Consider the following 114,465-nt stretch of genomic DNA (forward strand, 5'->3'; position numbering starts at 1 on the left):
ATGGGACTGGCAGTAACATCGGACTGGATGTTCTGGCCGGAACTGCAGAACGGCGAAGTTCTCCGGGTGCTGGAGGATTGGACGCTCCCGGACATCGACCTGTGGGCTGTCTTTCCAACGGGGCGGCTGGCCAGTGCAAAAGCGCGCGCCTTCGCCGATTTTGTGAAGACGATCATTGCTGGCTAGAGCGCATATCCGAGAGTGATCTACGTTGCGTCATCTGGTTACGTCAGGATGCTGGTTGAATTCTCTTAAAGAGGAGCTGCTTTGGCCGAACTTAATGCCAGCATCGTTGCAGCGCTCTGAGAATTTGATCCTAAGCCATGAACGAGCTGGAAACAGGATATCAGTTCATGCAGCTTCTGGCTTTCGCCCGCCAGCCCCGCACCTGCGGCATTCATCTCCTCGACCATGGCAGCGTTTTGTTGAGTGGCCTGATCCATATGGTTGACCGCAGTGTTGACCTCCGTAAGCCCGTTTGATTGCTCATGCGCTGCCGTCGCAATGGCATCCATATGGGTATTGATGGTCAGAACGAGTTGTTCGATCGCGGTCAGCCCTTGACCGGTTTCGCTGACTAGCTTCACCCCTTCAGAGACAGCGGCGGTTGAGTTGGCAATTAGGCCCTTGATCTCTTTGGCTGCATTGGCGGAACGCTGTGCAAGCTCGCGTACTTCCTGGGCAACGACAGCAAAGCCCTTGCCAGCCTCACCTGCACGTGCAGCTTCGACCCCCGCATTCAAGGCTAGTAGATTGGTCTGGAAGGCAATCTCGTCAATCACACCGATGATGTTGGAGATTTGACGTGAGGCCTGCTCGATGCGCTCCATCGCCGTCACCGCGTTACGTACTACAGCACCTGACCTTTCTGCTTGGTCACGTGCATCGCGGACTACAATGCGCGCCTCGCCTGTACGGCGGGATGTTGACGTAACGTTGGAGGTGATCTCTTCCAGAGCCGCAGCTGTCTCTTCCAGAGAGGCTGCCTGTTGCTCAGTCCGCTTTGCAAGATTGTCAGACGCATCGGATATCTCGCGTGAGCCACCGGCAACAGTTGTGACAGTGGCGCCAACCGCCCGCAGCGTATCGCGCAACTGGGCCACTGATGCGTTGAAGTCAGAACGCAAGGTCTCGAATTGTGGTGCCAGCGGCTGCTGGATATCACAAAGTAAGTCGCCATTGGCCAACCGACGAAGGCTTCCAGCAAGCGCACTGGTGGCCTGACGGAGGCGCTCTTGCGCCTCATTCTCAGCCTGCGCCTGAAGCTCGGCGCGCTCTGCTTCCATGCGCGCGCGGTTGCCCGTGGTTTCCGCTTCAAGCTCGGCATTGCGCACGGCTGCCTGACGAAAGACCTCCACGGATTGCGCCATCGCACCAATTTCGTCATTGAGATCGGTGTAAGGGATCGTTGAGGAGGTATCGCCATCTGCGAGATTGTTCATTGAGCGGCCAATGCCACGGATCGTCGAAGAGAGGCTGCACGTAATGTAAATGCTGAGGACCACGACACTGATTACGAAGAGCGACATGCCGCCTATTATGAGGAGCATTGACCCGTAGGCAGCGCTCATTCGGGCTTCTGCGCGTGTGATCAAAGTGGATCCATTCTCTCTCAGAATTTCTGCGACAACATCACGCCGGTTGTTCATAGCGTTGATGAAAGGCCCCAGATCGTCAGCCCTGCCCTTAAAATTCTCTGTGCTCTCCATCGCCGTGATCAAGTCGGTAATGATCTTGCCATCGGAAGTGTTGAAGAAGCTGTCGTAGCGGCTTACAAGTTCCGGCGAGACGAATTCTCGAAACGTCGGTTCAAAGTGGCGGATCTGGGCCAACGCACTGTCAAGCCGTGCTTGTTCGGACCTGGTGAAGCTCCCATTGCGAATGAAGACCTGGCCCATTCTGTTCAGACTGAAATAGCCCTCGTTTATGCGCATTCCTGCGATAGAGCCCCGGACATCATGAGAAACGGCCATGTCGTCCGTCAGGCTGCTAGCGCGTCCAGCCACTGCCAGCGCGGCAGTAGAAATAGGTAGTGCGTAGCGAAGAGGTAGTTGAGGGTTGTTGTCTCCGGCGTCGAGCTGCTGCCGATATTCCGGCATTTTGCTGTAGGCAGTCTCCAAGTTGTCGGCCAGCTTCGACATTGCACGATCATCATATCCAAGACCGGGAAGGGCAGCGAGCCGATTTACGATCTCCTTGAACGCGGCGTCCGTCTTGGGTCGGTTCTTCGGTCTGTCAGCTACGGGTCCCGTGGTTTCCATAGGCATGACCATTGTAAGTTCTCCCGCCGCATAGGCGAGCTTAGCCATGCCGTCCGCACGCTTTAGTTTCTCGTAGTCTTCGTAACTGGCAAACCCAATATCCGCGCCCAATCCCGCGAGAGCAGCAAGGGGAACGAGCGCCAGTGTAATAAGTGACTGCCTGAATGAAAGTTTTATGATCATAGATGCCCTTTATCCCTCTTGTTGCAAAACTGCTGTCGCGGGCACGTTCTGGCCGACGGAATTTCACAGAAGTGCGGCACGAATTCGCTAAAGTATTCTTTAATTCAAAATAATAATTTTACGTTAAAACATAATAGGAAATGTATAAAGTTTTATTATCTGAAGTATAAATCTGATTCATAGAGTGTATGAATGATTTGATGGCGACTATCATGCAATTGAGCCGGATCAGCTAGACGCCAATAACTGTTGAAATGAAAATACGAGGTCACATCTGGCCCTAGCACTTGCATCAAGGCTGCTTCTTAAACGTCGTTTAGCGAAGAAAGCTTGTCCGCCCCCATGCAGTCGATCAGCTTTTCGGGTCCACGAGCATTGAGGCGGAGAATACGGTCGAGTAGGCTCTGGATGGAACGCTGACGAGCCAAGCCCATTTGCTGTGAACTGCCGCCACAGATCGATGCGATCTAAAGAAGTAGCCGTGCCTGATCGGCTTCGCGTGTCCGCCGGGCCAGTCGCCGTAACATCGCCCCATCAGAATCCGGACGCAATCCTACAGCTAGCGTTAGAGACACGGATCCGGCCCGATTTGGGAAATTTGAGAGTTAGCATCAGCGAGGAATGATAAAACGCAGAGGGTCAGTGGACGGAAAGTGATAAGTGTTGTACGTCGGGTGGCCACAGCGCGCGCCTGGGAAGACTTATTTTGCGCCTTTCAGGTCTCTAGCGTTAGGCTGTGCGCGGCAGACGCTAGCGCTTAATGATTATTGATATGTCGGTTGAATATGCAGGTGTTTAACTATCCGTCACGGGCGGTCAAGCTGACCTGATTATTCTATACGATGACTTGCAACGACTGCATCTTGCATCCAGCGGATACCGCTATCCTGTTTAAACGTAGCATGGATGTGAATCTTCACGTCAATACGTGGGATTGCGAAGGGGATAGAAAGTAATCTGAAATCCCCGTTGGCGTTAACTTTCTGAGAAGCTGAATTTGGAAAAATAGCTGCGTACTGTGAATTTTGTATCACTTGCGGTACATTGATGTAGTGTTCCAGACGTAGTGCAACATCTCGACGCACTTCCTGCTGTGTCAGATAGGTGTCAACCATCCGATATCCGGTTGCATGAGTTGCAACCTCCACGAACGTAAGGTTCGAAAAATCGTTTTGAGTCAATTCTGCCGATTTGAACAAGTGAGATGAAGCAATGAGGCAAATGAACCAATCCTCTAGTACGAATTTACTGATGAAGTCAGGTTCGGCTAAATGAGGCATGTAACCTAAAACCAAATCAATTTGGCCGGTACGCAGCGAGGTTGCCGCAGATTGAGCATCAAGTTGTACAGACTTGATTCGAATGGAAGGTGCATTGTGCTGCAGGTATACAAGTAACTTTGGAAGACAGTAGAATTCTGAGATATCCGACATCGCGATCGTAAAACTTCGATCTGACGTCGCTGGGTCGAATTCCTCACTGTTAAGTACAGTCTCGGCGATGATCTTGAGCGCTCTGTTAAGCGGCTCATAGAGCCGCTGAGCCATGTCCGTAGGTTGCATTCGGTGACCAACGCGCAAAAACAGCGGGTCTGAAAAGTGCTCTCTCAAACGTTTCAGGGCATGGCTGATCGCAGGCTGCGTCAAGCCCAGCCGATCGCCCGCCGCCGATATGCTCCGCAAGTCCCACACCGCGACAAAAACCTTCAAGAGGTTGAGATCGAGTGTATTTAAATTCATCTTGTTCATAGTGATAATATGATCAATTTATTTGCTTCATGACAAGTGTTTCATAGGATCTGGCCAAACATTATGAGGATCCCGCTGTGAAGCATCGCTTTTTCGACTTTCAAACGCTCCCTCCCTTGGACCGCTACAAACTGCTGAGCGGTTCCGTACTGCCTCGCCCCATAGCCTTGGTGACATCCGTTGATGCAGCAGGGCACCCAAATGCTGCCCCGTTCAGTTTCTTTGGCGTTTTAAGCCATGATCCGCCAGTTATCGCATTGGGGATCGAGAACCGGCCTGACGGATCGCGAAAGGATACGGCCCGTAACATCGACGAGACGGGTGAATTCACGGTCCATATTCCCAATGTTGCGCTTCTGCGACAAGTCGAGATATGTGCAGCTCAGTATTCGCCTGGCGTCAACGAACTCGATCTAGCGGACCTGCCCAGCGTGGCTGGGCAAGCAGTTGGCTGCCCCAGGATCACAACTGCACCGGTTGCACTTGAATGCAAATTGAAAACTAAGGTCGAATTGGGCTCGGCACGCCAGATCGTCATCGGTGAGGTCGTCGGACTTTTCGTCCGGGCTGATGCCGTCAACGATCGGCTCCACATCGATCCACGGATCATTGATGCCATCGGAAGGCTCGGCGGTCCTGCCTATGCCTCCACCCGGGACCAACTAGTCACCGGCCAATAGGCTGGTCATTCGATGAAGCGGGATATCACCATTCCACCCTGGGCTGCGCTAAGTTGCGTGAACGCTGTAAATGAATAGAACGAATAGACGCAATTATGAAAATGAATTTGAAGAATTTGTAGTTTCGGAGTTTGATTGTTGTCAACAAACAAGGGGAATGCACAGATGAACAAGTATGTGCCAGTGACCAATCTTTCAGCTGTCCCAACTTCCGGAAATGAAGCGGATCATGCTGGGCTGACCAGTCAGCCTGCCTTCCTGACTCTGATAGAGGTAGTCAAGAACCGTCGAGATGAGTTCAACACGCTGAGGCACATTCCTCGTGATGTCGTTAGCCTGATGAAGAGCGCGGGCATCTTTCGGGCCTGTTCACCATCCTATTTCGGTGGCAGCGCCATGGCACCTCATCATTTTCTGAAGATGGTTGAAAAGCTGGGCGAATATGATGGTTCCGCGGCCTGGGTTGCAGCATTCGGCTCGTCGAACACCTATATCGCGGCACTTCCGCTCGAGACGCAGGCCGCCATTTATGCAACTGGTCCCGACCAGGTCTATGCCGGTGGCCTCTACCCCGTTCAAAAGGCCGAACGTGTTGAGGGTGGCTGGCGCGTAACTGGTCGCTGGAAATTCGCTTCCGGATGCATGGGCGCAGACTGGATCGGCGTCGGCATTTCTGGTCAGTTTGGCGATACTGCCAATGCACCTCCTGTCGTCAAAATGGCAGTCTGTCCTGCAGCGGAAGTTGAGATCATCGATACGTGGAATGTCGTCGGAATGCGAGCCACCGGCAGCCACGACACCCAAGTGGTGGACAAGTTTTACGCGGATGAGTGGACATGCGATCGTGGCTCCAGAGGTATTTTCGATGAGCCGCTCTACCGCTACCCGCCCATCGCCTTGCAGGCAGCGGTCCACGCTGCGGTCAATCTGGGTCTTGCGCGTGCTGCGCTGGAAATCGCGGTCGAGATGTCCGGCGGTGCCAAGATAATGCCCGGCTCACCTGCCTTGGCAAACCGGGGCTATTTCAAGTCTGGCTTAGCCGAGGGCGAGGCAAAACTGCGGGCCGCGCGCGCATTCTTCTACGAGACAGCCGAAAGTGCGTGGGCAGAACTGCAGGACAATGCCGAGGTTTCCCTAAATCTGGCAAATCTTCTGCGGCTCAGCGCAAGTCATGCAGCGCGTGTGTCCTGTGACGTTATCTCCCACTGCTTCCGGATTGTTGGCATGGCTGCCGTGCAGGATAGCCATCGCATGCAGCATATCCTTCGCGACGCTATCGTGGTGACGCAGCATGCTTCACTGAACGATGCCACTTTGGAGAATGCAGGTGCAGTCCTGGCAGGGATAAGCCCGCCTGCTGGATATCCTTAAGGGAAGGCTACGGATTATGAACCTCTCTCAGAGCTTTCAAGAGCGGCTCAGGATCTACCTTCAAACAGGGGAACTGCGGGACGGTGACATACGCTATCTGATAATGCGCACGGACGCCTTGATGGGGATGTTCACAAAGTTGGAGCCGGTGGCTCGCGATGCGGCACTCCTGGCGATGGCAGAGTCGGTCGCGGAGTTCGGCGGCAAATCAGTAGATACCTATCGGGTAAGTGGTGCCGACAATAGCGCCGAGCTAATTTCCCTACTGATCCGTACCTCCGCCGAGCTTGGATGGGGCGCATGGACTTTCACGGAAGAATGCGACGGCGAAGTTCAGGTTTTAGTACGAAACAGCCCGTTTGCTTGTTCGGTCGAGAATGTCGGGACTGCAGTCTGTGCTCCGATTGTAGGCATCCTGACTGCGATCGCTCCAGTTCTGCTGGGACAAGGTGCAAGTGCAGCAGAAACGCAGTGTCATCAGGGCAGGGGAGGTTGCTGTCATTTCCGCATCAGCGCTGCGTCCAGCAAAAGGTGAACTGACGCCGAAGGACGGAATGTTTGCCTGACGCACGGCACTCAAGAACAACTGTCTTCAGCCGGTCAGGTATTTGCGCGGGAGCGCAATGCAATTACAAAAAAGGTGAAGGTGAGACATTGTCTTTCTGGAGCCCAAAAATAAAAAAATACGAATAGCAAGAAACAAACAATAAAGATGGGAACTGATCATGATAGACCTGCCTCTCAATCGTCGCCGATTCCTCGGCGTGTCTGCTGGTGCATTCGCCGCAGCATCGCTTGGCAATGTTGCACTCGGTGCTCCTTCGCCCATTCGCATCGGTGTCGGCTCTGACCCTGTTTTTGCTGCCTTTTATCTTGCTGACCAAGAAGGTCTGTTCAAGGCGGAAAACGTTGATGTTTCGGTCCAGTTGTACACAGACGGGGGCGAAGCGATGAATGCGCTTGTCGCGCAGCAGGTCGATGTCAGCGTTGCCTCAGAGCCATCCAGCCTCATCCGGCTCGCCCGTGCACCATTGCGCCCGCTCGCAATCAGCTATCAGTCTGGACGTTACGTCAAGCTGGTCCTTGGAAAGGGTGTAGTGGCTCCGAAGGACATCAAGCGTTTTGGCGTCGTCAAGGGCACCATCTCAGAATACTGCGCAGGTCTTTCACTGCCGGTAATCGGTCTCGATCCATCGAAAGTAAGCTTCATTCCATCCGGACCCCCAGAGCTGCCCGCTCTCCTGGCGCGAGGCGACATCGACGCATACTTCTGCTGGGAGCCTTGGGCGACCAATGGCCTCGCACAAGGTGGCCGCATCGCAATGACCAGTGGCGAGGTCGGTTATCGTGATACCTTATGGGTCACCGCGACAGCCGCGGCTTTGGAATCCAATCCTCAAGGTCTACAAGGCATGCTTCGCGCGATTGCCAAAGCGAGCAAAGTCATCACGGATGACCCCAAACGTGCAGCAATTGCAGTCAAGAAGGCCACTCGTCTTCCTGAAGAATCCACCCTGAAGCTCTTGCAACAGATGACCCTCACCGTTCGTGACTTTGAGGAGGAAGACTACAAGAGTTACGACAAGATCGCGCAATTCCTGGCTGACAACAATGTCACCAAGGGCATCATCCCATATCGTACGATGCTTCAGCCCGGCTTTTACAAGGGTTGATGTCATGGCGCACGGAGCTTCAATTTCATTGGCGCATGCAGGGATATCCTTTGGCGATGCGCATATCGTTTCTAACTTCAATCTAACGATTAAACCTGGTGAATTCATCTGCCTGCTTGGCCCAAGTGGCTGCGGAAAGTCCACCCTACTGAACGCGATTGCCGGCTTCCTGCCGGCGTCGGGAACAATTGAAGTAGATGGGCGCGCCGTGAACGGTCCAGGTGTCGACCGGGGGGTTGTATTTCAATCCTCCGAAGTTCTCTTTCCGTGGCTGAATATCCGAGAAAATGTCGAATATGGATTGCGGCTGAAGCGAGTTCCATCTGCCGAAAGGCGGACAAAGGCCGAGTATTTCCTGGGGCTCGTGGGGCTGTCGCATGTGTCGGAGCGTTTTCCGGCCCAGCTTTCGGGTGGTATGCGCCAGCGCGCCCAGATCGCGCGCGTTCTGATTAATGAACCTTCGGTCGTGCTGATGGACGAGCCGTTCGGAGCACTCGATGCTCAGACGCGAGAGGTATTGCAGGAGGAACTTGACCGTATCTGGCGTGCGACGGGGTGCACCATTATCTTCGTGACACACGACATCTGGGAATCCCTTTTGCTTGCTGATCGGGTCGTGGTGATGACGGCTGGTCCCCATGCATCCATCAAGACGATCGAGGCGATCGACCTGCCGCGTCCACGCGACCAGGGCAGTCCGGAATGTCTCGATCTCTTCAGGCGGCTGCGAGATGATATTGGCGCAGAAGTAAAACAGGCGCTGCGTCAGCAGGGTCTCAGCAGGCAGGAGGTTTAATCATGACCGACGCGGTTCAAGTCTCGGCTCCACGAGCCTCAACCCTCAGCGCTCTCTTTCCCAAGACACTCCTCAAACCCCTTGTCGGTGTTATTTCCGTCGCTATTGGCATCGTCGTTTGGCATATCGGTTCACTGTTTACATCGCCGCTCTTCCTGCCTTCGCCCATAACGGTATGGCGCACGGCATTGGAAATGCTTGCGGACGGTACCCTGGTGCAGTCGGTTGCTGCATCGGCAGCACGCATTGCGGCAGGCTGGTTTGTCGGTGTCGCTGTCGGAATTCCGCTTGGCATCTTTATGGGCCGGTTTGCGATCGTCCGTCTTTTGATGGATCCGTATATCGAGTTCTTCCGGTTCATTCCCCCGATTGCCTTCGTCACACTTGCAGTCATCTGGTTGGGACCGGGTGAAGTAACCAAAGTGGCACTAATTTTCTACACGACCGTCTTCATCGTGACATTGAACACGATTGCTGGTGTCGGGGCAGTAAAGCCAATGCGGTTGCAGGCTGCCCGAAGCATGGGCGCCTCCAAGATCGAGGAAATGACGACGATCATTCTTCCCTCCACCGTGCCCTACATGGTCACTGGCGCGCGGCTTGCCATGGGAAATTCATTCCTGACGGTCGTTTCGGCAGAGATCGTATCTGCTCAGACCGGTCTTGGTGCGACAATCTGGACGGCGCGCAACTTTGGCAGAACCGACTGGGTCTTTGTCGGGATCATAGCGCTTGGGATCTTGGGGTTCATTTTTGATAGGCTTTTTCGATTTGGCTCGAACGCCCTTCTAAAGCCTCGGTATCTGTAAACCGGAGGCAGCCACGCGCTGCCGACCGTTCCCTCCAATACACAGTCTGGAAGCGTTGGGCGGGTCGCGATGCGGAAGCGACCCCTGGGTAAACTCGCGCCTGGTTCCAGTCACATCAGAGGATAAAACAATGATGAGCAACTCTTTGTTGCCGGTTGATGGCAGCAGTATCGATGCCATGGTCAAGCCTGATCGTGCGAAAGGTACTCTTTACACGGACCCCGCCTTGTTCAACGAGGAGATGAGCCGCATCTTCGCCAAGACATGGATTTGGGTGGCTCATGAATCTGAAATTGCCAATCCTGGCGATTACAAGATGGCGAGCGTGGGCCTTGAGCCTGTGATTGTCACCAGAGATCGGAAAAGCCAGATCCATGTCCTGGTCAATCGTTGCCGCCATCGCGCTGCAACCGTTTGCGAAGTGCATAAAGGCAAGACAAACAGTTTCGTATGTCCCTATCACGGCTGGGCCTATGCTCTGGACGGCAGCTTGCGTGGTGTTCCTTACGATGAAAGTTATGCGGGCAAGCTCGAACGCGGCAATCTTGGCTTGAAATCCTTGCGGGTCGAGCAGTACCGGGGGCTTGTGTTTGCGACCTTCAACGAAGACGCTGAACCGCTTGTAGATTTCCTCGGCCCGGCAAGAAAATGGATTGATCTGTTTCTAAAGCAGAGTGCTGATTACCCCCTCGTTGCACTTGGCGAACATAAATTCGTCTTTCCGGGAAATTGGAAGATCCAGCTCGAGAACACGACGGATGCTTACCACTTCCCATTGGTTCACAAGACCTTTCTGAATGTCACAGATTCAGAAACCGAGGAACTGTTCGACATCATGAACAAGGGCGGCTGGGTCGAGGATCTCGGCAATGGTCACAGTGTGATGGTCATGATGCCGGAACTCGTTGATCTCGAGGAAGATCTCGAAGCGCCGATTCCGCACAAGTTTGCAGACCTTGCGGAAGAACTCCGCGCCGAGGGTCATGATGAAACCAAGGTGCGCCGGATCGTACGGGCTGTCGGTGGCACAGGTTTCAATCTCAATCTGTTTCCCAATCTCGGATGTTCTGCCGCGTTTTTTCGCGTTCTTCAACCGATTTCGGTCAACGCGACGGAGGTTCGCCATATTGCTCTAGGCATGGGTGGCGGCCCGGCTGCGGCAAACCAGGCACGGCTGCGCATTCACGAGTTCTTCCAGGGGCCAATGGGTTTTGGAAGTCCGGATGATTCCGAGGTCTGGGACAGGGTGCAGCACGGAGCCCAGGGCGGCGGCGATCTATGGATCATGCTGAACCGCAGTCTGGAAAATGAAACTGTTGGTGAGGACGGGCAGGTTCGCGGCGACGTGAGCTCTGAACTCGGGATGCGGACTGCCTACCGGCAGTGGAAAAAGTTGATGGAGGCTTAGGATGGACATGGCTGTGAGCACAAAGAGTGACGCGCTGCTGGAGCTTATGACCTTCGTGTGGCTTGAAGCGGACAGGCTCGATCATGCGCAGTACGATGACTGGTTGGCCATGTGGACGCCACAGGCCCGGTACATCGTACCCGTGGAACCCGGCGTGACGGACTACGAGGCGCACCTGAACTATGCCTACGACGATCATTCCATGCGGCAGAAGCGTGTTGAGCGCATGCTGAGCGGCGTGTCCGTATCCGCCTCTCCAGTGGCGCGGACTATCCGATCCCTTTCCCGCTTCAGGCTTCTCTCCGATGATGGAACAACCGCGGAACTGCGCTGCATGCAGCATTTGACCGAGTTCCGTCGGGGCCGCGAGCGTACCTATAGTGCAGATGTCGAGTTTCGGATCAAGCGTACGGCAGCAGAATTGTTGCTGGATCAGAAGGTCATCCGACTCATCAATGCCGACCACGCGCTGGGTGCCATCAGCTACATTCTTTGAGCGAAGTTCAACCTGACGAAACGGTCATCGGGCGTTCTTCGACTGCGCTCGAAGATTCGGCCCTTTGCCGGTTTTCACCTTTGCGGGAAGCGAACTATGATGAATTTGCTTATATCGAAGCGGGAAATGCAGAGCGACGATATCGTCGTTCTCGATCTGGTTGATCCGGATTCCCGGACATTGCCGGCCTTCCAGCCCGGCGCTCATATCGACATCGAGGTCGAACCAGGCCTAGTTAGGCAGTATTCGCTGTGTAGTGACCCTGCCGAGCGTAACCTGTACAGACTTGGTATTTTGAAAAGCTCGGAGTCGAGAGGCGGCTCCAGACTCATCCACGAACGTTTCAGGGAAGGCGAACTTGTTCGCGCAGGCGAGCCCCGAAATCTTTTTCCGCTGAACATGGATGCTCCGCAGAGCATTCTCGTCGGCGGTGGGATTGGCGTAACGCCCATGATCTCGATGGCCTACGCGCTTTACGCCGCCGGAAAATCGTTCGAGTTGCATTACTGCGCCCGCACGCGCAGCAGGGCTGCCTTTCTGCAGGAACTGGCAAGTGCGCCTTTTGCGCACCACGTTTACCTTCATTTCGATGATGAAGAGGAAGGCCAGCGTTTCAACGCAGCGGCTCATCTTCCGGATCCCGCAAATGGAAGCCATGTGTATGTTTGTGGTCCCGCAGGCTTCATGACTTGGCTGCATGAGCAGGCAAGATCGCGAGGTTTTCGCGAGGAAAATCTGCACCAGGAATTCTTTAACGCCGAGGTCAGCACACAGGGCAAAGCCTTTGAAGTCGTTCTTGCCAGAAGCGGTAAGTCCGTCACGGTTGCCGAAGGCCAGACAATTGTCGCAGCGCTGTCGCATATCGGCGTACGCGTCAATGTTTCGTGTGAACAAGGCATTTGCGGCACCTGTCTCTGCACGGTGCTGTCGGGCGAGCCTGATCATCGAGACTCCTACCTCACCGATGAGGAGAAGGCGGAGAACGATCAGATCATGGTGTGTTGCTCGCGCTCGAAGGGACCAACCCTTGTTCTCGATCTCTAAACACTAAGGAAGTGCGAATATGGATACTTTGCATGAAGCAGTCTCGACCCAGACCTTTCGGAACGCAATGTCCAAGTTGGGAGCAGCGGTAAATATAATCACGACGGAGGGGCACGCAGGCAGACACGGCATAACGGCCTCAGCAGTCTGCTCAGTCACGGATACACCGCCAACAGTGCTCGTCTGCGTCAACCGAAATTCGAGTGCGCATGATGTAATTATGAGTAACGGCGTGCTTTGCGTGAATGTTCTTGGGCACGGACACGAGACGTTAGCACGAAAATTTGGTCAGCCCGGGCTTTCACCAGACGAGCGGTTTGCGCAAGGCAGTTGGACCCAATCCTCGACCGGCGCGCCGGTGCTGGTTGACGCCGTAGTGTCGCTTGATTGTCGGATCGTCGAACGCCACGAAATTGGAACACATAGCGTTTTCTATTCCAGAATCGAAACCGTTACGACAGCCGAGGTCGCGCAAAGCCTCGTATACTTCGACCGAGCATTCCATTGCCTCGGACAGGTCCAGACATCGACCTCGCACCTTTGAAGATGTTGTAGCATCAGAAAGCGAGGCGCACGATGACCGATTACGAACTGTCCATGAAGGCGCTTGTCAAGCGCGTCGAGATCCTAGAGGCGGAGGCTGAAATCCGCAGGCTGCAAGCTCGCTACATGTTCCTGTGCGATACGCCTCTTCCCGAAGACGGCGTTGCGGATGACACCGCCCGCATCGACCTCATTTTGGGGCTCTATACTCCAGATGCGGTTTGGGAAGGGGTCGGAGAATACTACGACAATCAATTCGGCCGTGCCGTGGGAGCCAATGCAATAAGACGGCACTTCGAGGCATTCTGGGGTACCAAACGCGATCCAGCTCTTGTTCTCAACTGTCACTATCTCACCTCCGAACAAATTCATGTGCACGAGGACGGGGCTTTTGCGGATGGACAATGGGTCCATATGCAGCCATGGCTTTTTTCGGATGGAACCGCGCTGCTGCGATCGTCACGGCTGAACAACGGTTTTCGCCGGGAGCCGGATGGACAGTGGCGGATCACGCGGACGCGAACCGAGAATGTCTTCGTAGCCCCGCTTCCCACCAATTGGGCGTCCGACTTTCCAAAATCGTCGGTTCTCATGCAGCGCTGATCATCGGTGATGCTTTAAGTTTAATTCATCAGGAGTCTCTCATGTCTCATCAGACGCGAATGTGGCAGGTCTACTGCTACGCTGATCATGACGTCGTGGTCATCCAGCAATGGCAGGATCCCTTCGGGCGCCCGATGATACGCATCGCGGCACAACTGGACGGCAAGATCATTGCCGACGGGATGTCAGAGGCAAAGTTCCTGGCCGATGCCCGTTACGTGGCATCTGAGGGAACGGAGATCCTGGAAGGTGAGAACTGATGTCTGCCTTTCTTGAAAAGTTTGATGTAGGGCCACCAGACGGGCTTCGAGTTGCTGTCAAGGATACTATCGATATCGGTGGTCGTCCGACTCGAGCTGGAAGTAGGTCTCTCCAGAATGCAGCGGCTGCTGTGCGAAACGCCGTTGTAGTCGATCTGGTTCTTAAGGCCGGCTGCCGGATCGTCGGGAAGACTGTCCTGCATGAACTGGCCTTTGGTATAACCGGCTTGAATGACTGGGCGGGAACACCGGTGAATACGCGCTACCCGGAATTGATACCTGGTGGGTCTTCAAGCGGAAGCGCTGTCGCCGTTGCTACCGGAGATGCTGACTTTGCACTTGGCACGGACACCGGCGGATCAATTCGCATACCTGCCGCATGTTGCGGTATCTGGGGCATGAAGGGGAGTTTCGGAAGAATTGATCGACGCGGCGTCTTCCCCGAGGCAACAACACTCGATTGTCTTGGTGCCTTCGCCAAGTCCCTTCCAATGCTAGATCGGGCCATGCAGATCATCCTTCCGGACTATCGCCAATCAAAGCTGGTGCCTCGCAGGATTGCCTTGCTAACCGGACTGGCCGATGCGTCGATCGATCATGAGGTCGAGGCCTGTGTCACCAGAAGCGGACTGGAGGTGTTCAAGGCGGACCTCTCCTCCATGTCTGCGGCATTTAGCGCGGGTCTCAAGGTGATCAACGCCGAAACGTGGACAGCGGTTGGCCATCTTGTAGGCACAGGTCTAGTGGGCGGGGATGTGGCCGAAAGGCTGAAGCAGGCGGCGAATGTAACTGACGCCGAGCTTCAAGAGGCGGAACACGTACGCCATCTGTTTGCGGCAGAGGTGGACACCATTCTTGAGAATGCGGACGTCATTTGTCTACCGACCCTGCCGATATTTCCGCCCACTCTGGCAGAAGCGCGCCTGGACCGGACGGCCGTTAGCCTTACCAGGCTCGTTCGCCCCTTCAACCTGTCCGGTCATCCGGCATTGACCATGCCAATCGCTTCGACGCCCAATGGGCCGATCAGCCTTCAAATCGTCGGCCGCCGTGACGGAGATGAAGACATACTGAAGCTGGCGCGTCACATATTTCAGAACGGCTGATCCATCTCGCACAATCATGGCATAGCTGGTCCTGAGTAAACCCGTCAGGTAGGCAGCCATTATGCCGATTTGGGTATCGTGCCAATTTTGACTGCGCATGGGGCATCTGGCATGTCGGGCGAGGGGGTGCCCGGGCTGATAAGGTCACTGACATCGCAGATACCCCTTTTGGTACCCGAAAACTGCCTTGACTGCGAGATTTGCCTTTCGTCACTTCTGGTCTTCGGGGTTAGAACAAATGTGAGCCGCCATACTTCGGATTGGCTGCCGGCGTTATTCCATGATCTGCTGGATCGCACTCATTCAACCGCATAGGAGAATAATTGATGATTGGTATCCGAGTCGCCTTTTCTGATGCGTCTAAGCTTGAAGAGCGCACGAAGTTCCACCCGCAGCACAAGGCACACCTGTCATCAGCTCCGTTCAGAGTTCTGATTTCCGGGCCTGCCTCTCTCGAAAACAGCGAGGCAACAGATGCCGCATTCCTTGTCGCTGAAGTCGATACCCTTCAGGATCTCAAAGCGTTCAGCGATCGCGATCCTTTCGTCGTGAACAAGGTCTACAAAGACGTTCGAATCTTCGAATGGAAGCCGAGCCTGGGAGATCTGGTGAAAGCGATCTGAAGACGGTTCTGCCGCTCTCCACATCCTTTACGTGTCAATTTCTTCCGCCAATGTCTTCACAAGCTGAATGCCGGGGGAGGTATCGTTTGCCCGATGCGCTAGTATGACGGGAGACACGGCCCTTTCGCCATCAAGTAGCCGGTAGTGGACGTCGGAGCGAAGCTTCCTCGCTGAATAGGGAACAATGCATACACCGGCCTCCGCTGCGACGAGGCCTAAAGCTGTCTGAATCTCCCGCACTTCCTGGACCTCCGCCGGTTCTACGCCGTGTTCCAGAAGCATGCCCAAGACCTGATCTGCGAAGCTGGGACGCGGCTCTTTTGGGTAAACGATAAGCTTCTCATTGACCAGCGCTATTGGCGGTAACGGATCGGCAACCGAGGCGAGCGGTGATCCTTCCGCAATGGCGACGGCAAGATGCTCCTCGCGCAGCACGAAACTCGCAATTCCCGGATCACTCTGCCGCAGGCGTCCAAAGCCAATATCGATACGACCTTCTTTCAAAGCCGGGAACTGCTCGATCGACATCATCTCCAGCAGTTGTATGTCGAGATCCGGCTCATGCAGCCTCAATTTTCGGATCAATGTCGGCAGCCCTCCGTAAAGCGTAGAGGCCACAAAACCGATCGACAGAACTCGGTTCTGGTTCAGCCCAATGCGGCGTGTGACGTTGCGCATTTGCTCCACGCGTCCCAGTATCTGCAGAGCCTGTTCGTAGAAGACCCGTCCAGCCTCTGTCAGTTTGACAGGGCGAGTGGCCCTTGCAAGCAATTCCACGCCTAGTTCTTCCTCCAGCGCCTGGATCTGTCGGCTAAGTGGAGGCTGCGCAATATGTAGCTGCTCTGCAGCACGTGTGAAATTTCTCTCTTTCGCCACGGCCACGAAATACCGCAGTTGCCGCATGTCCATGTGATGTTCCCCCTGAATCTGGAGAGGTTAGCGCGCACTATCTTGCTTCGAGCTTAACGTTATAGGGCACATCATACTTTGTTGGTATAATAGAATATCAATTCGGTGTTGGACCCTATGTGTGGCTTCCTGCACAATGGCCTCATGAACGCAATACACCCTTCTCAAATTGATACTCGTATCGGCCCCCGCATTGAGCGGGTTGAAACAAGGCTGATCGATCTCCCAACCATCCGCCCACACAAGCTTTCGATGGCGACCATGAACGGTCAGACATTGATGCTCGTCATGGTTCATTGCAGCGATGGCGTTGTGGGCATAGGCGAGGCAACGACGATCGGTGGACTAGCGTATGGAGGCGAAAGCCCCGAAAGCATGAAGCTTGCGGTTGATCGGTATTTTTCAAGGTTGATGATCGGTCAGGATTCGAGCCGGGTCCGTCCCTTGATGACGCGTATCGGCAGGATGATCAAAGACAACCGATTTGCCAAAAGCGCCGTTGAGACGGCGCTATTGGATGCACAGGGAAAGCGGCTCGGCCTATCCGTCAGCGAATTGCTGGGGGGCCGGCTCCGCGAGCGTCTTCCGGTCGCCTGGACGCTGGCATCGGGCGACACCGGGCGTGATATTGATGAAGCCGAGCAGATGCTTGCGCTACGCCGCCACTCGACCTTCAAGGTAAAGATTGGTTTGAAGTCGGTCCGAGATGACGTAGCACACGTTGCTAGCATCAAACGCGCTCTTGGTGATCGGGGCGCTGTCCGTGTTGATGTGAATATGGCCTGGAGCGAAACCGACGCCCGGTTTGGAATGGCGGCACTTGCCGATGCGGGATGCGATTTGGTGGAGCAGCCGGTTTCGTCGGTTGCAGCACTAGGCCGGTTGATACGTCGCTTTCCGATTGCGTTGATGGCGGATGAATCGTTGCAAGGGCCTGAAACTGCTTTCGATCTTGCATCCAGAGGCAGTGCAGACGTTTTTGCCGTTAAGCTGGAGCAAAGCGGCGGACCGTTCAACGCCCAGCGGGTCGCAACCATCGCGGATGCGGCGGGTATCGATCTTTACGGGGGAACGATGCTGGAAGGCGCCATTGGCACCATCATTTCCGCACAGGTCTTCTCCACCTTCCCCAATCTTCAATGGGGCACAGAGCTCTTCGGTCCACTGCTGCTGACTGAGGAGATCCTGGAGACACCTTTGGACTACAGCGACTTCACGCTTGCCGTGCCCACCGGCCCCGGTCTTGGCATTTCACTGGATCTCGAAAGGGTTGCCTACTTCACACGTGATGGTTCGCACCAGATCACCTCTACGGATGGTTGAGGAGAGTGACATGCTTTTCCATGTAACAATGAACGTGAACCTGCCTCATGATCTTCCTGCAGTCGAAGTCAGTGACATCTTGGCCAGGGAAAAGGCATATTCGCAGGATCTGCAACGATCCGGAAAATGGCGCCACATTTGGCGAATTGCCGGCCGGTACGCCAATATAAGCATCTTCGATGTCTCCGACAATGAAGAGTTGCATCGCCTTCTTTCCGGGCTGCCTCTGTTCAAATTCATGGAGATAGAGGTGATGCCATTGCTGCGTCATCCTTCGGCGGTGCGAGACGACGATCGCTAGAGCATTTCCGGCAAAACAATGACATTCAGCATGAGGAGGAAAACATGAGCGTAACAATATTCAACCGTCCAGATATTCAGGACTTTCTGAGAGTTCTGAGCGGATTCAATCAGCCTGGTGGCAACCAGCGAGTCAAGCAGATCGTGCATCGCATTGTATCCGATCTTTTTAAAACTATTGACGATCTCGACATTACGCCCGATGAATACTGGATTGCGGTTGCTTGGCTGAATGAAATCGGTGCGACAGGGCAGGCGGGTTTGATTTCACCCGGCCTAGGGCTAGATCATTTCCTGGATGAGCGCCTGGATGCAATCGATGAAGCCCTCGGCATCAAGAATGAAACGCCACGTACAATCGAAGGCCCGCTCTATGTTGCCGGTGCGCCGGAGAGCGTGGGCTTTGCAAGACTTGACGACGGCCGCGATACCGATGGTCAAACACTTATCATGCATGGCACGGTCTATGGCTCCGAAGGCAAGCCCTTATCAGGAGCGAAAGTCGAAGTCTGGCACTGTGATACACGCGGCTTCTACTCGCATTTCGATCCGACTGGAACGCAGGCGCCATTCAATATGCGGCGTACGATCATCACCGACGATCACGGCCGTTACAAGTTCCAGAGCATCGTCCCTCACGGCTATGGCGTGCCGCCTGGTAGTCCGACCGAGAAGCTGCTCTCTGCGCTCGGTCGTCATGGCCAGCGCCCGGCGCACATTCACTTCTTCATCAGCGCTGACGATCATCGCAAGCTGACCACACAGATCAACATTGCTGGTGATCCGCTGATCAATGACGATTTTGCCTATGCGACACGCGACGGCCTTGTTCCAGATGTTATCGAGCATTTCGACGAAGCGAGTATCAACGCTAATGGCCTAAAAGGACCATTTGCCGAGATCCGGTTTGACATCAAGCTCACTGGGCTCGTCAATGGCGTCGACAACCAGGTAAACGCACTGCGTCAACGTGCTGTAGGCTGACCTTAAAGCCTTGGTTACGCCGGGGCTTTAGTAAGTCGACGAATACGGAAGCAGTCTGACAGAGGCCCTGAACTCTGGTTCAGGACCTCTTGTTCTCATTTATCCCATCTGAATTCCATCTTATCCGAGCCATACACATTGCCTAGCATCGAGCTCTCTCAACATCGGCTTCACTTCGAAGTCCAAGGCGCTGATCGTGGAAAGCCCTGGTTGATCTTCAGCAATTCCCTTGGGACGGATCTGCACATGTGGGATCTGCAGGTCGCCGCCTTATCGCAGGATTTCCGGATACTGAGGTATGACAACCGTGGCCACGGGCGATCCTCATCCCCGGCTTCTCCCTTCAAGCTCGCGGAACTGGGAGCCGACCTGATCGCCTTAATGGATCATCTCGGTATCGACCGCGCAAGTTTCTGTGGCTTGTCTATCGGCGGGCTCATCGGCCAATGGCTCGCCGTTCACGCCAGCAATAGGTTCGAGCGATTTGTACTTTGCGCGACGGCGCCCCGCATAGGCTCTTTCGAGAGCTGGCAGCACCGGATGGATACCGTAATTCACGGTGGTCTCAATGTAATCGTCGAGGCGACCCGCGAGCGCTGGTTTACGCAGCAGCTCTGCATGCAAGAACCGGAATTAGTAGACCGTATCCTTGCTTCATTCTCGAATACATCCATTGAGGGCTACGTTGGTTGCTGCGCTGCATTGCGGGATGCCGACATGACGCCCAGCCTCGGAAACATCGAACATCCAGTTTTGGCCGTTTCGGGTCAGGATGATCCGGTATGTCGCCCCTCCGAGCTGGACGAAATTGCCAAAGCGGTAGTGAATGGTCGTCATTTCAGCCTGCCGGGAAAGCATATCGTCAATCTTGAAGGGCCCGGCCAGTTCAATCGTCTCATTACCTCCTTCATCAAAACGGATGGAAGAGTTGAATTTCCGCCCAAGTGAAGGCCTGACCTCACCTCCGCCATGAACTCGTTGGAGATTAACTTGACCCCAGAGAAAATCCTATATGAAACCGCCGTCACCGCGCGAGGCGGACGTGATGGCATGGCTGAAAGCCCCGACGGCAGCTTTTCGGTCTCCCTCACCGTACCAAAAAACCTTGGCGGGCCGGGTGGAGCGGGCACCAATCCGGAGCAGCTTTTTGCCGCCGGTTATGCCGCCTGCTTCCTCAGTGCAGTCAAGCTTGTGGCGCGCAACAAAAAGATTTCTCTAGCTGATGAAACTTCGATCACCGCGACAGTCGGAATCGGTCCGTTTCAAAACGGTTACGCTCTTACAGTGGAACTGGTTGCCAGGCTCCCCGGGATTGAGCGTCCGCTAGTAGAAGAAGTTGTAGCGCAAGCACACGATCGTTGCCCCTATTCCAACGCAACGCGGGGCAATATCGAAGTGAGATTGAAGATCGCTTAAGGCTTTCACATGTCACTTTGCGGCACATGACGGCTGGTATATTTTCGCGGCCGCCAGATCAGACGTTGCCTTCTCATCCGCATTGACCGGCGGTCGGTCTTCAGTTTGGAGGCTTGCCGAACCCTCACCGTCCAAAGCTGATGTATCTTCATCAACAGTTGCATAATTTAACAATATGCCACGATGAGCTCGCTTCTCCAAGCTTTGGTAGGAGACCAAGCTCGGTCGATTTCCCTCCTGCCTCTCCGAGAGTCACTTGAACAATGATATCAAGGGGATTAAGTTGATATCATTGTTGATGGCTAGATGAGGTCATGAGGATGCCGGCAGTCACCATTCGGAATCTTTCTGCTGAAACCCACCGCGCGTTGCGTGTGAGAGCAGCTCATCACGGCCGAAGTACTGAGGCGGAAATTCGTGATATCCTCGAGGCCGCTGTTCGCCCGTCTGAGCGCGTAATGCTCGGGTCATTGCTCGTAGACATAGGTCGGGAGGCCGACCTGTCAGGCGACGATGTTGAAGTTCTACAAGAGCGAAACAAGGCGCCAGCTGAGCCAATGACTTTCGAATGATCTTGATTGACACCAACGTGATATCCGAGCCATGGAAGCCGGCCCCTGCTGCAGAGGTTGTGGCTTGGTTGGATGCCCAGGCAATCGAAACACTCTTTATCTCTGCGATATCAGTTGCGGAGCTACGGTTTGGCATCGCATCAATGCCTGTCGGGCGACGTCAATACATCCTCCGCACCCGCCTTGAGGATGACGTGCTACCGCATTTTGTTGAGCGTATTCTGCCCTTCACCCTAAGCACCTCGCGCATCTACTCTGAATTGATGGCAGACGCGCGAGTATCCGGTAAAGCAATCGGTATGGCCGATGGATTGATTGCGGCCACAGCCGCAGAGAGGGGCCTAGTTGTGGCATCGAGAGACATAAGCCCGTTCAAGGCAGCTGGATTGAAAGTAATTAATCCGTGGAGTGGTCAGAACTTCGATTAACAGGCCGTCGGTTCGAAACCCATCAAGGCGTGGGAATGGTTGGCTGTTGCAAAATCCGCAGAATTACATTGAGACCACTGCGAAAGGATATATTTGTCTAAATCGGCAGCACCGATGATGCTGTGATCAGTCCAATGAAAGTTCCTCCATGTCGTATGCCTCACCCGCGATCCTGCTCGATCTAGATGGAACTCTGATCGCATCAGAACCCGGCATTCTCTCGAGCTGCAGGGCAGCGCTTCGTTCCCTTGGGCATGATACTGATCCAGCCATGGACATCAGGTCGATCATTGGCCCGCCGATCGAGGACGTCATGCGGTACCTGCTCGGACAGTTCGGCGACGACCGCGTCACCGAAGGGGTCGATGCCTACCGGCAGGACTACGGGGCGCGAGGCCTTCTTCTGAGTGAGGTCTACGACGGTATCCCGGAAGCTCTTTCCAAGATGAAGAAAGAAGCCAGGCTTTTCCTCGCGACATCCAAGCGCGAAACGTTTGCGCGCCGCATACTGGAAGACAAAGGCCTAGATTCTCTCTTCACCGGTGTCTATGGTTCGACCCCGGCCGGCGACATCGACCATAAGCCCGAACTGATCGCACACATCGTCAACCAGAATGGACTCAACGTCGATCGGTGTGTCATGATCGGTGATCGAAAATACGACGTCACCGGCGCCCATGCCAACGGCATGCGGGCTGCGGGGGTGCTCTGGGGTTATGGCGCCCAAGCCGAATTGGAGAGCGCCGGCGCGGATCGTCTGGTCGCAGAGACTGCCGAACTGGCCGATGTCGCGCTGGGCATGGTGTCCCCCGCCGAACGATAATCAAGGCTGTCGCTTAATACCCTAGCGCGATGCCGTCCTTGCGGTGGTCGGAAGCTCCCAGCAGAACGCCGCGCTCGTGGTCGATGTAGATCGCCTGCGCACCGCCGATCGGTTCGTCCGCCCAGACGGTCGTGTGGCCGCGACGTTCCAGATCCATCCGCACATCGTCGGAAATGGTTGGCTCGAGACTGAGCTTGCCATCGAAATAGAAACTGCGCGGCTGGTCGCTCGCCTGCTGCGGATCCATGTCTCGATCGAGGATTTGGCTTAGCAGATGGCAATGGCCGACCGCTTGGTATTGCCCGCCCATGACGCCGAAGGTCATGCGCGTCTTGCCGCCCTCGGCCAGCATGCCGGGGATGATCGTGTGGAAGGGCAGCTTGCCGGGGCCGATGGCGTTGGGGTGGCCTTGTTTGACCACAAAGCCTGCACCGCGGTTTTGCAGCAGAACGCCGGAGCGTGGCGCATAGATGCCGCTGCCAAAGGCAAAGAAGATCGAGTTGATCAGCGAGACGGCGTTGCCGTCGCGGTCGACCACCGTCACATAGACCGTGTCCTTGTGGGTCGGACCTTCCCAGGTGCTGGCCGTGGCGGCATTTTCGAGGCTGATCTTTGAGCGGATCGCGTCGATGGACTGATCCGACAGGATGGCATCGATGTCGGCCGTCATATGGGCTGGATCAGCGATCACTTGGTCGCGCCTGGCATAGGCTGCCTTCGATGCTTCCGCGAGAAGATGGATGCGGTCGGCTTCCGACAGCGCCGGATCGCGCAGGTCGAAGCCGTCGAGGATGCGGGCGATTATCAAAGCGGCAAGCCCCTGGCCATTCGGCGGACATTCCAGCACGTCACGGCCCCGATATTTGGCCGAGATCGGTGCAGTCTCGAAGGCGGCGAATTTTGCGAAGTCGCTTTCTTCGTGCAGGCCGCCGAGCGACTGCAGCAGGCCGACGATTTCTTCGGCCACCCGGCCCTTGTAGAAGGCGTCGCGGCCCCCCATTGCAATGGCGCGAAGAGTGGCGGCCAGCGCTGGGTTGGTCATTCGCTGGCCGGTGGTGGGTGCCTTGCCGTTTGGAAGAAAGTAGCTGGCGGAGCCTGCGAACTTGCCAACCCGATCGCTGTAGCGCACCCAATCGAGCGCGACGCGTGGGGTGATGCAATAGCCATCCTCGGCAGCGGCGATCGCTGCGGCCAGAACACGGTCCATCCCGAGGCTACCATGGCTTTCGATCAGCCGGCACCAGGCATCTACTGCGCCGGGTACGGTGACGGCATGTGCGCTATCGTCGGGGATGGAGGAGAAGCCTTTGTCAATGAAATAGGCTAGCTCGGCCTTCTGGGGTGCACAGCCGGATCCGTTGAGCGCGACTGGCGTTCCGCCGGCCGGTGAATAGAGAGCAAAGCAATCGCCGCCGATGCCGGTCATCAGCGGGTCGATCACCGATTGCAGCGCCACCGCCGCCACGGCCGCATCGACCGCATTACCGCCGGCGCGCAGGATATCGACTGCCGCCAGGGTCGCCTGCGGATGGGAGGTCGCAGCCATGCCGCGGTCCGAAATGGCGACTGAGTGTCCCGGCTTGAAGAAATCGCGCGATGTCATTCGTCTGCTCCTGATCTGCGAAGATGGGGTATCGGCGGCCGGCCGGTGGTCTCGTATCCGGCCGGCCGCTTGTCTTGTGGTACGCTGCCGTCAGCGTGCTTCGGTCATCCAGCCGAGGATATTCTTCCAGAGCCTGGCGTAACCGGCCCATTCGCAGAATGCCGGCGAAAGCCAGTGAGGGCCGATGTCCGAGGTCCATGCCACGGTGTGGCCTTGGCCATGGGTGCCGGTCACCAGGAGCGGATGGCCGCCCTGGTCTTCGGGCAGGCGGGCGAGCACGTCCACGTCGGCGCGGTCGCGGACCTCCACCTCGTTGACGCCCAGAAGCAGAGGCCATTCGCCGCCGAGGCCGGCCATGATCGGATGTTCGGGCTTGAGGACGACGGCGGTCGAACCTTCAGGTATTTCCACCCGATCGTCATAGGGCAGGCAGGTGACGGGCAGCGTGTCCTCTACGGCCGTGCGGCGCCAGCGTGCCTTGCCATCGATGCCCTGAAACGAGAAATATCCGCCGACCATCAGCAGGCCTCCGCCTTTCTCCACCCAGGCCTTGATGAGCTTCAGCCGGTTCGGCACGGTCTTGGACTGCAGCCATACGGCCGGCGGCAGCAGCAGCGAATTGGCGCCGATATCCGAGAGGATGATGGCATCGTAGGCGTCGAGGCCGGCCATATCGAAGGGGAATTTCTCCACGGCGTCATGAGCCGGCATATAGGTCAATTCGAACTCGCTGCCTTCTAGCGCCTTGACCAGAGGCTCGGCGCCGAGGTGGAAGGTGACGCTGCCGAACTGGTCGAAGCCCTTGTAGTGGGTGGCGGAGCTGATCCAGCTTTCGCCGACGAGAAGAACTTTCTTGGTCATGTCTTACCGGTCCTCGTGGGGGAGTTGAATTGTCGCTCTGACTGGCGCTGGTTGCGCTTTGAGCGAGGTGGAGATGGGTGGGTGCAATGTTCAACGGATCAGTCGCGCGGATCGAGACGGTCGCGTAAACCATCGCCGAAGATGTTGAAGCCGAGCACAGTCAGGAAGATTGCAGCACCCGGAAACCAGGCGAGCCAGGTTGCCTGGTCGATAAAGCTGATCGCATCACGCAGCATGCTGCCCCAGGTCGGGGTCGGCGGCTGGACGCCAAGACCGAGGAAGGAAAGATAGGACTCCGTGATGATCGACGAGGCAAGCAGCAGCGATGCTTGGACCAGGACCGGCGACAGGGCATTGGGCAAAACGTTGCGGGTCATGATCGTCAGATTGCTAAAGCCGAGCGCCCGGTTCGCCTTCACGTAATCGAGGCTGGAGACCAACATGGTCTGGGCGCGGGTCACCCGGGCGATGGTCGGCGTGTTGATGACGGCGATCGCGATGATCGTGTTGGTAAGCGACGCGCCAAGCGCCGCTGTGATGCCGAGTGCCAGCAGGATGCCCGGAAAGGCCAGTAGAACGTCCATGCAGCGCATCAGGACCGCATCTGTTCTGCCGCCCAGATAGCCGGCCAGAAGGCCGATCGGCAGGCCGACAAGAACCGCGCCACCGACGCTGATCACGCCGACAAGCAGCGATACCCGTGCACCGGACAGGATACGCGACAGCACGTCGCGACCGAGATCGTCGGTACCGAGAAAATGATCGGCGGACGGTGGGGCAAGCGTCGCCATGAAGTCGGCAGCGTCAGGCGCATAGGTGGACAAGACCGGTCCGAACACGGCAGCCAGGACAAGGATGCTGACCAGCGCCATGCCGAAGGCACTGCGGCTGTCTTCCACAAGACGGCGTATCAACGAGTGAGATGCGGGAGCTGTGGTCATGCACGTTTCCTCAGTCTGGGATCGAGCGTCGCGTAAAGAAGGTCGGTGGCAAGATTGATGAAGACGAAGAGTACGGCGGATGCCAGGATGGCGCCTTGCACCACGGGATAGTCACGCGCGAAGATCGCATCGACCGTCAGCTTGCCGATGCCCGGCCAAGCGAACACCGTCTCCGTTACCACCACGCCGCCCATCAACTGGCCGAGCTGCAGGCCGACCAGCGTCGTGACCGGGATCAGCGCGTTGCGCAGCGCATGTTTCCAGACCACACGTCGAAAGGGCAGGCCCTTGGCGCGCGCCGTACGGACATAGTCCGCATTCAGCACGTCCAGCATGGCGGCGCGGGTCATGCGCATGGTCGACGCGGCCATGGCGACACCGAGGGTGATCGCCGGCAGGGTGATGTGGCGTAAAGCGCCAACGGGATCTTCCCCGATAGGCACATAGCCGGAGGAGGGGAAAATCTGCAGACGGATAGACAGGAAGAGGACAAGCAGGATCGCCAGCCAGAAGCTTGGCAGCGAAAGGCCTGCCAGCGAAATCAGCGAGACGCTATAATCGGCGACGCTGTTGCGGCGTGCCGCGGAAATCACTCCGGCCGGAATGGCGATGACGAGCGAGATCAAAAGCGCCGCTAGGCCGAGCTGCATGGTCGGCACCATGGCGGTCATGACCATGCTGAGGACCGGTCGGCCCGACTGGATGGAACGACCGAGATCGCCGATCAGAAGATGCCCGAACCAGGAGATAAACCGGAGCGGCAAGGGCTCGTCTAGAGCAAATTTTGCGCGCAGCGCGGCGATCGCTTCCGGCGTGGCATCCATGCCGAGCATGGCGGTGATCGGATCTCCGGGGATCATCGCGAGCAGCGTGTAGGAGAGCACGCAGAGGCCGAAGAGCACCGGAATGACCGAGAGGACGCGGGTAACGATCAGCTTCATGTCAGATGTCCTCAGCCTGTTGCGTTTGGCGGTCACGAGCGCGGCGATAGGCGGCCATGCGGGCAGAGGCGGACGTGCCCGGCAGGGTGTCTGGGAGCGTTTCGACCTGCGGAAGCGTCGTGGCGAAGAAACAGGCCGACAGGTGGGCCGCATTCACGGGCATGAGTGGCGGCTCCTCCTGCGTGCATCGGTCCTGCACATAGGGACAGCGCGCGGCGAACCGGCAACCGGCGATGCGGTTGGTCGGATCAGGTGGCTCGCCGGTCAGAAGCACATGCGATTTTCTCTGGATCTCGACGCGGGGTGCGGCGGCCAGAAGCGCCCGGGTATAGGGATGCCTGGGATTGTCGAAGAGTTCGCGGGTCGGCGCCTGCTCGACGATCCGGCCCGAATACATGACCGCGACATCGTGGGCCAGATGGCGAACGACGGCGAGATCGTGCGAGATGAAGATGAAGGCGACGCCGGTATCGCGCTGCAGGTCCTGCAGAAGGTTGACGACCTGCGCCTGCACGGAAACATCAAGCGCTGACACCGGCTCATCGCAGATAATCAGATCCGGCTGCACCGACAGCGCCCGGGCGATCGCGACGCGCTGCCTCTGGCCGCCGGAAAACTGGTGAGGGAAGCGGTCCAGCTGTTCGGCGGACAGACCGACCGCTTCCATCAAGGCGGCGGCGCGCTTCGATGCTTCCGGCCTGTCGCAAAGCCGATGCAGCAGCATGGGGCGGACCAGGACCTCGCGAATGCGTTCGCGAGGATCGAGCGATGCAAAGGGATCCTGAAAGACGACCTGAACCCGCCGACGAAAGCGGCGAAGGCCATTGCTGTCGAGAGCCATGGCATCCTCGCCGTCGAGACGGATGCTGCCGCTGTCGGGATCCTGAAGGCGCAGCAGCAGGGAGCCGACCGTGCTCTTGCCGCAGCCGGATTCACCGACGACCGCAAGCGTGCGGCCACGCTCGACTGAAATGCTGACAGTGTCGACCGCATAAAAGCGCTTCGGCTTTCCCCAGCCGGTGGAGACGGAAAACGATTTCACCAAATTTTCGGCGGCGAGCAAGGGCGTCATGCCAGGTCCTCCACGGGCGCGCGCCAGCAGGCGACATGGTGGTCGACGCCAATCTCGCGCAGTGGCGGAAGCTTGGCGCATTCGGGTGCCGCAAACGGACAGCGCGGCGCGAAACGGCAGCCGAGTTCCTCCTCCCAGGGCGGCGGCATGCGGCCGAGGATAGGCTCGAGGCGTTCCACCGTCGCGCCCAGATGCGGCATCGCTGCCAGGAGGGCGAGCGTATAAGGGTGCTGGGCATCGGTAAACAGAGAGGCGGCCGGCGCCCTTTCGACGATGCGACCGGCATACATGACCGCCACGTCGTCGGCGATTTCCGAGACCACGCCAAGATTGTGGGTGATGAACAGGATGCCCATACCGGAGCGCTCACGAAGCTCCATCAGCAAGGCGAGGATCTGTGCCTGAATGGTCACGTCGAGCGCCGTCGTCGGCTCGTCGGCGATCAGCAGCGACGGTTCGCAGGCCAGCGCCATGGCGATCATCACGCGCTGGCGCATGCCGCCTGACAGCTCGTGTGGATAGGCATCGAGCCGGCGCTCGGCGGCAGGAATATGAACGCTCTGCAAAGCCGCGAGCGCTTTTTGCCGAGCTTCGGCCGCGGACACCTTCTGATGAAGCTGGACTGCCTCGGCAATCTGGTCCCCGATTGTAAAGACCGGATTAAGACTGGTCATCGGCTCTTGAAAGATCATCGCGATGCGGCTGCCGCGCAGCTTGAGCATGTCGCGTTCGGTCAGAGTCTTGAGATCCTGGCCTTCGAACAGCGCCTTCTCTGCCGTCATTTCCGAAATATCGTCCGACATTAACCGCATCAGCGACATGGCGAAAACGCTCTTGCCGGATCCTGACTCTCCGACAACGCAAGTGATGCGGCCAGGGGCAATTTCCAGCGAAACATCCCTCACGATCCGAACTCGCTTGCCCGGCGGACCGAGGGCCACAGACATGCGATCGATGTCCAGAAGAAGGTTCTGTTCTGTTTGCGCCATCACGTCAGGCCTCCGTTTTGCAAAGGGCGGAGAGTTCGGCAGGGCTGGGCAGTGCGCGGAAGGCGCCGGGACGTGTGGCCGTGATGGATGCAGCAGATTGGGCATAGGCGATCGCTTTCTCCAACGAATGGCCGAGCGAGAGGGTCGCGCACAGCGCGCCGCAAAACGTGTCGCCGCAGCCGGTCGTGTCCCTGACCTTGACGGCAATCGCTTCGTGGTGCCGAGTGGTGCGGCTCGAGTGCACCAGACAGCCGTCGCCACCGAGCGTGATGATGGTGGTTTTTGCGCCTCGTTCGTGAAGCCTTGCAGCCGCAGCACGGGGATCATCCAGACCACTGATGGCTTCGGCCTCACCGCGATTGACGACAAGAATATCGCAGTGGGCAAGCAGCGGCGTGGCATCCCACCAGATCGGGGCCGGGTTGAAGACCGTATAGGCGCCACGGTCGCGTGCGGCCTTGAACCCTGCAAGTGTCGTCTCCTGCGTCAGATTTCCCTGGGCAAGGAAGATATCGCCTGCCTCAGTGTTGGCGGCGAAGCGGGACGCGGCTTCTTGAGAGAAGGCGGCGGCACAGGCGCCGGCCGTGACGATGCTGTTTTCGCCATCGGGCAAGACCATCAGGAGCGAAAAATCGCTTGAGCCTTCCGACCGCTGCGGTTCGAAGACCAGGTTTTGTTCGGCACCGAGGATTCGGATGATCTCCTCGCCCATGCCGTCATTGCCGATCGGGCCGGCAAAGCGCGTATCGGCCCCGGCGCGGGCGGCAACGACCGCCTGATTAAGGCCCTTGCCGCCAGGCGCACGTATGGCACCGTCGCCGAGCAGAGTTTCGCCCCGCTCGGGCAGGCGTGGCATCTGCAGGCTGATATCGAGCCCGGCATTGCCGAGTACAAGGACCTTAGCCACGGGCGGTCAACTCCTTGCCTTCTTGACGGCCTGCATAAAGACGTTCAGGCGCTCGGGATCGACCGGGTTCCACCAGACGCCATCGCGTTTCAGGTAGCTTGCGACGATGACGGCGTCTGCGACCGAGAATATATCGCCGACATTGTCTGGCGTGACGCCGGAGCCGACGGCGACGGGAAGCGACGTGCCGCTATCGATGGTCTGGAGCTCTTCCATGGTGGCGGAATCGCCGGTGCGCTGGCCTGTGGCGATCGCTACGTCGGCGTCGAAGAATTCGTTGTCGCGGGCAAGTTCCTGGATGGTGCGGTCGCCGGTGATCGCATGGGCGCCGTGCTTGACGTGCACGTCGGCAAAGATCTTGATGTCGCGGGCGCGGAGGTACGCACGGTAGCGCGCAGCTTCGCCGGCAGGTCCGTCCATCAGGCCTTCGTTTGCGACATAGGCATTGGACCACTGGTTGACGCGCACGAAGGCGGCGCCAGCGGCCTTGGCGACGGCAATCGCCTGGATTGCCCCGTTGGCCAGAACATTAACGCCGACCGGAATGCCGGTTGCACGACGCACCGCATCAGTCATGACAGCCATCGAAGCGGCGGTTTCCGGGCCGAGATTGTTCGGCTTGGCGAACGGGATATCGCCGTGGTTCTCGACGATCAGGCCATCGACACCGCCGGCCTTGTAACGCTCTGCCTCGGCAACGGCAAAATCAACAATCTCGGACATCGGCTGACCGTCATAATCCGGTGAGCCGGGAAGAGCGAGGGAATGGATCACTCCGATGACGGCCTTGCGGCGGCCGAAAATCTGTTCGATGGCATTGGGCTTCACGCGGAAGACCGGTTTAGCCTTTGGTGTTTCACTCATCTGGTTGCCTTTTTGATTTTGCAGTCTTTTTGGCACCGTCGCGAAGCATCAGGGCGCGCGACGGTGTGTCGTGAAGTTAACGGAGAGCGGAAGGGATCACTTCTGGAGCCACGCGTCGCCGAGGCGGAAGGCGGTGTCTGGGTAGGGCGTCCAGTGAAGCTTCTTGGTCGAGCCTTGCAGCGTTGAGTCAAAATGGAGGAACAGCATTCCGGCATCGTCGGAAATGATCTGCTGTGCCTGCCTGTACATCGCAGCGCGTTCGGTCTGGTCAGCGCTGACACGTGCCTTTTTCATAAGGCTGTCGACGTCATCATTGCTGTAGCCCGAGAAGTTGTTCGGACCCCCTTTGGTGAACCAGTTGTACATGTTGCCATCCGGGTCCGGACGACCGGTCCAGGGCGACCAGGAGATATCGAAGTCCTTTTTCTGAAGGACCGAGATCAGGCTTGTCGCGTCAACCTGACGAACCGAGACCTTGAAGCCGGCTTCCTGCGCCTGCGCCTGGATGATCTGTGCGATGCGAAGCTGCAGGGGCGAGGCGACGACGGTGATCGCGAACGGCACACCGTCCGGATGGCCTGCCTCGGCTAGCAGTTGTCTGGCCTTTGCAACGTCACGCTTGTAGGGCTTGAAGTTCGGATCGAACGCCCAGGTGATCGGTGGTGGAACGGGGCCAAAGGCAGGCGAACCAGTATTGAAGTAGGCCACCTTGTTCACGACGTCCTTGTCCACGGAATACAGCAGCGCCTGACGGACCTTCATATCGTTGAAGGGGGGCTTGGTATTGTTGATCGAGAAGGCATTGAAGCCGAGGCCCGGAATGTCGGCCACATTGACAGATGGATCGGTCTTGATCTGCGCCAGGCTCTGCGGCGGGACGATGTCGACCAGTTGGAGATCGCCACTTTTCAGGCCGGCCGTGCGCAGCGTTTCGTCAGGGATTGGTCGAATGATGACCTTGTCGAGGGGGGCACGTCCCTTGTAATAGCCGTCGAAGGCAGAGAGCACCATCTGGCCGTTTTTGGTCCAGCTATCGAGCTTAAAAGGTCCGGCACCAACCCCCTTGGTTGCGAAATCAGGACCGAGTTTCTGCAGCGCGGTCGGCGAGACGAAAAGGCCCGCACGGTTCGTCATCACCAAGGGAAACTGCGCGTAGGGCTGAGAGAACTTGACGGTGAAAGCAAGCGGCCCCGTAACCTCAACCGATGCGATCGGGCCGAGGTCCGAGCGACGCGGCGAACCGGTCTTTTGGTCAAGCATGCGGTCGAGATTGAACTTCGCGGCCGCGGCGTCGTAAGCGGTTCCGTCCTGAAACGTCACGCCCGGCTTGATCTCGAACGTGTAGGTGAGGTCATCGACCTGTTTGTAACTGGCGATGCCCGGGACGACCTTGAGATCCGGCGTCATGGTGAGCAGGGGTTCGTAAATCAGGTATTGCTCGTAGAGCTCGAAATAGGAGGCGAAGAAGGCGGGATCCAGCGTCACGGGATCCGAGACGACGCCGATGTTCAGCGTGCCGCCTTTTTCGGGCGTCTGAGCGGAAGCTGCGACGGGCAAAAGAGATAGGGAGAGGGCTGCTAGGCCCAGAAACGAGCTGCGTATAGTCGTCAACGTCATGTTCCTTCTCTGGCGATTATTATTGTTGTTCTGTGTTCAGTATTCTTCGGGACGCACCTGCCCTGCGCCGGGAAGCCCGTCGGGACAGATGGATACGAATATTGTGAGTATCGACGGCTCCGAGACGGCACGGATAGCCGGCAGAGCCCCCGACCAAGCCGCGGGCTCCTGTGTTGCGATCAGCCTTTCGAGCTGTCAGGCTTTGATGAGCTTCACGTGGAAGCTGTAGCGTTCTGCGAGATAGTGCAGAACGACGTATTCCACTGGCTGCCTGTCGGGCATCCAGGAGGTTCGGTGGCAGATCAGCACGACCGCCGGCTGCCGGACGTTGAGGATGCGGGCCGTCATGGTGTCGGCCATTGCGGCTTCGATGCGTTCGTCGCCACCGGCGAAAACGATGTCGTCGCGCCGCAGTCTTTCGTAAAGCGAGCCGCTATCCAGTTCCTCGATCGTCGGAATACCCGACTTCTTGAACAGTTGCGGGCGCAGATATGTGATCGAGGTTGCAAGCGGCGTGCCGTCCGCCAGCATTGTCCTGTCGATCTCCACCACGTCGTCGCCGGGCTGGAGTTGTAGCTCCAAAGCGATTGCCGCACTGGCGGACACGACCTTGACGGATCGTGTTCGATAGCCAGGGGTCAGACCGCGCCGACGCATGTCTTCCGAAAACGAGGAGATCTGGTTCAACGGACGCTCGACACGCGGTTCGATGACGATCGACCCGACGCCGGAGCGTCGCTTGATGAGACCTTCGGTTTCCAAATAGTCCAAAGCTGCCCGTGAGGTACTCCGGCTGACACCGAAGCGCTTGTTGATCTCCGCTTCCCCCGGCAGAACATCGCCGGGCTTGAAACTGCCGCTCTCGATGTCCGTCCGCAACCGGTCCGCAATCTGCGACCAGCGTGGTATCGGACTTTCTTCAAGATCGGTATCATTCCAGCTCATGGCGATAGAGTATAACGTCATGACATTTTGTAAAGGCTATTTTTGAGCATTTCGCTTTGCGCTTAGCTTTTGGGCATAAGTTTGTACCCAGCCAATCTCGTCTTGTGCGGCTCGAACCGTCGCGGAACAAAATAGACTACTGCCGCGCCGATGGCGGGTGGTGAGGAGGTGACCGTCCAAGCGCAGTACCTGCCAAGCGAAAAGTAGGAATTTGTTCTCGGCGGCCATTTGAAGCGCGCGCTCGAGGGCACGTCCGGAACTAATGCCAGATAGACCCGTGTTGGATTTACCAGTGACGGTGTCGGTGGTTCGAATTGGTTCAGGCGCTGCCTTATAATTTGTTACAAGAAGGAAGAACCAACGCGCCTTCAGGAGGCGCGGTGGTGTTGTTGAGGTCAGACCGGAATTGGGCTTTCGACCAGCGCTTGGTTGAAGCCATGCACCAGCGCATGTTCGCCGCTGCCCGGATTGTCACGGAAGCTCTGGATCTCGTCGACAATGATCTCCGGGGCGTCGGTGGCAAGCTTGGCAATCGTCTTCTCAATGAAGATATCGAGCGGCATGGCGCGGGGGTCGCCGCTCTTCTTGATCAGATCCGTATCCACCCATGGCGGCGCGATTTCCTGAACGCGGACCGAGGTGTCGCGCAGTTGGAAGCGCTGCGAGAGCGCATAGGAATGCAGCGCCGCCTTGCTGGCCGAATAGACAGCCGTCGATGCGAGCGGCACGTAGGCCAGCACCGACGTGTTGTGGATGATGGTTGCCGCCGGCTGGCTCTTCAGGTGATCGATCAGCGCCGATGTCAGGCGGATCGGTCCCAAAAGGTTGGTGTCGATGATCCGGCGAGACACGTCGTCGTCAATCTTCGAACCCGCGTCGTCGAAGGGCATGATGCCGGGCGTTGGTGCATGGATCGCTGACTGAACGGATTTCTGTCTATGATGCAGTGGCTATGCGGTAACGGTTTTGCACCGGACGGATCTCGGGCGTGCGCATGCCAGCATTCGATTGAGGACGGCGCAGCTGATGGCGACCTCCGTCTGCTGTGCCGCGAATGAGCGCGCCCGCAACCGGCGGCCAATGATCGATTTGTAACGACCGATGGCGGTCTCCACCAGTGAGCGTTTTCCGTAGTTGGTGGCGATCTGCCACTTCATTCTTCCATCGGCGTTGATCGCCGCGATATGTTGGTTTCGTTGATTTTTGGGATCGTCGTGCTCGCGTTCCAGCGCATTGGCCCGCGGCGGAATGACCACCGCCGCGTCAGGACTGTGCCTAGTGACAGCGTCGTAGGTTGGCTCACCGTCATAGGCGCCATCTGCGGTGAACTGGACAATCGGCGTGTCGATCTGGTCGAGCAGCGGCCCAACCTGTGAAGTGTCACCGACCTCCTGATGGGTCATCACATGTGCTATGATGTCGCCGCTGTCGGCATCCAGCGCCAGGTGCAGTTTGCGCCAACCCCTGCGGGATTTGGCACCATGCTTTTCTTCCAGCCATTGGCCTGCGCCGTAGACCTGCAAACCGGTGCTGTCGATGAGGACGTGGATGGGACCATTCCGAGGGATGCGATCGCCATACCGCTTGCCCGGCGCGCCCGGCTTGCTCGCACGACGGCTCAGGGTCGTATGATCGGGAACGCGAGATCAAGGCCCATCAGCTTCAGGACCGAAGTCAGCAAACCTTCCGTCTGGCGCAGCCGCAACCCGAACACCAACCCAAGCGTCAGGGCCGTCTCAATTGCCAGATCGCAGTAGCGCGGCTGGCCACCGCGTGTTGTCCGTTGTGGTGCCGGCCAGCACGACAGTGCCTGCGGCGTCAGCCAAACGGTCAGGCTGCCACGCTGACGCAGGCCGGCCTCGTATTGCGGCCAGTTCGTTACCTTGAACTTGATCTTGCCGATACGATGGCGGCGGCAGGCGTTGTGTTTGAATGGCATGTTCAATCAATCGGGTTATTTCCACTCGAGCCGACTACGTAACCGTTGATGAATGATCCGTGCACCAACGCTGCACCATACAGATATAGTTGGCGGTAGCTTCGGACCCACCGCGGGAAGGCGCCGTTGTCAAAATTGTCAGTTTGAGAATCAATGATGAGCAGAGCAGACTTGGCCATCGTAGGTTTCGTTATGGCGATGTAATTTCGACCTGTGTTGACCGAAATTTTTGTGCCTCGGGGAGAACGCTTTTGTCACTGACCCTTCGACAGATTGAGGTGATCCGAGCGATCATGGTGGCTGGTACGATTGCCGGTGCGGCACGGCTGATGAATGTTGCACAGCCGGGGGTCAGCCGCACCGTCAAGCACATTGAGGGATCGCTCGGCATCAAGCTCTTCGTGAAGAAGGGTGGGCGGTACGTGCCGACTGCCGAAGCTCGTGATGTCTTCGTGCAGATCGAGGAAGTACATCGCAAGATCGATCAGTTGCAATTTTCGATAGCACAACTGGAGCGGGGTCGTGACGTGGAACTGTCGCTCGGATCGGTACCCAGCATCGCAAATGTCATGGTGCCGCGCGCCGTCGCCAAGCTGTTCCAACACTATCCGCAGATCAAGCTGAACTTCGAAATCCTCAAGATCGAGGAGGCTATTGATTACCTGCTTTTGAACAAGGGAGAGGTCGTCGTGATGAGCTATCGCCTCGACCATCCCTCCATCGTGTTCGAACCTCTGGCGCGCGGTCGGCTGGTCTGCATCGCCTCTTCCAATCACCCCATTGCTACCCAGAAGAGTATTTCCGCCCGCGACATCATCAAGTATCCCCTGATCGGTATCGACCCGAAAGATCCGTATGGCGCAATCATGGCGGATATCTTTGCCCGGCAGAACCTGGTTTACGACATTGCGATTCGTGCTCGATTCGGCACGACGGTCTGCCGGTTGGTAGAACATAATCTGGGAGTTGCTGTGCTTGACGCCTTCACGGTCGCCGAAATCGGCTCTACTAGCCTTGCAATCATTCCCATCGAAGAAGAAACGACCTTCCAGACATATGTTGCCTTCCGTGCAGATGCAGCGCTTTCGAGCTATGCAGAGCGCTTTGTGAAGCTCTTGAGAGGCCTGATGGAGGATCATATGAACAAACAGATCATTCATAACATTTCGGCATGATCCATGCTCAAAATGGTATTTGCGTTATGTCAAGGAATAGAAAAAGATGATCACGCCTGCACAAGCAGGATCCGGGGCATGCGGAGGAGGATCCGCAGCCACCTCAAACACCACAGCCCGGGGGTACGGGAGGAGAACACTATGCTGAAGACACTCATGGGGGCGGTTGCCCTCAGCCTGGCCGCATCTTTCGCGATGGCGAACGATTTTCCGAAACAGGACCTGCAAGGCGTGATCCAGTGGGGTGCCGGCGGCAGCACCGATCTGGTGATGCGCTCCGTCGCGCCGCATGTCGAGAAGGAACTCGGTCGTTCGATCGTGATGACCAACAAGACCGGCGGCGTCGGCGTGATTGCTACCCAATTCGTCTCGACTCAGCCGGCCGACGGCTATACCCTGTTAATGAGCGCGGAAAACCCGCAGCTCTACAAGGTCATGGGCCTGTCGAATCTCGACTATTCGAACTTCTATCCGGTCAACGTGCTGGCGCGTGGCATTCCGGTGATCGTGGCAAACAAGGACGCACCGTTCAACACCTTCAAGGAACTGGTGGAATACGTTCAGAAGAATCCCGGCAAGGTGCGCATGGGGTCCACCGGCCCGGGCGGTTTGCCGTCGGTTGTCGGTTCCATGCTGTCCAGCAAGCTGGACTTCAAGGTTACCGCCGTTCCCTTCGATGGTGACGGCCCGGCACTGACCGCCATGCAGGGCGGCGCTGTCGAATTCATGCCTGCCGTTCTCGGCGCTGCCGTCGAACATGTGAAGGCCGGCCGCATCAAGATCCTGGCGATCTTCGACAAGCAGGCAAGCCCCGTCCTGCCGGACGCCCGCCCGATCACCGCCGATTATCCGCAGTTCGAGAACCTGCTGCCCTGGGGGCCGTTCTTCGGCGTCTTCGTCAAGTCGGAAACCCCGGATGACGTGAAGGCAAAGCTGGTGGATGCCTTCAAGAAGGGTGCCAACAACGAAGCCTTCCAGAAGCTGCTCTCAGACCGCGGTTATGTCTCGATGAACGTATCGGGTGATGAAGCCAACAGCTTCCTGAAGAAGTGGCAGTCGACGACCTCCTGGATTGTCTACGATGCCGGCATGGGCAAGAAGTCGCCGGAAGAATTCGGCATTCCGAAGCCTTGATGAGGTTTTCGAGTGCAACGGCCGGTCCTGATACCGGTCGTTGCCGCCACTCATTTTGCATCAACCCGCTAATTTGACGGTTCCGGGCACCATGGATTTGCTGCCCCGCGACCTGGGGAGCATCTCATGCAAGAACAGCCAACCACACGCCGGCCCGGCGAAGTGGTCTTCACGCTCATCCTGCTGATTGGCAGCCTTTTCCTTCTCTGGCAGGCCTATGGCATTTCTGGCTTCAGCGCCCTGAGTTCGGCGGGAGCATTTCCGATGGCCATGTCTGCGGTTATGGTCGTGTCACTCGCCATCATTCTGTCCAACACATTACGAAAGCCCGCTCCAGCAGCCGTCCTTGAACGGCTCCGTGCTGAAATCCTGCCGGCAACGGTGGTGGTGTTCTGCGGGCTGATCCTGGTCTACAGCCTGATCCTGGACTGGCTGGGTTTTATCCCGGCATCCTTCCTCTTCCTGCTGGCGTCAATCACGTTCCTGCAGGGTGGCCGGTTCAAGCGTGCGTTTGGCCTGTCGGTGCTCTCCATCATTTGCGTCTACGTCGTGTTTCGCCTGGTGTTCCAGGTGGTGCTGCCCGAGGGTCTGATCCCGGAACGCGCCATCATTGCCTGGGTCCAATCACTCTTCTCGGCGGGGATCTGACGTCATGGACGCCTTGACCTATCTTTTTTCATCGTGGATCCAGCCGGATCTCCTGTTTCTGACCGCCCTCGGCGCTTTTGCCGGCATCTATATCGGCGCCATTCCCGGCCTCTCGGTCACCATGGCGGTGTCGATCCTGATCTCTTTCACCTTCAGCTGGGAAGTGAACCCGGCGCTGGCGCTGATGAACGGCATCTTCATGGGGGGCGTCTATGGCGGTTCGCGAACGGCCATCCTGCTCAACATTCCAGGCGCGCCAGCTGCCATTGCTACCAGCCTTGACGGCTACCCGATGGCGAAGAAGGGCGAGGCTGGGCAGGCGATCGGCCTGTCGACGGTCATGTCCTTCATCGGTGGCCTGGTTGGCATCGTCGTGCTGGCCATCGCCGCCCCGACGATCAGCGAATTCGCCATCAAATTCCAGCCGCGCGACTACATGCTGATTGCCGTGATGGGCATCCTGCTCGTCGGTGCGCTGTCCGGGGAAAGCCTGGCCAAGGGCGTGTTTGCCGGTGCCTTCGGCATCCTGCTCGGCACCGTCGGGCTTGACCCCATGACCGCCGAGCAGCGCTTCACCTTCGGCTCCGTCTCGCTGATGAACGGCATTTCTTCCATCGCGCTGATGATCGGCATGTTCGGGGTCTCCGAGGCCCTGCTGCAAATCCATCACCTGAACGCCCAGGCGGTGAAGCAGAAGATCGATCGCATCGTGCCGCTCTGGGGCGACATCAAGCGCCACCTGTCGCTGACGCTGCAGTCTTCCGGCATCGGCGTCATCATCGGCGCACTCCCGGGCACCGGCGGGGATATTGCCGCGCTGATGGCCTATGACCATGCCAAGCGCATCACCAAGAACCCGGAAGTGCCCTTCGGCCAAGGGGCGAAGGAAGGCCTGATCGCACCGGAAAGCGCCAACAATGCCGCCGTTGGTGGCGCCTATATTCCGATGCTGACGCTCGGAATTCCGGGTGATGCGGTCACCGCCGTCATCATCGGCGCGCTGTTCATCCACGGCCTCAACCCGGGACCGCTGCTGCTTCTGGAAAAGCCGGACATGTTCTGGTTCACCGTCGGCAACCTCGTTCTCGCTGATATCTTCATGCTGATCTTCGGCCTGACCGGCATCCGCATCTTTACGAAGATCATCGAATGCCCGAAGGCGGTGCTCTTCCCGCTCATCCTGCTGCTCAGTGTCGTCGGCGCTTACTCGATCAACAACTCCGTTGCGGATGTCTGGTGGATGCTTGGATTTGGCGTGTTCGGCTACTTCATGAAGCTCTACGGATACCAGGTGGCTCCTGTCATCCTCGGTATCATCCTGAGCCGCCTGATGGACGACAACTGGCGTCGCGCCATCATCTCCGAGCGCGAGAGCCTGCCGGACTTTGCGCTTGGTATCCTCACAAGCCCGCTGTCGGCGACGCTTCTCGGCATCATCGTCTTCGTCCTTTTCACGCAGACACGTTGGTGGAAGCGTCGCTTCGGCGCGGCCCCGACATCCGTCGATGCCATCAAGTCCAACTGATCGGGGATTGCCAGCATGACCGCAAAGACAATTCGGCTTGGCCTCATCGGCGATAATATCGCCGCGTCACAGTCGCCCCGTCTGCATGGGATCGCGGGTCGTCTTTGCGGTCTCACTGTCACCTACGAGCGTCTGGTTCCGCCGCAGCGGAACCAGACCTTTGAAGAGGTTTTTGCCTTCTGCGGCGCAGAAGGCTTTACCGGCATCAACGTCACCTATCCCTACAAGGAGCGCGTCGTTTCCGTTCTGGATGTGGCGGACCCCGCCATCCGGCAGATCGCAGCCTGCAATACGGTTCTCTTCGGGACCGGCACGCCGCGCGGCTTCAACACTGATTATACCGGCTTCGTCCGCGGTTTCCGCACAGCCTTCGGCCATGATGCCGTGCCCGGTCGTGTGGCCATGATCGGCGCCGGCGGGGTGGGCAAGGCGGTCGCCTTCGGGCTGATCGAGCTCGGTTGCCGTCATCTCAACCTCTTTGACCGCGATGAGGCGCGGGCCAAGGGGCTTGCCACGGCCGTGAGCCAGGCGGCACCTGATCTGATCGTCGAGGTGGCGTCATCCGCGGATGATGCCGTGGAAGGCGCCGATGGGCTGATCAACTGTACGCCGCTCGGCATGGTCGGCTATGCCGGGTCCGCCGTGCCGGAGAGCGGCCTCACCGGCGCGCGCTGGGCATTCGATGCCGTCTATACGCCGGTGAATACGGAGTTCCTGCTGGCGGCCAAGGCGGCAGGTCTCTCGATCATGAGCGGATACGAGCTGTTTTTCTTCCAGGGCGTCGATGCGTTCCACCTGTTCACCGGACAGGATGTGGATCAGGCCGCCTTGCGGCTGGCTTTGAAACATGGTGAGGGAGTGAGCGTGTGATGAAAACCTCGATCGCGACCGTCTCGATCAGCGGTGACCTGCCGGAGAAACTGAATGCCATCGCCAAAGCAGGATTCAGCGGGGTGGAGATCTTCGAAAACGACCTCCTGATCCATGACGCCTCGCCGGCCGATGTCCGGCGCATGGTCAGCGATCACGGGCTGGAGATCTCGCTCTTCCAGCCGTTCCGCGATTTTGAAGGCATGCCCGAGCCCTATCGCAGCCGCTGCTTCGACCGGGCGGAGCGCAAGTTCGACATCATGGAGCAGCTGGGCACGGACCTGATGCTGGTCTGCTCGAATGTCTCTCCCGTCTCGCTCGGCGGCATCGACCGGGCGGCGGCCGATTTCCGCGAGCTTGGCGAACGGGCCGCAAAGCGCGGCCTGCGCATCGGCTACGAGGCGCTCGCATGGGGACGCCACATCAATGACCATCGCGATGCCTGGGAAATCGTGCGCCGCGCCGATCATCCGAACATCGGCCTCATCCTCGACAGTTTCCACACGCTGTCTCGCAAGATCGATCCGGAAAGCATCCGCTCGATCCCCGGCGACAAGATCTTCTTTGTCCAACTGGCCGATGCGCCGCAGATCGATATGGATCTCCTTTACTGGAGCCGCCACTTCCGCAACATGCCGGGCGAAGGCGATCTGCCGCTCGTGCCCTTCATGGCGGCGATTGCTGCCACCGGTTATGACGGGCCGCTGTCGTTGGAAATCTTCAACGACCAGTTCCGCAGCGGTTCGGCGCGCCTGATTGCGGAGGATGGCCATCGCTCGCTTCTCAACCTGATGGATGACGTGAGGCGGGCGGCTCCCGATCTCAAGGTCACGACTGACGAGGTGCCGCCGCGCATTGCCGTGGAGGCCGTCGAGTTCGTCGAGTTCGCAGCTTCGCTGGAGGACGCCGATGACCTGGTGGCACTCCTGACGACGCTCGGTTTCGTTAAGGCCGGACAGCACAAGAACCGCAAGGTCGATCTTTACCAGCAGGGCGAGATCCGCATCGTCATCAACAACGATCCGGACAGTATCGCCAGTTCCTCCTATTCCGTGCACGGCGTCAACGTCTATGCCTTCGGTCTGCGCGTGGCAGATGCTCGGCGGGCGGTTGAACGGGCGCTTGCGATGGGAGCGGAAGTCTTTTCCGAGCCGCGTCGTCCGGGCGAGGCGGCGGTGCCCGCGGTCACCGCCAGCGGTGGCGAGATCATCTATTTCATCGATGGCAGCGATGCACTGGGAGAGATCTGGTCGAAGGAGTTTGACCTCGCGTCGACCTCGACCACGGGCGCCGGCCTGACGCGAATTGATCATCTGGCACAGACAACCCGTTACGACGAGATGCTAAGCCTGCTTCTGTTTTACACGGCGATCTTCGATGTCAGTCGGTCCGGTATGGTGGATGTTGCCGATCCGGGCGGCCTCGTGCGCAGCCAGGCGATCCATGCCGCGGATGGCCGGTTCCGCGTGACGATCAACGGCGCGGAAAGCCGCAAAACCTTTGCCGGCCACTTCCTGACAGAAGGTTTTGGCGCGGGCGTGCAGCATATCGCATTCCAGACGGGTGATATCTTCGCGACGGCAACGGCGCTGAAGACGTGTGGCCTGGAGCCGCTGCCGATTTCGCAGAACTATTACGACGATCTAGAGGCCCGCTTCGGCCTAATGCCGGATTTCGTTGATCGGCTGCGCGACCTCAGCATTCTCTACGATCGTGACCATGACGGGGAATATTTCCAGCTCTACAGCCGCACCTTCGGCGAAGGTTTCTTCTTCGAGATCATCGAGCGACGCAACGGCTACAACGGATACGGCGCAGCAAATGCGATTTTTCGGATAGCCGCACAACGTAGATTGTCCAGGCCGGTCGGGCTACCAAGCGGGTAAACGAAAAACGACTCCCTTGCAGCCTCACTGTCGATAGTCGTCTTGCACTAAATTTGTCGCGTCTGATCATTAGAGTCCGTTCGCGATCAACAGCGAATTAACCTTAAGTTAAGTTCCATAGTTATGCGTAAGCCGCTCAGAGCAGCTAAGTAATTGACTAAGCTATGTCTTATGGACGCGCCGTAGGTTCGATACCCTTCAAGGCGAGGACGACTTGGAACAAGTCGGTCAGGTTCGGGAACGCAAAAGACGAAGTTTTGTCTAGATCTTGCCGAACAACAGCGAGCGGTGCAGTCCGGCGCCGGCAAGGTTTCCATCGCCAACCGCGAGAGCAACGGATGCCATCGGCCTCGCGGCATCACCACAGGCGAAAACGCCCGGCATGCTGGTTTCCTTCATCGGGTCCGTCCTAATCGGCGATCCGATGGGTCCTTCTTCGAATTCCAGTCCAAGCTCCAAGGGTATGGGAGTGGTCATCTCGAAGGGCGCCAGCGCAAACAGGCCAGCAAAGGACAAGGTGCGTCCATCGGCAAGCATGATGTCGGCATGGCCGCTGATGGCTTCGACGGGACTGCGCTCGATGCTGACGCCGCGCATGGCAAGGCTTTGAAGCTGTTCCGCGGTCGGTTCGAACGCGTCGTTGAGGAGTAGCGTCGTGGTGCCCCAATCGGGCAGCATCAGGGCGTGATGCATCGAGAGCTCCGATCCGGCGATGACGCCGATCTGGCCTTTGTTCAGTTCGTAGCCATGACAATAGGGGCAGTGGAAGACAGACTTACCCCAGCGTTCCGCAAGGCCTGGCATGGCGGGCAGAATATCTTTCACGCCGGTCGCCAGGAGCAAGCGGCGGGAGATGTGCCGCTGGCCATTGGCAAAGACTTCGAAACCCGCGCCTGATGCGTCATTCATTTCGATTCGCGCTGCACGCTCCGCCCGACCGGACAGCCATCCGACCGTCTGGTACTGCATCACCTGGGCCCGCGCATCCGCCGCGATGCGGGCGGGATCCACCCCATCCTGCGTCAGGAAACCGTGGGAATGGCTGGCAAAACGATTGCGACGCTCGCCCTCATCAATGATCAGGACCGAGCGGCGGGCACGGGCGAGCTGGAGGGCGGCGGATAGGCCGGCATAGCTGCCGCCGATGATGATGACGTCGTAAATGGGATCGGCCATGACATGCTCCTCAAAATCTCGACACAACATAAGTTGCGAGATGAAAAGGAGTCAATGCTCATGATACCTCAAATGTGACATGAGGCGGTTTGCATGGTATCAAGCAAATAATGAACCTATGGTTTGGCCTTGATGCTGAACGGAGATGATCGAATGCGGCACGACAGCCGGCTATCCAGAATGCTGCATGTGATGATCCATATGGGTCATCATGACGGACCCATGACGTCGGACATGATCGCTGCCATGCTGAATGCAAACCCAGTCGTCATTCGACGCACCATGGCAGGCTTGCGTGAACAGGGGTTTGTCCATTCCGAAAAGGGCCATGGCGGCGGCTGGACGCTGGCAAAACCACTGGATGATCTGACATTGCTCGATATCTATCGCGCTGTGGGGGAACCGTCCGTCTTTGCCGTCGGCCCGGCCTATGACATGCCAGGTTGCCTGATTGAGCAGGCGGTGAATGCCACGTTGAAAGATGTATTCGCAGAAGCCGAGCAACTGCTGCTCACCCGGTTTGCCGGGGTGACGCTGGCTGATATTGCCAAAGACTTTCCGGCGGTAATCCAAGAGTACGGCCAGCGCTGCGAATGAAGATCAAGCGTATCCGCCAAGTCGACCAGAGCGATCTTCACACGCAGTCGCAGGTCTCATCGGTCACAGGCTCGATTGAAAAGAAAGACAGTGCCTGCGAGCGTCAGCGTTGGCCATAAAACCAGCATCGGATTGTCGAAGATGAATATGCGGTATTCAAAGAGCATTCCACCCCAATCGGGGAGCGAAGGATCGGCGCCAAGACCGATAAAGGCGAGCGAGGCATAAGCAATGGCGGCAGAGCCGGACTGGTTGCCGACATAAGTCAGGATCGATGGCAGCGTGTTTGGCAAGAGATGACGAAAGAGCTTGCCGCTGGAGCGCACGCCAAGTGCCTCGGCTCCCAGCATGAAGGGTTGCGACAGGACGCGTCGCGTCAAGGCATGCGTGAACACAGTCAGCGGTCCGATGGCCGCAAGGCCCAGCGCCATGCCGGCGCTCAAGGGCGATAGCCCGAAGATGGCTGCTGCCGTCAGCGCGACGATCAAGGTCGGCACCATGATGAATACTTGGCTTGCCTTCAGGATTGCGACCTCCCGCCAGCCGCCGAGAAGGGCGGCGAGGGTTCCAAGCAGAGAGCCGCCCACCAGCCCGATCGCCCCGACGGCAAGGATTACGATAGCCGTCCGGAACCCGCCGACCATCAGCCGGGACAAGAGGTCGCGGCCCAGATGATCCGTTCCGAGGAGGTGTGGGATGCTTGGTCCGGCGTGACGGTTGAGGATATCAACCGCGTCCGGATCATGCGGTTGCCAGAAGCCACCGGCGAATAGAAGGGCAAGCAGCAGGAGCGGAAGCACAGCGCGGTTCATGGCAGGCGTGGCTCCAGCCGCAGCATCATCAGCCGTGCCAGGCAATCGATGCTCACCATCCAAAGTGCGATGACCATGACATAGGCCTGCAACACCATCTGATCGCGCATCGAGATACTCTGAACCAGGAATTGGCTGATCCCCGGAAGGCCAAACAGGATTTCCATGGCGGCGGCGCTGCCGATTACCCAGCCGGCTTCGGAATGCACGGCGGCAAGAACCGCATACAATGCGCTCGGATGGGCATGACGCCACAGTGCTTGTGTTTCGGACAAACCTTTGGCACGAGCGGTGACGAACCAGGGCTGTATTGCGGCTTCCTGCAGACCTTTGCGGTAAACTCGGGCCAGAACTGCAGTGGAATGCAGGGCAACGAGCGCGATAGCCAGCACCAGTGAGGCACGGTCATTGGCGAACGGTCGTATCCACCGCAGTTGCACGCCGAACACCCAGATCAGCACGAGCCCGGTCGCAAACACCGGCGTGGATTGCGTGAACACGGACAACAGGCGACTGAACCGATCTGCGACCCCGCCCGGCTTCACGACTGCCGCAAATCCGAGCGGCAGGGCCAACAACAGGGCAAGGCAGAGCCCGGCAATGCCAATGCTGAGCGACAGGGGCAAACGGTGGAGGAACTCGGTACGGACGGGTTCACCCGTCCGGAAGGATCGTCCCCAGTCGCCGTGCAAAAAGTCCCGGCCCCATCGGAGATAGCGGGAAATCAGAGGCCGGTCGAGACCCCAGTCCTGGCGCAGGGCGGCCATCGTCTCGTCGGTTGCGGGCAGATTCCAGGTGCGAATGGCGATCTCGACAGGGTCGACCGGCATCAGGGTGATGATTGCAAAGGCTGCGAAAGACACGACAAGCAGGCCGAGCGCTGTCTGCAATCCCCATGATGCCAGCTTCTTCATGGCTTCACTTGCTCTCGCCGATATCGGCGCGCAGGACGTGATAGTCCGATCCCCAGGGCTCGTAACCCTTCAGTCTGTCGGAGACGCCGACATACCAGACCGGCGAGACGAGGAAGGAAACGGGCACGTCGTCAAACAGCTTCGCTTGGGCGTCCAATGCAATCTGGATGCGTTCGGCGGGGTCGCCGGTGGTGGCGAAGCGGTCGATGATGGCGTCGAATTCCGGCGATGCATATTTGGTATAGTTGAGCGAGGCACCGCTTCGCAGCATCGAGTTCAGGAAAAAGGCCGGATCGCCGCTGGGGGCGGTGTGTTGGGCCCAGAGCGCGATGTCGAAATTGCCGCTGGCCGCCGCCTCTGCAATATTGTCCACGATCTGTGTGTCGAGCCCGATGCCGATCCGGGAAAGCTGTGCCTTGACGACCGGCAGCATGGTGACCAGATCCGGCCGTTGCGGGTATGTGATCGCCAGCAGCTTCAGAGCCTTGCCGTCCTTGGTACGCATGCCGTCGGTGCCCTTTGTCCAGCCCGCAGTATCCAGGATCGCGGCAGCCCTGGCAGCATCTGTCGGCCGGGCTTGGCTGCCGGCAAACGGAAAATAAGGAGCATAGGCGCCGGTTGCCGGTGTTCCGCCATTGATGGCAGCGGCCAGTTCCTTGCGATCGAAGGCGAGGTCGATGGCCTGGCGCACGGATTTGTCCTGAACCACCGGCCTTGTCGTGTTCAAAAAGGCAAAATACTGGTACCCGACCGCGAAGGATTTGACTGTCAGGGACGGATCACGCGTCAGTCGGGCGGCAACTTCGGAGGGGAGACCAAAGGCCAGATCCAACTCCCCGGATTGAAAGGCCAGCGCCATGGTTTGCGCATCGCCGAACCGTTTCAGTGTCAACGGTCTGCGCTGGTCCGCCCCTTCAAAATGGGCATTCGGCTTCAATTCGATCGCCGCATCGACCTTGAAATCCGCGATTTCGTAGGGGCCGGTAAAGATCGTCTTGCCGTCCTCGGCTGCCGGCTTGTAGGCAATCAGCGGCCATTCGGCAAACAGGGCCTGGATGAGAGGAACCGGCTTTTCCGTCGATACCCTGAGGGTGAGGTCGTCTGCTGCTGCAAACGTCAGTTTCCCGCCTGTCGCCAATGCTGCCTTGTTGTTGGCAAAGGTGCGCTCGAAACCGGCCGCCAAAGCTGCGGCTGTCACGGGCGTGCCATCAGAGAATGCGCGCCCTGCCTTCAAGGTGATCGTCCAGGTGAGGTCGCCCGTGCGTTCGGCCTTTTCGGCCAGTTCCGGTACAAGTTTGCCTTGCCTGTCGACGGTAAACAGGTTTTCGCCAACCCCGTGGCTGGTGAGCGCCCAGCCATTTGATCCCTTGGCCGGGTCAACGCCACTGGTGATGAAGGTTGCGCCGATGCGCAAAGGCTCAGTCGCTGCTGCGGGCCACGCGACGGCCACAAGGGCTGCGGTGGCGATCAGCGCGCTGCTGAGGCGCTGGCGGAGCGGAATGGGCATAATGACCTCTCGTCTCGTTGATTATGGATTCGGGAATCTTGGTGTTTGCAGCGGCCGCAGCCGCTGCTTGCGTCCGGTCGGGTGATAGGCGAAATCCTCCACGACCGTTCCGCCCAACAGGTGCTCGGTGATGATGCGGTCGACGGCCGCCTCGGTGACGCCGCCGTAATAGGTGCCCTCGGGAAAGACCTGGACGACAGGGGCAAGATTGCAGGGGCCGAGGCAGGTGGATTTCGCGGTCATGGTGCCTTCGCCCGTTGTCCGCAGCTTCAGGCGTTGCTGTTCGTTGCGCAGGTGGCACCAGAGGGCGTCGGCACCTGCGCCATTGCAGGGGCCGCCCTGGCAGACCAGGACCCGGCGTTTCTGGTCCGGCACAAGCGAACCTTCGGCGAGGGATTTCTGATCAACGGCAAGATCGAAGGATGTGGCTGACGCGACCAGATCTCCAAGTAGTGCGGCCATGACCGGACTTGCCGCGATGTGAGCGGTGAGTGCTATCTCCGGCCATGGCCGGTGATCCTCGTTTCGCCAGCGGCGGACCACTTTTTGCAGCCAGGTGGGAACGCTGGGCTCCATGGGCAGAACAAGCGGGACAATGCTGACATGGGAACAGCCCTCGCCGACCAGCGCCAGCAGCGCTTCCTTGAGAGACGGAGTGCCTTGTTCAATGAAGGCGTAACGCACGACGGCGTCAGGCCGGTGTTCGGCCATGACGCCCGCAAGGCGCGCCATGTCGGCGTGAGGCGCCGCGGCAAAAGCGGATTTCGCGATGAGAAGAACGGCGCGCCGTTCGTCCAGTTCTATTTCTTTCGTCACTGCGTGCCTCGCGCGTGAGCGGTCGAGGCTAGCAACGAAATGACGACGCGCGCGAACCCCTTGGTACGCGAACGAGCCATTCCGGCGGCAGACCCCGACCGCGGAATTCTATCTTGTCAGGCAGGTCTCCTGGCTCACGGGTCTATGCCTTCCCCTGTCTTCCCAACCTTTTCAGGTCAGTGACGTTTTCGGGGACGGCTCGCCGTTTACAGTTGCGGGACAGCTCCGGCGTCGCACCGGATTCCCTCTTAGCTTCCACCAGTGATGGAAGAACCTTGACCTGACGATGTCTACATGATGGCGGCCTGCTGTCAATCGACAGGAGGCAATGGTTCCACTAGGAGCCGCTACCACTCTCATTTGCCTTCTCATCGACATTTTCGTTGATATGTAATAACGTTACATAATGAATGTCAATCGTTCTCACTATGGTGAGGGGCGCTTGATGATCCTCAAAGCAAATGGTGCTTACGAACTTGAAGTGGTCCACGTCGAAAGATCCGGGAGAACGCGTAATGAGACCGGTATTGCCAAGTTGCTCGATGCCAGGTTGGCTTTATCGATGCACCACGAAATTGCTGATCTTTTTCAATAGTTTAAAGGAGTTTTCTTTTCTGTGCGAGATCGTCACATAAGCGGTCCGGGCATATAAACTCTCTGCCCTGAGTACAGCCGATCTTGAAGACTTGATTGCCCAGCAGAATATCATCAGCAGCTGGAAAACTGCGCGACTGCGATCAATCGCTTTGGTCGCTATTTTGCCACCTGTATACGCCGGGACCGGTCCAAACCGAAAGACAATTGGCATATGGATGTGGTCGTCATTGCGATTGGCGGAGAGAATTTCCGGCCCTGGCGTGCGATAGATGCTGACCTTGATGTTTTCGACACTCTGGTTCAGCAGCTTCGCAATATCAGGGCAAGTTCAGTCACAAGCCTTGCCAGTGTAAGGCCGAGTGAAGCCTCTGTGCTGTCATCGCTGTCACGGCCACTTTCATGGCGAAGACGATAGTCCTGATTGTATCAAAGCCATCAAATTAGCAGCGCTAGCGCCAATCATTGAAATATCGACAGCTTCATCACCTCATCGACAAAGTCGGCAACGATGCGCGAAGGATAGCGGTTCGGCGGCAGTACCAGCAGGGTGCGGAAATAGATCGCCGGTTTGAATGGGATGATCGTCAGGCCACGCCCCACATAGGGTTCGGCCGTCATGGGGTTGACGAGGCCGACTCCGAGCCCTGCCTGAACCATGGCGCAGATGGTGGTCGAATACGGCGTTTCCAACACGACCTTCAGCTTGGTTGCGCGGTCGCGAAAGATAGCTTCAGCGGCTCGTCGCGTCGTGTCTTCAGGGGAAAGGGCAATGAAGGCTTCTCCGTCGAGATCCTCTGGCGTCAACTCAGTGGCCTGCTCCAGGCGATGCCCCGCTGGAACGGCGATGGCGGCACGATAGCGCGCGAAGGGCCGAACATCGACGCCTTCGGTCTCGATCTCGTCGGCTGCCAGCCCGACATCGACCTGGCCGGACGCTACTAGATCTTTCACAGTAGAGGACAGTTGCGCCTGAAACGAAATGGCGACATTTGGATGCCGCGCCTGAAAACCGCGCAAAGCGCGTGGCAAAATATTGGTGCTCAGCGCAGATAGGCTTGCCACTTTGATTTCGCCTGATCCGAAATCACGGATTCTCGCTGCGGCACTTTTGAGCCGTGTGAGCCCGGAAAACGAACTCTCCACTTCCTTGAAGAAGATGTTCGCTTCGGCGGTCGGATACATGCGACCGCGTTCGCGCCGGAACAGGGCAAATCCGATATCGCGCTCGAGTTCCTGGATCGCTTTGCTGACAGCAGGTTGGGAAATGCGCAGCACCTCGGCAGCCCGAGAGGCTGTGCTGTTAGTCATCACGGCATGGAACACCTCGACCTGACGAATATTCATTCGACACCTCATAACCCACGAGAATAAAGTAGCAGGATAATGATATTGGACGGAATTGATATGCCGATGTTTTAATCCGCTCACGAAATTGCTCAGGATGAAGCGGAATGAAAGACTTTACTCAATGTGTTGTCACACCGGACGTCAATGTTGACGGGTTTGAAGCCCTTGGTGTTGCCACGCACCGGGCATCCACCATCGTCTTCAAGAATGCAGAAGCCTATGCCACCCGCGGTCAGAGGGGCCATGATGGGTATACCTATGGGCTTTACGGCACGCCGACGACCCGCACGCTCGAAGCCAAACTGACGGCGCTTGAGCAGGGTCTTCGCACATTTCTGGTGCCATCAGGGCAGGCGGCGAATGCGATTGCAGCGCTTCCGTTCTTGAAGAGCGGCGACAAGATCCTGATCGCGGATACCGCCTATCCGCCCATGCGCGACTTTGCCAACCAGGATCTGGCGCGTTTCGGCGTCGAGGTTGCCTATTACGATCCGGTTTCGATCGAGGACCTGACAACAAAGATCGATGACCGCACAAAGCTCGTCTGGTGTGAATCCCCGGGTTCAACGACGATGGAGATCCAGGATCTTCCGGCTATTGCCGATGTCGCCCATCGACACGGCGCGCTTGTCGGCTGCGACAATACCTGGGCGACACCGCTCAACTACAAGCCGCTGGCGCTCGGAGCCGATATCGTTACGGAAGCCTTGACGAAATATGTTTCCGGCCACTCCGATCTACTGATGGGTTCGATCACCGTGCGGTCAGACGACCTCATCACACCGATTCGCGCAACGCTCGGGCGCTTCGGGATTGGCGTGTCTCCGGATGATGCATCGCTTGTGCTGCGCGGCATGGAAACGCTTGGCATCCGTCTCAAGCATGCCGCAGATGTTGCACTGGTACTGATCGAGTGGATCGAGCGTCATCCTCTGGTCGAGCGTGTCCTGTTTCCGACCTTGCCGGGTACCCAGGGGCACGAGATCTGGAAGCGGGACTTCCTAGGGACGAGCGGCGTATTCAGCGTTGTCCTGGTATCGGACGCGGTACCTCACGCCGCCGCAGCCCTCGACGTCCTGAAGACGATTGCCATCGGCGCCTCCTGGGGTGGAACCCGAAGCCTCATCGCCCCCATGCCGGTCCGCCAGAACCGCACGGCCACCGAATGGAAGCAAGACGATCTCGTGCTGCGCATCAGTGTTGGGCTGGAGGACCCCGCCGACCTCCAGGCTGACATGGAGGCATTTTTTGCCGAGATTCTTCGTCGGACGGGGCAGGCGAAACTGGTGCGCGCAAGCTGACCATCTTCGAAAAAACGCACTTCAACAAAAAAGGGGAACAACATGCGTTCGAAACTTCTTGGAGTAGGCTTTTTGCTTACGAGCATGCTGTCTGCTGGCCTGTCGCCGGCAGTCGCAGGACCAACGCTTGACGCCGTTAAGGCGCGCGGTTTTCTGAAATGCGCCTCAAGTCAGGGCACCGTTGGCTTTGGCGCGCCCGATGAGAAGGGCTACTGGCGTGGTCTCGACGTGGAGACCTGCCGGGCCGTGGCGGTCGCGATCTTCAATGACAAGGACAAGGTGGAGTTCGTTCCGCTGAGCGGCCAGCAGCGCGTGCCGGCCCTGCAGACCGGGGAAATCGACATCCTGCCGCGCACATTCACCTGGACCTTGCGCCGCGACGCTAACGGTTTGAACTTCACGACGCCGAACTATTACGAGTTCACCGGCTTCATGATGCCGAAGGCGCTCGGGGTGACGAAAGTGGAGGACATGTCTGGCGCGTCGGTCTGTGTGCAGACGGGTTCCACCACCGAGGTGGTCGCCAACGACGTGTCGAAGGAACATAATCTCGGGCTGAAGCCGGTCGTGTTTGAAAACAGCTCCGCCGTCAGCCAGGCATTCTTCTCCGGACGTTGCGATGCCCTCATCACTGACGCCGCGGCTCTCGCTTCCATCCGCGCGACATCCGCCAAGAATCCCGACGATTACATCATCTTTCCCGCCACCCGGTTCATGGATGCGCTGACGCCTGCCGTTCGCCATGGCGATGATCAATGGCTCGATATCGTCAACTGGTCGATCCAGGCCTTGATTGCGGGCGAGCAACTGGGCGTCACCCAAGCCAATGTCACCGAAATGCAGACGTCCGAAGCCCCCCGCCTCAAGCGCTTCCTCGGCGTTGAACCTGGAAACGGTTCGGCACTTGGCCTGGACGAGAAGTTTGCCGCCAACATCATCGCGCAACTCGGCAATTACGGCGAAATGTTTGATCGCAATGTCGGCAAGAATAGCCCGCTGAAGCTGGAGCGCGGCGCCAACCGCCTCTATTCCGATGGTGGGCTGATGTTCCCGCTGGCATTCCAGTAAGCACACGGAGGCCGGCATGCTCTTCGCGCTCTGGGACAATCGTCGCATTCGAGGCAATGCGCTTCAGGTCTTGCTGTTTGCAGGCTTTGCCGGTCTTCTTTTCTGGCTTTGGTCCAATACGGCGGCCAATCTGGCCGCTCGAGGCATCCGGGTCGGTTTCGACTATCTGAGCCGACAGGCGAATTTTCCGATTTCGGAAAGTGTCCTGTCCTATGATCCTTCCGATACCTTCGGTTGGGCCTACGTGATCGGCGTGACCAACACTGCCGTCATCTCGCTGACCGCGATCATCATCTCCACATTTGTCGGCCTGCTGATCGCTCTCGTCCGGCTGTCGAACAATCCCTTGGCGGCGAAGATGGCGGCCTTGTTTGTCGGTGTCATCCGCAACATGCCGCTCATCGTGCAACTCCTCTTCTGGTATGCGCTGGCCACGACCTTGCTGCCGGCGCCGCGTCTTGCCTTCAACCCGCTGCCCGGCTTCTACCTCTCGCTCAGGGGCCTCTATCTTCCGGCGATCTCGCTTGGGCCGCAGGCCGGTCCTTTCGCCGCTGTCTGCCTTGCCGTGCTCATCGCCGCCGTCATCATTTGTCGCTTGGCGCCGAAATCCGTCTGGTCGATGGGCAAATGGATGCTGCTTGCCGGTCTGCTGACAGCTGCTGTTGTGCTCATCCGTCCGTCGGTCAGCTTTCCGGAACTAAAGGGCTTCAATTTCGTCGGGGGGCTTCGCCTGTCGCCGGAATTTGCCGCCCTTATGCTTGGTCTCGTTCTATACACCTCGGTCTTCATCAGCGAAGTCATCCGCGGTGGCATCGAAGCGGTATCGCGCGGTCAATGGGAAGCCGGACGCGCGCTTGGGCTCTCCGAACGGCACGTGATGTTCCGCATCATCATTCCACAGGCGTTGCGGATCATCGTTCCTCCGATGACGTCCCAGTATCTGTCGACGGTGAAGAACACGACCCTGGCGCTGGCCGTCGGATATCCAGAACTCGGCCTTGTGGTCGGGACGGTCATCAACCAGACGGGCCAGGCCATTGAGAGCATTTCCATCCTTCTGGCCGTTTTCCTCACGATCAGCATCGCGGTGTCGATGTTCATGAATTGGTACAATGCCCACGTGGCCCTGGTGACGCGATGACAACACTTTCAATTTCCCACGGTCATGTGGTTGCCGACATATTGCCGGCCCGGCAAGCGCCGCCGATCAAGCGGATGCCCCTCTTCAAGATGCTGTTTGGCGATGTCCTGAGTGCCGCTCTCACATCCGGCGCGCTGATGACGATCCTGGCACTGATGCCGGCCTTCCAATGGGGTCTTGTGGACGCCACCTGGACAACATCGGATCCTGCGGCTTGCCGAGACGGCGGAGCGTGCTGGGCCTTCATCGGTGCCAAGCTTCGCTTCATCCTGTTCGGTCTCTATCCACCGGACGAACAATGGCGTCCAATGATGATGATGGGTCTCATGATCGCGATGGTTCTGGTGTCGTTGTCGCCGGCGCTGTGGGGACGAAAGCTCGTCATCGCATGGCTGGTGGCCGTGGCCGTGATGCTCAGCCTGATGTGGGGCGGCTTTACTGGCTTGCCGTTCGTTCCAACATCGCAATGGGGTGGATTACCGGTCACCCTCCTGCTCGCCCTGCTGTCGCTCGGATGCGGCTTTCCCTTCGCCGTCTTCCTGGCGCTCGGGCGGCGTTCGTCCCTGCCGATCCCGAGGGTCCTGTCCATCGGGCTGATTGAGACGATCCGCGGGCTTCCGCTTGTCGGGCTGCTGTTTGTCGCCTCGATCCTGCTTCCGCTGCTCCTGCCGCCAACTTGGACGATCGACAAGCTCGGACGCACCTTGGCGGCACTGACGGTCTTTGCGGCGGCCTATCTTGCCGAAGTCATTCGCGGCGGACTGCAAGCCATCCCTTCCGGCCAAATCGAGGCGGCCAAGGCGCTCGGCATTCCCCATTGGAAGGCAATCCAGCATATCGTCATGCCGCAGGCGATCCAGAAGGTTATCCCGCCCCTGACCAATACGGCGATTGTCATGGTCAAGAACACCAGCCTGGTGATGATCGTCGGTGTGTTCGACATGCTGAGCGCCGGCCGATCGGCGGCCATGGATCCCGTCTGGCCCGCACCCTATCGGGAAGCCTATCTCTTCGTCGGCCTCATCTATTTCGCGCTCTGCGTTGCCATCTCCTATTACGCCCGCTGGCTTGAGCTGCGTGTCAAAGCAAAGGATTACCGATGATGTCCGCTCAACAGCCGTCGAACCATGAACCGTCTGCCATCGCGATCCGCAATCTCGACAAGTGGTACGGCACCTACCATGCGCTGCGTAATGTGACCCTGTCGGTCAAGCCGGGCGAGCGTATAGTCATCTGCGGACCGTCCGGTTCCGGCAAATCGACGCTCATCCGGTGCGTCAATCATTTGGAAGAGCACCAGAAGGGCGAGATCGTCGTCAATGGTGTGACCTTGAACGACAGTCTGAAGAACATCGATGCGATCCGTCGCGATGTCGGGATGGTGTTCCAGCACTTCAACCTGTTTCCGCATCTGACTGTTCTGGAGAACTGCGCGCTGCCGCAGATTCTGTCACGCGGGACACCGAGAAAGCTCGCCGAAGACCGCGGCATGGAATTGTTGGAACGGGTGCGGATTCCAGAGCAGGCGCTGAAGTATCCCGGTCAGCTTTCGGGTGGCCAGCAGCAGCGTGTCGCGATCGCACGCGCCTTGTGCATGGCGCCGAAGATCATGCTCTTTGACGAACCGACATCCGCGCTCGATCCGGAGATGGTGAAGGAGGTCCTGGAAACGATGGTTGCCTTGGCCGAGGACGGCATGACGATGATCGTCGTCACCCACGAGATGGGTTTTGCCCGGCGCGTGGCAGACCGTGTCGTGTTCATGGACAAGGGCGCCATCGTCGAAAGCAGTGCACCCGATGCTTTCTTCGATGCCCCGACCCATGAGCGGACAAGAAGCTTCCTCAGCCAGATCGTTCACTGATTGGTGCGGACTGGGCGAGAGGGCGGACCAAGCTATGGTTTTTCCTCGTCCTCCTGATCCACCTCAAACTCGACTTTGGATGCTACTTGCCGTGATCCTTGTGGGCGCCGTGCGCGTCGTGGCCGCCAGGATTGTCGGCGCCCTCGACCATCACGGTCCCCTCGAAGCTTGCAAATAGCGCCAGCGTCTTCGCATCGACATTGGCTTCCGCCTCCGCGAGCTTACTTGCCAGAGCCGTAGCATCGGCAGAGGAGAGCCCCATAGTTTTCAGGGCATCGGCCTGCTTCAGCCCATCGCCGCTGCACAGATGAATGCTCCAGCCATCGCTCTTCTTTTTGAGAAGCGCACGACCGCCGCGGCCTTCCTGGGTCCAGCCGGCAATCGCCCAGTCGCCTTGGACGACGACAGGTGATACGGCCAATGGCTTCTCGGCCGTTTCAAAAATCGCCTTCATCTTCGCAGGGATAGCCATCTGGGGATCTGCGGATTGCGGCGCCATCGGCATCGCAGCGTGGTCTCCATGATTTGGGCGAGAGCGGGAGACACAGTCGCGATGGTGGCAATCGCGATCGCCAACAGTTTTGCCTTCAGATGTTTCATATCGTTTCCTCCTCCTGAGAGAGATGTTCTGTTGTGTGGTGAGAAGCCGTGGGGACGATGACAGTCACCCCCGATTGGGTTCTGAGAAACTCCGCCTCGATACCGTAGTAGGTTCGCAGGGCGTCCGGCGTCACGATATCGGCGAAACAGCCGTGGCCTCTCAATTTTTCCATCCGCGAGCAGCATCACGGAATCGCAGTGCCTTGCAGCAAAGTTCAGATCGTGAATGGCAATGAGAACCAGCGCCTGCGTTCTGGCGACATAGTCTTTCACAACCTTCAGCACATGAATCTGATGGCGCATGTCCAAGGCGCTGGTGGCTTCGTCCAGCAAGAGAAGCGGCGGCTTGCGCAAGAGTCGTTGCGCCAATAGCGCCAGTTGCTGCTGCCCGCCCGACAAGGTCGAGACCTTTCGCTCCGCCAGATCGGCAATACCGAATTGGGAAAGAATGCGCGCACTCGCCTCGACGATACTTGGGTCGACACGCCAGCCCAGTTGTTCGTGACGGCCCAGAGGGATTACTTCGAGCACCGTCAGATCCGCGGTGACCTGGCAGTGCTGTGGCATATAGCCGAGATCGTGAACGCTGACGACCTGCGCATTCCAGAGCACGCTTCCGGTGGATGAAACAACGCCCGAGATGGCGCCGAGAAGCGTCGACTTCCCGGCGCCGTTGGGACCGATCAGTGCGACGATCTGGCCCGCTGGCAGTGATACGGTTACATCGGACAAGATGTGCTTCTTTCCGGCGACGACGCTCACGTCGCGGAGGACAAGACGCCCCGTCATGCGACACCTCGCTTGCCGCGGCGGATGATCACCGCAAACAGCATGGGAACCCCGGCAACGGCGGTGATGATGCCGACAGGAATGACGGCGCCTGGCGAAATCAGCTTTCCGAATACGGAGGCAGCGATCAGGATGATGGCACCCGCCATGGCGGCAAGCGGAAGAGAGAAACGATGATCCTCACCGACAAGGCTGCGGGCAACATGCGGCGCGATCAGCCCGACAAAGCCGATGGTGCCTACGAAGGACACGGCGCCCGCCGTCAGAAGTGCGACGATCAGGAAGGTTTCGCGTCGAAGTTTCTCGACCGAAAGTCCGAGGCTTCTCGCATTGGCGTCCCCTAGGCGAAGTGTTTTCAGCGCCCAGGTCTGGCGTGCGATGAAGGGAAGGCAGGCGAGTGCGATCGCCGTGGTCGCCGTGACGCTGGTCCAGGTGGATTTCAAAAGACTGCCAAACAGCCAGAACACGATCTGCTGGAGAACTTCCGGCGATGCCAGAAACTGCAGCATCGATTGCAGCGATTGGAAAAAGAAGAGAACGGCAATGCCGCCGAGTACGAGGATTTCGGGCGTCGCACCCCGAAGGCGGGCAATCACATAGATGAGCCCACAGGCAACCAGCGTCATGGCGAAGGCGCTGATGGGAATGGTGAGATAGGCGGGCAGGGGGACAAGCGACCCGAATATTATGGCGAGTGCTGCGCCAAAACCGGCGGCGGCGGAAAAACCCAGCGTAAAGGGGCTTGCCAGCGGATTGTTGAGAATCGTCTGCATCTGCAGGCCCGCAAGACCGAGGCAGGCGCCGACAAGGGCTCCCATCAGGGTCTGCGGCATGCGTAATTGCCACAGGATCGTTGCCACCATCCGGTCCGGGCCGGATGGTCCATTGAGCAGTCCATGCCAGACATCGCCAAGCGGCATGCCGGATGGCCCTGTCGTGAGATCAAGAACCATCAGCAGAATGAGCACACCGAGGGAAAACAGGAGAGCCAAGGCGCGACGGATGGATGCACGGCGGTAGCCGCCGTGCATGATCTCGGTGTCCCGGGTCTGGGAGGTCATTGTGCCCCGGCCTTGTAGGGGAGGACGAAGACGCCGTCAGCCTTGATCGGCAGCCATTTTGCATAGTAGTCCGCTATGTTTTTGGCCGGATCGACGTCCTTGGGGGCGGCAGGATAGAGCTGCTTGGCGATGAACTGCGCATAGACATAGTCGGACAGCGTGCGTGCTCCACCGTGATAGATGGCGAAGACGTCGCCATTCTTGACAGCGGGAAGTTCCGACCAGCCCGGACGCTGCATGTAGGCCTTCATGCGCTCACGCGTCACGGCCGGGTCTGCGCCGAAACCGACGGCGACCGATTGCGGCTTGTTCAGCCATTCCGAACCTGCGAGGAAAATCAGGTCGGGTTTCTGGGCAAGCACATATTCGGGGCTCAGCGGTCCCCAGTTGCCGATCTGGCCCTTGGCGATATTGGCGCCGCCGAGGCTGCCGATCAGGGCGCCCCACATGCTGTTGCCATAGGAGTTGCCGACTTCCGCCGGTCCCTTCTGGGCAAGTTCGACATAGACCTTCTTCGTGGTTGGTCCAGCCGCCTTGATGCGTGTGTCGATGTCGGTGATTGCATCCTGATAGTTCTTGACCAGCGCCTGTGCACGCTCTTCAGTGCCCATCAGTTTGCCAAGTGCCAGGGTGGAGGCCACATGCTTTTCGACTGTCTGGGCGTTGTAGTCGAGGACGACGATTGGAATGCCTGCGGCCTCGATCTGCTTGATGCCTTCGCCAAGCGCGTCGTAGGACCAGGCTGCGAGGATCAGCAGGTCAGGCTTGGCGGCAATGACCTTTTCGATGGAAAAGGTGTTGTCTTCGGTGTTACCGACATCCGGGATCGATGAAAGCCTGGGAAGTGCCTTCTCATAAAGCGCGAACTGGTTCGGTCTCCAGTCTTTCCACGTTGAAAGCGAGAGCGCCACCACCTTGTCGAGAGCGCCAGGACCGGCGATGGCGAGATAGTCCTCGTAATAGAAGCTGAGGACGACCCGTTCCGGGACCTTGGGAACCGTTACCGTTCTGCCTTTGACATCGGTCACGGTAATGTCGGCGAAGGCGGATGCTGCCATCGTCAGAAGGGCGGCAAGGGTGGAGATGAACAGTTTTTTGGTCACGATTTTACCTTGAGGTTGTGGGCGGCAACGGCGCGCTGCTGCCGCCTTGGAGAGGTTGATAGGATTAGCTAAGGGGACGCTTGGACGGCCTGACGTGTCGGAAGACGAAGAGATCGAGAAGGATCACCGCGATCAGGACGGCGCCGCTCAGCGGAAAAAGCAGTGAAAGGGCGAGCATGATGATCGCACCGGCCTTCCAGAGCGGCATCTTGTCGGCGGTGACAGGGGCAACGAGCCGCCCGGCACCGGAGGGCCTGCGCTTCCACCACATGACGATGCCGCTCACCGACATGAAGATGACCGACACACAGAAGAGGGTGTTGAGGGCGACGTTCCAGAGGCCCATATCGCCTTCATGGAAGGCAATGCCCACAGCCATCGCTTTGCCGGCCACGCCGTAGTCAACGAATTTGACGTCTGTCAGGATCTTGCCGGTATATCTATCGATATGCACCGTGCGATCCGACATCGGATCGGCGCTGTCATTGCTCATCGTATCGCGCGCAAGAGTCCATACACCCGTCTCACCGCTCGGGAATGATAGTTGGAAGCGCCCGTTGAATCCAAGTGTTCGTGCCAGCGCCACAATCGTATCCACATCGACCGGTTCGCCTGCTGCAACACCCTGAATGCCCGCATTCGATCCGGAGGCCGGCATCGGCGTCTGTTCCAGCGTCCAGGGCACATTCTTCACGCCGTCATGATTCATGCTGGCATGGTTGGCGTCCGAGAGAGGTACATTGTCCCACTTGGCGGCCGGAAAGGTGCTCCAGGCCTGTGTCATCTTCTCGCCCCAGATGCCCGCCCAGGTGAGGCCGGAGAGCAGGAAGGCAAGCAGGATGATCGATGCATAGACACCAATCGTCTGGTGCAGCGACTTCCAGACCTGACGGCTCTTGCCGTTGATGGTCGGCACCAGTGATGAGGCAAAACTGAGCCCGTCGCGGGGCCACCACATGTAGACACCCGTCACAATGAGCATGACTGCAAAGCCCGCGGCAATCTCGATCAGGCGATCGCCGACAGTCCCGATCAGCAGCGTTCCGTGAATGGTGTCGGCGAGGTCATAGAGGGCGTTACGGCGCTCCCAGCTCCCGAGCACCGTCGCATTGGAAGGATCAACGGCAACCATGGTTGCGGCATCCCCTGCCTTGACGCGGAAGACCGCCGGCTCTGTTACGGTCCGCGGCGCGATGTATTGTACCAATGTCCCGTTCGAGACCGCAGACAGGGCAGAGGTTGCCTGCTGAGCAACAGCCACGGTTTGCGCACTGGGCTGAACGGAATAGAGCTTTTCTCCATCACGACCCACCAGGACCGATGACCACAGCATCAGGAGCCCGGTCACCGCCAGCATGATCAGAAATGGCGCCACGTAGAGGCCGGCATAAAAATGCCAGCGCCAGGCCGTGTTATAGAAGTTTCTGGCAAAGCTTTGATCCAGTATGGATGACGACTGATCTGTCGCAAGTGTCATGGTTGTCCCCCTCAAAGAACAGAGTGTCGGAAATCTCGGTGATCAGGCTGCGGGCGTCGCGCCGGTCGCAAGCGCCAGAAGTCCTTGGCGGTCGCGAATGGTGATCAGTTCGGGCTGGTCAAACGCGATAAGGCGATCGCGTTTGAAGCGGCTGAGGCAGCGGCTGACCGTTTCGTGGGTCAGGCCTAGCCAATCCGCCAGTTCGCTTCTGGAGAGATAGAGCAGGAAGCTGCTGCGCCCGTCATGCCCCTGGCGGGTAAACTGGCCGGAAAGATCCAGCAGGGCAGACGCAACCCGCTCAGTCGCCGTCTGGCGGCCGAGAACCAGACCATGGGCTTGAGCGCGCTTGAGCATGCGCATTGCGGCCTCATTGATCGCTTCAGCGTTCTGTTCAGTCTCGATCTCTTCGAGCCGTGGGTCGCAAACCGCCATAGCCCGGCATTCATGAAGATCAACATGCTCGCCGCTGATGACCCAGCCAGGGCCGAAAATATCGAGGATCTGCCGACGCTCGTCACTCAGCTCGCGATAGAGAACCACACAGCCGCGCAACAGGCGGAACGTGAGCGGAACACCCAGCCGAGCCAGAGGAATGTCGATATGCGCGGAAAAGTTGCGAATGCGCGGTATGGACGCTTGGGAGAACTGTCGCAGGACGTGCAGGGGGAATGCTTCATCCCTGGATAACATGCTTAACATGCGCGGATATCCAGCCATTTGCCGGAACAGCGCAGTCACGCGATTTCCTCGGCACGGATTGTCGAAGGCGACCGCTTGAGAAAGCGGTCGCGGTTCAGGCAATCAGGCCGAAGGGAGGCGCACGCGGTGACGCATTGGGAGGAAAGAGCTGCCTGTAGAAGGCCTCAAAGCGAACTGGAACGAACCGATCCGCAGCACGCAACGCGAGCGCCGTCTCAATCGCGGGCGGTGCGGGCAGAAGGATGGCGGACGCGAGCCGGCAGGCTTCGCAACCCGTGCCAAAATCATGGCTATGCTTTTTGCTGGCGTCATCTTCCGATGGCAGGCACAGCACAGGCACGGTTCCATCAGGAAGAGTATATGCCGCAAGCTCGGCCGGAGTGAGCCTGTTCGCCAAAACAGACAGGGGCTTGTGAGATAGGCCGACAAGCAACAGGGCGATCGCGCATACGATGCGCGTCAAAGTCCCCATCTGTTTGCCGAATGGCGTTATATTAAACCTCACTGCAGGATACCAAATCGTGTGTTTCGTGGAGGAGCAATGCGACAACCGCACACATGAAAGCACAGTATCTCGTGCTCTACCACCAGCGACCCGGAGGACAGTCTCAGTTTTCTTCACTCCTCGAGTTCAAGTCAACCGATGGCCGCTTCAGCAGCCTGCTTTCCTGGATCAGAGAAAATCTTGATAAGCACCTAGGCGATGCGCTCCGGTATCTCATCATGGCCAAGGGTGACGCCAAAGAAGAACCTCAGCGCGCAGACCGTCTGGTTCAAGGCCGGCCATGACAGGCCCTTCGACACCAGATGCACCTGAAAGGCGCGCACGTCTCCCAGTCCAAGTCGGTCTGGCGATCGCCCGAAATAGCGCGAGAACTTTGTCACCGCATGCAAATAGGATCGCTGCGTCGCCGGCGACAAGTTTCGGATCGTCATGTCTTCGATCATCCGCCGGCGTAGAGGGCTCATCTCACTCATGGGTATCTCCCGTTCAAAGGTTGGCCAAAACAGCCAATCCTTCAAACCAGAGACACGCCATGCAAATCAGAGGCCCCAACTGCCGCGAAAACGGCTTCGTTCAATCCACTTTGTCAACAGGGCCTAGCGTACGATTTTGGACTGCTCTTGTTCCGACCCCAAAAGCACAAAGGCGGGGCGCCGGTCTGTGCAGCAGCTGGCGTTCCGTTGAACCTTCACTAACAAGCGGTCGGTAAAAAGCGCTCGATGCGAAAATCGTGGAGTGGCGTTTCAGTCTGACCTACTGCAATGAGTTCGGCCATCACGTCGCCGACGCCGGGGCCGAGCTGGAAGCCGTGTCCCGAGAAGCCGAAGGCATGGAAGAGGCCGGGTGTGGTCGCCGAAGGTCCCATCACGGGCAGGCCATCGGCGACATAGCCCTCGCAGCCGGACCAGGTGCGAATGATGGAGACGTTCGCCAGCGCCGGCAGGAGCGGCAGGAGTTTGCGAAGCTGAAGCGACAGGCGGGCCGGATCGGCCTTTGCGTGGCCGGGGTCAAGCGCGACCTGGCTGCGTTCGACGCCGCCGCCGAACACGATATTGCCGCGCTCGACTTGGCGCAAATATCCCTCGGTGCCATCGCCGCCCCAGACGCCGACGACCGGCAGGATGCGGTAGGGCAGTGGTTCCGTGACGCCCATTTGCGGACCGCGTGCCTCGATCGGCACGGCTTCTCCGAACCGGGCGGCGATCTGCGCGCCCCAGGCGCCTGCGGTGTTGAGCAGGACTTCCGCGCTGATCGAGCCTTTGGAGGTCTCAACGGTGAAGCCTGAAGCAGTTCTGGCCACCGATTCGACAGCTACCTGTTCGACGATCGCTGCGCCGAGACGGGCTGCGGCAGCGGCGAAGGCGGGTGCGATCAGCCGGGGATTGCCGCTTCCGTCCTCGGGTGAGAAGGAGGCGCCGATGGCATCCGGCCCGACACCTGGAAAACGGGTACGCACGTCGCGCATATCCAGTTCGTCGAGGACCAGTCCCCAGGGCCTGGCTGCCTCGATAAACGAGCGCATGGAGGCAAGCCCAATTGTACCGAAGACGAGGCGCAGGTGGCCCGTCGGGCGAAACTCGACATCCTGTCCCAGCATCGCTTCAGCCTTGCGCCAGAGCGACAGCGAGCGGTGCGCTAACGGCAGCTGCGGCAGATAGCGGCCGCTCCGGCGGATGTTGCCGAAGGACGCGACGGTCGCTCCGCTGCCGACCCGGTTGCGCTCGACAAGTGTCACCTTAAGCCCGCGCCGCGCAAGAAAATAGGCCGAGGCGGTCCCAATCAGTCCGCCGCCAAGTACGATGACCTCCACGGGATATTCCTTCGGTTCGATGCACTGCATCGACTGTGTGTGTGAGGACGCCAGCAAGTCAAAGTCGGTATTGCATGCCGCCCATAAGTGCGACCTATGGGGCATCCCGCGATGCGCATAAGCGGGACTTATGGTTGCCCGCCATTTCGCTCTTGGACCTTTGCCATCAAGCCGTGCCAGCTTTGGACAGGAGCAGCGAAAGGAACGGGCATGACAAGCGCCATGAGTGCAACCTTGACAGAATTGGCCGATGGCGAGGACTGGAAGGTGGGGGTCGACATCGGCGGCACCTTCATCGATTTCTGTGCGCTGGAGGCAAGATCCGGCCGCGTCGCCTCTCTGAAGGTCCTGACCACCCCCGACGATCCAGGCGCGGAACTGATGACCGGGCTGACGCTTCTGGCCGAACGGGAGGGCCTGGACCCGGCAACAATCAGCCGCTTCGTGCATGGCACGACCGTCGGCATCAACACCGTCATCCAGCGACGCGGTGTTTCGCTCGCGCTTCTGACCAATGCCGGTTTCGAGGATGTCATCGAACTGGCACGCCTGAGAATGCCCGATGTTTATTCGCTGTTCTGCGCGCGTCCGGATCAGCTGATCGCCCGCGATATGGTCTTCGGCATCCCGGCGCGGCTGCGCGCCGACGGTAGCGAGGCGCTTGCTCCGGACATGACGGCGGTCGCAGAGGCCGTCGCGGCGGCGAAGGCAGGCGGGGCTGAAGGCATCATCGTCTCCTTCCTGCATGCCTGGCGCAACGCCGTCCAGGAGGCTGCCGTCAAGCAGGAGATCGAGCGACTGGCGCCTGATCTGTTCGTCTTCACGTCGTCTGAGGTCTGGCCGGTGATCCGCGAATACGAGCGCACCACGACGACGATCCTGAACGGCTATGTGCATCCCCGCATTTCCGGATATCTGACCGCTCTCGAAGACAGGTTGAAGTCGCGCGGCGTCACGGCTCCGGCCCTTTTGACCAAGTCGAACGGCGGGCTGATGAATGCGGCCGACGGCAAGCGGTCCTGCGTGCAGATGCTGCTCTCCGGAACGGCTTCAGGCGTGATCGGTGCGGCGTGGCTTGCCAGGCGGGCCGGCGAACGACAGGTACTGACCCTCGACATTGGCGGCACTTCGGCCGATTTCGCACTGATCATCGACGGCGAGCCGCAATTCGGCACCGGCGAACTGATCGGAGAGTTCCCGCTGCATATTCCCTCGGTATCGGTCAGCTCGATCGGCATCGGCGGCGGTTCGATCGCCAGCGTCGATCAACATGGCGTGCTGCGGATCGGTCCGGAATCGGCAGGGTCCATACCCGGTCCTGCTTGCTATGGCCGCGGCGGCAGCGAACCGACGGTCACGGATGCGATGGCGGTCTGCGGCTGGCTCGGTCACAGCGAGATGGCCTATGGGCAATTGCAGATCGACGTGGGCCTAGCGCATGCAGCGGTTGCCCGGCTTGCCACCCGGATCCGCCGTCCGGTGGAGGCGACGGCCCAGGCGATCCTCGACGTGGCCATCTCGGAAATGTTCGTCGAGGTCGAAAAGCTCGCCTCACGGGCCGGCGTCGATCTTCGGGATTTCACGCTGATGCCGTTTGGCGGCGGCGGCCCGATGCTGGGTGCATTCCTGGCGCGCGAATTCGGCATGCGGCGGGTGATCGCGCCACCCCGGCCCGGTGTCGTCTCGGCGCTGGGCGGACTGGTCGCGGATCTGCGCGGCGACTTCATCCGCACCGTGTTTGTTCATCTCGTCGAAGAGACGGTTCCGGTACTGCGCGACGCCTTGGAGGCCCTGGTCCGTGAAGGCTGGGCCTGGCTTGCCGCACAGGGCCACGACGGTCCCGCCGACCTCAGGATCTCGGCCGATATGCGCTATCTCGGGCAGAGCTTTGAAATCGAGGTGCCGATCGAGCCGGCCTGGATCCAGGAGGGTCATCGCTCGGCCATGGAGGCGGCGTTCCATGCCATGCATGCGCAACTCTACGACTTTTCCGATCCGCAGGGCGAGGTCGAACTCGTCAACCTTCGGCTCTCGGCGATCGGTGCCGGACCTGTGCTCGAGTTTCCGGTGTCGGAGAAGGAGGAGCCGTCTGCTGCTTCGCCCGAACGATTGATCCCGGTCTATCTCGGCAGCGCGATAGAGCGCATCGGCCTCTTTCGCCGCAGTGCGCTGAACGCTGGAGAGTGCTTCAGCGGCCCCGCTGTGGTGGCACAGGACGACACGACCTTTGCCATTCCCACCGGCACTGACGCGCGCGTCGACCGCCACATGAACATTCATCTCACCTTTGCGGAGTAACGCCATGTTCGACCAGACCAATTTGCGTGTCTTTGCAAACCATGTGCGGGCGGCGGCCGAAAACATGGCCTATACGCTGCAGCGCACCGCGCATTCGGCCTTCGTCAAGGAAACGGAGGATTTCACCGTCATGCTGATGAACCGCAGAGGCGAGACGTTCGGGGTGCCGATGGGGCTTGGCGCCACCTGGTATCCGGGACTGACCTGGGGCCGGGTCATCGACATGGTCGGGAACTACCGGCCGAGCGATGTCGCCTTTACCAACGATCCCTATTCCGGCCATGTCGCGACCCATGCGCCGGACACCCATCTCTGGAAGCCCGTCTTTCATGATGGCGAAATCATCGCCTGGACCGGCGGCCATATCCACAATACCGACATGGGCGGGGCGGTGCCTGCCTCGCTGTCGCGAGTCCTGACGGAGATCCATCAGGAGGGTATCCGTTTTCCGCCGATGAAGCTGGTGAGGGAAGGGGTCTTCGACGAGGCCATCCTGAACATCATGACGACCAATGTGCGCAAGCCGGATCTCAATCTTGGCGACATCAAAGCGCTGGTTGGCGCCCTCAACACGGGTGAACGCAAGATCCTGGCCATGGTGCAGAAGTTCGGAAAACAGGCCTTTCTCGAAGGTGCCGAGGCGCTTCTCGATCATGCCGAGGCGCAGGCGCGCGCCATCCTGCGGTCTATGCCGGACGGAACCTGGGAATTTGTCGACTATGCGGACGAGGATTCGGTCGAGGCCAATCCCTGCCGCCTGAAGCTGACATTGACCATCAGGTGTGACGAGGCGGTACTCGATTTCACCGGCTCCGATCCGCAGCTCGGCTCGTCGCTCAACGTGCCTTCCGGGGGTGATCCACGCCACACGATGCTGCTGGTCGGCGTCTACTACGTTCTTTACACCCTGAACCCGAACATCCTTCTCAACACCGGGCTCACGCGCCCGTTCACCTGCATCGCGCCCAAGGGCAGTGTGCTCAATCCGGTGCATCCGGCGGCGGTCGGCATGCGATCGCTCACTTGCGCGCGGCTACGCTCTGTCATCTTCGGCGCCTTCAGCCAGGCTGTGCCGGAACGCCTGCCGGCAGCGCCCGCCGGCAACAATTGCATTGTCAACGTCATGACGACGGACGAGAGGACGGGGCGCACAGTGCTGGCGGCGGTCAATCCGGTGGTCGGCGGTGGCGGCGGCATGCCGCATCGCGACGGCACCAATGGTTCGGGTGCGGATGCCGCCTATCTCAAGAACACGCCGATCGAAATCACCGAGACGGAGGTGCCGATCGAGTTCCTGCGCTATGGGCTGGCGCGCGACAGCGGCGGAGCGGGACGCTGGCGGGGCGGGCTTGCCACGGAAATGGCCTTCCGGGTCTTTGCGCCGGGCAGCCGGATCACGGCGCGCAATCGCGACCGCAGCTTCTTCCGCCCATGGGGCGTGCTCGGCGGTCGTGCCGCGGGCCTGTCCGACATGGTGCTCAACCCCGGAACGGATCGCTATCTGCGGCTCGGCAATATCGATACCACCGTCCTCCAGCCGGGCGATGTGCTGGAGATCCGTTCGGCGGGCGGCGGCGGGCGCGGCAATCCGCTCAAGCGTGAGACCTGGCGTGTCGCAAGGGATGTGGAGCGCGGCTACGTGTCTGCCGAAGCGGCCGAGCGGGACTATGGGGTCGTGATCAGCGGCGGTGTGGTCGACGAGGAAGCGACGGCCCGACTGCGTTCCCTGACCGTCGCCCATGCCGGACATTTCCATTTTGGCCCTGAACGGGAGGGTTACGAGGCGCAGTGGACGCCCGCCGCCTATGCCTTGCTGACGGAGATCCTTGCAGGCCTTCCGATCCACTGGCGCTTCTTCGCCAAGACCGAGATATTCCGGCGCATGAAGGACAGGGCCGGACATGACGGCGTCGCGGCAGCCTTTGCGGACGTGCGGGCACGCTTCTTGGAGATGCCGGAGCCGGCTTCGGCCGTTCGGTTGGCGGCAGAATGAAGCCGGGCACGCGGCAGGAGCCTGGCGACGGACGGATCGTCCGCCTTTCAGAGAGAGAGAGGACGCGGGTCCAGTTCTTTCTCGATGGTGTCACATACGAAGCATTGGCCGGTGATACGGTGCTGACGGCCATTCTGGCTTGCTCTACGGCGCTGCGGCGTTCGGAGTTCGGGCCGGAGGCTCGCGCCGGCTTCTGCCTGATGGGTGCCTGCCAGGACTGCTGGATCTGGCAGGAAGAGGGCACGCGGCTCAGGGCCTGCTCCACCCCAATTGCCGAGGGAATGCGGCTGGCGATCGAGGCGCCGGAGGGCTGGCCATGACTTTGGTGCAGGGACCGACAGTGGCGATCGTTGGCGCCGGACCCGCCGGGATCCGGGCTGCTGAAGTGCTTGTTGCCGCCGGTATCCGGCCGGTCGTTCTCGATGAGGGACAAAGGGCCGGTGGACAGATTTATCGCCGCCCGCCGCTCGGCTTCACGCGGGTGGCAGAAACGCTCTATGGGCCGGATGCCGGCAAGGCGCGCGCTTTGCATGCGCTGTTCGATGCCATGGTGGCCGACGGCCGGGTTGACTACCATGCGCTGTCCTCTGCCGTTGCCGTAGCGGACGGTGTGCTTCATGCCCTGACGCCTGTCGGTCACCGGGCCTTTGCCTATGACCGCCTGATCCTGGCGACAGGCGCCACCGACCGGCTGGCGCCGGTGCCGGGCTGGCAGTCAGCCGGTGTCTACAGTCTGGGCGCGACGCAGATCGCGTTGAAAGCTCAGGGCGTGGCACTCGGACGAAAGATCGTGCTTGCCGGTTCCGGACCGCTCCTGACGCTCGTGGCGTACCAGTTGCTGAAGGCCGGCGCGGACGTTTCGGCCGTGCTCGACACAGCACCGCTTTCCGTGCAGCTGACGGCTTTGCCGGGCATGCTGGTGCGGCCCGCGCTCTTCCTCAGGGGTCTGCGGATGCGCCTGCGGCTCGGCCGGCGCTATCATGTGGGTGTCACCCTGGAGGGGATCGATTGCGACGAGCGCGGCCCGACCGGCATTCGCTGGTGCGATGCCCAAGGGAGACCTCACGTGACCGCCTGCCACATGGTCGGCCTCGGCTGGCATCTGCGCGCCGAGACGCAGCTTGCCGGGCTTGCCGGCTGCGCCTTCGACTATGATGAGGGCTGGGCGCAATGGCTGCCGCGAACGGACAGGCTTGGCCGCGCGGCGGAAGGACTTTACCTTGCCGGCGACGGTGTGCGGATCCTCGGGGCAGATGGGGCGGAACTTGCCGGACGATTGGCGGCGGCCGCCTGCCTTTCCGACATGGGTCTGCCTGCGCCCGATGTCACGTCCGAGCTGCGCCGGCTGGTGCGCTGCGAGCGATTTGCCCGTGCGCTGGCGCGGGCCTTCCCGTGGCCGGGTGCCATGGTGCGCGCCATCCCTGATGAAACGATTGTCTGCCGCTGCGAAGGGGTCACGGCCGCAGAGGTGCGTGACGCAGCCACAAGCAACGGCGCGGAGGCCAACAGGGTGAAATCGCTTGCCCGCCTCGGCATGGGCCGCTGCCAGGGGCGTTATTGTCAATTGGCGGGCGCCGAGCTGATTGCCGCGCGGGGCGGCATTTCGGTCTGTGAAGCCGGGCGCCTGCGCGAACAGGCCCCGGTGCGTCCGGTCCCCATCGGGGCATGGATCGGTGAGGCATAGGCGACGTGCGCAAGTGACGGGGCTGGCCTACTGAGGCGCGCTGCCCGCTTGTAGCACCTTCAGGCAAGCATCACGCAGGCAGTCCCGCATGGCGGCATGATTTCCCGTGAGCGGTCGGTCCTTGCTGGTCAGCAGCGCCACCGGGACCGTCAGTCGGGGCAGAAAGGTGCGGCGGACCAAGCCCGGAAACTGTTCCCAGGGCAACAGACCATCGACAATTGCGATGCCGAAGCCATCGCGCACGAAAGGCAGCGCGGTGATGGAAATGTCGATCTCGAAGGCCGGGTTAAAGGCGAGGTTCTGAGCTTCGGCAGCACCTGAAAGCAATTGGCCGGGAAGCGTGTCGGTGCGGTAGGAAATCAGCGGGACGTCCTGGATATCGGCAAAGCCGATCACCTCCTGACGGGCCAAGCGATGATCCTCGGGCACGATGCAGATCAGCTCGGCATTGCCAAGCGTCTCCACTTCAATCCCGTGCCGGGGCAGATTGTTCATGACGATGCCGATTGGCGCATCGCCGCTGCGCACCATGTCCACGACATTGTCGAGCGGGGCGATCAGCGAGCGAACGACGATGTCGGGTTGGGCATGGCGGAAGGCCGAAAATGCCTTGGGCACAATCGCCATTGCCGGTGGTGCAGAGGCTGCGATACGGATCAGGCCAGTGCGGCCAAAGCGCATGTCCATCGTGCGCCGCCGCAGGGCTGCGATCTCGGCAAATATACGCTCCGATTCGGGATAGAGCTCTTCGGCTTCCCGGGTCGGAACCAGCTTTCCCCGGACACGGGTGAACAGCTTGAAACCAAGCTGGTCTTCGGCATGCCTGAGAATCTGGCTCAATGCCGGTTGCGAGATGTTAAGCATCTGGGCGGCGCCCGTCACCGTCCCGCAGCGCATGACCATGCAGAAGACTTCGAGTTGGCGTGCTTGCATCGAGGCGTCCGGTCCTCCTTGCCCTTGGGCGACAGGGGCGTGTCAAAAATCTGCCACTTTGCCCCATGCGGACTGCGAGAAGCGGTTGGGGTGATAGGGGCGCGGATCGACCAGCGGCTCCGCTCCCGTGACGATGTCAGCGATCAGATGACCGGCTCCAGGGCCGATGCCGAAGCCGTGGCCACTGAAACCTGCGGCCAGGATGAAGCCCGGAACGGTTGGCGTCTCCCCGATAGCTGGTACTCCGTCTGGGGTGGAATCGATATATCCGGCCCAGCTGGCAGTGATGCGGCGTTCCTTCAAGGCCGGCAGCAGTTGCGTGGCGCGCTCATAGGTCAGCCGGATCGTCCCACGATCGACGGCCGGATCGAGGATTCGCATGAACTCCATCGGGGTCGGGCGGTCGAGCCGCCAGCGCGAGAGGCTCTCATGGCCGCTGCGCACGCCTTCAAGCCCCCCAGGCGACAGGGAGCGCCAACGGCGCAGGAACATTGGCAGGAACTGCGGCGCAAATCGAGCCTGTTGTGGAGTTGGGTCCACCTTGCCACGGCCGCTGATGGCCAGCGTATAACCACCGTCTCCCCGACGAGTGACAGAAACGCCCGCGGTATGCAGCGCATCGGGAAGCATGGCTTCGCCCGGCGCGACAGAGAGAATCGACGATCGGATGGACGCTTGCGGAAACCGGATGTCGAGTTGGCGGCAGAAGGAGGAGGCCCAGGCGCCGCCGGATAGTATCGCGGTGCGAGTGCGGATCGTTCCATGCTCAGTGACCACGGCTGAAAGCCGCCCGCCTTCGGTCTCGATCCCGCGGGCAGCGCAGTTCTGAAGCACGGTTCCGCCAAGCTTGAGTATGGCCCGCGCGACGGCTGGCGCGGCGCGGGACGGATCGGCAGTTCCATCACTTGGTGAAAACACTCCACCCTTCCAAGGACGGCCTGTCGCTTTACCCCGTTCGGCGGCAGCGACGCTGTCCAGCATATGGGTCGTTACTCCGACGGTGCGGGCGAAATCCCGCCAGCGCGCCCAGCTGGCCAGCTCTTCCTCATTGTTGCTGAGATAAAGCAGCCCGCAGCGGCGAAAACCGGTATCTTCATCGCTTTCCTGACGGAACTGTTCCCAGAGATCGAGGCTTTTCGTCGCCAGCGGCAGCTCCCGAGAGTCACGGTTCTGCTGGCGGCACCAACCCCAATTGCGGCTCGACTGTTCGGCCCCGATGCGACCCTTCTCCAACAGGACGACCTTCAGCCCTCTTCTTGCGAGATAGTAGGCGGCAAAGACGCCAACAATACCGGCTCCGATGATGACGATATCAGCTGACCGGGGGAATTCATCTGAGGTTTCCACGAGCATAAGCGGCGCTGGCATGGGTGTCGGTCTCCTTGTCGCGCCACAAGCATAACGTCTCGTGACTGCCAAGGATGCCGCACATTTCCATTGGACAGCAGAAGATTCCGTAGCCTCGCATCAATGCAAACGATCGTGCGGGAAGCCTCTTGGCAGAATGGAATAGACAAGGATCGCCATAGTGTTAAGCTCAGTCAAGAATTTTCGCAGCATTTAATTCTGCAGGCATTTCGGCGGCTATCTGGAGACAAGCGTAGATGAAACTGGACAGAATCGACATCAAGATTCTCTATGAGCTGCAGAAGAACGGGCGCATTACCAATGTTGAACTTGCCGAGTTGGTCAACCTGTCGCCCAGCCCGTGTCTGATGCGCGTCAAGAAGCTTCAACAGGAAGGCTACATCGGGGGCTATTCTGCGCAAATCAACATCGGCAAACTTGGCCAGACCCTGACCGTCTTTACCGAGATCACGCTGAAGAACCACCGCCAGATCGACTTTGCCCGTTTCCTTGCCGTGGTGGAGAAGATTGATCAGGTGATCGAGTGCCATCTCGTTTCGGGTGGCTACGACTATCTCATCAAGTTCGTTACCGCCGGCATCGGCGAGTATCAGGGAATCATGGAACGGCTGACCGACATGGATATCGGTATCGACAAGTATTTCAGTTTCGTCGTGCTGAAGTCACCAATCGTCAAGGTGCACATGCCCCTGACAAGCCTGTTCCCTCTCTAGGATTTCGGCAATTTATGCAGGCAATGGCCCTCTTCAACCGTGGCCGTAGGTTCTGATCAGCTCGGGATCGAGCTTGAGGGAATCAAGCCATTGGGGATCGAGTTTTGGAACAGAAGAGAAAAGCAACTTTGAATAAGGATGTTGCGGCGCCTTCAGATCTGCTGGCGTGATCTCCTCGACTTTGCGGCCGCCATACATCACGACGATCTCGTCGCAGATAGCCTCGACGACCGACAGATCATGGCTGATGAAGATGTAAGACAGCGAAAGGTCGCGTTGAAGTTCCTTCAGGAGATCGATGATCGCGGCGGCGACGACCGTGTCGAGAGCCGATGTGATCTCATCGCAAATGATCAGCTTCGGTTCGGCAGCAAGGGCGCGCGCGAAGTTGACGCGCTGCTTCTGGCCGCCTGAAAGCTCTTGTGGCCGCCGATGACGAAGCGATCTCGGCAGATGAACCATATCGAGCAACTGTTCGATGCGGGTGTCTCGCTTCTTGCCTTTCATCCCGTGATAGAAAGTCAGCGGCCGGCCGAGAATCTCCTCGATCGATTTTTCCGGATTAAGCGCTGTGTCGGCATATTGGAAAACGATTTGCATTTCGCGCAATTGATCGCGGCTGCGTTGCCTTACAGTGCCTGCAAGCTTCCGGTTCTCAAAGATCATATTGCCAGTAGAGGGCGGCAGAATACCTGCAATGGTGCGAGCCAGTGTAGATTTCCCGCAGCCGGATTCGCCGATGATGCCGAGATTGCGGCCCTTTCTTACCGTCAGGCTCACATCCTTCACCGCACGAATGAGCGGCAATTGGTCTGCCTGGAGAGGGCCATAGCCGGCAACCAGGCCGTTGACTTCGAGAAGGACTTCCCGGCCAGTCACCACAATTTCGTCGCCGCGCGGCCTAGGCTCGAACGCTGCCAACAATTGGCGCGTGTAGGGATGCCGGGCACGTGACAGAATATCGGTCGTTGTGCCCACTTCCTGTACTTCACCGTTTCGCAGGACCACGATGCGGTCAGCGATCTGCGCAACCACAGCCAGATCGTGCGACACGTAAACGCCTGAAATGCCGCCCGCCTTCATCACCGACTTGAATGCACGCAGCACTTCGATCTGAGTGGTGACATCAAGGGCAGTGGTCGGCTCATCGAAGATGACGAGCTTCGGAGCGCCAATGAGCGCCATTGCGGCCGAAAGGCGCTGCAACTGGCCCCCGGACACTTGGTGGGGATAGCGTTTCCCTATCGTGTCTGGATCGGGTAGCGATAGAGCCCGGAACAGTTCAATCGCCTTTTCTTTCGCTTGCTCTACCGGCATTAACTCGTGGATACGAGTGACTTCGATAACCTGGTCGATAATACGTTTTGTCGGGTTGAACGCCGCCGCAGCCGACTGGGGGACATAGGCGACCTTTGTACCACGGATGCCGGCACGTTCGCGTTCGCTGAACGTTACCATGTCCTTCCCAGCGATCCGGACACTACCTCCGGAAATGCGACACCTCGACCGGGTATAGCCCATCAGTGTCAGGGCAATGGTCGTCTTGCCCGACCCGCTTTCACCGATCAACGCCACGATCTCTCCCGCGGCAATGTCCAGGCTCACACCCTTTATGATATCGACGCAGCGGCCGCTGTCGGTTGTCGCCTCAACTTTGAGATCACGTATTTCGACAAGGTTTTCCATTCAGGCGCTCCGGTCGCGAATTTTCTTCGGCAGGTTGTCGATCAGAAGATTGACGCTGATCGTCAGGCTCGCGATCGCCAGTGAGGGGACAATCACCGCAGGGGCGCCGAAAGGAAGCCCGCCGACATTTTCATGCACGAGGGCGCCCCAGTCGGCAAAAGGAGGCTGCACGCCGAGGCCCAGGAACGACAGGCCCGACAACAGCAACACGATGAAGACAAAGCGAAGGCCGAAATCCGCGAGTACAGGGCCTATGATGTTGGGCAGGATCTCCGAGCCGATGATGTAGAATATGCCTTCGCCGCGCGTGCGCGCCACCGTGATGTAATCCATGGTGTTGATGTTGACGGCGAGCGCGCGGGCGAAGCGATAGGCGCCAGGCGTGTAGATGACAGCGAGTGTGACGATAAGAACGGTGATCGACGAGCCAACGGCTGCGACAACAACCAAGCCCGAAAGCTTGCCCGGGATGGAGTTCATTGCGTCGAGAAACCGGCTCAGTGCTGCATCAAACCATCCGCCAATGACCGCCGCCGTCATGCCGAGCACGACGCCTGAGAAGCATGCGATGGAAACGGCCGCAAGCGAGATGCCAACCGTGTAACGGGCGCCCATGAGAACCCGCGAAAGCATGTCGCGGCCAAGATAGTCCGAGCCAAGCCAGAACCTGCTGCTCATCGCTCCGAAATAGTCCTCGTCAACGATCTCGCCGACCGGATGAGGAATGATATGCGGCGCGATGAGTGCCACGATTCCCCAGAAGACGATGACAGTAAGTCCAATCATGCCGACCCAGCTGAAGCGGTAGCCGAACTTTTGTAAAAGCGGAATGGATGGGTTCATGATCAACGCAGCCTCGGGTTGGCAAGAATGGCAACGATATCTGCGAGTGTAATCAGGCTAAGATAACCGACGCAGAAGATCATGGCGCAGGACTGGATGAGGGGTAAATCGCGCGTTGCCACCCCATCGACCATCAGCTTTGCGATGCCTGGATAATTGAAGATTGTCTCGACGATGATCACTCCGCCCACGAGGTAGGATAGTGATAGGGCGATGGCATTGACGATGGGGCCAACCGCGTTCGGCAAGGCGTGGCGCAAAATAATGCGGGGGCGTGAGGCTCCCTTGAGTAAGGCTGTCTCGACATAGGGTGTACTGAGAGTATCGATGACGGCCGCGCGGGTCATTCTGATCATCTGTGCCGCGACCACGAACGTCAGACTAATGACCGGCATGGCGTAGACTTTGAGCAATTGCCAAACCGAGGTGACGTCATTGGCGAAAGACAGCGCTGGCAGCCATTTGAGATAGACCGAGAACACGAGCACCGCTGCCGTCGCGACCATGAATTCAGGGATGGAGATGACGCCGATCGTAAGAATGGTCACTGAACGGTCATAGAGCGATCCGCGGAACATCGCCGCGGTAATGCCAAGCGTCAACGCAAGCGGCACGGCAAACATCGCGGTGATGCCGGCCAGTCTCATGGTGTTGACGAAGCGGCCACCGATCAGTTGGGCTACAGGGACATTGTTGACGTAGGACGTCCCAAGATCACCCGATGCCAGCCCGCCAAGCCAACGTAGAAACCGTAAATAGGCGGGGTCATCAAGATGCATGGCGCTGCGGAGTCCGGCGATGGCTTCCGGAGTAGCTGCCTGACCGAGAAGAATTGTCGCCGTATCGCCCGGCAGCATAGCCGTTGCGAAGAACACTGCGAAAGACACGATCAGGAGTGTCAGGGCAGCGATCAGAAGCCGAACTGCGATTAGATCGAGTACGTATCTGCTCAAGTGTGGGCCCCTGCTGAACAGAGTTTCAAGATGATGGACAAAGCCGCGCAGCGAAATTAAGGCGGATCGAGTATCAACGATGAAATGTTGATCCCGCCAAAAAGGGACGACAAGGCGATACGGTGACACCTCGTCGTCCGCTGCTTGTTAGCCATCCAGCCAGACATATTCGGCGAACGCATACCCCATTTGTCCACCCAGCGGGTTGGCTTCAAGGCCCTTCAGCTTTGCCGACAGAGCATCCACATTGGACAGAAAGACAGGGATGACGGTTCCGGCTTGCTCTGAGATCATGACCTGCATTTCATCATAGATCGCCTTGCGCTTCGCCTGATCAAGAAGACCACGCGCCTCGACCAGCATTCCGTCGAATTTCGTCGACTTGAACTTGCTCTCGTTCCACGGTGCATCGGACGAATAGAGCAGTGAGAACAGGATGTCGGGCGTCGGGCGCGGGTTGATATTGCCGAAATGCACGGGCGCCTTCAGCCAGTAATTCGACCAATATCCATCGGAAGGTACGCGTTGCACATCGAACTTCATACCGATTTCAGCGCCTGCCTGCTGAACCAGTGTGGCCATGTCAACCGACGACGTTGCGGCATCGGACGCAATAACCGGAATGGACTGGCCGACCAGTCCTGCCTTCTGGAAGTGGAACTTAGCCTTTTCGGGATCGAAGGCTTTCGGCTTCAGCTCGGCATTGTAATAGATGCTTGCGGGGGAAACAGGCTGGTCGTTGGCGAGCTCGGCAAGGCCGCGCATGACCGATTTCTGGATCTGCTCACGATTGATCAGGTTTTTCATACCGGCCACGAAATCGGCCTTGCTGCCCGGCTCCATATCCAGGCGCATGTTGAGATTGGTGTAGTTCCCGGACGTAGTCTGCGACAGGGCGAATCCCGGCTGGCTTTCGACCAGCTTCATGGAACGAGGTTTAATGGATGCCGCCAGTTGAATGTCGCCTGAAAGCAGCGCATTGACGCGCGCATTGTCGTCGCTGATGGCAAAATACTCGAAGGAATCGATGTGTGCACCCCCGGACTTGAAGTAGTTCGGGTTCTTGACGGCGACAGACTTGACGCCCGGTTCGAAACTCTCGAGCTTGAAGGCGCCTGTGCCGATGCCCTTGGAAAAGTCCGTCGTGCCGTCCTGGACGATCATGAAATGATGCATCGCCAGTATGGTCGGCAGGTCGGCATTGGGGTTTGCTAGGGTTATCTCTGCAGTCAGCGGGTCGATAGCCCTGACGCTGGTGATCTGCTTTGCGATCGAATTGACCTTGGAGCCAACATCCGGGTTCAAGTGCCGCATCAAAGAGAAGACGACATCCTGAGACGATAGGGTCTTGCCATCATGGAAGGTGACGCCAGAGCGCAGCTTGACCGTCCAGACCTTCGCATCCGAACTCTCCACGCGCTCGGCAAGCTCCATTCGCGTTACGCCACTCTTATCGAGGAAAGTCAGTCGGTTGTAGAGTGCGCAACAGCGGACATAGTCCGTCGACAGCGAGGCCTTGGCCGGGTCGAGCGTGTCAGCCGTCGATGCTGACCAGCCTGCAGCCTTGAGATGTCCGCCCGACTTGGGTGTTGCGGCAAGGGCGCTGGTGGCGCGTCCGAGAATTGTAGCTCCGGCCGTCATGGCAACGCCGCCTGCCATGAGCATGTGGAGAAGCTCGCGACGCGTGGCGCCGCGGCGAATGGCGCTTTCCACCATCGCGTCGTCTGACGAAGTCCAATTGAGAGATTTGTCGGTCATTTCATTCCCCTTTTTTCGTCTGGTTATCGGGCCGCCCGTCTTGAAGCAGGCTTTGCTCGTCGTTGCGTTGAAGGTTTGTCAGCTCCGTGCGGCAGCTGCAGCATCGGCAAGGCCGGCCATGGAGGTGAAGTGATAGTCGGGTTTGGTGAACTTCGCTGGCTCGATCGTGCCGCCATAGCCGTTCACCGCATGGCGCCGTTCGATCCAGCAATTCGTCATGCCCAGGTCCCGCGAGACACCGATGTCATGATACTGGCTCTGCGCTACATGCAGGATGTCATTCTTGTCTGCGCCTTCATCGGCCACGAACTCGAAGACCTTGTGAAAGAAGGCAGGGTCCGGCTTTTCAGTACCCGTATCGTCCGCCGTAAAGGCGCCATGAAAGGGATGTCCGAGCTCGGCAGAAAAATGATCGAACGCCCAACGACGGGCATTGGTCATGGCAATGAGGCGATAGTTGCGCGCCAGTCGTGCCATGGCCTCGGCGCTATCCGGAAAGGCCTTCCACGTCTTGGCGGAATCGCGCAAGCGTTCGCCTGAGGCTTTATCGACCGGCAAGCCGAGTGCCGGGGCAATGGCCAGATAGACACGAACGAGGTCGTCCGGAAACAGATCGGCATCCTTGGCATAGCGAGCCGATCGATAGAGGCGAAGTGCTTCCTCACCATCAATCGTGACACCTGCTTCCGCCGCGATTTCGCTAAGGCAGGACGTCAGCCCGCCTTCGAAATCGATTAGCGTTCCGACGACGTCGAAACTCATGTATTTGAATTCAGGCAGCGATTTACTCAATTTCATATCCCCAGTTTCGAACGCATAGGACACCGGTTGGGCGCGCCTGACGAAAGATTATGCTGTTCCTGATCCCGAGCGACCGGGCCATGCTGGCAAGACCCTCAAATTTCAGGGATGTAGGCCTTTGCTTTCTGCGAGTTTGGCACGTCCTTCGGGTCGTTGAAGCCGAATCTTCGGCATGCCGCGGCACAAAATTCTAAAATGACGCCTTGCGCGATATTTCGGAGGGATCGACTTAACACGGCCTTATTCCTTCAATGATCGGCGGACGTCCGGATCCTCCAGCGTCTGGTCGAGCGTCTTGGCTGTTCGTTCGAGAATGGCGTCGATGTCCTCATCGGTGCAGCAGAGCGGAGGAGCATATCCCAACACACCATTGGCGAATGCGCGAATGACGAGCCCGTTGCTCCAGGCACGGTCAAATAGGCGACGCGAAGCCTGTGCTTCTGCGGGCAGAGGTGTTTTCGCCGTCTTGCTGGATACCAGTTCGATTGCCGCCAACATGCCCCGGCCCCGAACATCGCCGACCAGAGGATGATCGCGGAGCGCCTCAAGCCCGGCCATCAGCCGCGCGCCAGCTTTTACTCCGTTTTCGAGCAAGCCGCCCTCGTAAAGCCTGAGCACTTCGAGGCCCACGGCAGCGCTGACGGGATGCGCCGAATAGGTGTAGCCGTGACCGACTGCGGATGTGCCGGCGCCATCGGCAATCACCTGATAGACATGGTCCGCCATAAATACTGCACCCATGGGTACATAGCCTGAGGTGAGCCCCTTGGCGGTCGTCATGAAATCCGGAACGATCTCATCTTCCGAGCAGGCGAATAGAGGGCCCGTGCGACCAAAGCCGGTTATGACCTCGTCAGCCACGAAGAGGATATCGAGTTCGTGACAGAGATCCCGGATGGCCTTGATCCATCCCTTCGGAGGGACGATCACGCCGCCGGAGCCTTGGATCGGCTCTGCATAGAATGCTGCTACCCGGTCACGACCAACTGCCTCGACCTTGGCGCGCAGGTGGGCAAGTGATGCCTCGATGATTGATGTTGCGTCCTCCCCGACCGGGTTGCGGTAAGGATAGGGTGATGGAATTTTGTGCTGCCAGTCGAACGGGATGCCAAAGCCTGCGTGAAAGTTCGGCAATGCCGTCAGGCCGGCACCGACCGTCGACGAGCCATGATAGCCTTGTTCAATCGAGATAAACTGGTCGCGTTGGGGTTGGCCCTTGGCGATCCAGTAGTAGCGGATGAAGCGGATCGTACTATCGACAGCATCTGAGCCTCCGAGGGTGAAGTAGATGTGGTTCAGGTCCCCCGGCGCACGGTCTGCCAGCTCGGATGCAAGGCGGATTGCCGGCTCGGATCCCAGACCGAAATACGCTGTCGCATAGGGCAGTTCCCGCATCTGGCGCGACGCCGCCTCGACGATTGAATCATGGCCATAGCCTGCATTGACGCACCACAACCCCGCGAACCCGTCGACCAATTGATGCCCGGAGGCGTCAGTCACCATTGCTCCCTTGGCGCTAGCCAGCACGCGAACACCTTGCTGCTCATGACCTCGATAGGAGGCGACTGGATGGACCAGGTGAGCACGATCAAGCTCGACGAGGGAATTGTTGAACATTTTCATCTCCGGATCAGCCAAGGGCCTGATTGGCAAGGGCAAAGGTGGTAACCGTCGAGGCGACGGACAGGGTGATGACGGGCCGGGCCATGATGATCCCGCCGCCGACATGGACAAGACCGTGATCTTGGAGCCAGGGGGCAAGACCGGTTCCGGCACCGGTGTCGACACGCAGGAAGGTGCCGTTTCGACGGCTTATGAAGTGTGAGACGAGGGCTTTGGCATCATCAAGATCCGGGGCAACAACCGGGCCTATGACCTCTCCTCTTCCGAACGGGCGAATGGCGGCGAATGCTTTTGCCTTCCCCTCGCGGCTGACCACGGCATATTCGCCGATCTCGGCAAGCCGTCGAATGAGATCGCCTCGGTCGGCGCCATACGCCGCTCTGTCGAGGGCGAGGATGGTTGGAAGGTCATCAGCGGTCGCGACTTCGGTGTTCGTGGGTGCAGCAATATTAACCGCAACTCCCTGATGCTGGACAATCGCTCCCATTTCGCGAAAGCCAAGCCTTTCATAAAGTGGCAAACCCTCGGCTGTGGCGATAAGGCGTAGTGGTCGATCGCCGGCAAGCGTCATGGCGGCTGCCATGAGCCTTCGTCCAAGCCCTCGTCCACGCATGCTTTCGTCTACGATCACCATGTTGATGGTCGCGCAGTCTTTGCCATAGGGTGTCATCAGAATTGTGCCGACAACATCCCCGGAGCCCGTGACCGCGACGAAGCCCTCGCTCAAGTCCAGGGCCAGTTGCCAGTCCTCCGGCCGATGCGGCCAGTTGGACTGATGCGACAGCCGGACGGCATCATCAAGATGCTCTAGCCCCATGGGTGTGATGACAATGTCGATATTCTGCATGGTGGCGTACCTTCATTTCTGAATATGAGTGTTGCCTTCAACAGGCCGGTAGATTGTCTGAAGGCGGCACCGGCGGCGATATCTTCAGCCGTAGGAGGACGTCGGCGCCGCATCTTATGCTGCGACCTGGCGATAGGCGTTGCCGGAAGAGGTTTTGTGAACGCGATCATGAGCTCCATGCCCAACCAAATGCCATTCCGGCCTGGAGATACGGAACTTTCTGCTTTCAAATCCGGCAATTCAGTCGACGCGCTCGCCGGTGACCGACCTATGATCTGACCATCAGCAACCGGCTCCACGGCCCGGCCTATCGAGGACGACGCGCATGACAACCTTTCGCCCGAAATTCATCACCTTCGACTGCTACGGCACATTGACCAATTTCCAGATGGCGGAAGCCGCACGCGACCTCTACGGTATGCACCTTGATGAGCCGAAGATGCTGGATTTCATCAAGAACTTCGCCGCTTACCGGCTGGACGAGATCCTTGGCGACTGGAAGCCCTATGCCGACGTTGTTCACAATGCATTGGAGCGTGCGTGCAAGCGCAACGGGGTTGCCTTCAAGGACGAGGATGCCCGGCTAGTCTACGAGCGGGTGCCAACATGGGGGCCGCATGCGGATGTGCCGGCCGGGCTCGCCAAGGTCGCAAAGGAAATTCCTTTAGTCATTCTTTCCAATGCGATGAATGCGCAGATCACGTCCAATGTCGAAAAACTTGGCGCGCCCTTTCATGCCGTCTACACTGCGGAACAGGCAAATGCCTACAAGCCGCGTTTCCAGGCATTCGAATACATGTTCGACATGCTCGGCTGCGGGCCGCAGGACATCCTCCATTGCTCATCCTCCTTCCGCTACGACCTGATGTCTGCCCATGATCTTGGGATCAAGAACAAGGTTTGGGTCAATCGCGGCCATGAGCCAGCCAATCCCTATTATGGTTATGTCGAGATCTCCGACATCTCCGGCCTGCCTGGCGTCGTTGGGCTCTAAGGAAAGACGAGACCCATGAAATACCTGTCCTACTGGCACGATACGGCATCGGCCTTCAATGGCGCAGTCGAAGGACCGATCGAGGGGCACTATGACGTCGCCGTGATTGGTGCAGGCTTTACCGGGCTTGGCGCGGCGCGGCAGCTTGCAAAGGCCGGGACGAAGGTGATCGTGCTGGAGGCGGACACCGTCGGCTCCGGTGCCTCGGGGCGAAACGGCGGCCATCTCAATAACGGTCTGGCGCATAACTACCTCGCGGCGAAGGCTGAGATCGGCAAGGAGCGCGCCATCGCGCTCTACCAAGCCCTCGACGCTTCGATCGACACGCTGCAGACAATCATCACCGAAGAAGGCATCGAGTGCAGCTTTCGCCGGGCCGGCAAGCTGAAGCTTGCCTCCAAACCACAGCATTTCGAAAGTATCTCGAAGAATTTCGAAGCGGTACATGCTGAGGTGGATGCGGATACGGCGTTGCTTTTACCCGCCGACCTCAGAGAGGAAGTAGGGTCGCCCTTCCACGGAGCCATGCTGTCGAAGAAGAGCGCGATGATGCATATGGGGCGTTATGTCACCGGTCTCGCTGGGGCGGCAAATCGTAGTGGTGCGGTTATTGCCGAAAAGGCTGCGGTCAAGGAGCATGGCCAGGCCAAGGGCCGACATGTGCTGAAGACCGCGAGGGGCATTGTGACGGCAGATCAGGTTCTGGTCGCAACCGGCGCATACACCACCTCTAATTTCGGTTATTTCCGCCGCCGCATCATCCCGGTCGGAAGCTTCATCATCGCCACTAGGCCGCTGACGGATGCTGAAGTTGCGGCTACCATGCCCGGCAACCGTACCTGCGTGAATTCGATGAATATCGGCAATTACTGGCGACTTGCTCCGGACAACCGTTTGATCTTCGGGGGCAGGGCGCGATTTTCGGCGACGTCCGATCAGCGATCAGACGCCAAAAGCGGAGCGATCCTGCGCGACAGTCTTGTGCGCATCTTCCCGCAGCTCGCGCATGTCGAGATCGATTATTGCTGGGGCGGGTTGGTTGATATGACCAGCGACCGCTTCCCGCGCGCGGGCTATCAAGACGGCATCTGGTACGCGATGGGCTATTCTGGGCATGGCGCGCAACTTTCCACCCATCTGGGCATCACATTGGCCGATGCCATGCTCGGGCGGCCGGACAAAAATCCGCTCAAAGGCCTTGATTGGCCAGCGGTTCCGGGGCATTTCGGCAAGCCTTGGTTCCTGCCTCTTGTCGGGCTCTATTACAAGGCACTCGACCGGTTTCAGTGACGCATGGACCGGTCTGGGTGTGTCGAGCAAAAAGGGAGTTGCCTTGGCGCCTCCCCTTTCGCGTTCGCGCAGACCAGGAAAGGCTCAACTCAGCCCGCCGATGTGGAAGGATTTCACTTCCAGATACTCCTCGATACCAGCCCTCGAACCTTCACGGCCGAGACCAGACTGTTTGACGCCGCCAAACGGTGCGACTTCTGTCGAGATGGCACCGGTGTTGAGGCCGACCATACCGAATTCCAGCGCCTCGCCAACGCGCCACGCGCGTTTCAGGCTTTCCGTATAAAAATAGGCTGCAAGCCCATAGGGAGTGCCGTTTGCGATCGCGAGGGCTTCCTCTTCGGTTTCGAAGCGGAAGAGCGGCGCCACGGGCCCAAAAGTCTCCTCGTTGGCAAGCTGCATGTCTGTCGTGGCGCCCGTGAGCACCATTGGCGCGGCATATTGTGCACCGCCCGGCATGTTCGTGCGGGTGGTGACAATCTTGGCACCCTTGGCAAGCGCGTCGTCAACGTGGCGGTTGATCTTGGCGATGGCGGCCTCGTTGATCATCGGCCCGATCGAAATACCGGGTTCGGTACCGGGTCCGACCTTCATGGCATTGACGCGGCTGCTGAGTTTTTCAGCGAAGGCATCATAGACCCCGGCTTGCACGAGCAGACGGTTGGCGCAAACGCAGGTCTGGCCGCCATTGCGAAACTTTGACGCGATAGCGCCTTCGACAGCAAGATCGAGATCCGCGTCGTCGAAGACGATGAACGGCGCATTGCCACCGAGTTCGAGCGACAGGCGCTTGACGCTATCGGCCGCGCCGCGCATCAGCAGGGAACCGACACGGGTCGAACCCGTGAACGAAATCTTGCGTACCGTCTCGTTCGCCATGATCTCGTTGCCGATGTCGGCCGGCATCCCGGTAACGATGTTGATAACGCCTGCGGGAATACCTGCTTTCTCCGCAAGCCAGCCGATAGCAAGGGCCGAATAGGGCGTGAATTCGGACGGCTTGATGACAATGGTGCAGCCAGCGGCAAGGGCAGGAGCGACCTTGCGGGTGATCATTGCGTTCGGAAAATTCCAGGGTGTGATGATGCCGCAGACACCGACCGGTTCCTTCAGGACGACGATCCGTCGATCTGGTGTGGGGGAGGGAATGGTCTGCCCCTCGATGCGCCGGGCTTCCTCGGCGAACCATTTGACGAAGGAGGCACCGTAGCGAATTTCACCGCGCGCTTCGTCCAGCGGCTTGCCCTGTTCGATTGTCAGTATCAGCGCGAGATCCTCGATATGTTCGAGCATCAGCGCTTGCCAGGCTTCGAGCAGTGCGGCCCGCTCTGCGTGAGTCTTCTTCCTCCAGGGGCCGTAGGCGCTAGCGGCCGCCTCGATCGCCATCCGCGTTTCTGTCGCTCCCATGTCCGGCACGGTGCCGACTACGGATTGGGCGGCAGGATCAATCACATCGATACTCCGGCCGGATGCCGCCAACATCCACTGGCCGCCGATCAACGCGTTTTGCCGGAAAAGGCCTGGTTCTCTTAGGTTCTGCATTTCTCTGTCCTGTCGCTAATCATAGAGCCGCAAGGATCGCTGCGGTGATTGCCTCTGTCCGGTCCTTGCCGGGAATGGTGCCGATCTCGCTTGCTGTCGTGCGTTCTACGGCTGACATGATGGCCGCTGCAGCTTCCGTTTCCCCCAGATGGTCCAGCATCATCGCGCCGGACCAAATGGTGGCGATCGGATTGGCGATACCGAGATGGGCGATATCAGGTGCCGAGCCATGTACCGGCTCGAACATCGAGGGCGCGCTCTTGTCTGGATTGATGTTCGCCGAGGCTGCAAATCCAAGTCCACCCTGAATGGCTGCGCCTAGATCGGTGAGAATGTCGCCGAAAAGATTGGAGGCGACGACGACATCAAGGCTTTCTGGCGCCATTACCATGCGTGCCGCCATCGCGTCGATGTGGTAGCTGGTGACCTCGATGTCAGGAAATTCGGCGGCCAGCTGCCGGGTCACTTCGTCCCAGAATACCATCGAGTATTTCTGCGCGTTCGATTTGGTCACCGAGGCGAGTCTCCCGCTGCGTGTGCGGGCTTGTTCGAAAGCGAAACGCAGGATGCGTTCGACACCGGTACGAGTGAAGATCGAGGTTTCGACCGCCACTTCATCGGCTGTACCCTGATGGATGCGGCCACCGGCGCCAGAGTATTCACCCTCAGTGTTTTCACGGATGCAGAGGATGTCGAAGGCATCTGCCTTCAGCGGACCCTGCACGCCTGGTAACAACCGATGCGGACGAACATTGGCGTATTGTACGAAGCTCTTGCGGATCGGCAGCAGAAGACCGTGCAGAGAAACCGCGTCCGGCACTTCCTGTGGCCAGCCGACAGCACCAAGCAGGATGGCATCGAAGCGACGTAGTGTTTCGATGCCATCCTGCGGCATCATCGCGCCCGTTTCCTTGTAGAAGGCGCAGGACCAGGGAAATTCGGTGCAATCGAGCGCAAAACCGAGCGAATTGGCAGCTTTCTGCAGTACCGACCACGCAGCGGCGGTGACATCGCGTCCGATGCCATCACCGGGAATAAGAGCAATGCTGTGGGTTTTCATGGTGGTTATATCCTCAAAGTCTGATCAAGACGCTCTTGCTCTTGCGATTGGCATGGAAGGCTTCGCGACCCAGATCCTTGCCGATACCTGATTGCTTGTAGCCGCCGGTTGGAAGGATATGATCGCGTGAACGGCCATAGCGGTTGACCCAGATGGTCCCAGCCTGAAGTTTCCGAGTGATACGGATTGCACGAGAAAGGTCGCGGGTGAAAAGGCCGGCGGCAAGTCCATAGGTGGGGTGCGCAGCTAGCGACAGAGCTTCTTCTTCGTCACGAAAGGTCTGAAGTGTCAGGACAGGGCCGAAGATCTCCTGGGTCACGGCTGCCGATCTTTCGTCGACGCCGGCAATCAACGTCGGGGCATAGAAGTAACCCGGGGCATCCATCGGCAGACCACCTGTAAGACATTCGGCGCCGGCGGCAACAGACGCGCAGATGATCGAATTAATACGCTGGCGCTGCTGATCTGAAATGATCGGAGAATACTGCGCCGCCGCATCCCAGGTTGGCATGGGTCGAACAGTATTCATGTGGCGAAGAATTGCGTCGACAAGTGGCGCTGCGACACTCTCTTCGACGATGAGGCGCGATCCGGCAACGCAGGCCTGTCCGGCATTGCTGATGATGCTGGTGGTGATCGCGGCTGCCGCCTTGTCGAGATCGGCATCTGCAAAAACGAGTTGAGGACTTTTTCCACCAAGCTCCAAGGTCATCGGTTTTATGCCCGTGCGGGCGACATTCTCCATGATTGCCGAGCCTGCGCGCGAGGAACCGGTGAAACTGACCTTGGCGATGTCGGGATGGCCGGTGATGGCATTGCCGGTCAATGGCCCATCCCCCAGGACAACATTGATCAACCCGGCTGGCATACCGGCGCGAACAGCAAGTTCCGCGAGATAGACGGCGGAAAACGGTGTCATTTCGGATGGTTTCAGCACCACGGCATTGCCTGCGGCGAGCGCTGGTCCGAGTTTCCACGCAGCCATGGAGATGGGAAAGTTCCAGGGCGTAATGGCGCCGACTACGCCATAGGGTTCGGTCATGATCATTCCGAGATTGCCGTCATCGGTCGGCACCAGGTCGCTGCCTTCCTTGTCGGCGAATTCAGCGAAGAAGCGGATTTGCTCGGTCGAGATGGCGATGTCGCCTTCAATCAGATGGCCGACTGGCCGGGTCGATGAAAGCGCCTCCAGTCTGGCCAGCGTGACCGCTTCCGTCTCAATCAGATCGGCCCACCTGTGCATCACGTTCAGCCGTTCGCGCGGACGAACCCCTCCCCAATTGCTTCTCTTGAGTGCGGTCTTGGCGGTCTCGACCGCACGGTCAACCATATCGGCGTCGGCTCGGGGGCAAAGAGCATATGCCTTGCCATCGGAAGGTCGATGCATCGGGATGACGCCATCGGCCGTAATGAGGCTTTCTCCGATGAAATGCCCGCTCGGCAGGGACAGACTGTCTGGATCGAAACTCAGAGTCATCAGGATTACCTCGGATCGCTATTTTGGGAGGCTACCGGATTGGTCCGAGTAGCTTGCCCCTATCACGGCAGGGGCGGCGGACGAAAACCCTGTTTTGGGGCCGCCGCGCAGCTTAATCTTCGGTGCTTTGTTGCTGCAGCTGCGGGATCTTGAAAGCCGCTGCCTTCCGCCTTCAAGCGGTTACGTAGACCTTGCGGACTGTCTCGATGGTCCGCCATGTGCCCACGAACCCGGGCTTCATGACGAAACTGTCACCGGCCTTGTAGGTTACCGGCTCACCGCCTTCCGGCGTGATTTCCACCAGGCCCGAAAGGATATGGCAGAATTCGAAGGTCTCGCCCTTGATCGAATGGGTCAGTCCCGGCGTTGCTTCCCATACACCCGTGTGGATGGTCTCGTTGCGGGCACTATCCTGCGCCCAGGTCTTGAAGGTCGGACTTCCGGAGATCAGCCGTTCCGGGGAAGGCGTGGATTCGCGCGGAGCAAAGGATGGGGTCGGGTCGATGGTTTTTAGAAGCGACATGGATTTTCCTTTCGGGTTGTACAAGTCAGTATCCGCGACGGCGGTCTACAAGACCTGTCGGATCGAGACCGGAGCGCAGGCGTTTGATGTTGTCGATGACGGCTTTCGCTGCGGAACGGGGCTGCGTGACACTCGCCACATGCGGTGTCAGCAGAATACGGGGATGGCTCCAGAAGATATGGTCCGATGGAAGTGGTTCTGGATAGGTGACATCGACGACAGCGCCGGAAAGATGGCCGCTGTCGAGGGCTGAGATGAGTTCGTCATGGTTGAGCTGTGGTCCCCGGCCCGTGTGAACGAGGCTAGCTCCACGTGGCAGATGGCTGAAGAGATGCGCATTGAGCAAACCGCGCGTTTCGACCGTTAGCGGAAGCAGGCAGATGAGAATGTCGGTTTGAGACAGCATCCGTGTCAGGCCGCCGTCTGCGGTATGACACGTTACGCCCTCAATCTCGCGTGGCGACCGGCTCCAGCCCGAGAGTTGGAAACCGAAGGGTTTCAGTCGCTCGAGCACCGCCTGCCCGAGCATGCCAAGGCCAAGGACGCTGACGCGTCGCTCAGGCGCCTGCACCGGGGCAATGCCTTGCCAAAGCCCGGCTCGCTGATGGTTCAGATAGGCCGGCAGGTCGCGGTGCAGCGCGAGCACGGCAAGCGTCACGTATTCCTGCATCATGCGAATGATGCCTTCCTCCACCATGCGCACAACCTTGACGTCAGGGGGTACATCGGCGATGCGGAACTGGTCGACGCCGGCGCCGATGGAAAACAGCACTTCGAGATTGCGGTAGCGCGGCAGGTTTTCCGGAACGGTCCAGGTGATCAGGTAACGCACGGAGTCAGGGTCAACTGTCTCGGGGTCTGTGGAAAAAGGCACATCCGGCAAATCCCGCGCAAAGGCTTCCTGGAAGATGGCGCCACGGTGGGCGTCAGAGTGAAATAGGAACGTCATGGGCAAGGGTCCATTCTGTGGGGAATCTGGGCACAGCAGCGCTTGCCGAGCGCCTCGATCATTGATTGGCAAGCGGAAAGCTCGCGTGTGAGGATGAATTCGTCCGGCTTGTGAGCGCGGCTGATGTCGCCTGGACCGCAGATGATCGCGTCTACGCCTGCTGCCTGGAACAGTCCTGCTTCCGTCCCATAGCTGACGGCGGCGAGCGGCTCCTGGTCGGTGAGTTCCGCCAGAAGATTGGCAAGATCGGTGTGGCGCGCCAAGGAAAGGGCAGGATAGGCGCTCAGTTCCTCCCATTCGACACCAATGCCGGATGTGCGTAGTGCTTCTGCGACCATGCGGATGGGCTCAAGGAGGGTGGCGGGATCGATCCCGGAGATCGCGCGCGTTTCGATGTCCAGCGTGCAGTGATCGGCAATAATGTTGAGCGCCTGCCCACCCTGGATCAAGCCGGCCTGCAACGAAGAATAGGGTGGGTCGAAAATCGGGTCGAAAGGGCCGTTTGCAAGAGCGTGTGCCGCCGACACAGTCGCTTGTAACACCGGTGCCATGGCATGGACGGCATTCACGCCGAGATCTGGTCGGGAGGAGTGACCAGATCTGCCCCGCAGTACGATCCGGGCCGCCGCCTTGCCCTTGTGCGCAAGAATTGGCCGCATGCCGCTGGGTTCGCCGATCACCGCGCCCAGCGGCGGCACACACAATTTGGGCAATCGAGAAAGGAGATGTGGCACCCCGCGACAACCGGCCTCTTCGTCATAAGAAAATGCGAGATGGATAGGCCGGATGAGGGGCAATGCGACAAGCGCGGGAACGGATGCCAGCACAGCGGCAAGAAACCCCTTCATGTCGGTGGTGCCGCGGCCATGGAGCCGTTCTCCGTCGATGCGCAGGACGAAGGGGTCGCCCGTCCAGGTCGTCTCCTGCGCGGGGACCACGTCCATATGACCGGACAGGATATAGCCGGCTTTGTCCGATGGGCCGATGGAGGCGAAGAGATTGGCCCTGTCACCCTCCGGTCCGGGAAGAACATGGGCGAGGATGCCGAAGCCTTCGAGATAGGATCTGATCCACTCGACGATCGCGTCATTGGACGTGCCGACGACCGACGGGAAGCCTACCAGCGCCTTCAGGATCTCGGTGGCATTCATCGCGCTGTCCTCATGCGGATTTTGGCACCGAGTTCGGTGCCTGGTATTGGTTCGACTTGCAAGATTAAGTGCGAACGGCATGAATGGCTGCCGAAAGCGACCGCCATACGATCAATTCTTGTGCCGGAGCGGGCCGTAGAAGCGGAATGTTCTGCAAGGGATGGCTAGGATGCTCGGACGCGAGGTCGTTGTGCGGGCGATGGGCAGATAGGCCATGGAGCACAGGAAAGGCGAACGATGGATTTGAAAGTGCCGGAAAAATTGCATGTCGATGCATTTCAGGTGCATTTCGCCGACGTGGCCGATGTCGACCTGGAGCAGTTGCATGCTTTGTCCATCGCGGTCGGCTGGCCGCACCGAGCAGAGGACTGGCAGGCTCTGCGAGACCTTGGACACGGTTTCGTGGCTCTGGACGACATCGATCGTGTTCTGGGGGCGGCCATGTGGTTCCCGCACGGCGAGACCTTTGCAACGCTTGGCATGCTGATCACGTCGCCGCGGCTGCAGACGAACGGGGCGGCAAAATGGCTGATGCAGCGTATCTTGTCCGAGTGTCCCGGCACGAGTTTTCGGTTGAATGCAACGCGCGCCGCGCGTCGCCTCTATCGTTCGCTGGATTTCGTGCAGCAGCGAACCGTTTTTCAGTGCCAGGGGAAAGCCCGCAAGCCGGGTCCGGCCCACGAACTGCCTGCCGGATGCGACCTTCGACGGCTCCGGGCAAGTGACCTTGATGCGGTGATCGCATTCGACGCACCGGCCTTTGCCGTTCCTCGTCCGGTCCATCTTGCCAGCCTGTTCGAGAGTTCGCTCTGCTACGGACTGTTTCGCGGCGAGGCGTTGGTGGCCTATTCCATGAGCCGCGCCTTCGGACGGGGCCACGTCCTGGGTCCGATCGGAGCCTTGTCGGTGGACGAGGCGATCGCCGTGGCCCGACCGCATGTGGACGCCCATACCGGTCGTTTCCTGCGCGTCGATACCCATTTCGGCACCGGTCCCTTCGCAAGCTTTATCCAGGACTGCGGCCTGCCGGTCTTTGATACCGTGACGACCATGACGCTCGGCGAAGGTGTCGATTACGGAACCGTCGGTGACGACAAAGGCGCGCTGTTCGCGCTCGCCTCGCAATCAATGGGATGACAAAGCACTCCCTCGTTTAAGGGTTGGTTTCCTGGCTGATCGACTGACTAGATAGCATTGGCACCAAAGTTCCATAATTTGGCCTATCTGATTTTTGCTTGTAGCCGCAAAGTTAGAATGTCCTGTTTCTGCAAAGTTAAAGTGTCACACTCCCCGCGTTTGATAGCGCGGAGACAAGCGGATGGGGTTGATAGCGATGAGCGAGCGAGATCTGCAGCGGATCGAGGTTTTATCGAAGGTCATCGGCGGTCGGATGACGATGGTGTCGGCGGCACATGTTCTCGGCCTGAGTGAGCGCCAGGTGCGTCGGCTTCTGCAACGGATGCGGACTGGCGGCGCGGCGTCGATCCGGCACAAGGCGATTGGCCAGACGTCGAACAACCGGATCAGCGACGGTATTCGGGATTACGCGGTGACGCTGGTTCGCGAACGCTATGCGGATTTTGGACCGACACTGGTGACCGAGAAGTTGGCCGAGCGGGATGGTTTGCATGTGTCGCGGGAGACGGTGCGCAGTTGGATGGTCGATGCCGGTCTTTGGCTGTCGCGCAAGCAGCGCCGGACCTTTCACCAACCCCGACTGCGGCGCGAATCTTTTGGCGAGTTGGTGCAGATCGACGGGTCTGAGCATCGCTGGTTTGAGGACCGCGGCCCGTCGTGCTCGCTTCTGGTGTTCGTTGACGATGCAACCGGCAAGTTGATGCAGTTGCGTTTTGTCCGCTCGGAAAGCGCCTTCACCTATTTCGAAGCACTGGAACTCTATCTCAAACACCATGGCGCGCCGATCGCCTTTTATTCAGACAAGCATTCGGTGTTCAGAGTGGCGAAGAAGGATGCCAGGGGCGGCCAGGGCATGACCCAGTTCGGGCGTGCGCTTTGCGAGCTAAACATAGAGATTCTTTGTGCTAATTCGAGCCAGGCCAAGGGCCGGGTCGAGCGGATGAACCGGACGCTGCAGGACCGGCTGGTTAAAGAGTTGCGGCTGGCTGGGATCGGCTGCATGGACACGGGCAATGCGTTCCTGCCGGGCTTCATGGAGGACTACAACAAACGATTTGCGGTCGTCCCTGCCCGGCCCGATGACCTGCATCGCCCAATGAACCTGACGCCGGATCGGCTGGCTCAGATTCTGTGCAAGCGGGAGCAGCGCTATGTCGGAGCGCAGCTGACATTCTCGTTCGAGCGTAAGCGGATCATGCTGCAGGAAACCGAAGTAACACGCGATTTGGTCGGTCGCTACGTCGAGACCTATGTCTATGCAGATGGCCGCCTGGATGTCCGATGGAAAGGCTATTGCCTGCCTTACAAGGTGTTCGACAAGGACCAGCGGGTAACGCATGCAGCGATCACCGAGAACAAGCGGCTCGGGGATGTTCTGGCCTATATCAAGGAGCGCCAGGAGCAGCAGGACAAGCCGAAGGTGAAGAGCAACAGCGAGAAGAACGGCTACGTTAAACGTGCTCGCGGGCCGGGCCGGCGGAAGGAATTCATGAGCGATCCGGCCGTGATTGCACGGCGGGAGAAAGCGCTGTTGCGGCAACGGGCTGCCGAGTAAGGCGTCTCAAAGCTAAAGCCGAAGAGGTGCGCCCCACCCGCCCCGATCTGATCTTGCAAGCGGATCTGCCGCCCGGATCGGGGCTGAACGGTGTGCTGTATGGCGAGTAGTCGGACATTTCTACTTTGCAAACCAGCGGACATTTCAACTCATCCGCCACAATGGTCTGGTTCCGCGCTCGAGACTCAGGTTTTGTACAAGTCTCCGTGCAATCCTGCCCCCGCAACCACTGAAACTTGTAACCGACGCCATGAAGCATCCTCCGCTGCGAGGACCGGCTCGAACCGGTGCAAATACGCCATCTTCTCAGCTCTATCCTTGAACTCACCCGCCTTGAGCTAGGTGCCGCTGACTTCGCGGTCGTCAAGGATGCCAATGTCGGCCAGCTCCGATGTGCGGCGAACTCACTTGCGAGGTTTACCTGTATCTCAATTGAATGCTCGTCCTGGCGATCTGTCGGGTAGAGAGCATAGATGATGACAATCGACATGAAAGTGGAATCGCGAAAAGAATGATCCGAGCGAACGTCCCCTTGTTGATGAACAGACTATTTTCTGAACCAGATTGAAAAAGCACGCCGGCTGCCTCGGTCAGGCGAGTTGCCTCAATGTTGAATTGCGGACTTCCGACTGACGGTCGCTAGCGACACGGCGTTTGTGACGATTCTACTCACCGACCAAGGAAAACATCAGAACCGACCGGTGGCGGACCATCTATGCCGGGAGTCGCATAACGCTCGGCCCCAACCGCCCACGATTGTAGCAACCTGCGCGAGGCTGTAACAGGTTTGAAAACCGAACGGCCCGTAGGACACCATGGATCTCGAACCACGCCTGCTTCGCTACCTGCTCGCAATCGATCGTGCCGGGTCTTTCCAGAAGGCTGCCGAGGCTCTCGGCATCTCGCAGCCGGCACTGTCTGTCAGCATCGCGCGACTGGAAGATATAACCCGTATGCATCTCGTTGACCGCGGGCGGTACGGCGCCATCCTGACGGATACGGGCCGGATCCTGATCCGGCACGCCGAAAGCATCGAGTCTATCCTGCAACTTGCACAGACGGAACTCGAGGCTCGTCGTCGTGGCGCCGAGGGGCCATTACGCGTGGGAGGAACACCGCTGGCAACGGGAAGCATCCTGCCGCGGGTGATCGCGCAAATGCTTAAGGAAGGCGGCAATGTCGCGGTTACCGTGACGGAGGGTACCGACGAGGAACTGATGGAGCGGCTCCTCACCCACGAGATTGATCTGGTCATTTCCAATGTCGGACAACGGCCAACGCCCGATGGCGTTGAGGAGACCCCCCTTTTTACCGCCCGCTCCGTCATTGTCGTCAGAGCCGGTCATCCGCTTGCGGGCAGAGAACAGGTCTCACTCGTGGAACTCACCGATTCCACCTGGGTGATGCCGCCGCCGGGGGGTGCATTCCGCAAGCAGATCGAGGCGCTCTTCATGATCAACGGTCTTGCTTTTCCCGCCAACCTCGTTGAGGCGGCGCCATTCAGCGTGCTGAAAGCCATCGTCGAGCGGTCCGACGGTGTAAGCATCCTTTCGGACCAGTTCCTGCGCGACGAAATCCGGCGCGGCATACTCACTGCAATTCCGCTGGCAGAACATATCGCGACACGAAAATTCGCAATGCAGAAGATTGCCGGCAGGCAGCTCAATCTTCTTGGACAGCGTTTCGTTTCAGCTGCAAGGGACCTGTCCATGGGGATCGATGAGGAATGAAGGCAGGTCGAACACCGAGACCTGACCAACGATCTACTCAACCTATCCATAATCTGATGTTATAATCACTGCCCATTCTATTATTTGACGAATGGAATGTGGCGGCGATAGTGTTCTTCCGGGACACAGGAGGAGGACGCGACATTGATTTCCAAACTGCTTCTAGCAACAACCACCGCCACGGCACTCTGCTTCGCGGCCTGCGCGAACGCCCAGGAGGTGAAGGGCGAAGTCATTCATCAATGGACCTCCGCCGCAGAATCTGCTGGCGTCAAGGTTCTGGCCCAGAAGTTCACCGAACTCGGCGGGACGTGGGTAGACAACGCCATCTCCGGCGGGCCAAACGCCCGCTCGACGGCGGTCAATCGCGTCGTCGGCGGCAACCCGCCGGCCGCCATGTTGTTCAATACAGGCGCACAGTTCGTCGAACTTCAGAACAACGGCCTGCTCCGTGACCTGACCGAGACGGCCAAGGCCGACAAATGGCAGGATAAATTGCCCGCAGCGCTTTTGAATTCCGGGATGGTTGACGGCGAATACTGGGCGCTGCCTATTTCCGGCAACGGTGCCAACTGGTTCTGGTTCAACAAGTCGATTCTCGACAAGATCGGCGTTGCCAAACCGAAGAACTGGGACGAGGTCTTCGCGGCGTTCGACAAGGCCAAGGCCGCTGGTATCACACCGTTCACGCCGTCCGGCGAGCCGCGGTGGCAGCGCCTGATGTTCAACGCCGTCGTCCTGAGTGTCGCCGGCCGAGAAACCTATGACGCCGTCATCTACAAGCGCGATGCCTCCGCCGTTCGCGGCGAGAAGTTCAAGGCTGCCGTCAAGATCTTCGAAAAGCTGCGGGATTATTCTGACTCCGGCACGCCTGGCCGTTCCTGGCCGGATTCGACCAATCTCGTGATTTCTGGCAAGGCCCTGATGACGCAGGGTGGCACTTGGCTGAACGGCGCCTTTGCAGCCGCCGGCAAGACGGCCGGTAAGGACTATGAATGCGCCATCATCAATGCTGACCAGGGTATGGTGATCTCGGGTGATGTATTCCTTTTCCCGGAGCCGAAGAATGCGGCGATGACCAAGGCGCAGGATCTGCTCCTCAAGGCTTTCGCAGACGTTCCGACCCAGACGGCCTTCGCTGTCGCCAATGGCACGATCCCGATCCTCAAGGGCGCGGATACGTCCAAGCTCAACCCCTGCATCGCGGAAGCGTCGCGTTTCTTCAACGATCCCAAGCTTTCCACCGGCAGTGATCAGATGATGTTCAGCCCGGCAATCGTTGGTGCAGTCGAGGATGCCATTACCCGCTTCTCGACCAAGGGTGGCCTCACCGCAGAGCAGTTCATCGAAGCCTATGCAAAGGGGCTCTCCGCGAGCTGACCCGCAAACGATAGGGGGAGCGTGTTTCGCCACGTCCCCCGAATGACCAGATATTCGGAGTTTCTTTCGTGTTTGTGAGGTCGCCTTCAAGCAGTCGCCTTCAGGCGACCCTGACGCTCGTCCCCGTCGCATTCGTCGTTCTGTCCGTTTATGTCGGCGGCGTGTTGTGGGCCGCGGGCATTTCCTTTACCCGCTCGTCCATGTTGCCGAACTACAGGTTCGCTGGCTTTACTCAGTACATAAACCTGTTCTCGAATGCCCGGTGGCAGGTTTCGCTCGGTAATATGGCGCTGTTCGCCGTGATCTTTATTCCAGTCACGCTGCTGATCGGGTATTCGATGGCTGCGATGATCAACCGCGGCGTGCGTGGCGAAAATGCGCTGCGGACCATCTATCTCTACCCGTTCGCCATGTCGTTTATCGTCACCGGTCTCGTCTGGCGCTGGCTGCTTGACCCCAATTTCGGCATTGCCGACGTGGCGCGCAAGCTAGGTTTCGAGAATGCCTCCTTCGACTGGATCGTCAATGCTGACATGGCGCTCTTCACGATCGTCATCGCCGCAGTCTGGCATTCGTGTGGTCTCGTCATGGTCGTTTTGCTGGCCGGTCTGAGGGGCGTCGACGACGACTTATGGAAGGCGATCCGTATCGAGGGCATTCCAGCCTGGAAGGCTCATCTCTTCATCATCATGCCGAGCATCGGTGCCAGCATCGCGACTGCCTTGGTGTTGATGTCGCTTACGGTCGTGCGCATGTTCGATGTTGTCGTAGCCATGACCGGCGGTGGCCCGGGTATCGCGACGGATGTTCCGGCCAAGTTCATCATCGATCATATGTTCGAGCGCCAACAGGTCGGCCTTGCATCCGCCGCGGCCACGACGCTGCTGCTTCTCGTGCTGGTGATCGCAGTACCGCTTCTCTACCTGAAGAGCCGTCGCAAGGGAGCTGCACAATGACCATCACAAACGGTCCGGTTCTCGTTCGCCGCAATGCTTTTGCCGCCCCGCTTTCGCGCATTTTGGTCTATGTGCTGCTGATCGCCATTGCGATCGCGGCGCTGGTGCCGCTCTACGTGATGATCGTCACCGCGTTCAAGTCGATGGAGGAGATCCGCTCGGGTACATTGCTCTCGCTGCCGCATGCGTTCAGTTTCGAGCATTGGCATAAAGCCTGGAATTCAGCCTGTACCGGCCTGCGCTGCGAAGGCCTGAAGGTGGGATTTGTGAATTCCTTCCTAATCACCATTCCAAGCGTTTTCCTGGCTATCGCCGTGGGTGCGGTGACTGGCTATACACTGAGCTTCTGGCGGGTGCGCTTCGCCAATGTCCTGTTCACGGTCATGCTCATCGGCGGGTTCTTCCCCTACCAGGTTCTGATCTATCCGCTGGTTCGCATCACCTCGACTATCGGCCTGTTCAATTCGCTCGCGGGTGTGATCTTCGTCCATGTCGTCTTCGCGCTGCCGGTCGTGACGCTGCTGTTTCGCAACTACTTCGCGTCTATACCGATTGACCTGTTCAAGGCCGCGCGGATCGATGGGGCCGGTTACTGGCGGATTTTCTTTTCCATTCTGCTGCCGATGTCCGTTCCGATGATCGCGGTGGCCGGCATCCTGCAGGTCACCTTCATCTGGAACGACTATATCGTCGGCCTCGTCTTCGGCGGTATCAACTATGCCCCGATGACCGTCCAGCTCAACAACATCGTGCACTCCACCTACGGGGAACGGGAATACAACGTGGAGATGGCGGCGACGCTGCTCACCTCGGTCGTTCCCCTGCTCGTCTACTTCACGTCGGGCCGCTGGTTTGTTCGCGGCGTAGCATCCGGCGCCGTGAAAGGCTAATCATGACAGGCGTACAGCTTCGCAACCTTGCCATCCGCTATGGAAGTGTAGAGGTTCTCAAAGGCATTAACCTCGAGATTCCTGCTTCGGAATTCATCGTGCTGCTCGGCCCCTCCGGCTGCGGCAAATCCACGCTCCTGAACGCAATTGCTGGCCTCCAGGATGTGGCTGAGGGCCAGATCCTGATCGGCGAGCAAGACATGACCGATGTCGAGCCGAAGAACCGCGGCATCGCCATGGTCTTCCAATCCTATGCGCTCTATCCGCGCATGAGCGTGCGCGGCAATCTCAGCTTCGGCCTCAAGGTAGCCAAGGTGGCAAAACCGGAGATCGAAAAGCGGGTCGCACATGTGGCAAAGATGCTGCAGATCGAGCCGCTGCTTGACCGCAAGCCAGCGGAACTCTCAGGCGGCCAGCGCCAGCGCGTGGCTATCGGACGTGCTGTGGTGCGCGATGCGGGTGTCTTCCTGTTCGATGAGCCGCTTTCCAACCTCGACGCGCAGCTACGCTCGGACCTGCGCGTCGAGATCAAGCGGCTTCACCAGCGCCTCAGGTCCACGATGATCTACGTGACCCATGACCAGATCGAAGCAATGACCCTGGCGGACCGCATCGTGGTGATGAAGGACCGCATCATCCAGCAACAGGGCACGCCGGACGAAATCTACAACAGGCCCGCGAATACGTTCGTGGCCCGCTTCGTGGGGTCGCCTGCCATGAATTTCCTGGACGGCACGATAAGCGGCGGCGATGCGATCGTTGATGGGCAGGCCGTGCCCATTGCCGCAGGCCTCTCTGCGCCACTTGCGGACGGACGCAAGGTGATCGTCGGGGTGCGCCCCGAGGATGTGACGATTCATGCCGATGCACCTGGCTCCGGCCTTGCGGCTGACATCGACGTGGTCGAACCGATGGGTCCGGAAAAGCTGGTGTGGTGCAAGCGGGGTGAGATCGGCCTGTCCGTCAAGGCGCCGTCCTCTGCCACGGTCAGGTCAGGCGACCGCGTCCGGCTCGGCTTCGCGGAACAAAAGCTGCATATCTTCGACACAGAGACTGGAAAGCGCATCCAATGACCGGACATATCTTGAAGAAGCTGGCTGCTCATCCTTTCAACCTGGATGACAAGGCCCTCGCCTGGGTCCGATCTACTTTCGAGGGGCTGTCGCTTGACGAAAAACTCGGCCAGATCATGCTACCGCTTTGCCGCGACCTGTCCACCGAAAGCCTTTCGGTCCCGCTTTCGCGTCATGTCGGCGGCATCCATCGCATGCCTTCCCGCACGGAGCAGGAGCTTCGAGCCAGCGCCGACTACCTCCAGACGCGGACTGCCATTCCGCTGCTGATGACCTGCGACATCGAGTTCTCCGAAAAGAGCAGTGTCTCGGCCGGTACGCCCTATCCCAATCAGATGGCAATCGCCGCCACGGGCGATCCGGAACAGGCGCGCCGTATGGGTGTGGTCGCGGGGAGGGAGGGTGCCTACCTTGGCTTCAACATCACCTGGACGCCAGTCGCTGACCTGGCCTTCAACTTCCGCTCCAACGTGGTCAACACCCGCTCCTTCGGCTCCGATGTCACCACCGTCATGGCGATGACCGCCGCTTACCAGCAAGGCGCTCGCTCTGCAGGCTTTGCGAGCAGCGTCAAACACTGGCCGGGCGACGGCCTTGATGACCGCGATCAGCATTTCGCCACGACACACAATACCTTATCGATGCGCGAGTGGCGCGACACGTTCGGGAAGATCTACGCGGATACGATTGCAAACGGCGTTCAGGTCGTCATGGCCGGTCATATCACACTTCCCGCCTTTACCGCCGAACTGGGCGCGGCGGCCCGCAGCCCGGCCCACATGCCAGCGACGCTCAACTTCGATCTCTGCACGACCTTGCTTCGCGACGAACTGGGCTTCAACGGTCTTGTGGTATCCGACGCCTCCGGCATGGTCGGCTTCAATGCCCGTGGGCCTCGTAGCGAACTCGTGCCGCTTTGCATCGCGGCCGGCTGCGATATCCTGCTTTTCCCGGACGATCTCGACGAAGACCTCGGGCACCTGAAGGCCGGCCTTGAAAACGGCGCCCTGACGCAGGAACGCCTTGATGAGGCAGTCTTGCGTGTTCTCGCACTCAAGGCGTCCATGAACTTGCACCACACCGGCGGGCGCCCATCGGCCGAAGACGATCGCGCCCGCTTGATCGGTCTCGCCCAGCACGCCGAATGGTCGCGAACGGCGTCGGAGGCCGCCATTACGCTCGTCAAGGACACTCAGGGCCTGCTGCCGCTCGATCCAATCCGGCACAGGCGGGTTCTTCTGGCGCAACTCGACAATCGGATGAGCCCTTCCGGTCCGCTTCCGCAGCTTCTGGTCGCTGATCTTCTCCGCGAGCGGGGTTTTGAGGTTTCCCTTCATCGCAAAGGCGAGCCAATCGATGCGGCATCCTACGATATTGGCATGTATCTGATGGCCGAGGAGGGCGTTTCTGCCAAGGAAAACCTCGGGCCTCGTTGGGAAGATCTCCACGGCCTCTTTCCCCATTCGATGGAACGGCTTTGGAAATACCTTCCGACGGTCTACGTTTCGCTTGGCACGCCATTCCTGCTTTACCATATGCCGGAATGCCAAACATTCGTGAACGGGTATGCGGCGGTTGCGCCGGTACAACAGGCGCTTGTGAGGGCATTGATTGGGGAAATCGAATTTGTTGGGCGGAGCCCGGTTGATCCGAGCTGCGGCCTTGAGGAGGCACTGCTTTAACAATCTCGCAGTCTCCACCTGTGCGCGCTCGTAAGCTGGTTCTTGATCGCATCGCACGACGTCAGCCCTTCTGCGATTGGCAGAAGGACAGAACCAATGAAGTGCTGTTCACCAGCTGCTGAAGTCTCGTCCGGCTGCGATCACAGCCTCGGCCACTTCCGCTCCGATTGTCAGAGCAGATCGGTAAATACTCGCGCTGCGATCTGCTAATCGGTTTGAGGGGCGCTCATCGGTCCTGATGTCATGCCCGTTCAGGTCGGAGCAGAATCTCAGCGGAGACACCGGCGGCAATTCGATAGCGCCACGATCCCAAGTGCGGCAGCAACTCCACTGACCCAGAACCGACCGGCTTGGGTTCAGGCTGCGCGCATTCGGGGCGAGCGCTTAGATTATGTGTTGGTTGAAGATCAATGCGCTTGGATCCCGAAGTCGAGCACGATGACGCCAAGAATCAAGGCCGAAAGCCAGCGCCTGAGCTTAAATCGACCCCATGCAGCACAAATAAGCAATCCACCAAGCCAGACATTGGCCTGGGTTCATCGCCCAAATATTGCCCACCGATGAACCTAGGTTAATCATTTCCTCCATTGGATATACCACGTAGTACATTATACGTTATGTGCTATGCGGTCGGATAGCGGACGTGCTGAAAGCTTCGACGCGCTACAGATTGGGCGAGACGGTGGGGCAGCGCGCGGCGCGTCGTTGGAGGAAGGGATACGTGACAGATATTGATACCGCCAAGGTTCCGGCCGAGAAGCGGACAAAATCCTTGACTGAACAGGCCTATGCCATTTTGCGCGAACGAGTTATCACCGGCATTCTTCCGCCCGGCGCCGAGGTGTCTGAGCCTGAACTTGCCGAGCAGTTGCAAATGAGTAAGACCCCCGTGCGTGAGGCCTTAGCAAGGCTCTGCGTCGAGGGATTCATGGAAGCCTATCCCCGGCGAGGCTACCGCGTTACACCCGTTACGATCAAAGATATGAATGATCTCTTTTATGTACGTGGCGTGCTTGAGGGCGCAGCGGCTGCCCTTGCTGCCCAGCATCTGACGATTGAGGAAATGGACCGGCTCGATGAGCTGGCAGATGCTAGCTACGTGATGGGCGAGGAGATGAGCACGCGCACCTTCGTCTCACGCAATGAGCAGTTTCATTCCTTGATCGCGCAAGGATCACGCAATCAGCGGCTCCACACTCTGGTGATGAGTCATCTGGAGGAATGCGCACGGTTGTTCCACATGGGCACCCGCGTTCGCGACATCAATCCGGAGACAACCAACGATCACCACCGGATCCTCGCCCATCTGCGCGCGCGCGATGCCGAGAAAGCCCGACAGGCAATTATCGACCACAACGAAAATACCCGGAAGGGATTGTTGGCCGCGCTCATTTCAAACAGCGCAGCCGGTTTGACGCTTTAGAGATATATTTGGAATTATACCTAGTCGGCCAATGTGTGATGGGGTTCGATCGGCTCAGCTGCTTTTTGCCAAGGTTCTGTCTGCGTCAGCTGAAGCACAAAACCGAAGCACCGCCAGCAGCCTGAACCGAGAGAGAGCCCGCCGTGATCCCGGCGGCAAGGCAGGCTCCGGCATCTGCGGCGGAGAGCCAGGCATCGATGAAACCGGCATTGAAGGCATCGCCCGCACCGGTCGTATCGACCACGTTCACGGGTTGAGCAGGCACGTGCAGCATCTCCCCTTCCGTCGCAAGCCAAGCGCCTCTGGCACCATCTTTCAGGACGACATGTGGAAAATGCTGCGTGAGTTGTGCAAGAGCTTCTTGCGGATCTGATAACCCGGTAATAGCTTCTGCCTCTTCCCGGTTGGGCAGGAAAAGATCTACGCCGCGGCAGGTGGCAAGCAGGTTTTCATCATAGATGAGATCTGCATCCCAGCTTGGATCGAGCGACACCGTAAGACCTTGCTCCTTCGCAAGCGCGATCAGGTCGGGAATCTCGTGCAGGGTCGCATATTCAGCAATATGCAGATGGCGGGCATGAGACCAGGCGACTGCGGCCTCCAGCGTCGACGGACGCGCAGACCCAGCCCGCTTGGTGAGGAATGCCCGCTCGTCTCCAAGCACTGTTACCGCCGTAAGCTGCGGTCCGGCCTCAACAGAACATTCGACAAAGCGCAGATTGACGCCCGTCGCCTTGATCTCGGCGCCTGTCTGGGCTGACAGCGGATCCACGCCCAATCTGGCAACCAACGCCGTTTCACGCCCCAGATGTTGCAGGTGAGCCGCGGTGATATAGGCACCGCCGCCTGCCGAGATCGTCAGGCCATTAGCAAAGATTTCGCGACCGAGAACGGGCAGGCCGGAAAGGCCCGTAAAGATAAGGTCGCTATAGATGCGTCCGATGCTGAGCACCGCCGTGCGCTGTGCGGGCGTTTCCATCATGCGCGACCTAGAAGCCGCTCCGACTTTGCATCGAAGAGATAAAGGCTGCCGCTCTGGGCATGGCACGTCAGTTTGCTGCCGACTGCCGGAACGAACTTCTCCCGCGCCGTTGCGACGATGGATACACCGCCGACATCCAGATGAACCAGTGTTTCAGGGCCAAGCGGCTCGACAGCCGTGACCGTGCCGGTGATCGACGTTCCGTCCGTTCTGGTCTCAACACTGCCATCCACGCGCGCCACCAGATCGTGCGGACGGATACCGATGAGAATGTCTCCGCCCGAGGCTGGCCCGACCTGATCGCCATCACGACGGCCGTTGAGGAGGTTCATGGACGGGCTGCCGATGAAGCGGGCCGTGAATACATCCACCGGACTTTCATAGAGTTCGGACGGCGTGCCGACCTGGAGAATATGGCCGTCCTTCATGACCACGATCCTGTCCGCCATGGTCATGGCTTCCACCTGATCGTGGGTGACGTAGACAGTCGTGGTTTTCAGGCGCTGATGCAGCCGCTTGATCTCGATGCGCATCTGGGCGCGCAACTGGGCATCAAGGTTCGACAGGGGTTCGTCGAACAGGAAGGCCGAAGGATTGCGCACCATGGCACGGCCGATGGCGACGCGCTGGCGCTGACCGCCGGACAAAGCTGCCGGACGCCGGTCGAGGTAGGCGTCGAGGCCCAGAATGCGGCTTGCCTCTTCGATGCGCTTGTTCTTTTCCGCCTTGTCCAGATTCGACGTATAGAGACCAAAGCCGATGTTCTGGCGCACCGTCATATGCGGATAGATCGCATAGTTCTGAAAGACCATGGCGATGTTGCGCTGCTTGGGCTCGCGCTCGTTGACGACCTCATTGCCGATTTTCAGCTCGCCACCGGAGATCTCCTCAAGGCCCGCAATCATGCGAAGCGTCGTGGACTTGCCGCAGCCCGAGGGGCCGACGAACACGACGAATTCACCATCGGCAATATCGAGATCGATACCCTTGACGGCCTCTACCTTGCCGTAGCGCTTGACCAGCTTGTTGAGTTCAATCGTCGCCATCAGCGGGCTCCCGTCAATGCGGTGAATTTCTCGTTGAGTTCGGTGGAAGCCTGCGCTTCGCGAGCCGCGCTTTCAGAGGCGGCGCGTTCAAAAGCCTCAAGCGTTTGCCGGTAAGCCGAAATGGCCTCATCCATCGGTTCCGGGGCAGGACCGCCGAAACGCTTGCGAACCGCAACGAAATGCTCCGGCGATACAAGCTTCCGGAAGGTTGGCTCGTCCAGTTGCGGATCGCGATTGGTTGAATGGCGAAATGCTTCAAAGAAGGGCTGGAAGCCGTGATTGGGCAGATCGCCCTTGGACGCGACCACGCTTCTGGCGGTTGCGGCGGCAATCTCGTGTGCTTCACGGAAGGAGAGACCTTCAAGCCGCACCAGCGAATCCGCCAGCTCCGTGATGGTGATGCAGGAGCGGCGGATATTCTCATCCACCCGTTCAGGGTCGATGCTGATCTGGCCGATCAGGCTTGCGAGAAGATCCAGCACGCGCGAGGCGGAGGCAAAGGCTTCGTATCCCGCGCCCTGACTTTCTCCTTCGCTGTCATTCATGTCGGTGAACGGCGTATTGTGCATGATATCCAGCATCGTGCGGGCACGACCGAAGGTCTGGCTCGCCAGATGCCGCAAATGCTCGATCGGCACCGGGTTGCGCTTTTGCGGCATGATGGAAGAGATCTGCACGAGCGCGTTTGGCACATAGATCTGCCCGACCTCGAAGCTCGTCCAGAACTGGAAATCCTGAATGAGGCGGCCCAGATGCAGGAACATCAGCTCGATCGCGGAATAAGTGGAGGTGGTGTAATCCACCGCCGCTATGCAGGAATAGGAGTTGCGCTGCGCCCGCGCAAAGCCAAGCAACTGGGCGACACGGGCCCGGTCTATCGGGAAGCCTGACGTCGTAATGGCCGCGGCACCCATGGACGAGAGATCGACAATGCGGCGCGCTTCGGCAAAGCGCTCGATATCGCGGATCAGCACTTCAATTGCAGCCGATAGATAGTGGCCGAACGTCGTCGGCTGGGCTGGCTGGCCATGGGTATAGGCAACGATCAATGTCGTCTTGTTGCGTTCCGCCGTATCGATCATGGCAGCCAGCAGTGTCCGTGCCTTGACCATCAGCGCATCGATCCGCTGCTTCAGGCCAAGCTTGAAAAGCGTATGATCGATGTCATTGCGCGAACGTGCGGTGTGCAGGCGGCCTGCAATATCGACACCGATACGGGCTTTCAGCTCCTTCTCGATGAGGAAGAAATAGTCCTCCACCTCGCCTGTGTAGACCAGCATGGAGGGATCGATGTCCCGATCGATCTCGACGAGGGCTTGCGCAATTTTCGCCGCTGTCCCGGTATCAAGGATACCGGTCTCCACCAGCATGACCAGATGGGCGCGGTCGATCTGGCGAAAGGCTTCGACGTGATGTCCCTTGGCGCCGTCGAAAAGCGGGCGCAGCACCGTTTCCTTGTAGACGGGATCGGGAAAGCGGCTGGTATCGGAAAGGCGCGGGTTCATGTCCGCCATGGTCTTATCCCTTCAGGCCTGCCAGCATGACACCGCGCACGATGTACCTCTGCAGGACGAGAAACACGAGAAGCGTGGGAAGCGTCGCGATGGCGGCACCGGTCATGATCATTTCCCACTGGATGGATTGTTCGACGGCAAAGCTCGATAGACCGACCGGCAGCGTGTAAAGCTCCTTGCTGGTGGTGACGATCAGCGGCCAGAAGAAGGCTGTCCAGTTGCCAAGAAAGGTGAAGATCGCCAGCGCCGAAAGGGCAGGGGTGACCAGAGGCATGGCGACCTTCCACCAGATCTGGAATTCGTTGAGGCCGTCGACACGCGCCGCCTCGATGAAGTCATTCGGCACGGTTTCGAAGAACTGCTTCATCAGGAAGGTGCCGAAGGCCGTCATCATGCCCGGGAACATGATGCCCCAATAGCTATCCAGCCAGCCGAGCTGGCTCGACATGAGATACCACGGGATGACCAGCATTTCGGTCGGGATCATCAGCGTCGAGAGGATGGCGATGAACACGAACTGACGGCCGCGAAACTGGAACTTGGCCAGCGTATAGCCGACCAGACTATCAAAGAAGCAGTTCGAAAGGGTAACGGCAACGGCGACGATCGTGGAGTTGAGGAACCACCGCATGAAGCGGCCATCGGCCAGAACCGAGATATAGTTCGCAAGCGTTGGCGCCGCAGGAATGAGGCGCAGGTCATAAACCTGATCGGCGCTTTTGAAGGAGGTCGAGAACATGAAAGCGAGCGGCGAGATCATGATCAGCCCGCCGATGAACAGTACGGTCCAGGCAATGATGCGGCCAGGGCGAATATTGGCGCGGTGCAGCGCGGGTGCCTCGCTCATTTCTTTTCCCTCAGTATGAAGAGCTGCAGAAGGGAGACGACCATCAGGATGGAGAACAGCACGACTGTCTGCGCCGCCGCGTAGCCCATGGCATAAGAATTGAAAGCCGTCTGATAGATCATCAGCACGAGCGGCTTCGTCGATCCAAGCGGTCCGCCCGGATCATTCGTGGTCATGTTATAAACCTGGTCGAAGATGCGCAGGAAACCGATGGAAGAGAAGACCACGAGAAAGACCGTGGTTGGCTTCAGGAGCGGCAGCGTGATCTTGCGCAGGATTGCCCATTCGCCAAGGCCATCGATGCGCGCTGCTTCATAGAAGGTGTTCGGAATAGCGCGCAGCCCCGCCATGAAGATTATGATCTGGAAGCCGAGACCTGCCCAGATGGCCGTGACCATGATGGAGAACAGGGCCTGATCCGTGGAGCGAATGAAGGGCTGCTGCGGAATTCCGACAAGGCCGATAATGTCGTTGATGACTCCGATCGGCGGCGGCTGGTAGAACCAGCGCCAGACCCAGGCCATGGCAGCAGCCGTGGTGAGGAAGGGCAGGAAATAGAGCGCGCGGATGAAATTGTGCATGAAGCGCACGCGATCGAGAAAATAGGCGATCGTAAACGCCAGCACGAGGCTGATCGGTGTTCCGACGATCAGATAGGTGAAGGTGTTCTTGAACACCTTCCAGAACTGCGGATCCTTGAAAAGCTTGATGTAATTGGCAAAGCCGACAAGCTTGGCAGGGCGCAGAAGATCCCAGTTGGTGAAGGAGAGGTAGAAGGCCTGAAGCGTGGGATAGAAACGGATGACCGTGTAAAAGAGGATTGGCAGCGCCAGAAAGCCCCAGATCCAGAGCAGGCGCTTGGTGTGCATGGAAAAGCGGTCACCACCGGTGCCGCCGGGACGGCCCTTTGCCGCCCCCTGCTGTTCTATCACTGCCATGGTTGTTTCCTGATCAGGGCTTTGCAGCGTCAATGATTTCCTGTTCGGCTTCAGCAGCTTGGCTCAGGGAATCCTTGACCGGCTGCTTTTCCAGAAGCACGCGGTTGACCATGTCGATGGCGTTCTGGCGCTGTGCCGCCTCATCCTTGAACATGGTGGTATGCGCGTATTCCAGACCCTTCAGGAAGGGACCGAACACCGGATCCTTGAGGTTGGCATCTGTCAGCGCCGCCGAACGGCGGGCAGGCAGTTCACCCACCGTCTTCAGCCAGATATCCATGGCCGCAGGCGAGGAAATGTAAGCGAGGAATTTCTTCGACGCTTCCAGCTTATCGCCCTTGGTCTTTGCGCCGATGCCATTGGCGAAATAGCTGGCATAGTTGGAGCGCTTGCCTTCCGCATTGGCCGGAAGTTCTGTCACGCCCCATTCGAAGTCCTTGATCGTCTTGAAGGAGCCGAGACGGAATGTGCCGTCGATCGTCATGCCAGCCTTGCCGCCACGAAACGCGGCCTGGCCTTCATCCATGAAGCCCGCCTGGCCGATCTTCTTTTCAAGCTGCAGGCTGGTATAAAAGTTAAGCGCCTTGAGGCCAGCATCGCTGTTGTAGGCTACCTTGGTATCGTTGTCCGTATAGGGCTCGCCACCATACTGACGGATCAGCACTTCACGCCACCACTGGTGATCCTGCCCGCCCATGTCGAGCGTGGAACCGGCAACAGTGAGATTGCCGGCTGCATCGTGCTTGGCAATCTTCTGGGCGGCAGCAACGAATTCATCCAGCGTCTTGGGCGGGTTGTTCGGGTCGAGACCTGCCTCGGTGAACAGCTTCTTGTTATAGAACAGAGCGAGTGAACGGACCGCTGTCGGCAGGCCGTAATAGTCGTCGCCGCGCTTCATGGCTTTTACGATGGGGAAGAATTCGCCCTCGATCTTGTCGTGCGGGAAGGCATCCTTCGGCAGCGGCTGCAGAATGCCGCCAGCAGCGAACTTGTCGAGCCAGCCGTAGAACAGTTGCACGACATCCGGGCCCTTGCCGGACATGTTGGCCGCAATGACGCGGGTCTGGTAATCGGCATAGGGGAACGTCACCTGCTTGACGGTAATATCCGGATTGGCCTTCTGGAACTCAGCAATCAACTGGTCCATCGCCTTGACGCGGGTGTCGAAAACATACTGCCAGTATTCGATCTCCACGGCCTGGGCCGCGTTGAACGCCGTCAAGCTGAAGCCGGCAATGAGACCGGCCAACAAAGTTGCCTTGCGCATGTGATCCTCCATGTTTCCAGCCGATGGTCCGGTCTGGCCTGTTCCCTGTTTGGGTCACCTTCTGGTGACCGGACGAAGAGGATGAACATGGCTTCTCGCCACTCTCCTGCCACCCTCGCAGTCGTTTCCTACGGTCTATCGGCTTTGCTTATATGTCAATAACATAATTTAGTTGAATTAAGTTATTGCCCTTTGATGGTGTCCGCCCTTATGACTGAGAGGCGAGGAGAAGAGGATGACGAACCCAAACGGCAGCCACGCCGTGGCGATCGGCAAAAATCCGGAACGCAGCCGCGAGCACAACCGGCGGGTGGTTCTGGCCGTCGTGCGTCAGCATGGCTCGCTTGGTCGCGCGCACATCGCCAAGCTGACCCAGTTGACGGCGCAGGCGGTGGCCAACATCGTTGACGAACTGGTTGGCGAAGGGTTGCTGATGCAACTGGGACGGCGCAAGACGGAGCGCGGGCAGCCGCCCATCCAGTTCTCCGTCGATCCGGATGGCGGCGCCACGATCGGCGTCGAAATTGCAGCTGACCATGTGGTGACCGTCGCGCTGGACCTTTCGGGCAAGCTCCGGCACCAGCGCATTCTGCCTTTGGAAGATCGAACGCCAGACGGAATTCTTGCTACATTTTCCAGTGAATTCAAAATGATGCAACAGGCCGTTCGCCTCAAGCTTCTGGGGGCGGGAGTGGTTATGCCGGGTCCCTTCGAGATCGAGGGCATGACCTCCGTCGGACCGACGACATTGCCTGCCTGGGGTGGGCGCGATGCTGCCCAGACGCTGGGCGAGGCCTGCGGTTATCCCGTTGTTGTCGAAAATGATGCAACAGCGGCAGCGGTCGGCGAGCGGTTGTTCGGGGCTGGCAGGGCGATTTCAAATTTCTGCATGGTCTATTTCGGCGTGGGTCTTGGCCTCGGCATGATCCAGGACGGAGCGCCCTATCGTGGAGCCTTTGGCAATGCAGGGGAAATCGGCCACATCACCATCAAGCCGCGCGGCAAATCCTGCCCCTCCTGCGGCCAGCGGGGATGCCTGGAAGGCTACGTCTCCACCTATGCGCTTCGGGAAAAGCTGCAGGCCGCAGGCATTTCCGACACGGACTTCGAGACGCTGGAACGCCTGCACGCTGAGCGCCATCCGATTGTTGCCCAATGGATACGTGAAGCGGCCGATCATCTAGGTCCGGTGCTTGCCATGCTGGAAAACATTCTCGATCCACAGACACTGATCCTCGGCGGGACGCTGCCGGATCGAATCATCGATGACGTGATTGCAGGCATGCATCGCTTGCCGACATCTGTGGCAAGCCGCCGCCAACGCGATCTTCCCCGCATCATGCGCGGCCAGACCGGCCAATTGACCGCTGCACTGGGTGCAGCAGCCCTTCCGCTTTTCGACATGGTGACGCCCAAGCTCGAGATCTCGCTGCAGGAAACGGGCGCACAAATCTAGATTTTACAGGAGGTTCAAGATGCTTTCAGCCCGCGAACGGATCGAACGACAGATGAGCGATCCGGCCCTGGTTCGGCTTCACCGCAAACTGAGCCGCCTGACTTCGGTTCTCACCATGATGAACACCGGCGCGCATCCGGACGACGAGCAGAACGGCATGCTGGCCTGGTTGCGGCTTGGCCTTGGCATGCGCGTCATCATAGCCTGTTCCACGAGAGGAGAAGGCGGACAGAATGCGCTTGGGCCTGAACGGTTGGGGGCTCTCGGCGTTCTGCGCTCCCGCGAGCTGGAGGAGGCAGCGCGCGTGCTGGATTCCGATGTGCACTGGCTGGGTCATGGCCCCGCCGACGAGGTGCATGATTTCGGTTTCTCGAAGGACGGAGACGCGACATTCGATCGCTGGGGCGAGAAACGGATCATCGAGCGTCTGGTACGCGCCTACCGCAGGGAGCGCCCTGACATCGTGGTGCCGACCTTTCTCGATGTGCCCGGACAGCACGGCCACCACCGCGCCATGACCCGGGCCGCCGAGGCGGCCATTGAGCTGGCAGCGGATGAGACCGCCTTTCCGCACCATTTCGAGGAAGGGCTGGCACCGTGGAAGGTCGCCAAATACTATCTCCCCGCCTGGTCTGGCGGCGGCGACACCTATGATGATGAAGTGCCGCCACCGGATGCGACCTTGATGCTGAAAGTGTCTGGACGCGAACCTGCCACCGGTGCAGACTACGACCGGATCGGCGAGTGGTCTCGTTACTACCACGCATCCCAGGGTATGGGGCGCTGGCCTGAACAGCCCAAGGATCGCTGGCCGCTCCACCTGAAGCTTGGTGGAAGGACGGGGGAGCCGGAAGCTTCCATCCATAATGGTCTTCCAGCATCACTCGCCGCGCTGGCGGATGCCGGAAGCCTTCCCTCACCGATCGCTGCAGAATTGCGAGCAGCCCATGAGGCGATCACACAGGCCATCGCCAGCTTCCCGGATCGCGATGCTATAACCCGCACGCTGTTGACAGCCCGCGGAGCGCTTCACCAGGTAAGCGAGGTCGCACCGGACGATTTCCTGAAGTTGCACGGTCATCGCATAGAGCGCAAGCTGACCGAAATCGACGCTGCCATTCTGGAAGCTCAAGGCATTTTCGACCGCGCCTATGCCGAGCCTTCAACCATCGTGCCGGGAGGGCGCGCACGGTTGATCGTGGAACTAGGCGATGGAGCAGCCAACAGGGAGGTGGAAATCACGCCTCATTTGCCACAGGGTGTTTCGGCCTCGCTGGACGCGCTTGGGAAACAACGGATCAACACACTTTCGGCGGCAGCGGATGCGCCGCTCTCCAACCTCTACAGTCCTGCCTGGTCGAGCCTTGGCGGCAATGGCCAAGCCTATGTGGAGATCTGCGCCGACATAGACGGTCAGAGGGTGAAAGGCGTTTTCGATCTGGAAGAGAGCTTTCTTGTAACGCCGCGCCACTCGCTGACGCTGCAACCCGACGCCCTGATCGTGCCGCTTGGCGGATCACCGCGCGGCCATGTGATCAAGGCCGAGCTGAAAGGTTCGGCGGGCACCGTGACGCTGGAAACGGGGGCGGACTGGAAGACCTCTCTCTCAGACGGAGCCTTCGAGATCACCTTGCCTCAGACGCTGGCGCCTGGCCTGTTCGAGATTGCGACGAAGGTTGACGGAGCAGCCGCTCACCGCACCACTCCGGTATCCTTCCGTCACATCGGCCACGCAATCTATCATGAGCCGGTCTCCCTCAAGGTGCTTTCGCTCGATCTGAAACTGCCCGAGGGGGCAAGGATTGGTTATGTGGGCGGCGGCGCAGATCGGGTTGGCAACTGGATGGCGCGCATGGGCCTCAATGTCGTGGAGCTGGATGCGTCGGCCCTTTCCGGCGACCTTTCGGGCTATACCACCATCGTGGTCGGCATTTTTGCCTTCGGCCTGCGCACCGATCTGGTGGCTGCGACCCGTGCGCTTCACCGCTTTGTCGTGGAGGGCGGACATCTCCTGACGCTGTATCATCGCCCGACAGATGGCTGGAACCCGGACGAGACGCCGGTTCGGCCACTGGAAATCGGCAGTCCATCGCTGCGCTGGCGCGTGACGGACCCTCACGCCGAGGTGACCGTGCTAGAACCGGACCACGTTCTTCTGAACGGCCCCAACCGTATCGAGGCAGCAGACTGGGCCGGGTGGAACAAGGAGCGCGGGCTTTACTTCGCTTCCCGTTGGGACGATGCCTATGTGCCGCTTCTTGCCATGCATGACGCCAATGAGCAGCCGTTGAAGGGGGCGCTTCTCTCGGCCGAAATCGGCAAGGGCCGCCATACGCACACGAGCCTTGTGCTACACCACCAGATGGACAAACTGGTGCCGGGCGCATTCCGGCTTCTTGCCAATCTCGTCCAGCCGGTGTGACCGTGCCCGAAGACAGGCCAAAGGAGCCGGGAGATAGATCGGATATTCGGGCGGGCGTCGGCTGGCTACTTCTGGATATGACGCTCGTCTCCGGCGGCATGACCATGCTGGTCAAAATGCAAGGGGCCACCTATCCGGCGTTCCAATTGGTGTTCATCCGCGCCATGATTGGCCTGATGTTCATTCTGCCGCTGATCTGGAAACACCGTTACGAAATGCGCCGGATCCGCTATCCGTGGCGCAATATCGTCCGCATCACCTGCAACGCCATTGCCCTGACCAGCAACTTCGTCGCGATTACCCTACTCCCGCTGGCGACGGTGAATGCTGTCGGTTTTTCCCGGCCTCTCGTTACCATGGGTTTGGCTGTACTGATGCTGGGCGAGACGGTGAGCCGAATCCGCTGGGCGGGCGCGTCCATCGCCTTCGTTGGGGTTCTGTTCATCATCGCGCCGGGCGGTGCCGCCTTCGACTGGCGGATTTCGGTGATCATGATCTCGGTCGTTTTCGGTGCCTTGGCAACAGTCCAGACTCGCGCCTTGAAGCTTGAAAATTCCACCGTCATGATGGTGTTCTACACGGTGGGACTTGCAGTCATCACCGCCATACCAAGCGCGCTGACCTGGAAACCGGTGGCGACAGCCGACTGGATGCCGCTTCTGGGCATCGGCTTTCTGGCACAGCTTGGCCAATATTGTTTCCTGCAGGCCTATCGCAGTGCTGATGCCAGCATTCTCGCGCCCATAGGCTATCTCTCCATCATCTTCGTGACAGCCGTCGGCTATTTTGCCTTCCATGAGGTGCCGGAGCCGCGCGTCATCATCGGCGTTGCCATCATCCTGTCAGCACTCATCGGCGCAAGCGTCATCGAATACCGACGAACCTGAATCTATCCCTGACGTGACCTTGGTTGATGGATGAGGAATGCCGGGGATTTGCCGGTCATTTTCGCTACATCTTTGCAGTTGTGCCTGAGAGTGCCGTTTCTCGAGAAACCCGGTTGATCTTTACCAGTGAATAAACTACCTATGGTGGTGTATTTGAACTAATAATTATCAAAAAGTGTATCGTATTCTATACCGGAGGATATTTGAATGAAATCTGCTTTTCTCAATTTGGCCAGCAGATCCTGCTTTGCAGCCGCCCTTGCCATCTCGGGTGGTCTGTTTGTAACGGGATTGCCCACACCGGCACACGCCTGCGGGCCGGAAAGCTATATCGGTACCGTCTGCGCGTTCAGCTTCAATTACTGCCCTTCGAACTGGCTTCCGGCGGATGGACGAACCGTACCAGTGGGCACTTATCAGGCGCTCTTCGCGTTGATCAGCTACCAGTATGGCGGCAGCCAGACGACGAATACCTTCGCGCTTCCAGATCTGCGTGGACGAGCGATCGTCAATTCCGGCACAGGTCCCGGCCTGCCACAGCAGGTTTTCGCCAGCCAGTCTGGCGTGCCATCCACAGCCCTCACTGTTGCCAACCTGCCGCCGCATAATCACCAGGCAGTCTTCACAGGGACCGGAGGAGGGCAGCAGACTGTCAACATTCCGGCAACGCCTGGCACTCTGGGTGTAACAGCAACGTTAAACGCAAAGGATGAGGTCGGTGCCGCTGCGTTGAACGCAAATTCCTATCTTGGCAAGGGTGGCACAGGGGGAGGGGCGGCCAATATCTATGTACCTTCAACCAGCACCTCGGCTGACATACCGCTCAGCGGGTTACAGGTGCAACTGACAGGTACGCCGGGTACGGGCGCGACGAGCTTCACCTACCAATCCGGTATAACGGGTGGATCAGTTGCCGTCGGTAATACGGGCAATGGAGCAACCTTTAGCAATCAATCTCCCTCCTTGGCCATGAACTACTGCATAATGGTGAATGGTCTCTGGCCGGATCGCCCATGACCTCGCGTGATAATTGAGTGAATCAAGGTTGCAAGTGTATTGTTAATACACCTGAACCATGGCAAGAAGATTCGTGCCAGAGCACGTTTTAGTTGTAGTTAGTGCTAAATTAGTGGAAGCGTCCCCGGCTTCCTGCTGATGGTTTTCGCGCAGTAGAATTGCGCGAAAACCATTGCTGCAGATCTGTAGCGTCTCTGGCGAGACACTCGTGTGACGTGACAACGTCCCGGCCAGAGGGAACAGGCATGCAAGGCAGATTGGGCGGGGCGAAGCCCGCCGTTAAAGGATTTTACTGCAGAGCGGAAGTAGCGGGTGAA

At 58.9% G+C, this 114,465-nt stretch carries 102 protein-coding genes, 5 pseudogenes and 1 riboswitch; of the genes and pseudogenes, 56 read left to right on the top strand and 51 right to left on the bottom strand.

The window, feature by feature from the left end; genetic code table 11:
• Positions 1–186: pseudogene (locus tag G6N80_RS00880) on the top strand (LysR substrate-binding domain-containing protein); the annotation flags it as partial.
• A gap of 65 nt (positions 187–251) precedes the next feature.
• Here G6N80_RS00880 and G6N80_RS00885 read toward each other — a convergent pair.
• On the bottom strand, positions 252–2,444 hold the full coding sequence (locus G6N80_RS00885; RefSeq protein ID WP_165130619.1) for a methyl-accepting chemotaxis protein: 2,193 nt from the start codon (positions 2,442–2,444) through the stop codon (positions 252–254).
• A gap of 830 nt (positions 2,445–3,274) precedes the next feature.
• A complete protein-coding gene (locus G6N80_RS00890; protein ID WP_165130621.1) occupies positions 3,275–4,192 on the bottom strand; it encodes a LysR family transcriptional regulator in 918 nt (305 codons plus the stop codon).
• Positions 4,193–4,269: 77 nt separating this feature from the next.
• On the opposite strand from G6N80_RS00890, the gene G6N80_RS00895 reads away from it, so the two are divergent.
• The 14 genes from G6N80_RS00895 to G6N80_RS00960 all read left to right on the top strand — a co-directional run bounded on the left by G6N80_RS00895 (position 4,270) and on the right by G6N80_RS00960 (position 15,604).
• Positions 4,270–4,872: a flavin reductase family protein gene (locus G6N80_RS00895; protein ID WP_165130623.1), complete on the top strand. Its 603-nt coding sequence runs from the start codon at positions 4,270–4,272 to the stop codon at positions 4,870–4,872.
• A 165-nt stretch (positions 4,873–5,037) separates the two neighbouring features.
• Positions 5,038–6,243 carry an acyl-CoA dehydrogenase family protein gene (locus G6N80_RS00900; protein WP_165130625.1) on the top strand — a complete coding sequence of 402 codons (1,206 nt, stop codon included), beginning with the start codon at positions 5,038–5,040 and terminating at the stop codon, positions 6,241–6,243.
• Between the two features lie 16 nt (positions 6,244–6,259).
• Positions 6,260–6,778 (top strand): hypothetical protein, encoded by a 519-nt coding sequence (locus tag G6N80_RS00905; RefSeq protein WP_165130627.1) that lies wholly within the window; start codon positions 6,260–6,262, stop codon positions 6,776–6,778.
• Between the two features lie 190 nt (positions 6,779–6,968).
• Positions 6,969–7,916: an ABC transporter substrate-binding protein gene (locus G6N80_RS00910; protein ID WP_165130629.1), complete on the top strand. Its 948-nt coding sequence runs from the start codon at positions 6,969–6,971 to the stop codon at positions 7,914–7,916.
• 4 nt (positions 7,917–7,920) lie between these two features.
• Positions 7,921–8,712 (top strand): ABC transporter ATP-binding protein, encoded by a 792-nt coding sequence (locus G6N80_RS00915; protein ID WP_165130631.1) that lies wholly within the window; start codon positions 7,921–7,923, stop codon positions 8,710–8,712.
• Positions 8,713–8,714: 2 nt separating this feature from the next.
• The gene (locus G6N80_RS00920; RefSeq protein WP_165130633.1) at positions 8,715–9,521 is read left to right on the top strand and encodes an ABC transporter permease; all 807 of its coding nucleotides are present in this window, start codon (positions 8,715–8,717) and stop codon (positions 9,519–9,521) included.
• Between the two features lie 133 nt (positions 9,522–9,654).
• Complete coding sequence (locus tag G6N80_RS00925; protein WP_165132236.1) at positions 9,655–10,929, top strand: aromatic ring-hydroxylating oxygenase subunit alpha; 1,275 nt, start codon at positions 9,655–9,657, stop codon at positions 10,927–10,929.
• A 7-nt stretch (positions 10,930–10,936) separates the two neighbouring features.
• Positions 10,937–11,425, top strand: coding sequence for an aromatic-ring-hydroxylating dioxygenase subunit beta (locus G6N80_RS00930; protein ID WP_246251375.1), 489 nt, complete (start codon positions 10,937–10,939; stop codon positions 11,423–11,425).
• Positions 11,426–11,521: 96 nt separating this feature from the next.
• Positions 11,522–12,469 carry a PDR/VanB family oxidoreductase gene (locus tag G6N80_RS00935; protein ID WP_165130637.1) on the top strand — a complete coding sequence of 316 codons (948 nt, stop codon included), beginning with the start codon at positions 11,522–11,524 and terminating at the stop codon, positions 12,467–12,469.
• A gap of 19 nt (positions 12,470–12,488) precedes the next feature.
• Positions 12,489–13,013, top strand: coding sequence for a flavin reductase (locus G6N80_RS00940; RefSeq protein ID WP_165130639.1), 525 nt, complete (start codon positions 12,489–12,491; stop codon positions 13,011–13,013).
• 32 nt (positions 13,014–13,045) lie between these two features.
• On the top strand, positions 13,046–13,615 hold the full coding sequence (locus tag G6N80_RS00945; RefSeq protein ID WP_165130641.1) for a nuclear transport factor 2 family protein: 570 nt from the start codon (positions 13,046–13,048) through the stop codon (positions 13,613–13,615).
• 41 nt (positions 13,616–13,656) lie between these two features.
• Positions 13,657–13,875 (top strand): hypothetical protein, encoded by a 219-nt coding sequence (locus G6N80_RS00950; RefSeq protein WP_165130643.1) that lies wholly within the window; start codon positions 13,657–13,659, stop codon positions 13,873–13,875.
• The gene (locus G6N80_RS00955; RefSeq protein WP_165130645.1) at positions 13,875–14,981 is read left to right on the top strand and encodes an amidase; all 1,107 of its coding nucleotides are present in this window, start codon (positions 13,875–13,877) and stop codon (positions 14,979–14,981) included. The genes G6N80_RS00950 and G6N80_RS00955 overlap by 1 nt, the downstream gene beginning before the upstream one ends.
• Positions 14,982–15,307: 326 nt before the next feature.
• On the top strand, positions 15,308–15,604 hold the full coding sequence (locus G6N80_RS00960) for a YciI family protein (protein WP_165130647.1): 297 nt from the start codon (positions 15,308–15,310) through the stop codon (positions 15,602–15,604).
• 27 nt (positions 15,605–15,631) lie between these two features.
• Here G6N80_RS00960 and G6N80_RS00965 read toward each other — a convergent pair whose 3' ends face one another.
• On the bottom strand, positions 15,632–16,513 hold the full coding sequence (locus G6N80_RS00965; protein ID WP_165130649.1) for a LysR family transcriptional regulator: 882 nt from the start codon (positions 16,511–16,513) through the stop codon (positions 15,632–15,634).
• A gap of 144 nt (positions 16,514–16,657) precedes the next feature.
• Here G6N80_RS00965 and G6N80_RS00970 point away from each other — a divergent pair, with 144 nt between their 5' ends.
• From G6N80_RS00970 to G6N80_RS01005, 8 genes are all read left to right on the top strand, one after another.
• Positions 16,658–17,836 carry a muconate/chloromuconate family cycloisomerase gene (locus G6N80_RS00970; protein WP_165130651.1) on the top strand — a complete coding sequence of 393 codons (1,179 nt, stop codon included), beginning with the start codon at positions 16,658–16,660 and terminating at the stop codon, positions 17,834–17,836.
• A 10-nt stretch (positions 17,837–17,846) separates the two neighbouring features.
• On the top strand, positions 17,847–18,137 hold the full coding sequence (gene catC, locus G6N80_RS00975; protein ID WP_165132239.1) for a muconolactone Delta-isomerase: 291 nt from the start codon (positions 17,847–17,849) through the stop codon (positions 18,135–18,137).
• A 44-nt stretch (positions 18,138–18,181) separates the two neighbouring features.
• Positions 18,182–19,120, top strand: coding sequence for a catechol 1,2-dioxygenase (gene catA / locus G6N80_RS00980; protein WP_165130653.1), 939 nt, complete (start codon positions 18,182–18,184; stop codon positions 19,118–19,120).
• A 210-nt stretch (positions 19,121–19,330) separates the two neighbouring features.
• Positions 19,331–20,068, top strand: a complete 738-nt coding sequence (gene pcaD, locus G6N80_RS00985) for a 3-oxoadipate enol-lactonase (RefSeq protein WP_246251376.1) — start codon at positions 19,331–19,333, stop codon at positions 20,066–20,068.
• A 42-nt stretch (positions 20,069–20,110) separates the two neighbouring features.
• Complete coding sequence (locus G6N80_RS00990) at positions 20,111–20,536, top strand: organic hydroperoxide resistance protein (protein WP_281360723.1); 426 nt, start codon at positions 20,111–20,113, stop codon at positions 20,534–20,536.
• 320 nt (positions 20,537–20,856) lie between these two features.
• The gene (locus G6N80_RS23275; protein ID WP_165130659.1) at positions 20,857–21,108 is read left to right on the top strand and encodes a FitA-like ribbon-helix-helix domain-containing protein; all 252 of its coding nucleotides are present in this window, start codon (positions 20,857–20,859) and stop codon (positions 21,106–21,108) included.
• On the top strand, positions 21,105–21,536 hold the full coding sequence (locus tag G6N80_RS01000; protein ID WP_165130661.1) for a type II toxin-antitoxin system VapC family toxin: 432 nt from the start codon (positions 21,105–21,107) through the stop codon (positions 21,534–21,536). Before G6N80_RS23275 ends, G6N80_RS01000 begins: the two co-directional genes overlap by 4 nt.
• 148 nt (positions 21,537–21,684) lie before the next feature.
• Positions 21,685–22,359, top strand: a complete 675-nt coding sequence (locus G6N80_RS01005; protein WP_165130663.1) for an HAD hydrolase-like protein — start codon at positions 21,685–21,687, stop codon at positions 22,357–22,359.
• 13 nt (positions 22,360–22,372) lie between these two features.
• On the opposite strand, the gene ggt is transcribed toward G6N80_RS01005, so the two are convergent.
• The 12 genes and pseudogenes from ggt to G6N80_RS01065 all read right to left on the bottom strand — a co-directional run bounded on the left by ggt (position 22,373) and on the right by G6N80_RS01065 (position 35,038).
• Entirely contained in the window at positions 22,373–23,962 is a 1,590-nt protein-coding gene (gene ggt, locus G6N80_RS01010) for a gamma-glutamyltransferase (RefSeq protein ID WP_165130665.1), read from the bottom strand.
• Between the two features lie 90 nt (positions 23,963–24,052).
• Positions 24,053–24,823, bottom strand: a complete 771-nt coding sequence (locus tag G6N80_RS01015) for a glutamine amidotransferase (RefSeq protein WP_165130667.1) — start codon at positions 24,821–24,823, stop codon at positions 24,053–24,055.
• A gap of 98 nt (positions 24,824–24,921) precedes the next feature.
• Positions 24,922–25,764 carry an ABC transporter permease gene (locus G6N80_RS01020; RefSeq protein ID WP_165130669.1) on the bottom strand — a complete coding sequence of 281 codons (843 nt, stop codon included), beginning with the start codon at positions 25,762–25,764 and terminating at the stop codon, positions 24,922–24,924.
• Positions 25,761–26,705, bottom strand: a complete 945-nt coding sequence (locus G6N80_RS01025) for an ABC transporter permease (RefSeq protein ID WP_165130671.1) — start codon at positions 26,703–26,705, stop codon at positions 25,761–25,763. Before G6N80_RS01025 ends, G6N80_RS01020 begins: the two co-directional genes overlap by 4 nt.
• Before the next feature lies 1 nt (position 26,706).
• Positions 26,707–27,777 carry an ABC transporter ATP-binding protein gene (locus G6N80_RS01030; protein ID WP_165130673.1) on the bottom strand — a complete coding sequence of 357 codons (1,071 nt, stop codon included), beginning with the start codon at positions 27,775–27,777 and terminating at the stop codon, positions 26,707–26,709.
• Positions 27,774–28,766, bottom strand: a complete 993-nt coding sequence (locus G6N80_RS01035) for an ABC transporter ATP-binding protein (RefSeq protein ID WP_165130675.1) — start codon at positions 28,764–28,766, stop codon at positions 27,774–27,776. Before G6N80_RS01035 ends, G6N80_RS01030 begins: the two co-directional genes overlap by 4 nt.
• Before the next feature lie 4 nt (positions 28,767–28,770).
• Positions 28,771–29,673, bottom strand: a complete 903-nt coding sequence (locus G6N80_RS01040) for a ribokinase (protein WP_165130677.1) — start codon at positions 29,671–29,673, stop codon at positions 28,771–28,773.
• 6 nt (positions 29,674–29,679) lie between these two features.
• On the bottom strand, positions 29,680–30,537 hold the full coding sequence (locus G6N80_RS01045) for a BtpA/SgcQ family protein (RefSeq protein ID WP_165130679.1): 858 nt from the start codon (positions 30,535–30,537) through the stop codon (positions 29,680–29,682).
• Positions 30,538–30,633: 96 nt separating this feature from the next.
• The gene (locus G6N80_RS01050) at positions 30,634–32,154 is read right to left on the bottom strand and encodes an ABC transporter substrate-binding protein (protein WP_165130681.1); all 1,521 of its coding nucleotides are present in this window, start codon (positions 32,152–32,154) and stop codon (positions 30,634–30,636) included.
• 195 nt (positions 32,155–32,349) lie between these two features.
• Complete coding sequence (locus tag G6N80_RS01055) at positions 32,350–33,120, bottom strand: GntR family transcriptional regulator (protein WP_165130683.1); 771 nt, start codon at positions 33,118–33,120, stop codon at positions 32,350–32,352.
• 374 nt (positions 33,121–33,494) lie between these two features.
• Positions 33,495–33,995, bottom strand: a pseudogene (locus G6N80_RS01060) (SDR family NAD(P)-dependent oxidoreductase); the annotation flags it as partial.
• Positions 33,996–34,049: 54 nt separating this feature from the next.
• Positions 34,050–35,038: pseudogene (locus G6N80_RS01065) on the bottom strand (IS5 family transposase).
• A gap of 251 nt (positions 35,039–35,289) precedes the next feature.
• Between G6N80_RS01065 and G6N80_RS01070 the strand changes: the two are divergent.
• The 6 genes from G6N80_RS01070 (at position 35,290) to G6N80_RS01095 (ending at position 42,276) form a co-directional block, all read left to right on the top strand.
• Entirely contained in the window at positions 35,290–36,213 is a 924-nt protein-coding gene (locus G6N80_RS01070) for a LysR family transcriptional regulator (RefSeq protein WP_082547090.1), read from the top strand.
• Between the two features lie 141 nt (positions 36,214–36,354).
• A complete protein-coding gene (locus G6N80_RS01075) occupies positions 36,355–37,347 on the top strand; it encodes a Bug family tripartite tricarboxylate transporter substrate binding protein (RefSeq protein ID WP_062553563.1) in 993 nt (330 codons plus the stop codon).
• A 126-nt stretch (positions 37,348–37,473) separates the two neighbouring features.
• Complete coding sequence (locus G6N80_RS01080) at positions 37,474–37,995, top strand: tripartite tricarboxylate transporter TctB family protein (RefSeq protein WP_062553564.1); 522 nt, start codon at positions 37,474–37,476, stop codon at positions 37,993–37,995.
• Positions 37,996–37,999: 4 nt separating this feature from the next.
• The gene (locus G6N80_RS01085) at positions 38,000–39,520 is read left to right on the top strand and encodes a tripartite tricarboxylate transporter permease (protein WP_062553565.1); all 1,521 of its coding nucleotides are present in this window, start codon (positions 38,000–38,002) and stop codon (positions 39,518–39,520) included.
• 15 nt (positions 39,521–39,535) lie between these two features.
• Positions 39,536–40,390, top strand: coding sequence for a shikimate dehydrogenase family protein (locus tag G6N80_RS01090; protein WP_165130687.1), 855 nt, complete (start codon positions 39,536–39,538; stop codon positions 40,388–40,390).
• Positions 40,390–42,276, top strand: a complete 1,887-nt coding sequence (locus G6N80_RS01095; RefSeq protein WP_165130689.1) for a bifunctional sugar phosphate isomerase/epimerase/4-hydroxyphenylpyruvate dioxygenase family protein — start codon at positions 40,390–40,392, stop codon at positions 42,274–42,276. Before G6N80_RS01090 ends, G6N80_RS01095 begins: the two co-directional genes overlap by 1 nt.
• 261 nt (positions 42,277–42,537) lie before the next feature.
• Here the strand turns inward: G6N80_RS01095 and G6N80_RS01100 are convergent, their stop codons facing one another.
• A complete protein-coding gene (locus tag G6N80_RS01100) occupies positions 42,538–43,452 on the bottom strand; it encodes an NAD(P)/FAD-dependent oxidoreductase (protein WP_165130691.1) in 915 nt (304 codons plus the stop codon).
• Between the two features lie 153 nt (positions 43,453–43,605).
• On the opposite strand from G6N80_RS01100, the gene G6N80_RS01105 reads away from it, so the two are divergent.
• Entirely contained in the window at positions 43,606–44,049 is a 444-nt protein-coding gene (locus G6N80_RS01105; RefSeq protein ID WP_062553314.1) for an Rrf2 family transcriptional regulator, read from the top strand.
• 56 nt (positions 44,050–44,105) lie between these two features.
• Here G6N80_RS01105 and G6N80_RS01110 read toward each other — a convergent pair whose 3' ends face one another.
• From G6N80_RS01110 to G6N80_RS01130, 5 genes are all read right to left on the bottom strand, one after another.
• Positions 44,106–44,861 carry an ABC transporter permease gene (locus G6N80_RS01110; protein ID WP_062553315.1) on the bottom strand — a complete coding sequence of 252 codons (756 nt, stop codon included), beginning with the start codon at positions 44,859–44,861 and terminating at the stop codon, positions 44,106–44,108.
• Positions 44,858–45,775, bottom strand: coding sequence for an ABC transporter permease (locus G6N80_RS01115; protein WP_246251377.1), 918 nt, complete (start codon positions 45,773–45,775; stop codon positions 44,858–44,860). The genes G6N80_RS01110 and G6N80_RS01115 overlap by 4 nt, the downstream gene beginning before the upstream one ends.
• A gap of 4 nt (positions 45,776–45,779) precedes the next feature.
• Positions 45,780–47,282: an ABC transporter substrate-binding protein gene (locus tag G6N80_RS01120; protein WP_062553316.1), complete on the bottom strand. Its 1,503-nt coding sequence runs from the start codon at positions 47,280–47,282 to the stop codon at positions 45,780–45,782.
• Between the two features lie 21 nt (positions 47,283–47,303).
• A complete protein-coding gene (locus G6N80_RS01125; RefSeq protein ID WP_246251378.1) occupies positions 47,304–48,098 on the bottom strand; it encodes a (2Fe-2S) ferredoxin domain-containing protein in 795 nt (264 codons plus the stop codon).
• 102 nt (positions 48,099–48,200) lie between these two features.
• Positions 48,201–48,392: riboswitch (cobalamin riboswitch) on the bottom strand.
• Between the two features lie 762 nt (positions 48,393–49,154).
• Positions 49,155–50,039, bottom strand: coding sequence for a LysR substrate-binding domain-containing protein (locus G6N80_RS01130; RefSeq protein WP_062553318.1), 885 nt, complete (start codon positions 50,037–50,039; stop codon positions 49,155–49,157).
• Positions 50,040–50,146: 107 nt separating this feature from the next.
• Between G6N80_RS01130 and G6N80_RS01135 the strand changes: the two genes are divergently transcribed.
• Genes G6N80_RS01135 through G6N80_RS01155 form a run of 5 tightly spaced genes read left to right on the top strand, consistent with a single transcriptional unit; the run spans position 50,147 to position 55,416 of the window.
• Positions 50,147–51,343: a trans-sulfuration enzyme family protein gene (locus G6N80_RS01135; RefSeq protein WP_062553319.1), complete on the top strand. Its 1,197-nt coding sequence runs from the start codon at positions 50,147–50,149 to the stop codon at positions 51,341–51,343.
• A gap of 42 nt (positions 51,344–51,385) precedes the next feature.
• Positions 51,386–52,411: an amino acid ABC transporter substrate-binding protein gene (locus tag G6N80_RS01140; RefSeq protein ID WP_165130693.1), complete on the top strand. Its 1,026-nt coding sequence runs from the start codon at positions 51,386–51,388 to the stop codon at positions 52,409–52,411.
• A gap of 16 nt (positions 52,412–52,427) precedes the next feature.
• A complete protein-coding gene (locus G6N80_RS01145; RefSeq protein ID WP_165130695.1) occupies positions 52,428–53,552 on the top strand; it encodes an amino acid ABC transporter permease in 1,125 nt (374 codons plus the stop codon).
• Positions 53,549–54,655 carry an amino acid ABC transporter permease gene (locus tag G6N80_RS01150; RefSeq protein ID WP_165130697.1) on the top strand — a complete coding sequence of 369 codons (1,107 nt, stop codon included), beginning with the start codon at positions 53,549–53,551 and terminating at the stop codon, positions 54,653–54,655. The genes G6N80_RS01145 and G6N80_RS01150 overlap by 4 nt, the downstream gene beginning before the upstream one ends.
• Positions 54,652–55,416, top strand: a complete 765-nt coding sequence (locus tag G6N80_RS01155; protein ID WP_165130699.1) for an amino acid ABC transporter ATP-binding protein — start codon at positions 54,652–54,654, stop codon at positions 55,414–55,416. Before G6N80_RS01150 ends, G6N80_RS01155 begins: the two co-directional genes overlap by 4 nt.
• Before the next feature lie 82 nt (positions 55,417–55,498).
• On the opposite strand, the gene G6N80_RS01160 is transcribed toward G6N80_RS01155, so the two are convergent.
• The 7 genes from G6N80_RS01160 to G6N80_RS01190 all read right to left on the bottom strand — a co-directional run bounded on the left by G6N80_RS01160 (position 55,499) and on the right by G6N80_RS01190 (position 61,617).
• Complete coding sequence (locus tag G6N80_RS01160; RefSeq protein WP_246251379.1) at positions 55,499–55,888, bottom strand: copper uptake system-associated protein; 390 nt, start codon at positions 55,886–55,888, stop codon at positions 55,499–55,501.
• The gene (locus G6N80_RS01165) at positions 55,867–56,805 is read right to left on the bottom strand and encodes an ABC transporter ATP-binding protein (RefSeq protein ID WP_210300889.1); all 939 of its coding nucleotides are present in this window, start codon (positions 56,803–56,805) and stop codon (positions 55,867–55,869) included. The genes G6N80_RS01160 and G6N80_RS01165 overlap by 22 nt, the downstream gene beginning before the upstream one ends.
• Positions 56,802–57,866, bottom strand: coding sequence for a FecCD family ABC transporter permease (locus G6N80_RS01170; protein ID WP_165130703.1), 1,065 nt, complete (start codon positions 57,864–57,866; stop codon positions 56,802–56,804). The genes G6N80_RS01165 and G6N80_RS01170 overlap by 4 nt, the downstream gene beginning before the upstream one ends.
• Complete coding sequence (locus tag G6N80_RS01175) at positions 57,863–58,969, bottom strand: ABC transporter substrate-binding protein (RefSeq protein WP_343048660.1); 1,107 nt, start codon at positions 58,967–58,969, stop codon at positions 57,863–57,865. The genes G6N80_RS01170 and G6N80_RS01175 overlap by 4 nt, the downstream gene beginning before the upstream one ends.
• A 64-nt stretch (positions 58,970–59,033) precedes the next feature.
• Entirely contained in the window at positions 59,034–60,446 is a 1,413-nt protein-coding gene (locus G6N80_RS01180; protein WP_165130704.1) for a PepSY-associated TM helix domain-containing protein, read from the bottom strand.
• 42 nt (positions 60,447–60,488) lie between these two features.
• Positions 60,489–61,145, bottom strand: coding sequence for a helix-turn-helix domain-containing protein (locus G6N80_RS01185; RefSeq protein WP_165130706.1), 657 nt, complete (start codon positions 61,143–61,145; stop codon positions 60,489–60,491).
• Between the two features lie 94 nt (positions 61,146–61,239).
• Positions 61,240–61,617 (bottom strand): hypothetical protein, encoded by a 378-nt coding sequence (locus tag G6N80_RS01190; protein ID WP_165130708.1) that lies wholly within the window; start codon positions 61,615–61,617, stop codon positions 61,240–61,242.
• A gap of 92 nt (positions 61,618–61,709) precedes the next feature.
• Here G6N80_RS01190 and G6N80_RS23280 point away from each other — a divergent pair.
• Positions 61,710–61,844, top strand: a pseudogene (locus G6N80_RS23280) (GlxA family transcriptional regulator); the annotation flags it as partial.
• On the opposite strand, the pseudogene G6N80_RS01200 reads toward G6N80_RS23280, so the two are convergent.
• Positions 61,845–62,123 (bottom strand): annotated as a pseudogene (locus tag G6N80_RS01200) (site-specific integrase); the annotation flags it as partial. It lies immediately after the preceding pseudogene.
• Positions 62,124–62,341: 218 nt separating this feature from the next.
• Positions 62,342–63,460 (bottom strand): NAD(P)/FAD-dependent oxidoreductase, encoded by a 1,119-nt coding sequence (locus G6N80_RS01205; protein ID WP_165130710.1) that lies wholly within the window; start codon positions 63,458–63,460, stop codon positions 62,342–62,344.
• Positions 63,461–63,670: 210 nt separating this feature from the next.
• On the opposite strand from G6N80_RS01205, the gene G6N80_RS01210 reads away from it, so the two are divergent.
• From G6N80_RS01210 to G6N80_RS01225, 4 genes are read left to right on the top strand one after another with little or no spacing between them, the layout of a single operon-like run.
• Positions 63,671–65,758, top strand: coding sequence for a hydantoinase/oxoprolinase family protein (locus G6N80_RS01210; RefSeq protein WP_062553327.1), 2,088 nt, complete (start codon positions 63,671–63,673; stop codon positions 65,756–65,758).
• 4 nt (positions 65,759–65,762) lie between these two features.
• Positions 65,763–67,751, top strand: a complete 1,989-nt coding sequence (locus G6N80_RS01215) for a hydantoinase B/oxoprolinase family protein (protein WP_165130712.1) — start codon at positions 65,763–65,765, stop codon at positions 67,749–67,751.
• Positions 67,748–68,071: a (2Fe-2S)-binding protein gene (locus G6N80_RS01220; RefSeq protein ID WP_165130714.1), complete on the top strand. Its 324-nt coding sequence runs from the start codon at positions 67,748–67,750 to the stop codon at positions 68,069–68,071. Before G6N80_RS01215 ends, G6N80_RS01220 begins: the two co-directional genes overlap by 4 nt.
• The gene (locus G6N80_RS01225) at positions 68,068–69,435 is read left to right on the top strand and encodes an FAD/NAD(P)-dependent oxidoreductase (protein ID WP_062553330.1); all 1,368 of its coding nucleotides are present in this window, start codon (positions 68,068–68,070) and stop codon (positions 69,433–69,435) included. Before G6N80_RS01220 ends, G6N80_RS01225 begins: the two co-directional genes overlap by 4 nt.
• Before the next feature lie 27 nt (positions 69,436–69,462).
• Here the strand turns inward: G6N80_RS01225 and G6N80_RS01230 are convergent, their stop codons facing one another.
• Together G6N80_RS01230 and G6N80_RS01235 are read right to left on the bottom strand one after the other, a co-directional pair.
• Positions 69,463–70,368: a LysR family transcriptional regulator gene (locus G6N80_RS01230; protein WP_062553331.1), complete on the bottom strand. Its 906-nt coding sequence runs from the start codon at positions 70,366–70,368 to the stop codon at positions 69,463–69,465.
• A gap of 42 nt (positions 70,369–70,410) precedes the next feature.
• Entirely contained in the window at positions 70,411–71,736 is a 1,326-nt protein-coding gene (locus tag G6N80_RS01235) for an NAD(P)/FAD-dependent oxidoreductase (protein WP_062553332.1), read from the bottom strand.
• 236 nt (positions 71,737–71,972) lie between these two features.
• Between G6N80_RS01235 and G6N80_RS01240 the strand changes: the two genes are divergently transcribed.
• Positions 71,973–72,449, top strand: a complete 477-nt coding sequence (locus G6N80_RS01240; RefSeq protein WP_062553333.1) for an Lrp/AsnC family transcriptional regulator — start codon at positions 71,973–71,975, stop codon at positions 72,447–72,449.
• A gap of 33 nt (positions 72,450–72,482) precedes the next feature.
• Here the strand turns inward: G6N80_RS01240 and G6N80_RS01245 are convergent, their stop codons facing one another.
• From G6N80_RS01245 to G6N80_RS01275, 7 genes are all read right to left on the bottom strand, one after another.
• A complete protein-coding gene (locus tag G6N80_RS01245; protein WP_165130716.1) occupies positions 72,483–74,135 on the bottom strand; it encodes an ABC transporter ATP-binding protein in 1,653 nt (550 codons plus the stop codon).
• Entirely contained in the window at positions 74,136–74,978 is an 843-nt protein-coding gene (locus G6N80_RS01250) for an ABC transporter permease (RefSeq protein ID WP_165130718.1), read from the bottom strand.
• Positions 74,979–74,980: 2 nt separating this feature from the next.
• Entirely contained in the window at positions 74,981–75,931 is a 951-nt protein-coding gene (locus tag G6N80_RS01255; protein WP_062553336.1) for an ABC transporter permease, read from the bottom strand.
• A 147-nt stretch (positions 75,932–76,078) separates the two neighbouring features.
• Positions 76,079–77,689: an ABC transporter substrate-binding protein gene (locus G6N80_RS01260; protein WP_165130720.1), complete on the bottom strand. Its 1,611-nt coding sequence runs from the start codon at positions 77,687–77,689 to the stop codon at positions 76,079–76,081.
• A 78-nt stretch (positions 77,690–77,767) separates the two neighbouring features.
• Positions 77,768–78,481: an HAD-IA family hydrolase gene (locus tag G6N80_RS01265; protein WP_165130722.1), complete on the bottom strand. Its 714-nt coding sequence runs from the start codon at positions 78,479–78,481 to the stop codon at positions 77,768–77,770.
• A gap of 249 nt (positions 78,482–78,730) precedes the next feature.
• The gene (locus G6N80_RS01270) at positions 78,731–80,107 is read right to left on the bottom strand and encodes an aspartate aminotransferase family protein (RefSeq protein WP_062553338.1); all 1,377 of its coding nucleotides are present in this window, start codon (positions 80,105–80,107) and stop codon (positions 78,731–78,733) included.
• A 13-nt stretch (positions 80,108–80,120) separates the two neighbouring features.
• Positions 80,121–80,960 (bottom strand): GNAT family N-acetyltransferase, encoded by an 840-nt coding sequence (locus G6N80_RS01275; protein ID WP_062553339.1) that lies wholly within the window; start codon positions 80,958–80,960, stop codon positions 80,121–80,123.
• Between the two features lie 325 nt (positions 80,961–81,285).
• Here G6N80_RS01275 and G6N80_RS01280 point away from each other — a divergent pair, with 325 nt between their 5' ends.
• Entirely contained in the window at positions 81,286–81,954 is a 669-nt protein-coding gene (locus tag G6N80_RS01280; RefSeq protein WP_062553340.1) for a haloacid dehalogenase type II, read from the top strand.
• Positions 81,955–81,969: 15 nt separating this feature from the next.
• A complete protein-coding gene (locus G6N80_RS01285; RefSeq protein WP_165130724.1) occupies positions 81,970–83,244 on the top strand; it encodes an NAD(P)/FAD-dependent oxidoreductase in 1,275 nt (424 codons plus the stop codon).
• 84 nt (positions 83,245–83,328) lie between these two features.
• Here G6N80_RS01285 and G6N80_RS01290 read toward each other — a convergent pair whose 3' ends face one another.
• From G6N80_RS01290 to argE, 6 genes are all read right to left on the bottom strand, one after another.
• Positions 83,329–84,786 carry an NAD-dependent succinate-semialdehyde dehydrogenase gene (locus G6N80_RS01290; RefSeq protein ID WP_062553342.1) on the bottom strand — a complete coding sequence of 486 codons (1,458 nt, stop codon included), beginning with the start codon at positions 84,784–84,786 and terminating at the stop codon, positions 83,329–83,331.
• A 19-nt stretch (positions 84,787–84,805) separates the two neighbouring features.
• The gene (locus G6N80_RS01295) at positions 84,806–85,846 is read right to left on the bottom strand and encodes a tartrate dehydrogenase (protein WP_165130726.1); all 1,041 of its coding nucleotides are present in this window, start codon (positions 85,844–85,846) and stop codon (positions 84,806–84,808) included.
• 13 nt (positions 85,847–85,859) lie between these two features.
• The gene (locus G6N80_RS01300) at positions 85,860–87,323 is read right to left on the bottom strand and encodes an aldehyde dehydrogenase family protein (protein ID WP_165130728.1); all 1,464 of its coding nucleotides are present in this window, start codon (positions 87,321–87,323) and stop codon (positions 85,860–85,862) included.
• 172 nt (positions 87,324–87,495) lie between these two features.
• Complete coding sequence (locus G6N80_RS01305) at positions 87,496–87,846, bottom strand: cupin domain-containing protein (RefSeq protein ID WP_062553345.1); 351 nt, start codon at positions 87,844–87,846, stop codon at positions 87,496–87,498.
• 25 nt (positions 87,847–87,871) lie between these two features.
• The gene (locus G6N80_RS01310) at positions 87,872–88,795 is read right to left on the bottom strand and encodes a 2-hydroxyacid dehydrogenase (RefSeq protein WP_062553346.1); all 924 of its coding nucleotides are present in this window, start codon (positions 88,793–88,795) and stop codon (positions 87,872–87,874) included.
• Positions 88,792–89,946 carry an acetylornithine deacetylase gene (gene argE, locus G6N80_RS01315; RefSeq protein ID WP_165130730.1) on the bottom strand — a complete coding sequence of 385 codons (1,155 nt, stop codon included), beginning with the start codon at positions 89,944–89,946 and terminating at the stop codon, positions 88,792–88,794. Before argE ends, G6N80_RS01310 begins: the two co-directional genes overlap by 4 nt.
• Positions 89,947–90,183: 237 nt before the next feature.
• Between argE and G6N80_RS01320 the strand changes: the two genes are divergently transcribed.
• The 9 genes from G6N80_RS01320 (at position 90,184) to G6N80_RS01360 (ending at position 101,772) form a co-directional block, all read left to right on the top strand.
• Complete coding sequence (locus G6N80_RS01320) at positions 90,184–91,083, top strand: GNAT family N-acetyltransferase (RefSeq protein WP_062553348.1); 900 nt, start codon at positions 90,184–90,186, stop codon at positions 91,081–91,083.
• A 181-nt stretch (positions 91,084–91,264) separates the two neighbouring features.
• On the top strand, positions 91,265–92,638 hold the full coding sequence (locus G6N80_RS01325; RefSeq protein ID WP_165130732.1) for an ISNCY family transposase: 1,374 nt from the start codon (positions 91,265–91,267) through the stop codon (positions 92,636–92,638).
• Between the two features lie 815 nt (positions 92,639–93,453).
• Positions 93,454–94,368, top strand: coding sequence for a LysR family transcriptional regulator (locus tag G6N80_RS01330; RefSeq protein WP_165130734.1), 915 nt, complete (start codon positions 93,454–93,456; stop codon positions 94,366–94,368).
• A gap of 144 nt (positions 94,369–94,512) precedes the next feature.
• Positions 94,513–95,748, top strand: a complete 1,236-nt coding sequence (locus G6N80_RS01335; protein WP_165130736.1) for an ABC transporter substrate-binding protein — start codon at positions 94,513–94,515, stop codon at positions 95,746–95,748.
• Positions 95,749–95,816: 68 nt separating this feature from the next.
• Positions 95,817–96,704 (top strand): carbohydrate ABC transporter permease, encoded by an 888-nt coding sequence (locus tag G6N80_RS01340; protein WP_082547346.1) that lies wholly within the window; start codon positions 95,817–95,819, stop codon positions 96,702–96,704.
• Entirely contained in the window at positions 96,701–97,594 is an 894-nt protein-coding gene (locus G6N80_RS01345) for a carbohydrate ABC transporter permease (protein ID WP_062556877.1), read from the top strand. The genes G6N80_RS01340 and G6N80_RS01345 overlap by 4 nt, the downstream gene beginning before the upstream one ends.
• A gap of 2 nt (positions 97,595–97,596) precedes the next feature.
• Complete coding sequence (locus G6N80_RS01350; RefSeq protein WP_062556876.1) at positions 97,597–98,667, top strand: ABC transporter ATP-binding protein; 1,071 nt, start codon at positions 97,597–97,599, stop codon at positions 98,665–98,667.
• Positions 98,664–100,349 (top strand): glycoside hydrolase family 3 protein, encoded by a 1,686-nt coding sequence (locus G6N80_RS01355; protein ID WP_165130738.1) that lies wholly within the window; start codon positions 98,664–98,666, stop codon positions 100,347–100,349. Before G6N80_RS01350 ends, G6N80_RS01355 begins: the two co-directional genes overlap by 4 nt.
• Before the next feature lie 721 nt (positions 100,350–101,070).
• Complete coding sequence (locus tag G6N80_RS01360; protein ID WP_165130740.1) at positions 101,071–101,772, top strand: GntR family transcriptional regulator; 702 nt, start codon at positions 101,071–101,073, stop codon at positions 101,770–101,772.
• 85 nt (positions 101,773–101,857) lie between these two features.
• Here the strand turns inward: G6N80_RS01360 and G6N80_RS01365 are convergent, their stop codons facing one another.
• Genes G6N80_RS01365 through G6N80_RS01390 form a run of 6 tightly spaced genes read right to left on the bottom strand, consistent with a single transcriptional unit; the run spans position 101,858 to position 108,378 of the window.
• A complete protein-coding gene (locus tag G6N80_RS01365; RefSeq protein WP_165130742.1) occupies positions 101,858–102,754 on the bottom strand; it encodes a carbohydrate kinase family protein in 897 nt (298 codons plus the stop codon).
• Positions 102,751–103,800, bottom strand: coding sequence for an ABC transporter ATP-binding protein (locus G6N80_RS01370; RefSeq protein ID WP_165130744.1), 1,050 nt, complete (start codon positions 103,798–103,800; stop codon positions 102,751–102,753). The genes G6N80_RS01365 and G6N80_RS01370 overlap by 4 nt, the downstream gene beginning before the upstream one ends.
• The gene (gene argH / locus G6N80_RS01375) at positions 103,800–105,314 is read right to left on the bottom strand and encodes an argininosuccinate lyase (protein WP_165130746.1); all 1,515 of its coding nucleotides are present in this window, start codon (positions 105,312–105,314) and stop codon (positions 103,800–103,802) included. The genes G6N80_RS01370 and argH overlap by 1 nt, the downstream gene beginning before the upstream one ends.
• A 4-nt stretch (positions 105,315–105,318) precedes the next feature.
• Positions 105,319–106,161: a carbohydrate ABC transporter permease gene (locus tag G6N80_RS01380; RefSeq protein WP_062556871.1), complete on the bottom strand. Its 843-nt coding sequence runs from the start codon at positions 106,159–106,161 to the stop codon at positions 105,319–105,321.
• A complete protein-coding gene (locus tag G6N80_RS01385; RefSeq protein WP_165130748.1) occupies positions 106,158–107,099 on the bottom strand; it encodes a carbohydrate ABC transporter permease in 942 nt (313 codons plus the stop codon). The genes G6N80_RS01380 and G6N80_RS01385 overlap by 4 nt, the downstream gene beginning before the upstream one ends.
• A gap of 13 nt (positions 107,100–107,112) precedes the next feature.
• Complete coding sequence (locus tag G6N80_RS01390; protein WP_082547345.1) at positions 107,113–108,378, bottom strand: sugar ABC transporter substrate-binding protein; 1,266 nt, start codon at positions 108,376–108,378, stop codon at positions 107,113–107,115.
• Between the two features lie 223 nt (positions 108,379–108,601).
• Between G6N80_RS01390 and G6N80_RS01395 the strand changes: the two genes are divergently transcribed.
• The 4 genes from G6N80_RS01395 (at position 108,602) to G6N80_RS01410 (ending at position 114,148) form a co-directional block, all read left to right on the top strand.
• Positions 108,602–109,822 (top strand): ROK family protein, encoded by a 1,221-nt coding sequence (locus G6N80_RS01395; protein ID WP_062556868.1) that lies wholly within the window; start codon positions 108,602–108,604, stop codon positions 109,820–109,822.
• Between the two features lie 19 nt (positions 109,823–109,841).
• Positions 109,842–112,244, top strand: a complete 2,403-nt coding sequence (locus G6N80_RS01400; RefSeq protein WP_165130750.1) for a PIG-L family deacetylase — start codon at positions 109,842–109,844, stop codon at positions 112,242–112,244.
• Between the two features lie 77 nt (positions 112,245–112,321).
• On the top strand, positions 112,322–113,131 hold the full coding sequence (locus tag G6N80_RS01405) for a DMT family transporter (RefSeq protein WP_165132251.1): 810 nt from the start codon (positions 112,322–112,324) through the stop codon (positions 113,129–113,131).
• A 207-nt stretch (positions 113,132–113,338) separates the two neighbouring features.
• A complete protein-coding gene (locus G6N80_RS01410; RefSeq protein ID WP_165130752.1) occupies positions 113,339–114,148 on the top strand; it encodes a phage tail protein in 810 nt (269 codons plus the stop codon).
• The last annotated feature ends 317 nt before the right edge of the window (positions 114,149–114,465 follow it).

Origin of the sequence: Rhizobium rhizoryzae, from assembly GCF_011046895.1 — a bacterium.
GTDB classification, from domain to species: Bacteria; Pseudomonadota; Alphaproteobacteria; order Rhizobiales; family Rhizobiaceae; genus Neorhizobium; species Neorhizobium rhizoryzae.

Excerpts from the sequence above, each read along its gene's own strand:
- G6N80_RS00885 (WP_165130619.1), bottom strand. The coding sequence starts at position 2,444 with ATGATCATAAAACTTTCATTCAGGCAGTCACTTATTACACTGGCGCTC.
- G6N80_RS00890 (WP_165130621.1), bottom strand. The coding sequence starts at position 4,192 with ATGAACAAGATGAATTTAAATACACTCGATCTCAACCTCTTGAAGGTT.
- G6N80_RS00900 (WP_165130625.1), top strand. The coding sequence starts at position 5,038 with ATGAACAAGTATGTGCCAGTGACCAATCTTTCAGCTGTCCCAACTTCC.
- G6N80_RS00905 (WP_165130627.1), top strand. The coding sequence starts at position 6,260 with ATGAACCTCTCTCAGAGCTTTCAAGAGCGGCTCAGGATCTACCTTCAA.
- G6N80_RS00910 (WP_165130629.1), top strand. The coding sequence starts at position 6,969 with ATGATAGACCTGCCTCTCAATCGTCGCCGATTCCTCGGCGTGTCTGCT.
- G6N80_RS00915 (WP_165130631.1), top strand. The coding sequence starts at position 7,921 with ATGGCGCACGGAGCTTCAATTTCATTGGCGCATGCAGGGATATCCTTT.
- G6N80_RS00920 (WP_165130633.1), top strand. The coding sequence starts at position 8,715 with ATGACCGACGCGGTTCAAGTCTCGGCTCCACGAGCCTCAACCCTCAGC.
- G6N80_RS00925 (WP_165132236.1), top strand. The coding sequence starts at position 9,655 with ATGAGCAACTCTTTGTTGCCGGTTGATGGCAGCAGTATCGATGCCATG.
- G6N80_RS00930 (WP_246251375.1), top strand. The coding sequence starts at position 10,937 with ATGGCTGTGAGCACAAAGAGTGACGCGCTGCTGGAGCTTATGACCTTC.
- G6N80_RS00935 (WP_165130637.1), top strand. The coding sequence starts at position 11,522 with ATGATGAATTTGCTTATATCGAAGCGGGAAATGCAGAGCGACGATATC.
- G6N80_RS00940 (WP_165130639.1), top strand. The coding sequence starts at position 12,489 with ATGGATACTTTGCATGAAGCAGTCTCGACCCAGACCTTTCGGAACGCA.
- G6N80_RS00945 (WP_165130641.1), top strand. The coding sequence starts at position 13,046 with ATGACCGATTACGAACTGTCCATGAAGGCGCTTGTCAAGCGCGTCGAG.
- G6N80_RS00950 (WP_165130643.1), top strand. The coding sequence starts at position 13,657 with ATGTCTCATCAGACGCGAATGTGGCAGGTCTACTGCTACGCTGATCAT.
- G6N80_RS00955 (WP_165130645.1), top strand. The coding sequence starts at position 13,875 with ATGTCTGCCTTTCTTGAAAAGTTTGATGTAGGGCCACCAGACGGGCTT.
- G6N80_RS00960 (WP_165130647.1), top strand. The coding sequence starts at position 15,308 with ATGATTGGTATCCGAGTCGCCTTTTCTGATGCGTCTAAGCTTGAAGAG.
- G6N80_RS00965 (WP_165130649.1), bottom strand. The coding sequence starts at position 16,513 with ATGGACATGCGGCAACTGCGGTATTTCGTGGCCGTGGCGAAAGAGAGA.
- G6N80_RS00970 (WP_165130651.1), top strand. The coding sequence starts at position 16,658 with ATGAACGCAATACACCCTTCTCAAATTGATACTCGTATCGGCCCCCGC.
- catC (WP_165132239.1), top strand. The coding sequence starts at position 17,847 with ATGCTTTTCCATGTAACAATGAACGTGAACCTGCCTCATGATCTTCCT.
- catA (WP_165130653.1), top strand. The coding sequence starts at position 18,182 with ATGAGCGTAACAATATTCAACCGTCCAGATATTCAGGACTTTCTGAGA.
- G6N80_RS23275 (WP_165130659.1), top strand. The coding sequence starts at position 20,857 with ATGCCGGCAGTCACCATTCGGAATCTTTCTGCTGAAACCCACCGCGCG.
- G6N80_RS01000 (WP_165130661.1), top strand. The coding sequence starts at position 21,105 with ATGATCTTGATTGACACCAACGTGATATCCGAGCCATGGAAGCCGGCC.
- G6N80_RS01005 (WP_165130663.1), top strand. The coding sequence starts at position 21,685 with ATGTCGTATGCCTCACCCGCGATCCTGCTCGATCTAGATGGAACTCTG.
- ggt (WP_165130665.1), bottom strand. The coding sequence starts at position 23,962 with ATGACATCGCGCGATTTCTTCAAGCCGGGACACTCAGTCGCCATTTCG.
- G6N80_RS01015 (WP_165130667.1), bottom strand. The coding sequence starts at position 24,823 with ATGACCAAGAAAGTTCTTCTCGTCGGCGAAAGCTGGATCAGCTCCGCC.
- G6N80_RS01020 (WP_165130669.1), bottom strand. The coding sequence starts at position 25,764 with ATGACCACAGCTCCCGCATCTCACTCGTTGATACGCCGTCTTGTGGAA.
- G6N80_RS01025 (WP_165130671.1), bottom strand. The coding sequence starts at position 26,705 with ATGAAGCTGATCGTTACCCGCGTCCTCTCGGTCATTCCGGTGCTCTTC.
- G6N80_RS01030 (WP_165130673.1), bottom strand. The coding sequence starts at position 27,777 with ATGACGCCCTTGCTCGCCGCCGAAAATTTGGTGAAATCGTTTTCCGTC.
- G6N80_RS01035 (WP_165130675.1), bottom strand. The coding sequence starts at position 28,766 with ATGGCGCAAACAGAACAGAACCTTCTTCTGGACATCGATCGCATGTCT.
- G6N80_RS01045 (WP_165130679.1), bottom strand. The coding sequence starts at position 30,537 with ATGAGTGAAACACCAAAGGCTAAACCGGTCTTCCGCGTGAAGCCCAAT.
- G6N80_RS01050 (WP_165130681.1), bottom strand. The coding sequence starts at position 32,154 with ATGACGTTGACGACTATACGCAGCTCGTTTCTGGGCCTAGCAGCCCTC.
- G6N80_RS01055 (WP_165130683.1), bottom strand. The coding sequence starts at position 33,120 with ATGACGTTATACTCTATCGCCATGAGCTGGAATGATACCGATCTTGAA.
- G6N80_RS01075 (WP_062553563.1), top strand. The coding sequence starts at position 36,355 with ATGCTGAAGACACTCATGGGGGCGGTTGCCCTCAGCCTGGCCGCATCT.
- G6N80_RS01080 (WP_062553564.1), top strand. The coding sequence starts at position 37,474 with ATGCAAGAACAGCCAACCACACGCCGGCCCGGCGAAGTGGTCTTCACG.
- G6N80_RS01085 (WP_062553565.1), top strand. The coding sequence starts at position 38,000 with ATGGACGCCTTGACCTATCTTTTTTCATCGTGGATCCAGCCGGATCTC.
- G6N80_RS01090 (WP_165130687.1), top strand. The coding sequence starts at position 39,536 with ATGACCGCAAAGACAATTCGGCTTGGCCTCATCGGCGATAATATCGCC.
- G6N80_RS01095 (WP_165130689.1), top strand. The coding sequence starts at position 40,390 with ATGAAAACCTCGATCGCGACCGTCTCGATCAGCGGTGACCTGCCGGAG.
- G6N80_RS01100 (WP_165130691.1), bottom strand. The coding sequence starts at position 43,452 with ATGGCCGATCCCATTTACGACGTCATCATCATCGGCGGCAGCTATGCC.
- G6N80_RS01105 (WP_062553314.1), top strand. The coding sequence starts at position 43,606 with ATGCGGCACGACAGCCGGCTATCCAGAATGCTGCATGTGATGATCCAT.
- G6N80_RS01110 (WP_062553315.1), bottom strand. The coding sequence starts at position 44,861 with ATGAACCGCGCTGTGCTTCCGCTCCTGCTGCTTGCCCTTCTATTCGCC.
- G6N80_RS01115 (WP_246251377.1), bottom strand. The coding sequence starts at position 45,775 with ATGAAGAAGCTGGCATCATGGGGATTGCAGACAGCGCTCGGCCTGCTT.
- G6N80_RS01120 (WP_062553316.1), bottom strand. The coding sequence starts at position 47,282 with ATGCCCATTCCGCTCCGCCAGCGCCTCAGCAGCGCGCTGATCGCCACC.
- G6N80_RS01130 (WP_062553318.1), bottom strand. The coding sequence starts at position 50,039 with ATGAATATTCGTCAGGTCGAGGTGTTCCATGCCGTGATGACTAACAGC.
- G6N80_RS01135 (WP_062553319.1), top strand. The coding sequence starts at position 50,147 with ATGAAAGACTTTACTCAATGTGTTGTCACACCGGACGTCAATGTTGAC.
- G6N80_RS01140 (WP_165130693.1), top strand. The coding sequence starts at position 51,386 with ATGCGTTCGAAACTTCTTGGAGTAGGCTTTTTGCTTACGAGCATGCTG.
- G6N80_RS01145 (WP_165130695.1), top strand. The coding sequence starts at position 52,428 with ATGCTCTTCGCGCTCTGGGACAATCGTCGCATTCGAGGCAATGCGCTT.
- G6N80_RS01150 (WP_165130697.1), top strand. The coding sequence starts at position 53,549 with ATGACAACACTTTCAATTTCCCACGGTCATGTGGTTGCCGACATATTG.
- G6N80_RS01155 (WP_165130699.1), top strand. The coding sequence starts at position 54,652 with ATGATGTCCGCTCAACAGCCGTCGAACCATGAACCGTCTGCCATCGCG.
- G6N80_RS01160 (WP_246251379.1), bottom strand. The coding sequence starts at position 55,888 with ATGGCTATCCCTGCGAAGATGAAGGCGATTTTTGAAACGGCCGAGAAG.
- G6N80_RS01165 (WP_210300889.1), bottom strand. The coding sequence starts at position 56,805 with ATGACGGGGCGTCTTGTCCTCCGCGACGTGAGCGTCGTCGCCGGAAAG.
- G6N80_RS01170 (WP_165130703.1), bottom strand. The coding sequence starts at position 57,866 with ATGACCTCCCAGACCCGGGACACCGAGATCATGCACGGCGGCTACCGC.
- G6N80_RS01180 (WP_165130704.1), bottom strand. The coding sequence starts at position 60,446 with ATGACACTTGCGACAGATCAGTCGTCATCCATACTGGATCAAAGCTTT.
- G6N80_RS01185 (WP_165130706.1), bottom strand. The coding sequence starts at position 61,145 with ATGTTAAGCATGTTATCCAGGGATGAAGCATTCCCCCTGCACGTCCTG.
- G6N80_RS01190 (WP_165130708.1), bottom strand. The coding sequence starts at position 61,617 with ATGGGGACTTTGACGCGCATCGTATGCGCGATCGCCCTGTTGCTTGTC.
- G6N80_RS01210 (WP_062553327.1), top strand. The coding sequence starts at position 63,671 with ATGACAAGCGCCATGAGTGCAACCTTGACAGAATTGGCCGATGGCGAG.
- G6N80_RS01215 (WP_165130712.1), top strand. The coding sequence starts at position 65,763 with ATGTTCGACCAGACCAATTTGCGTGTCTTTGCAAACCATGTGCGGGCG.
- G6N80_RS01220 (WP_165130714.1), top strand. The coding sequence starts at position 67,748 with ATGAAGCCGGGCACGCGGCAGGAGCCTGGCGACGGACGGATCGTCCGC.
- G6N80_RS01225 (WP_062553330.1), top strand. The coding sequence starts at position 68,068 with ATGACTTTGGTGCAGGGACCGACAGTGGCGATCGTTGGCGCCGGACCC.
- G6N80_RS01230 (WP_062553331.1), bottom strand. The coding sequence starts at position 70,368 with ATGCAAGCACGCCAACTCGAAGTCTTCTGCATGGTCATGCGCTGCGGG.
- G6N80_RS01235 (WP_062553332.1), bottom strand. The coding sequence starts at position 71,736 with ATGCCAGCGCCGCTTATGCTCGTGGAAACCTCAGATGAATTCCCCCGG.
- G6N80_RS01240 (WP_062553333.1), top strand. The coding sequence starts at position 71,973 with ATGAAACTGGACAGAATCGACATCAAGATTCTCTATGAGCTGCAGAAG.
- G6N80_RS01245 (WP_165130716.1), bottom strand. The coding sequence starts at position 74,135 with ATGGAAAACCTTGTCGAAATACGTGATCTCAAAGTTGAGGCGACAACC.
- G6N80_RS01250 (WP_165130718.1), bottom strand. The coding sequence starts at position 74,978 with ATGAACCCATCCATTCCGCTTTTACAAAAGTTCGGCTACCGCTTCAGC.
- G6N80_RS01260 (WP_165130720.1), bottom strand. The coding sequence starts at position 77,689 with ATGACCGACAAATCTCTCAATTGGACTTCGTCAGACGACGCGATGGTG.
- G6N80_RS01270 (WP_062553338.1), bottom strand. The coding sequence starts at position 80,107 with ATGTTCAACAATTCCCTCGTCGAGCTTGATCGTGCTCACCTGGTCCAT.
- G6N80_RS01275 (WP_062553339.1), bottom strand. The coding sequence starts at position 80,960 with ATGCAGAATATCGACATTGTCATCACACCCATGGGGCTAGAGCATCTT.
- G6N80_RS01280 (WP_062553340.1), top strand. The coding sequence starts at position 81,286 with ATGACAACCTTTCGCCCGAAATTCATCACCTTCGACTGCTACGGCACA.
- G6N80_RS01285 (WP_165130724.1), top strand. The coding sequence starts at position 81,970 with ATGAAATACCTGTCCTACTGGCACGATACGGCATCGGCCTTCAATGGC.
- G6N80_RS01290 (WP_062553342.1), bottom strand. The coding sequence starts at position 84,786 with ATGCAGAACCTAAGAGAACCAGGCCTTTTCCGGCAAAACGCGTTGATC.
- G6N80_RS01295 (WP_165130726.1), bottom strand. The coding sequence starts at position 85,846 with ATGAAAACCCACAGCATTGCTCTTATTCCCGGTGATGGCATCGGACGC.
- G6N80_RS01300 (WP_165130728.1), bottom strand. The coding sequence starts at position 87,323 with ATGACTCTGAGTTTCGATCCAGACAGTCTGTCCCTGCCGAGCGGGCAT.
- G6N80_RS01305 (WP_062553345.1), bottom strand. The coding sequence starts at position 87,846 with ATGTCGCTTCTAAAAACCATCGACCCGACCCCATCCTTTGCTCCGCGC.
- G6N80_RS01310 (WP_062553346.1), bottom strand. The coding sequence starts at position 88,795 with ATGACGTTCCTATTTCACTCTGACGCCCACCGTGGCGCCATCTTCCAG.
- argE (WP_165130730.1), bottom strand. The coding sequence starts at position 89,946 with ATGAATGCCACCGAGATCCTGAAGGCGCTGGTAGGCTTCCCGTCGGTC.
- G6N80_RS01320 (WP_062553348.1), top strand. The coding sequence starts at position 90,184 with ATGGATTTGAAAGTGCCGGAAAAATTGCATGTCGATGCATTTCAGGTG.
- G6N80_RS01325 (WP_165130732.1), top strand. The coding sequence starts at position 91,265 with ATGGGGTTGATAGCGATGAGCGAGCGAGATCTGCAGCGGATCGAGGTT.
- G6N80_RS01330 (WP_165130734.1), top strand. The coding sequence starts at position 93,454 with ATGGATCTCGAACCACGCCTGCTTCGCTACCTGCTCGCAATCGATCGT.
- G6N80_RS01345 (WP_062556877.1), top strand. The coding sequence starts at position 96,701 with ATGACCATCACAAACGGTCCGGTTCTCGTTCGCCGCAATGCTTTTGCC.
- G6N80_RS01350 (WP_062556876.1), top strand. The coding sequence starts at position 97,597 with ATGACAGGCGTACAGCTTCGCAACCTTGCCATCCGCTATGGAAGTGTA.
- G6N80_RS01355 (WP_165130738.1), top strand. The coding sequence starts at position 98,664 with ATGACCGGACATATCTTGAAGAAGCTGGCTGCTCATCCTTTCAACCTG.
- G6N80_RS01365 (WP_165130742.1), bottom strand. The coding sequence starts at position 102,754 with ATGATGGAAACGCCCGCACAGCGCACGGCGGTGCTCAGCATCGGACGC.
- G6N80_RS01370 (WP_165130744.1), bottom strand. The coding sequence starts at position 103,800 with ATGGCGACGATTGAACTCAACAAGCTGGTCAAGCGCTACGGCAAGGTA.
- argH (WP_165130746.1), bottom strand. The coding sequence starts at position 105,314 with ATGGCGGACATGAACCCGCGCCTTTCCGATACCAGCCGCTTTCCCGAT.
- G6N80_RS01380 (WP_062556871.1), bottom strand. The coding sequence starts at position 106,161 with ATGAGCGAGGCACCCGCGCTGCACCGCGCCAATATTCGCCCTGGCCGC.
- G6N80_RS01385 (WP_165130748.1), bottom strand. The coding sequence starts at position 107,099 with ATGGCAGTGATAGAACAGCAGGGGGCGGCAAAGGGCCGTCCCGGCGGC.
- G6N80_RS01390 (WP_082547345.1), bottom strand. The coding sequence starts at position 108,378 with ATGGAGGATCACATGCGCAAGGCAACTTTGTTGGCCGGTCTCATTGCC.
- G6N80_RS01395 (WP_062556868.1), top strand. The coding sequence starts at position 108,602 with ATGACGAACCCAAACGGCAGCCACGCCGTGGCGATCGGCAAAAATCCG.
- G6N80_RS01400 (WP_165130750.1), top strand. The coding sequence starts at position 109,842 with ATGCTTTCAGCCCGCGAACGGATCGAACGACAGATGAGCGATCCGGCC.
- G6N80_RS01405 (WP_165132251.1), top strand. The coding sequence starts at position 112,322 with ATGACGCTCGTCTCCGGCGGCATGACCATGCTGGTCAAAATGCAAGGG.
- G6N80_RS01410 (WP_165130752.1), top strand. The coding sequence starts at position 113,339 with ATGAAATCTGCTTTTCTCAATTTGGCCAGCAGATCCTGCTTTGCAGCC.